Genomic DNA, 115,343 nt, shown 5'->3' on the forward strand with positions numbered 1-115,343 from the left:
TATCTTAACTGTATTTTTTATGACCAATTTCAGGTTTTTCAGTTTATTTTTTATCCTTTCTTTCATTTTTATTTTAGTTAGACTGCGGCCATAATTTTATTTTTAATTTTTTATAAAAATGCCTTCTCTCCCCTTACACAAAACACTGTGTTTTTTGCTGTGTTTATTTTTGCACCCTGCCCATGCCAATAGCCCAACCACTGGTGCACCGCAAATGGTGTATGCCATTTTAAGTTATGCCAAATGGGAGCAAAACACGCCGAATATTTGTATTGTGAATAATCCAGCGCTAGCACAACAATTTAAAAGCCAGCGTAGCACACAGCATGTTTATAAAATCAGCCCACTACAATTAGACGATTTAAAACAGACCAGTTATCAGGCCATTGTCTTTTCCAACCTAAGCCCACGTGAAGAACAGAATATTCTGAACAGTACAGTGCGTTATCCCGCCTTAAGCATTAGCACCACCAATTCAGCCTGTGAGCTGGGCAGCGTCTTTTGCCTTTACCAGAAGAAAAATCAGCAGTATTCATTTAGGGTGAATATGCAAAGTCTGACGCAATCGCAGGTACATATTGCCCCCGGGTATTATTACTGGGTAAAAACGGGGGCCTAAAGCATGAATAAGCCCAAAGCAGTATCGCTACGACGTATTTTCCGTTCGTACCAGCTGGTGATTTTTATTTTGACCTTTGGTTTATGCCTAGGTATTTTTTGTGTGGTGTCTAATTACACCCTGGAAGTTATGCCAAACAGAGTTTGAGTATTTTATCCGGTTCTCTGGCAGAGCGGATTCAGCCCGCTGTGGTCTTTCATGACACCTATACAATTCAGAAGATTCTGGCTGAATATGCCGAGCAATATCCAATTCACTCAATTCAAGTCATCGCAACCAATGGTGAAGTCCTGTCGACCATTCATCATCATCAAAATGCGTTACCGTTTATTCAGTATTTACTGGACTGGCTGTATTTTCGTGAGCCAGTGACAGTCGAGATTCAGCATCAGCAGCAAAATTTTGGACAACTGGTGGTCTATGGCAATGCCTCCACCCATGTCAGTTTTTTCTATACCATTCTACTGGCGCTGACCATTAGCTTTATTTTACTGCTGGCCTTACTGTTCTGGTCGGCAAATGCGGTTTACCGACATTTGATGAAAGCGGTCAATCCACTGGTACAGACCACCCAGACCATCAGCACCAATAAAAATTATCAGCTACGCCTGCCCTCGTCTGAAATTTCTGAGTTTCAGGAAATTAATCGCGTGGTAAATGAACTGCTGGACAAAATTGAAGCCTCAACCCGGGCCCTGCAACATGAAAATCATCAATTGTCGCATCAGGCCCGTCATGATGGACTGACCCAACTTCCTAATCGTGAATATTTCCATCAAATGCTGGCACAGAGTTTTGCCCAAGGTACGCAAGACAGCATTGCCCTGCTGTTTATTGATAACGATAACTTTAAAGAAATTAATAATCGCCACGGCCATGCCGCCGGTGATGCCGTGCTGCTGGAAATGGTCAAACGCTTGCGCCAAGCGTTAAACCAGCATGATTTTATGTCCCGCCTCGGTGGTGATGAGTTCGCAATTATTGTAAAAAATATTGAATATCATCATGATTTAATTAGAATAAGTTAAAATTTACTCCACTGCTGTCGCCAGCCTTTAATTTTTAATCATCATCCTATTTATTTCAGTTTTAGTATTGGCATCGCACTCGCGCAGTCAGCATCATCTCCTGAAATGCTGATCAATAATGCAGATATGGCCATGTATAAGGCCAAGCAGCTCGCACAACACTGGTACATTTTTGCAGAGCACGGGCGCATGGCCAAAGGTTAGTTTATTCATGTTAAAACATATTTTTAAAACTGCTTGTCTGCTGCTTGCACTGACTACCCTCAGTGCCTGCATGAGTCTGGGGCAGCTCAATTACAAACAGGCCCGCATGCTCAAGCAGGAAGGTTTTAGCCTGACCAGCGAGGGCTGGAGCTTAGGCCTACCAGAAAAACTGCTGTTCGGTTTTGATCAGGCCGAGATCCAGGCGCATAACCAGCAAGCCTTACAGCAACTCTCGAGCAAGTTGCTGAAATATAAACTAGATAAAGTCAAAATTATTGGACATAGCGACAATGTCGGTGACCTGGCCTATAACCTTAAGCTGTCCGGAGAACGTGCCGAAAATGTCGCACAAATTTTTATGCAACAAGGTTTTCGACCAGTGAATTTACAGGTAATTCCTCGCGGTGCAGAACAGCCGCTGGTACCAAACACCTCTCCTGAAAACCGGGCGATGAACCGTCGTGTAACTGTGGTGATTGTGCCTTAAGTATTTTGCTACTTTGTAGAATCAGCCTCTTGCAGAGGCTTTTTTTATGGGGAGATTTTATCAGCAGACTTAAATTTCAGGCATAAAAAAACCGCTTAACGCGGCATCTTTTATCTTTCAACTTTAGGGAAAGTGGTCGGAGCAGTAGGATTCGAACCTACGACCCCCTGGTCCCAAACCAGGTGCACTACCAGGCTGTGCTATGCTCCGATGTTCAACTTTAAAAGTTGGGGTGAATGACGGGATTCGAACCCGCGACAACTGGAATCACAATCCAGGGCTCTACCAACTGAGCTACATCCACCATCAATTAGTTCTACAATACCAAGCCACCAAAATGGCGCGCCTGACAGGATTCGAACCTGTGACCATCCGCTTAGAAGGCGGATGCTCTATCCAACTGAGCTACAAGCGCTTAACCGATGATACCAAAAACACATCGTTGCCTTGAGAAATTGGTCGGAGCAGTAGGATTCGAACCTACGACCCCCTGGTCCCAAACCAGGTGCACTACCAGGCTGTGCTATGCTCCGTTTCATCTCAGCTTTTCGTGTATCGCACATCGTGCGGTACGGTGTGCATTCTAGGCGCGACGCCCGTGGACGTCAACACCTATCTTTAAAAAAATATGAAAAATCTCTTCAACCGCTTATTTATCAAGCATTTTAGACATTTTTCAATCAATTTTTAGCGTTTTAGCTGCGCACTGAAGTTTAACATGCGATCAAGCGGTAATTTAGCGCGTTCTGCCAGCGCCGGATCAACAAAAATTTCCTGATCCCCCTGCTGTAAAACCTGCAAAATGCCATCCAGTTCGTTCATGGCCATCCACGGGCAATGCGCGCATGAGCGACAGGTCGCGCCTTCACCGGCGGTCGGCGCTTCTACCAGAATCTTGTTCGGTACCGCCTGCTGCATTTTGTAGAAAATCCCGCGGTCGGTCGCCACAATTAAACGCTCATGTGGCAAAGTCTGGGCAGCCTTGATTAGTTGTGAGGTACTGCCGACTGCATCAGCAATATCCACCACCGATTCTGGTGATTCTGGATGCACCAGCACCGCTGCATCCGGATAAAGCGCTTTCATTTGTGCAATCCCGCGGGCACGGAATTCTTCATGCACGATACAGGCACCATCCCAGAGTAGCATATCTGCGCCCGTTTTTTTCTGGATATAACGCCCCAAATGCTGATCCGGTGCCCAGATAATTTTTTCACCCAGGCTATCGAGATGCTCGACAATTTCAACCGCACAGCTTGAGGTTACCACCCAGTCGGCACGGGCTTTCACAGCAGCCGAGGTGTTGGCATACACCACTACGGTATGATCAGGATGGGCATCGCAGAATTGGGTAAATTCATCTACCGGGCAGCCCAGGTCGAGTGAACAGGTGGCTTCCAGCGTCGGCATCAGCACTGTTTTCTCAGGTGACAGGATTTTGGCGGTTTCGCCCATAAATTTCACCCCGGCCACCACCAAGGTTGACGCTGCATGATCACGACCAAAACGTGCCATTTCCAGTGAATCCGATACACAACCACCCGTCAGCTCTGCCAGCTCTTGCACTTCAGGATCGCAATAATAGTGTGCCACCAGTACTGCATCACGTTTTTTAAGTTCGGCCTGAATTAAGGCAAATTTGGCCTGCTTGGCTTCTTCAGTTAAATGATTTTCTTTCGGTTCACCCAAACGGTCTAAATGCGCCTGCACAATCGACTTTGCTTCATTGGCAATTAAATTGGTCGCATCATTCATAACAGCGTCTTCTCTATCGAAATGCTTGTTTGCACAAGCAGTTACATCAGCAATTGGTCAGTGTCAGTGCTTGACCAATCATTAAAAATACAGCGTTGTAAAAAAGCCTCACAACGGAGGCTTTTTCAGAAATACATCAGGGACTTAAGAACGGTAGTCTGCATTAATCTTGACATAATCATAAGATAAATCGCAGGTATAGACGGTATCTTGAGCCTGGCCACGACCTAAATCTACACGAATGGTCATTTCCTGCTGCGCCATGACACGTGCGCCGGCTTCTTCGGTATAGTCCGCTGCGGCGCCGCCATCTTTACAGATTTGTACATCATCTAACCAAACCTGAATTTTTTCAACGTCTAAATTTGGCACGCCCGCATAACCAATGGCCGCCAGAATACGGCCCCAGTTTGGATCTGAGGCAAAAATAGCGGTTTTTACTAGCGGTGAATGAGCAATACTGTAAGCAATATCGCAACATTCCTGGGTATTTTGTCCACCTTCGACTGCAACGGTAATAAATTTGGTCGCGCCTTCACCATCACGCACAATCAGCTGCGCCAGACGTGTCATCACCCGGGTTAAAACCTCTAATACTACGGTATAACGCGGATCTTCGGTCGAGCTGATTTCTGTACCACCGGCTTGGCCAGTTGCAATGAAGATACAGGAGTCATTGGTTGAGGTATCGCCATCGACAGTGATGCGGTTAAACGAGACATTAACCGTACTACTCAACAGTTGCTGTACCAGTTCACGGCTGATTGGAGCATCAGTGGCCACATAACCAAGCATGGTCGCCATATTCGGGCGAATCATGCCGGCACCTTTAGAAATACCGGTCATGGTATAAGTGATGCCATCCAGTTCAAACTGCTCAGATGCACCTTTCGGTGTGGTATCTGTGGTCATAATACCGCGGGCAGCGTCGTCCCAGGCATCAGCACGCAAGCTGTCTAGGGCCGGTTGTAAACCCGCAGTTAAACGCTCAATTGGTAACTGCTCGCCAATCACACCGGTAGAAAATGGCAATACTTCGGCGGTCTGTACACCTGCCAGTTCAGCCAGCTTGGCACAGGTTGCTGCTGCATTTTGCATACCGGTTTTACCGGTTCCGGCATTGGCATTGCCGGTGTTAATCACTAAATAACGTGGATTACCCGCCTGCAGATGCGCTTTACAGATATGCACAGGCGCTGCACAAAAGGCGTTTTGGGTAAACACACCGGCGACATTGGCACCTTCGGCCAGTTCAAAAATAACAAGGTCACGTCGGTTCTTATAACGAACATAGGCTTCTGCTGTCCCAATTCTCACCCCTTTGACCACATGCATCTGTGGCATAGAAACGTCACCTACTGCCATTTTTAAAACGTCCAACCAGTTAATAATTCAGTGTGCACAGCTTAGAACAAAATCAGGAAAAAATCGAGCAGAACCCGTCATCCACAAAATTGTGACCGGACTCAACTGCCGTACAATAAAAAACCAGCCCTCAGGCTGGTTAGTGTTGTGTGCTTGACCCTTAGTTTTTGGCCAGTTGCGCAGCTTCGTTTAATAAAGCCTGTTTGGCTTTTTGCTGGCTTTCTGCAGACAGGGCCGGGTTAGAAGCAACAATGCGGTCGGCATTGGCAGCATTGGCCGGAGCAATGGCTGCAGTCTGGAGCACAATCGGACGTTTATTCGGGTTGGCAAAGGTATAACGGATACCGGTACGTGGGCTTGCAACCGTCACCTGGTCATTATTGACCACTGCTTGGGTGGTGCTTACACCGACTGCGGCCTGAACTTTTGCCGGCGTGGTGGTTTGGGTATTGGCAAAAGCCAAAGCAGGCGTTGCTAAAGCAACAATCAGTAAAGGTTGTAATACTTTTTTCATTGTGTTTTCCACTTTTCGGTGTGCAATGTGCAACTAAATACCATTTAATTTCCTGCACTGCAATCTGTATTCACATCTTGCAAAACTATTCAAACACTTAGCGGAATAAAAAAAAGCAGAATCGAAATTCTGCTTTTTGCGAGATGTTTTGAATGGCTTAGATTTTGCCGTGGCACTGTTTGTATTTCAGACCTGAACCACATGGACATGGTGAATTACGGCTTGCCGGTGGCGTAAACACCGTTTCGGTTGGGGTTGTCTGCTGCGCATCGGCTTCGAAAGTTTCACCGGTCAGACTGTCCACATCGGCATGAGACAGATTCAGCTGCATCGCCTCGGCTTGTGCCTGTTTCTGTGCTTCAAGTTCAGCCAGTTCTTCAGCTGTTGGTACGTGTACGCGAGACAAGTCAGTCACGACATCAGACTTGATCACAGCGAGCATGTTCACAAACAGGTTAAAGGCTTCTTTCTTGTATTCCTGCTCCGGATTCTTTTGCGCATAACCACGTAAATGAATGCCTTGACGCAAGTAATCCATTGCCGCCAGATGGTCTTTCCAGTGACGATCCAGCGAGTTGAGCATAAAGTGACGCTCCAGCATGGCTGCAGATTCATCACCCATTTGCTGACGGCGGCTGTTATAACGAGCCACCAGCTCATCAGAAATACGTTCGACCAGACCTTCTTCATCCAGACGGCGATCTTCTTCTAACCATTGGTTAATTGGCAGATCTAAAGCCAGATCTTCACGTAACGCCTGCTCCAGACCGTCAATATCCCACTGATCATGAATCGACTCTGGTGGTACATAGTTGGCAATCACGCCCTGAATCACTTCACGGTGCATTTCTTCGATGTAATCTTGCAATGAGTTTGCGGCAAGAATTTCATCACGCTGTGAGTAAATAATCTTACGCTGTTCATTGTTGACGTCATCGTATTTCAACAGGTTCTTACGGATATCGAAGTTACGTGCTTCAACTTTGCGCTGGGCATTTTCAATCGAACGCGACACCATTTTGTGTTCAATGGCTTCATCTTCTTTCAGGCCCATGGCACGCATCATGGCCACCACACGATCACCGGCGAAAATACGCATCAGGTCATCTTCAAGTGACAGATAGAAACGCGACACACCCGGGTCACCCTGACGACCGGCACGACCACGCAGCTGGTTATCAATACGGCGTGATTCATGGCGTTCAGAACCAATAATATGCAAACCGCCTGAGGCCAGTACCGCTTCGTGGTTCTGGTCCCATTCTTCTTTCAGACGTTGTTCATCTTCAGGTGTCGGGTTTTCAATTTTGGCCAGCAGCGCTTTCCAGTTACCACCGAGCAGAATATCGGTACCACGACCCGCCATGTTGGTGGCAATGGTCACCGCACGTGGTGCACCGGCTTGGGCAATAATATCGGCTTCACGTTCATGCTGTTTGGCGTTCAGAACTTCATGATGAATACCGGCCTCTTTCAGTTTGTCCGAGAGGATTTCTGAGGCTTCAATGGTGGCAGTACCAATCAGGATCGGCGCGACACCCGATTCCTGCACGCGCAGGATTTCCTGAATAATCGCGTTGTATTTGCCTTCACGATTTAAATAGATTAAATCGTTATGGTCCTGACGGATCATTGGACGGTGGGTTGGAATAATCACCACATCCAGACCATAAATTTCTTTCATTTCTGCCGCTTCAGTATCGGCAGTACCGGTCATACCGGACAGTTTTTTGTACAGACGGAAGTAGTTCTGGAAGGTGGTGGTGGCCAGAGTCTGGTTTTCAGGCTGGATTTCCAGACCTTCTTTGGCTTCAACTGCCTGATGCAGACCTTCAGACCAGCGACGACCCGGCATGGTACGGCCGGTGTTTTCATCGACAATAATCACTTCACCATCATGGATGATGTAATGCACATTGCGCTGATACAGGAAATGGGCACGAATGGCCGCAGACACGTGATGTACCAGATTCAGGTTGGAAGCAGAATACAGGCTTTCCCCTTCTGCCAGCAGACCCATCTGAATCAGTTCATTTTCTACGGTTTCATAACCGACTTCAGTCATTTCAACCGAACGCTGTTTTTCATCAATCCAGAAGTGACCGCCATCTGGCACTTTCTCTTCTTTTTGCGGATGCAGTTTAGGCGGAATGGTATTAATCGCCGCATACAGCTGTGATGAGTCTTCGCTCTGACCCGAGATAATCAGCGGGGTACGTGCTTCATCAATCAGGATCGAGTCGACTTCATCGATAATGGCATAGGTCAGGCCACGCTGCTTTTTCTCTGCCAGCGAGAACACCATGTTGTCACGCAAATAGTCGAAACCAAATTCGTTGTTGGTCCCGTAAGTAATATCGGCACGATAGGCTTGCGCTTTTTCGGTCGGGTCCTGCATCGAATAAATAATGCCGATGCTTAAACCCAGAAATTCAAAGAGTGGACGGTTGAGTTCGGCATCACGCTGCGCCAGGTAGTCGTTCACGGTAATCACGTGTACGCTTTCACCACTTAAGGCATTCAGGTAACAGGCCAAAGTCCCCATTAAGGTTTTACCTTCACCGGTACGCATTTCTGCAATTTTACCTTCGTGCAGGGTAATACCACCAATCAGCTGTACATCATAATGGCGCATGCCCATGACCCGTTTCCCGGCTTCACGGCAGACTGCAAACGCTTCTGGCAATAACTTATCTAGACTTTCGCCCTTGTTATATCGTTGTTTGAATTCTTCGGTTTTTGCAGATAAGTCTGCATCGCTTAAGGCTGATATCGTCGGCTCGAGCGCATTAATCTTGTCTACGATTTTACGCATGCGTTTGAGTTCGCGCTCATTTTTGGTACCGAAGATTCCTCCGATCAGACTTGCCAACATGAATAGACTCTCTAAATCTTGCTTGTCAAAAGAATAATTTGTTCTCAGTCGTTATTATGGTGCTAGAAATTTGAAGTACAAGGGTTTTGCACACAACCCATCAAAAAATTCTGATGATTTCTATCCGTACAGCGAAGCTAAGGCAAAATAATGTAGCAAATTTTAATCGGATGATATAGTCAAAGCATGACAATATGACTGCATGTTTTTTCAGCATTTCATGCAACTACTTATTCCATATACTCATAAAGAATTACAAAAAAAGTATTTTCAATGCTAAAAGAATTGCGCCATAGTCAATTCCATCCCCCAATACAACAACGATATGAGGCAGTTAAAATGAGTTTACGATTAGGCGATACCGCACCCGACTTTACTCAGGAATCAAGCGAAGGCACCCTGAACTTTTATGAATTTCTGGGCGACAGCTGGGGCATCCTGTTTTCACATCCTGCCGACTACACCCCGGTCTGCACCACCGAACTGGGCTATACCGCAAAACTCAAACAGGAATTTGAAAAACGTGGCGTCAAGGCCATTGCCCTGTCGGTCGATGATGTCGAGTCACACAAAGGCTGGATTAATGACATTAACGAAACCCAGAACACCAGCGTGAATTTTCCGATTATTGCCGATCAGGACCGTAAAGTATCGACGCTATATGATTTTATCCATCCCAATGCCAGCGAAACCCTGACGGTACGCTCCCTGGTGATTATCGACCCGAATAAAAAAGTGCGTCTGATTATTACCTATCCGGCCTCTACCGGACGTAATTTCCATGAAATTTTACGCGTGGTCGATTCCCTGCAACTGACCGACAACTATAAAGTGGCCACCCCGGCCAACTGGCAAGAGGGTGAAGATGTGGTGATTGTGCCTTCACTGCAAGATGAAGCCGAATTAAAACAGCGCTTCCCGAAAGGCTATACCGCAGTAAAACCATACCTGCGTTTAACCCCGCAGCCGAATCGTGACTAAATAATCAATATCCGTTCATCTTCCTGTATGCCTGTCTTCGGACGGGCATTTTTTCATGGTACAAGGTCAGCACCTCAGCCGTGCTACACTGGGATGGTCCAGCACAACCAATTTCAGCACAACCAATTAGAACACTATGCTCAAAAATCTGCTTGCCCTGGTCCTGACCTGTATTTGTTGCACGGGCTGCATGACCACACCGGCCTTATCTGAACAGCAACGCCCGAGTACCTGGGCTCAACCGCTGGATGCGCAGCACAATTTTTATCAGGTCAGCCCGATGCTGTTTCGTAGCGAACAGCCCGATCAGCAGCTGGCAACATTGTTACAACAGCATGAGATTGATGTAGTGATTAATCTACGCCCCAAAGCGACAGAGGCTAAACCGCTGCAGCAGCATGGATTGCAATCGGTGCATCTACCGATTCATACCTGGGCCATTGATCGGGAAGATTTATTGCAGGTAATGCAGCAGATTCAAACCGCCCAAGCCCAACAGCAGAAAGTGCTGATTCATTGTTATCATGGTGCAGACCGGACCGGGGCCAGTGTGGCCATGTACCGGATTATGTTTGAACACTGGCCGGTGGAACAGGCGCTGGCAGAAATGAAATATGGCGGCTTTGGCTTCCATCCGATCTGGGTCAATATTGATGCCTTATTTCGTCCTGAAAATATAAAATGGATTCGACAGCAACTGTCAAATCCATCAGATTAAAACTAAGGGCAAAATACCGAAGGATACTTACAACTAGTTCCGCTTATCTAACGGCACCCAGTCAATGACCCAGGCCGATTTCATGTTCAGGCTGGCATCTGCTGCAATTTTCTTGCGTGCTGCATCGGCACTTTCACGGTCTTTGGATGGCCCCACCATAATCCGGATCCCTTTAGAGGTTGGACTCTTGGTGACTTTATAGCCTTTGGCTTTTAAGCGCGCGGCCAGTGCATCGGCATTGGCCTCATTGGCAGCCAGTGCCACCTGCACCATCCACTGCTTGCCATCATCTTCGCCTTCCAGCAGTTTACGTGCTTTCTCGGCTTCAGCTTTCTTTTTGGCTTCTTCTTCGGCTTTACGTTTGGCTTCTGCCTGACGTTTTTCCTCAGCTTTGCGCTTCTCTTCTGCAGCTTTCTGTTCAGCAGCCTTACGTTCCTGCTCGGCCTTGCGTTTGGCTTCTGCCTGACGCTTTTCTTCGGCTAAGCGTTTTTCTTCCGCAGCTTTTTGTTCTGCTGCTTTTTTCTCGGCAGCAGTACGCTCTTGGGCCGCTTTCTGCTCGGCAGCTTTTTTGGCTTCAGCTGCTTTTTGCTGTTCCAGCTTTTTCTGGGCAGCCAGTTTTTCTTCAGCCAGACGTTTTTGTTTGGCCTGCTCATCTTCAACCAGCTCTGGCGGAATATTGTCAGAACTTTGCTGCTGGCCATTACGTAGTGCATTTAAGGCCGCATATTCTTCTGCAGCCTTACGGGCGGCTTCAGCTTCTGCCTGCTGCTGCATGGCCAGGAATTCAGCTGCACGCGCTTCCTGTTCAGCCACGGCTTTTTCACGGGCACGGCGCTGCTCTTCCAGCAGACGTTTTTCAGTTTCTACATCTACCGTTAAAGGTTGTAGCTGAATCATTTCGGCTTCAGGCACAGTATTTTGCTGTAACTGTTCGACCCGTTCTGGCGTTTTGACATTATTTTGATGTATTTCTTCTTGGCCTTTCAGGAGTAATGCTGCCAATAACACACCACCACCCAATAAAACAACGCCGCCCATCCAGCGCTGTTTGTTATTCATTGACATTCTTCCAAATACTCCCATACCGCTTCTAAGGTATGAAATGATCCACATACCAAAATCAGCTGATTATTGTTCGTTTCATCCAGCGCTGATTTAAAAGCTAATTGAACACTATCAAAGTGCTGTACTGTTTCGCCCTCGAGAGCCGCATTCAGCTGTGTGATGTCTGCCGCACGAGGAACATTTAATTGTGCAATTTTCCACATTAAAACATGTTCTTTCAATAAGGCAACGACAGAATTCACATCTTTATCGGCCAGCATGGAAAACACACTGATCACTTCGGTGTACTGTTTATTGTAATTTAAATAATTTCGCAATTGCTTTAACAAAAACTCTACACCGTGCGGATTGTGCCCGGCGTCAAAGATTACGGTCTTGCCGGCAATCTGGCGAATTTCAAAACGGCCCGGGAGCTGGGCCTGTTGGATGCCTTCGGCAATCGCCTGCTGCTGGATGTTCAGACCGCTAAGTAACACGGCGGCAACTGCGGTCGATATATTTTCCAGCGCCAGCGTGCCAAGCGGTAATTTCAAGGTGCTGCCACTGCTGGCAAATAACCAGGACTGGCCATCTGCAGCGGTGCGATAAAAATAATCACGATTGGCGACATACAGCGGGGCCTGACACTGTGCTGCCTTGTCCTGAATGGCTTGCGGTAATTCCTGCACGCCGCCAAAGATCACCGGAATATTCGGGCGGATGATGCCGGCTTTTTCAAAGGCAATTTTTTCAATGGTATCGCCCAGCCAGTCGGTATGATCCAGCCCGATATTGGTAATCACGGCCACATCGGGATGTACCACATTGACCACATCCAGACGACCGCCCAGGCCAACTTCCAGCACCCAGACATCACAAGCCTGCTGCTTAAAAATGACAAAAGCCGCCAGCGTGGTGGCTTCAAAAAACGATAAACTTAAATTACAGTCGCGACGCGCCTGATCAACCTGTACAAAGGCCTCAATCAGTTGCTGGTCATCGACCTCGACGCCGCCCAGTTTGACCCGTTCATTAAAACGGTAAATATGCGGCGACTGATACAGCCCCACCTGATAACCCTGAGCATTTAAAATCGCGGCCAAGGTGGTGGTGGTGGAACCTTTGCCATTGGTGCCCGCGACGGTAAACACTTTTGCGTCCGGGTGAGTGACGCCCAGCTTTTCAGCCACAGGAATCACCCGTTCCAGACCTAAATCAATCCCTGTAACGTGAACATGGCTCCAATAATTGAGCCATGTTTCTAAAGAGTCGGTTGCAAGTGGTGCTGTATTCAAGACAAATTCATCAGTTTCGTGACAATGCGATATACAGTATCACGTAATGCATGACGATGAACAATCTGATCGACCACACCATGATCAAGCAGGTATTCCGCGCGCTGGAACGGTTCATCCAGTTTTTCACGTACGGTTTGCTCAATTACACGCTTACCGGCAAAGCCAATCATGGCTTTTGGTTCCGCCAGATGAACATCACCCAACATCGCTAATGATGCCGTTACGCCACCATATACCGGATGGGTTAAGACCACGATATATGGTAAGCCCGCTTCTTTTAAACGCTGAATGGCTGCTGAAGTACGCGCCATCTGCATTAAAGACAGCATGCCTTCCTGCATACGCGCACCGCCCGATGCGGCAAAGCAGATTAACGGCTGACGTTGCTGCATGGCACGTTCCGCTGCCAGCACAAAACGGTCACCGACCACCGTGCCCATAGAACCGCCCATAAAGTCAAATTCAAAGGCACAGGTGGTTACCGGCACGCCTTTTAATAAACCTTGCATGACCAGTAAAGCTTCAGTTTCACCGGTTTTCTTTTGCGCTTCGGCCATACGGTCCGGATACGGCTTGCTGTCCACAAATTTCAGTGGATCTTTGGCAGAAAATTCCTGACCCAGTTCGGCATCGACCTGATCGAGGAACCAGGTTAAACGGTCACGCGCTTTCATGCGTAAATGCTCGTCACATTGCGGGCAGACATAGGCATTGAAAGACATGGCTGTACGAGTCACCAGTGCATGACATTCCGGACATTCGATGGTTGGTTCGGTGAATGTCGCCTTTAAGGCTTGCTGCTCATCCGGTACATGAATTCCCGGTACGCCGCGTTCTGTCCACGGCGTAGTTGGGCTTAAGATTTTCCCTGGCTTGACTTCTTGACTCATACTAACTCATCGAGCGCGGCTCGAAGCTCCTTGACTTTATTAACCGTTTCAACCACGGCTTGTTCTGGTTCGAGGTTGGCAAACTGTTTTACGAAAGCACTGCCGACGATGACTGCATCTGCCACGGCACCCATGACTTTGGCAGATGCCGCATCACTGATACCGAAACCGACACCAACCGGTACATCGGTGACTGCCTTGATTTTCTCAATCCGCTGCGCCGCTTCAGAGACATCTAAAGTGGCTGCACCGGTCACGCCTTTGAGCGACACGTAGTAAATAAAGCCGCTGGCCTGTTTCACTACATGCTGGATACGCTCATCGGTAGAGGTTGGTGCCAGCAGGAAAATCTGGTCCATATCGTACTGCTGTAAGATCTGGTCTAAATCGGCAGCTTCTTCTGGCGGCAGATCCACCAGCAAGACACCATCTACCCCACATTCATGCGCATAGGCGACAAACTTCTGGTAGCCAATGACCTCAACCGGGTTTAAATAACCCATGAGCACCACTGGTGTTTCCGTGTCTTTTTGGCGGAATTCCTTGACCATATTCAGTGCATCGAGGGTATTGGTTCCCCCTGCCAATGCACGTTCTGCAGCCAAGGCAATGACTGGACCATCGGCCATCGGGTCAGAGAATGGCAGTCCAAGCTCAATCACATCTACACCCGCCTCAACCATTTGATGTAACAGTGGTACCGTTACCTGTGGCTGTGGGTCACCTGCCATGACATAAGATACGAGGGCCTTACGTTGTTGAGATTTCAACTGTGCAAATCGGGTGGCTAAACGTGACATAGGGCTGTGCTTTCCTTGAATAATTCAAAACTGATAAGTTGCTATTGTCGAAATACAGGACATCGCATTGTAACGCTATTTTTTGCTTATTGAACAGAGCACAGCTGGTCGATGCCCGATTTCATCAGCAAAGCGCGAATTCCAGAACAACCCGAAAGCTACATTTACCGATATTTCGGTTTTTTTCTCAATGATCAAAGATGCCTAATTTCGCTATTCCCAGCAATCTCAAGCAGTTAGAAAAACCCAATGACTGAGCAAAAAAGATGATAAAAATAGGACAGTTAGCATTTACATTTAAAGTTTTCAGAAATAGCAAAAGCTGCTTTATACTAGCGCCGTTTTCAGACTTTTTCTTATTTCTATGATTTCCGACTCCCAGGCAAAAGTGCACGCTCGCGGGCTTGCGCTGTTGCCACTTATTGTATTTTTAGCCATTTTTTTAGGCAGTGGCATTTACCATTCCCTGATTGGGACCGAGTTTGCCTTCTATCAGGTCAAGGCGCCGGTGGCAGCCATTCCAGCCATTATCCTGGCATTATTGCTCTATCGTGGTCAGCTGAACCGGGCCATTGAAGAATTTTTGCAGGGCGCCAGCCATCCCAATCTGATCCTGATGTTTATGGTGTTTATGCTGGCCGGTGCCTTTGCCAGCACCAGTGGCGCCATTGGCAGTGTCAATGCCACGGTACAGCTGGGCCTGTCGATTATTCCGCCTGAATTTGTACTGCCGATGCTGTTTCTGATTTCAGCCTTTGTTGCCACTGCCATGGGCACCTCAATGGGCACCATTGCAGCCTGTGCACCCATTGCCTTTGGTTTTTCCGAAGCCACGCAAATTGCCACGGTCTATACCATTGGTGCGGTGGTTGGCGGTGCCATGTTTGGCGACAACCTGTCGATGATTTCCGACACCACCATTGCCGCCACCAGCAGCCAGAAAGTACAGCTGCGTGACAAATTCAAGGTCAATGTCTGGATTGCCGTACCGGCCGCGCTGATCACAGTGCTGATTTATATGCTGATTAACCAGAATACCCAGGCCATTGCCTATCAGGAGTATAACGCCTGGCTCATCTTGCCTTATGTGGCGGTGTTTGTGCTGGCCTTTTCCCGCCTGCATGTACTGGCAGTGTTAACCATCGGGATTTTACTCTCGGCACTGATGGGACTGTTGATGCTGCCTGAGTTTGATCTGCTCAAGCTGAATGGTGCTATTTATGACGGTTTTGTCGGCATGTTTGAAGTGGCGTTGCTGTCGATGCTCCTCGGCGGCCTATCGGCTATTATGCAAAAAGAAGGTGGCCTGGAATGGCTGATTCAACGCATCTACAAACTGACTCGCCTGTTTAAAGTCGGTGCGCAACGTGCTGGTGAGTTGGGGATCAGCTTTCTGGTGGTGTTTTCCAACCTGTTTGTGGCCAACAATACTGTGGCGATTATCCTGTCTGGAGATATGGCGCGTGAAGTGGCACAGGAATATGGCGTCGATCCGAAACGTGCTGCCGCCCTGCTGGATATTTTCTCCTGCGTGGTACAAGGCCTGATTCCTTATGGCGCCCAGTTATTGCTGGCCTGCTCGATTGCCAAAATGTCACCGGTAGAGCTGATTGGCAGTGTCTATTATTGCTGGGTGCTGGCGATTTTTGCGATTGCCGCCATTGCCTTGCGTTTTCCCAAACTGCGCACGTCTTAAAACCGTACTTTTTAATTGTTCCAAGCGGCTATTCAGCCGCTTTTTTATGGACAGTCTGTTGCTGACGCAGTACCCGCCGCCGCTCGGTTAAGGTCTGGCCGCAATGCGCTTTATAGGCACGCGCCAAAGCCGACTGATCGGAATAACCGAGCTGGCTGGCAATCTCGGTCAGACTCAGCTTTTGCGGTAACAGTAATTCACAACGTTTGATCCGTTCCATGTCCAGCAGCTGTTTAAATGAGGTCCCCAGTTCACTCAGTTGACGCTGCAAAGTGCGACTGGACATACACAGCTCGACAGCCAGCTCATCCAGCTTGGGTGCTTGTTGCTGCAGCCTTAAATAATCGGCAATCAAATGACGCAGCTTCTGGTCCAGCCCTTCCAGCAAAGGTTTGGCCGCCATCGCTTCTTCAGCCTGTTTTTTTAAAATCCCGATTAAAGTTGGATCAGGCTGCTGTGGTTGCAGCTGCAGGCTGTCGATGCTCAGCACCAGCTGATAATCCGGCTGATCAAACAGCACTTCGCAGCCATAAAACTTTTGATATTGATACAGCGCCGTTTGCGGAGCATGGGCAAAATGAACCCGGCGCAAGGGAAAGTGCTCGGCCGCAAACATCTGCCGGGCCAGTTGCAGCATACAGGCAAAGGTGATTTCGTGAATCAGCGTGCTCTGATCCTGCGGATTCGGCCAAGACACAATCAGCAAATCATCCTGCTGCTGAATCTGCATGGGGACCGCTTCGTTGGCATCAATCACCAGCCGGCTAAACTGGGCAATATACTGCAAGGCTTCGGCCACGCTATTACTGCGCGAGGCCATATAGCCGAGCACACCAAAATGCTCCGGACGGATAAAACGCGCCAGCTCAAACACCAGATAGGCTGTGTTCAGCTGCTGCCGGGTCTGTTCCAGCAGCGCAATAAAAGCCTGACAGGAAGATTGGCCATCAATCGGCAAACTGAGCACATGCTGCACATATTGCTGCAAGCTGTCTGACAGCTCGAGCTGTTGCGGCTGCACACCTTGTGCCTGCAGATAGGACTGCCACAAATGCACATAGCCGTTTGGAATCTGAATATCACTCAGGTAAGTTGTCATCCTGACATTTCTTATTTTCACTATGGCGTAAAATGTATAAAAACTGGCAAGACTTGTCAAAACAAAGCCGCTAAAGCCCGACATACTGCAGATATGAACGACTAGATGAAGTAAAACAAGATGAATGCCATAGTCCAATATCAGGCGCAACCAGTGGTGCGCAGCAATCTCGACTTTAAGCTGGAACAGATTCCACGCTTCTGGTTTGGTGGAGATCCTTTTCTGACCCGCATGTTTGATGCCTTAAGCCTGACCTTTCCCGATGGGGAACGCTATTTTATTCAGTCGGTACGCTTATACCGCGAGCAGATTCAGCAGCCAGAACTGCAACAACGCGTGGCCGACTTTATCCGTCAGGAAGCCCAACATGGTATTGCGCATGACAAAATGAACCAGCTAATGAAAAATCAGGGCATGCCGGTGGATCAGTTTATCCGCCAGCTCAACCGGATTTTTAAATTTGAACTGGAAAAACGCTCCCCGGAATACAATATTGCCACCACGGCAGCAGCCGAGCACCTGACCGCCCTCATGGCTGAAACTTTTTATGCCCATCGCTCGACGTTAGCTGAAGCACATCCGTATGTGCGCGCCTTGTTTGCCTGGCATGCGATTGAAGAAATGGAACATCGGGATGTGGCCTTTGATGTAATGCGTGATGTGGCCCAAGTTTCTGAAGCGATGCGGCATTTTGCCCTGGTCTGGACCACGTTCCTGATGTTTGGTTTTACCATTTATCGGGCCAATATCATGTTAAAACAGGATGGCTTTAGTCTGTGGCAGCGTCTGCAACTGAATGCCAAAGGTTTGCCGTGGTTCTTTGGCAAAAAAGGCACCTTGACCCGGATGGGCCGGCTATATAAGGACTGGTTTAAAAAAGATTTTCATCCCAGCCAGCATCCGATTATTGCCCAGTATGAAGTCTGGATTAACACCCTGGAACAGACCAATGATCCGATTCAGGCCGGTGAAGCCTTCTGGCAGGCGGCTAAAGATTAAAGGAAAATTATGATGGATTAAAAAAGCTGAATGTCAGGTTCAGCTTTTTTATTGAGTGGATGAGTTGTAGCTTTTTGGTGAGAAGGAGCAGCGACGAAGATCTACCATTTGGCATAATGCTGTTCCAGCAAGGCATATTCATTCAGGAACACAATTTCCTGATCATCCTGCACAATGGTACCGCTGACTTTGGCCTGCCACTGGCTAAACTGGCTGCCCACCAGGCGCAGGTTCAGATTTTCATAACGGCGCCAGCCGGTGGTCACGGTTAAATTCAGGCTTTGGTCCAGCGAGACAATATTCCACTGGTTATCTGACTGCTGCTCAAATAACACATCTGCCAGCGGATACAGGCGGCCATTGACCCACAGGCAGTTTTCATTGCCAAAGCTTTCATTGACGCCAGAAGCCAGATTAATGCCGACCCGCTTGTTCTGGGCATCCCAGAAATTACAAGACAGCCAGAACCAGGCCGTTTCCGGTCGTAAAAAACCACAAGTATCATCCAGAGAAACAAAAGTTTTGTCATGAAACTGGATGGTTTGTCCCTGCTTGTTGATAAAAAAACCTTCACAGCCGAGCGTGGTCAGCTTTTGGGTATAGGTCCAGCCATTAATCCCATTCGGACTGCACATGCTTAATGGATCAGTGCCGGCACAGAAAATTCGCGCACTCAGACGCAGTTCGCCGTATTTAGTCACCCGGATATAACGCACTCCATTGGCATGCTGAATATCCAGCTGATAACCGGCTTTATGAAAATGACTATGGTTAAACAGCGGCTGCTCATCCAGCACCGTATGCCGGGCCAGAAAACTGATCGCATCCCATTCCAGCACTTCACCGGTCAAATGATTGTAGATATAAACAAAACCATGCCCGGCCCAAGCAATATCAACAATGGCCAGGCCGATGGTGTAGTGCTCATGCTGAATACAACAAAATTTAAACTTTTTATATTTTAATCGTTTACGCCACCCAGACAGCACATCACCATAAGGGCTTTTATATTGATAATGATGGTATTGGATACTGGTCGGTAATTGCTTAAAACGTCCGTAACGTGGCTGTCCATTCTGTTGTATTAAATCCATGTACGACATTCCATGTGGTTTGAGACACTGTAGCTACCGCTTTATTATGCCTATAAAATCTGGCCAGAAAAATAAAAATAAGATTATTTTATCTAAACAATAACAAAAACATAGATTGCTTTCTTTCACAATATCCAAGCCAAACCACTTGCTTAAGTCTGCTACAGTCAGGACTCGGCAATAGGCAAATAGGTATTTTCCCAGCGGTTTCCGGCAAATTCCCCAGCCACCAGTTGCACATAACGGCCATGCACCTGATCAATGGCGATGCAGTCATCGACATCCAGCACCCGGTCGGTATGCTGCTTTTGCCAGTGTGCAGCAAAATATGCCTTGCCACGCTGTTTGGCCACCATGGCATTTTGTGCAACCACCAGAACATAGCGATGCAATTCGCCAAATTCACGCGCATCGTAGCCGCCCAAATTAATCAGCCAGAGTCTTTCATGCGCCTGATTCGGGGCCGCATTACTAAATTGCAGCTGATATTGTTTACCTTCAAATTCCACCCCATTGATTTGCGCCCAGGCATCAATATGTAAGCCGGATTGATCACCAAACCAGGCCTGTCTTAGCTGAGGGAAAGTCTCTTCCAGCGTGTTACCCACGGCAAGCACCACATCGTGCACTTCGGTATTGGCGCGGGCATGACGACCGCCCAACATGACAATAAACAGACTTGGCATGGGAAACTCCAGAAGATGGTTTTAACCAGGTAGAAGATAAATCAGCAATATGATACGCGTTGGCGATCGGGATGTCGCCTGTTGAGCAGCATGACAGGGACGTCAGATCTGCTCAACAAAAGTCTTTGCTTACTTTGGGCTTTTCCAAAGTAAGGGAAAATCTGGATGAATTATAATTGCCTGAATTTGTGTCAAAAATCGGATCTGAATAATCATCCTCCCCTCGTCCCTCCTTTAAAAAAGTGGGGAACTTTCATTACAACAATAAAAAAATCGCACCCAATTGCTTGAATGCGATTTAAATCCTCCCCCTCCTTTTACTCAGGAGGGCTATTCCCTCTTTCTTAAAGAGGGTTAGGGAGATTTTTTACATATCCACCATTTCCACGCCATCAATACGCGCTACCGTCATCAAGTCTTTATCACCACGGCCTGAAACCGTTGCAATAATAATTTGATCTTTCGACATGGTCGGCGCCAGTTTGGTCACGTACGCCATCGCATGTGAACTTTCTAATGCCGGGATAATCCCTTCAATCTTGGTCAGGTCACGGAAACCTTGCAAAGCTTCCTGGTCATTAATTGGCACATAATCCACACGATGCATATCTTTCAGGAAGCTATGCTCAGGACCCACGCCCGGATAATCCAGACCAGCAGAAATCGAATGGGTTTCAATAATCTGGCCTTGTTCATCTGACATCAGGTAAGTACGGTTGCCGTGAAGAACACCGACATGACCGGCATTTAATGGTGCAGAGTGTTTACCCGTTTCAATGCCTAAGCCCGCAGCTTCAACACCATACATTTTCACCTCCTGATCATTCAGGAATGGATAGAACAGGCCCATGGCATTGGAGCCCCCCCCCACACAAGCCACAAGTGCATCTGGCAGACGGCCGGCTTGTTCCTGAATCTGACGGCGTGCTTCACGGCCAATAATGGACTGGAAATCACGCACCAGCTGCGGATAGGGATGTGGACCCGCCACAGTTCCGATCACATAATAGGTTGAATCGACATTGGTGACCCAGTCACGCATCGCTTCATTCATGGCATCTTTTAAAGTTTTAGAGCCGCTTTCTACCGCGACGACTTTGGCACCCAGCAAACGCATCCGATACACGTTCATGGCTTGGCGCTTCACATCTTCCGCGCCCATGAACACCACACATTCAAGACCTAAACGCGCAGCGATGGTTGCTGTCGCTACCCCGTGCTGACCGGCACCAGTTTCGGCAATAATACGTTTTTTACCTGAAAGTTTGGCCAATAACGCCTGACCAATGGTGTTGTTTACTTTATGCGAGCCGGTATGGTTCAGGTCTTCACGTTTTAAGTAAATCTGCGCACCACCCAACTCTTTTGACCATCGCTCAGCATAATACAGTGGACTTGGACGACCGACGTAATAAGCGAGATCACGGTCGAATTCTGCCAGAAACTGTTCATCATTCTTCATGCGAAAATAGAGCTTTTCCAAGTCTTCTAAAGCCGCCATCAGGGTTTCTGACACAAAACGTCCGCCATGGATACCGAAGTGCCCTTTTGCATCAGGGAACTGGGTATAGTCAATTGCCTGTTTTTCTGTATTAACAGTTTGCTGATCCACGATGGACTCCTTGCATAAAGCGTTCTATGAGTTGTTGGTCTTTAATACCTTTTGCGGATTCTACGCCTCCGCTCACATCTACAGCAAACGCGGCTGTGGTGTGAATGGCGTCTTCAATATTGTCAGGGTTTAATCCCCCGGCCAAAATCAGTGGAATATCCAGTTGGGGAAAGCTGCTCCAGTCAAAGCTGTGCCCGGTTCCGCCCTTTAATTCAGGATGCCAGGCATCTAAAAGTACGGCGCTAGCACCAGCCTGCTGATATTTTTGAATTTCAGCCACCACATCTAGCCCCGGTTTAACCTGAATCGCCTTGTACCAGCGACGTCCAACCTGCTGTGCAATTGACTGGCACTGTTCCGGGCTTTCATCACCATGAAATTGCAGGATGTCCAGCGCGACTGTATTGAGAATGGCCTGAATCTCACCGGCTGAGCTATTTACAAATAAACCCACCACCTGTACATAAGGCGCAATGGCCTGTAGCAGAACGCTGGCCTGTTCTGCGCTCACACTGCGCGGACTTGGAGGATAAAATACAAAACCAATTGCATCTGCACCACTGTTGACGACGGCATGTACATCTTCAACCCGGGTGATGCCGCAAATTTTGGCACGGGTTCGCATAACTTGTTTGGCTCTCGTAATGCCCGCTTTATAGCCTATCTATAAATATGGGGCCGGCTCATTGTAATGCAAATTTTTTCACTTGAGTAAAGTTCAGCCTGATAATTCTTGCACAAGTTGTTTAAAATGCATACGGCACTTATACTGCGCCCGTTTCACAGCAAGTTTAAGCCTTGGCTTTAGGGAAGTTGGTGAAAATCCGACACTGCCCCCGCAACGGTAACAATGAAACATATATCAGTTTAAATCATGCGATTTACACCACTGTATTCAGATATGGGAAGGTGGATATATAGGTCCAGGTCATCATCAAGATGCTTGGCGCCACATTGAAGTCCGGATACCTGCTTGTTGTGCCCTTTAACTCAATCATTCACGTGGGGTGAATGTATGGAGCACATATCATGTCTATTCAATTTCAACCTACTGCCTTGGTAGGTGCAATCGCTCTTGCGATGGGGTTTTCAACTTCTGTCTTTGCTGCGGAGTCTCAAGAGCAACCTGCCGTCAATGCGGCCCTGGATACCTTGGTGGTTACAGCTACTCGTTCTGAAGAGAAGATTGGCAATGTGCCTGCGCGGATTTCAATTATTGAGCCACACATATTAGAGCAATCTCCAATTGCCGAACTCCCCCATCTTTTAATGTCCGATGCATCCATCAATATGGTGCAATCGGGCGGTTTTGGGCAAGTGTCTTCAATTTTTACCCGCGGAACCAACTCTAACCATACACTCGTACTTCGTGACGGCATCCGTCTAAATACAGCTTCTTCAGGTATGGCCTCTTTATCTTTCTTAGATACCACCGATATTCAACAAATTGAAGTTCTAAAAGGCCCTGCATCTGTTCTATACGGCACAGATGCAATTGGTGGTGTCATTCAAATGGTTTCAAAAACACCTGAAAAAAACCAAGCCTTGCTAACAACTGAAGTGGGTGAAAATTCTACCTATAAAACTGTTATCGGTGCTGATCTGGCAGAACAGGGATTTTATGCTCAAATTCGTGGCCAGCGTTTAGAAACAGATGGGACAAAAATTAAAGAAACCAGTCATGAAACTGCTGCTTTTGATCAGAAAGGCTATAGCGCCAAACTTGGTGTAGATCAACAAAACTATGCTGTTTCTCTGGATTATCAGCAAAATGAGGGAAATATTAAATATGATAATTTTGGTGCTCTAAATAATCAGGACTTTGAAACAGAAATTATTAATCTAAAAGGTCATGTAAAATTAAAGCCACAACTTGAACTGAATGCTCGCCTTTCCCAGTTCCAAGATGACTTATATCAAAATGATCCTAATTTTATGGGACAGTTTGACTTTGCTTCCAGTCAAACTCGAGAAGCAGAATTATATGCAAAATTACAGCTTAACTCTGCCCAGCAAATTCTAATTGGTACACAACATCAAAATATTCAGGGTAATGTGCTGTCTTATGGTCAAAAATATGAAACTGATCTAGATTCACTGGGCTATTATTTCCAGCATCAATATCAGACCAATACACTGAATACCCAAGTAGGTATCCGTGTTGAAGATCATGAAAAATATGGTACACATACTATCGGCCAGGCTGCAGCCCGATACCAACTTCTGCCTCAAACCAGCCTTTATACCAATGTTGGAACGGCTTTCCGATCACCAAACCTAAACGAACTTTATAGCTCATCCGGCAATCCGAATTTAAAACCTGAAGAAAGTCTTTCTTTCGAAATTGGCCTAGATCAACAGCTCAATCATGGCTTGACAACAGGCATTACCCTGTATCGAAATCAGGTAGATCATCTAATTGATGCCACAGAAGCGACAGGCTACAGTTTTAGAAACCTGGATCGTGCAATTTTTGAAGGTAGTGAACTGTATCTGAATTGGCAAGCCCCACATGCTTTTATTAAAACAGGCTACCATTATGTACGGGCCAAAGATGATACTACCGGTGAAGACTTAAGCCGTAGACCACGCCAGAAAGCAACCCTTACCCTAGGATGGGCTGAAGAACAGTTTGGCTTATCTACCACTTTAACAGCGAACTCATCTTCAGATAACAGTGCTTATGATGATGTCAGAATTCCAGGCCATTTCAATGTAGATATGAGTGGCTATTACCAACTTCATCCAGCCATCAAATTATTTACCAATATTCAAAATGTTAGTGATAGTAAATATCGTACAGCCTATGGTAGTGGTAGTTACTACATCAACGGCGGCCGCCTCGCCTCTGTCGGCGTAACGGTTAAATACTAAACGCCCCAAAGGACATATAAATTTTGAGGATCATGTCGTGACTGTGGCATGATCCTTTTTATATTCACATGATTAAAAATTCAAGGAACAGCTATGGGCCACCGTTTAAGTAAAATCTATACCCGTACTGGCGACTCAGGCACCACCGGTCTGGGTGATGGTTCACGTGTTGCCAAAGATGATTTACGTATTACCGCACTCGGCGATGTCGATGAACTGAATGCCACCATTGGCGTACTGCGCGCACAGATTGCCGCCAGCACCATTCAGGACAAAGCCAGCTGGGATAAATCTTTAAGCCTGATTCAGCACTGGCTATTTGATTTAGGCGGTGAAGTCTGCATTCCGGGCTTTACTCTGGTACAACCGGTATCAATCGAGTTTCTGGAAAACGACATTGACCGGATGAATGAAACCCTGCCCATGCTTAAGGACTTTATTTTACCTGCCGGTACCTTGGCGTGTAGCTATGCCCATCAGGCCCGTGCTGTCTGCCGCCGTGCCGAACGTAGCGTGATGTCGGTGCATAGCCGTGACCAGAATATTCAGGCTACGTCTTTGCAGCTCCTAAACCGTTTATCTGACTGGTTATTTGTGGCTTCACGCACCCTGCAACGCAGTGAAGGTGGCGCTGAAGTGCTGTGGCAAAAAAAACATTAACGAAACGATTGAATAAAGCCGTCATTTTCATAGAAAAAATTGATGAAAATATGCGCTGATCTGACTTGTATAAATTTAAGATCAGCGCACAATAGCGCTGTCACATCCTGGTCATCTTAAAGGCTCACAATGAAACTTCCTCTCCAAACGCTGAGCCTGTTATGCGTATAATTGGACATCGTGGTGCCCGCGGCGAAGCCCCGGAAAATACCCTGGGCGGTTTTCAGTATATTCAGGATTTAGGCGTACGCGCTGTCGAGTTTGACGTACGTCAGCTCAAAGACCAGCAACTGGTCATTATGCATGATGATCATTTGATCCGAACCACCGGTCAGGACCGTCCGCTGTATGAATGCAGCACGCAAGATTTACATCATTATAATCAGGCCTATGGTTGGAAAAACTGGTCGAACTTTGAAATCACCCCGTATTTAAACCAGACCCTGGCCCTAATCCAGAACTTTGAACATATCGAAGTTGAAATTAAAGCGGTGGAAACCCAGGCGCAGGCTGAACAGCTGACTCTGGCCTTGCATCAGCAGCTCAAAGGCTTTGAACATTCTGCTGTGATTACCAGTTTTGACCTGAAAATCCATCAGGCCTTACAGGCGCAGCAGTCGACCTTTAAGCGCGGTTTACTAATTGAAGAAGATATCCAGGAACAGGCGATTGAACAGGCATTGCACTTTGGCTGCTGTCAGATTGGCTGGATGAATGAACTGGCGACCCCGCGCATGATTCAGGCCACCCAGCAAGCACAACTGGGGGTGAGTGTCTGGACGGTCAATGAAGTGGAACGTGCCAAACAGCTGAAAGATTTAGGCATTAACGGTTTAATTACCGATTTCCCAAAACTGATGATGCAACATATTTAAAACAATAGATGCTCAATCCGCCTGCATGTTACAGGCTGATTTTATATTGATTGAACTTCTATTTAGCGTTGATTGGCCTGAATCAGCATTAGCCCGCGCTCATCCAGCAAATATAAGGTTTTACCCTGTAACTGGAAGCGTTTGACCCGTTGCAAGGCATCCATCAAGTCGGCTTCCTGCGCCAGCGCATGATCACAACTATTATGCGTGGCACGGCTGTTCAGGCTTAAACGGCCCTGACTGAACTGCAGCTGATAGCGGCCGAAAAGAGAATTACAGCCGGTATTGCCCTGCAGATTCTGAAAACGGGAATTGAGCATTAAATACGGGCTGGCATGAAAATAACGTGCCTTTTTCCCCTGAATGGTTTGAATTTCCCAGCGAATATCCTGCAGACCATCGCTACTGCGTTTAACCGCTGCCGGTGCTTTTACCGCACGTGGCTGTGACTGGACTTTGGAGGCTGTAGAAGACGGCGGTGTGCTTTGACAGGCCGTAATGAAAACCACCGCGATCAAATACGGCAAAATTAAACTAATTTTACGGTATCTCATGTGATTGATTTCGCATTGATCAAGGATTTATCTTTATCATGCCGCAGCCTTCGATAAAATCAATGAAGCTTCAATCTTATTCTGTTACTGTTTAGTACAATACATCTGTACAATAATGCTAGTGACGCCGAAACGCACATGCTAATATGCTCAAATCTTATTCCATACAAAAAGTAATGGATTAAGCACTTCTTTACACCTCCCCAGCTTTCAGGAGTACTGTTGGAGATGAATGCTCCCCTACCCAAAGCCCCAATTAACTGGGTTGCCGTTTTTGCTCTGGTGTTCTTGCCAATTGTCGCAATCATTGCCATCCCGTTATATGCTTACCACCATGATTTTAGCCTCGCAGCTTGGATCAGCATGTTTGTTTTACTTGGCGTTAGCAGCTTGGGTATTACAGCAGGTTATCACCGTTTATGGGCGCACCGTGCCTATGAAGCCACTTTACCTTTGAAAATCATTTTAATGATTATGGGCACCTTTGCCGTACAGAACAGTATCCTGTTCTGGGCCTCAGGTCACCGTACCCATCACCGTCATGTCGATGATGTCGATAAAGATCCGTATTCGATCAATAACGGTTTCTGGTACGCCCATTTAGGCTGGATGCTGCGTGACTATCCGGCAGCCGAACCAAACTATAAAAATGCGCCAGATTTGCTGAATGACAAACTGGTGATGTTCCAGCATAAATACTATGTACCGTTAGTGATTCTGGTACATGTTGGCATCTTGCTACCAATTGGCTGGGCTGTGGGCGACATCTGGGGTGTTTTACTTTTAGGCGGCTTAATGCGTCTGATTCTGAGCCACCACGTCACCTTCTTTATTAACTCGCTGTGTCATATGTGGGGCAAACGTCCATATACCGACGAAAATACGGCACGTGACAACTTCTGGCTGGCTATTGCCACTTGGGGCGAGGGTTATCATAACTATCACCATATCTTCCAGTACGATTACCGTAATGGCGTGAAATGGTGGCAATATGATCCGACCAAATGGTTAATCTGGAGCTGTTCGAAACTGGGGCTGGCAAAAAACCTGCGCCGTATTCCAAGCTTTAATATTAAAAAAGCGGAACTGGCGATGAAGTTCAAATATGCCGAGCAGGACCTGGCGGTATATGGCCACAATGTCAATGACGACATCAGCAGCGTCAAACAGCGTCTGGCACAAGAATATGAAGCCTTTACCCATACCCTAAATGACTGGGCCAAGTTAAAAGAGCAGGAAATTCAGGCCAAGAAATCGGCGGTGGCAGAAAAAATCCATCAAATGGATGACAAGCTGAAAGTTGAATTCCAGCTGGTAGAACAGCGTCTAACCCATCATCGGGAAACCCTGAACATTCTGATGCGTAACCTGAAAAAGAATCCGGTTTCACAATAATACCAAAGCCCTGCAAAAAGCCTCCTGATGGAGGCTTTTTCTAGTCGGAAACACGACACTTTTCTCCAGCCAAGTTTGTTATAGTGAAGGCCTGTTCTGAATGGCTGTTCTGCAATGCAATTTAACTCGCGCTATCCTACCCTGCCTTCCCGTCTGTATCATCAGCAACAACCGCTGCCTTTAAAAGGCGCCAAAGCCGGGCATTTCAATGCAGCACTGGCCGATGAACTGCAATGGTCAAATGAAGACAAAGCACAGTGGGTCGAAATCTGTAGCGGCCAGAAAACATTTGCTGAATTTCCGGCATTGGCTATGGTTTATGCCGGGCATCAATTCGGGCAATGGGCCGGTCAGCTCGGTGATGGACGTGGTTTACTGATTGCCCAGATTGTTGACCAGCATCAGCAGACCATTGATCTGCATTTAAAAGGTGCCGGTGCCACTCCCTATTCACGGATGGGCGATGGTCGCGCGGTGTTACGCTCGGTGATTCGTGAATATCTGGCCGGTCATGCCTTAAATGCCTTGGGCGTACCTTCCAGTAATGCTGTGGGATTTACTTCATCCACCCAAGGGGTACAGCGTGAAAAACTGGAACCGGGTGCAATGATATTACGTACCTCGGACTGTCATATTCGGCTGGGGCATTTTGAATGGATCAATCAATATCAGCCAGATTTACTGCCTGAATTTACCCAGAAATGTATCGAATGGCATTATCCGGAATGTCTGAAGGCCGAGCAGCCTGTTTTAGCTTTTGCCACGCAGGTGGTGCAGCGTACTGCAGTGATGATTGCCCAATGGCAGCTGGTTGGCTTTGCCCATGGGGTAATGAATACCGATAATTTAAATATCACCGGCTCTACCCTAGATTTTGGTCCTTACGGTTTTATGGAGCGCTTTCGCCCGAACTGGATCAACAACCATTCCGATTATCAGGGACGTTATACCTATCAGCAACAGCCGAGTATTGGGCACTGGAACTTGTGGACCTGGCTGAACAACCTGATTCCGCTTTGTCCCGCAGACGATGACCAGGAGCAATGGAAAACAGATCTGGCTCAATGTTTAACTCATTTTGAACCGACCTTCCTGGAACACTACAAGCATGGCTTAAACCAGAAAATGGGCTTACCCAGCTTCCATAAAGACAGCTTTGACTGCGCGATGGCTTTTTTAAGAATCTTGCAAAGCGAACAGCTGGACTACACCCAAAGCTTTATTCGCCTGCAACATAAAGACTATGAAGCGATTAAAGATGACTGCCTGGACCGCCGTCAGTTTGAAGCCTTCCTGACGCAATATGAGCGTATTCGTGAACATCAGGATACCGATGAACTGGATGCCGCCATGACCGCCGTCAATCCGCATTACATCCTGCGCAACCATATGGCGCAAAAAGCAATTGAACTGGCCGAGCGGGATGATTTTTCTGAAGTCGAGCGTTTATTTAGCCTGCTCAGTCAACCCTATACCCGACAGACTGCGCTGGAAAAACCGGAAGATTTAGCGCCGCTGCCAAGCGATGTGCCTGAAGTGATGGTCAGCTGCTCGTCTTAAAGTATCCACATTAGCCTGGTAAATTGTGGATAATTTCAGCATTATCCACAAAGTGCCCTTCGACCTAAATTGCGTATGGCTTTGCATCCACTTGCGGCAAAAGTCGCTACTACCCTGCCTGAAGTCACAGTGACCCAGCCTTTTGGTGAGGGTTGTGATGTGTTTAAAGTGCAGGATAAAGTCTTTATGTTACAGTTTCATCTGCACGGACAAGCGGCCATTAATTTAAAAGTAGCGCCAGATCATGGTGCCATGCTGCGTGATATTTATCCGTATATTCGTAGCGGCTGGCATATGAATAAACAGCACTGGATTTCAGTGTATGAAGATGAAGAGCTGGATGAAGCTTTAATCGAAGATTTAGTGCTGAATTCTTATGCGTTGGTGGTGTCCAAACTCAAGAAACTGGATCGACAACGTATAGCGTTACTCAAAACTGTAGGCTCGCGTGTTTAGCTCGGGCAAAAACACAGAGATAAATCGTGCCCACAGTTTAATCCTGTCTCTCGTATGTAAAATCAGCGATTAAACTTTATATTTATCATTGAACAACTCAAAGGCTTTGCGCCACCCTGAATGTTCACTGCTGTGCTGGCTTTTTGCAATTAAATACTGCAATAGTGCTTTGATGGTGGCCACTGTATCGGAATTTAAACAGACAATAATCTGCTGTACACAGAAGTTGATCTGATGTTCCAGGCGGGAACTATCCTGGGTTTGTTCAAAATAGTGTATCGTGGGGGTGATATTGCGCTGAATTAAGCGTGCGACAAGCTCAGTATTGACGTGCATAGAAAAATTCCCAAAAGCGGGCTGCGGATTATACCGGAATTTTATTTACTTCAATTTTCAGGCTTATTAAAATTTACAAAATATTCTTGTTAAAAATTAAATTCATTTAAAAATTATAATATTAGAAATCCCACCTTTTATCTTGGTCTTATGCTTGATCAGTCTGTTGATTTATCACCATCCTGCCCCTAAATACTGCACAACCTACTCTCATAAAAAAAGCGAATAGGCACATATCTATTCGCTTTTTCACTCCGTATGAAATTAATCTTCCGGATATTCAAAACGGTAGCCAACCCCATACACTGCCTGAATCCACTCATGACGATTACCGGTTTCTGCCGCTTCGGAAATCTTGCGGCGCAGGTTTTTGATATGACTGTCAATCACCCGATCTGCAACATCAAAACTGTCCGGGTTAATATGATCCAGCAACTGGGCACGGGAATAAACCTGCCCAACATGCTCTAAAAACAGTTCCAGTAAACGAAATTCGGTCGGGGTCAGGTTCAGTGCTTTTTGCTGATACCAGATCCGTTGCTGGGCTTTATCCATCCGGAATAAATCATTGGTTTCCGGTTCAGCCTTGCGGTCTAAGCGACGCAGCACTGCCTGCACACGTGCCACCAGTTCTTTCGGACTAAATGGCTTACAAATATAGTCATCTGCACCCATATTCAGGCCTAATACCCGGTCAATTTCTTCGGTACGCGCCGTAACCATAATAATGGGTAAATCAGACTGCTCACGTACTTTACGGCAAATGGTCAGCCCATCCATACGTGGCACCATCAGATCCAGAATCATCAGGCTCGGTTTACGCTGCAAAAAGCTGTTATAGGCTTCTTGTCCATCATGAAACATACTGACCTCAAACCCAGCAGCTTCAAGATAGTCGCGGACCAATTGAGCGAGTTCAACTTCATCTTCAACCAGCATGACATGTTTCATGAATATCTTTTCCTTTTATTGTTTGGTCGGAATCGGGAAAGTCAGTTTGCAGCGCAAGCCACCCAATGGCGAATGCGCAAAACTCAGCTGGCCACCCATGGCCTGCGCAATTTTAGCAGACAGCGCCAGACCTAAACCGGTACCGCCAGTGCTCCGCGTACGCGAATCATCCACCCGGTAAAAACGCTCGCCTAAACGGGCTAGCTGTTCATCGGTCAGGCCAAATGGACTGTCATCGACATAGACACTCCATTCTGTTGCCGTCTGCTCACTATGAATATGAACCTGCCCACCGGCCTCAGTATAACGAATACTGTTCGCAATCAAGTTCACCATAATTTGTTTAAAGCGGTCTATATCTAATTGTAAAGGCACAGCTCCACCTTCTAGACGCACGCTTAACTCGGCCTGTTCAAACTTCGGCCGGAAATTCTCGACTTCCTGTTCAATCACCTGCCAAGGGTTGATTGAGGCCAGATAGAATTTCAGCTGCATGGCTTCGGCCTGGGCTAAATCAGCCAGGTCCTGAGTCAGTTTTTTCAGGCTGCTGACCTGACGCATCATTGCATCTAAGTGTTCCGGTGTGGCTTTACGGATACCATCCTGCATAGCCTCAATTTGGGCCTGTAATACTGCCAGCGGGGTTTTTAATTCGTGTGAGGTATCAGCCACCCACTGCCGGCGTGAGGTTTCATGTTGATCTAAAATGACTGCCAGCTGATTCAGCTCTGTAGATAAATCACCGAGTTCATCATTACGGTTTACTTTCACCTGATACTGATAATTGCCTTTGGTCAGTTCACGGGTCCCATTGAGCAGACGCTGAATCGGCTTTTTAAAATAGGTCGCCAATAACCAGGCCACCAGTAAACTGGCAATAAAGGACAGACCATAAATCAGCAGCAGATAACGCTTTTGTTCGCTAAAGAAATTAATGCTGAGCGCATCATCCTGATCCAGCACCGGTTTTAAACCCAGATAGCCGACCACCTGATTGTTCATTAAAATCGGGCGATACGACATTTGTCCTTCTGCCGGCTCACCGACCACAAACTGGCGTTTGGCATCATATAAAGCCAGACGCGAGCTAAGACCCAAACGGTCCGGCATGGAAATAAACTGTTTTTTGCCATCCGATTGTGGCTGATTCGGACGCGGATTCTGGGTACTGCCCTGATTAACCCGGGTGGTATTCTGCTGCGCGCTTAAAGGAAATTTCAGGCCTTTAAAGGGACGGTACTCGGAAGGCAGATTCATTTCCAGCCATTTTAGTTCTTCCTGCGAGGCCTGGCGTTTCTGCGGATCTGGTTCAGCCAGCGTTGGCGCCACATTCATTAAGGTATGTTCTTCAAAATAACGCTGCTGCAAGGCAATATCGTACTGACGGCGCAACCACCAGCGCGACAGGCGGTCATAATCTTCCGGGCCGGCCTGTCCTTCAATTTGCAGGATTTGCGCCTGAATGGCATTGCCCCAATCATGATAGACACCATACACACCGGCCAGATTATGAATCACATGATCCAGCTTCTGCATTTCGACATCGGCCACGTATTTGGTGAAATTGCGTTGCATATTCCAGTGCAGCACCCACAGGCTGACCGTGGAAATGACCAGCGCGGTCAATAGCACAGTCAAAAACAGGCGCAGGGCGATTGGAATCCGGCGTATTTTCAAAACACTCATCTCAATTTTTCTTTTATTTCACTATTGTAGCGAACAGTGTCTGAAAAAACTCTCCATTGTTTCTTCATCTTTATTATTTATTCTTGTCGCAGGTAAAAATAACTGTATCGCGGTTCTGTGTGGAGACAATAATCATGAAAACGATGACAAAAATTGCGCTTGTTTCAGTGGGTTTACTCAGTGTCGGGACACTGACAGCCTGTCAGTCAACCAATAGTACAGCAACGCCGGAACGTGAAGGCCGTATGGCTCATTCCATGCACGGCAAACATGCACGCCTAAGCCCGGAACAGCGTGAACAATGGCAGCAGCTGCGTACTGAACGCCGCCAGATGATGCAGCAGATCAAAACGGCCTGTGAAGGCAAAGCTGCCGGACAGGTGGTTCAGGTCAAAGCCGGTGAAAAAACCGTGAATGGGACCTGTACCCTAATATTTACGCCGGAACGCCAGCAGCTTAAACACAGCCGTGAACATCGTCCAATGCGTGGCGATGTACGCCAGTTTAAACAGCATGGTCCTCAGACAGGTGCCTTAACCGATGCCAAACGTGCCGAACTGGTGAAACAGTATGATCAGCGCCTGGCACAGCGTCAGGCCCGTCAACAGGCTATGGCCAATGCCTGTAACGGCAAAACCGCCGGTCAGACTGTCCAGATTAAACTGGGAGACAAATCGGTCAATGGTCAATGCAGCTTACGTTTTAAACCGAATACCGCTGTGACCATTCCGGCCAAAGTGGCTTAAGCGAAGTCAGCAAATAAAAAAGGCGCATGGTGCGCCTTTTTTATTGGACATATCTGTTTACGTTTTTGACTATTTGTCCACTTCCTATACCGATAAATCTGTTTACACTCAATACACTTAGCTATTTCAAGTTAAAAATCTTTGACTTTACAGTCACCAAGAAAAGCCATTGAAATGCTTGTACCCAATTAGAAGATGTTGCACGATTAAAACATTCAAGATGCGCCTGTGAAGGCGCGTGAACTCACTGATTTAGGATTATAACCGCTGGTTAAACCAGTATTGAGGAACCCGATATGCCACAATACAAAGCGCCACTACGTGATATGCAATTTGTTTTGCATGAATTATTAAATGCTGAAGAACATTATGCAAAACTCCCTGCATTCTCTGGAAACGTAAGCCGTGAGTTGGTTGACCAATATTTAGAAGCTGCTGCTGACTTCTGTGAAAACGAATTATCTCCTTTAAACCAAGTGGGCGACCGCGAAGGCTGTACCTGGAACGATGGTGTAGTCACCACGCCGACTGGCTTTAAAGAAGCGTATCAAAAATATATCGAACTGGGTTTCCCGTCTTTATCTGCCGAAGAACAGTACGGCGGTCAGGGTTTACCAAACTCTCTGGGCATTACCATTTCTGAAATGGTCGGTACCGCAAACTGGGCTTGGGGTATGTATCCGGGTCTGTCTCATGGTGCAGTACGTACCCTTGAGCACCACGGTTCGCAAGAACAAAAAGATACCTATCTGCCAAATCTGGTATCAGGTGTCTGGACCGGGACCATGTGTCTGACCGAATCTCATGCCGGTTCTGACCTCGGTATTATCCGCACCAAAGCAGAACCAAATGCGGATGGCAGCTATGCAATCTCTGGCGAGAAAATCTTTATCTCTGCTGGTGAGCACGACATGGCCGAGAATATCATCCATATCGTTCTGGCACGTTTACCAGGTGCACCGAAAGGCACCAAAGGTATTTCACTGTTCATCGTACCGAAATTCAACCTGAATGCTGATGGTTCAATCGGTGAGCGTAATGCTGTGCGTTGTGGCTCGATCGAACACAAAATGGGGATTCACGGTAACGCGACTTGCGTGATTAACTTTGACAACGCCAAAGGTTACTTGATTGGACCTGAAAACCGTGGTCTGAACTGTATGTTCACTTTCATGAACACGGCGCGTATCGGTACTGCAGTACAAGGTCTGTCTGCATCTGAATCTTCATTCCAGGGCGCTTTGGCGTATGCAAAAGACCGTCTGGCCATGCGTTCACTGTCTGGTCCGAAAGCGCCAGAAAAAGAAGCCGATCCGATTATTGTGCATCCAGCAGTACGTAATATGTTGTTGACCCAAAAAGCATTTGCTGAAGGTGGCCGTGCGCTGGTTTACTTATTGGCTCAATATGCAGATGTGGTTGAGCAGGCTGCTGAGGAAGAAGACCGTAAATTTGCCGACAACATCCTGTCTTTATTGACACCAATTGCCAAAGCCTTCCTGACCGAAACCGGTTCAGAAGCTGCAAAACACGGTGTACAGGTGTTTGGTGGTCACGGCTTTATTTCCGAGCACGGTATGGAGCAGATTGTACGTGATACGCGTATTTCTTGCCTGTACGAAGGTACTACTGAAATTCAGGCACTTGACCTGCTTGGCCGTAAGGTTCTGGGTACGCAAGGCGCGATGCTGAAAGACTTCACCAAGATCATTCACAAATTCGCAGAAGCCAACAAAGACAATGCCGGCATGAAAGAGTTTGTTGAACCGCTGGCCGCGCTGAACAAAGAATGGGGCGACCTGACCATGCAAATTGGTATGCGTGCGATGCAAAACCCTGAAGAAGTCGGTGCTGCAGCAGTCGATTACCTCTACTTCTCTGGCTATGTGACACTGGCTTACCTATGGGCACGTATGGCACTGGTTGCACAAGAAGCCTTGGCTGCGGGTACTACCGATGTCGACTTCTATAATGCCAAAGTGACCACTGCACGCTTCTACTTCAAGAAGATCCTGCCACGTGTACGCTCACATGTTGACGTGATTGCGACTGGCCTGGATCCATTGATGGCGCTTGATGCTGAACACTTCGCCTTCTAATGCACGTGATGTGTAGTAACTTGTAATGGATGTAAAAAGGACGGCCAGCTGTTGGCGGTCCTTTTTCTCTATTTATCGCGCTATATTAACCTTTCGTCGTCTAATCAATTGAAATCTCATCGTTTAGACTGACCTGATCACTATGAATAAACAAGAAACAGGTGAAATGAACTATGCCAATTTATAACGCACCGCTTGCCGATATGAAATTCATCCTGAATGATGTCTTCCAAGCAGAACAATTCTGGCAAAATAACGAAAATCTCGCCCACCTCGATGCTGCAACTGCAGAAGCTATTCTTGAAGAAATGGCCAAATTTACCCAGAACGTTACCCTGCCCTTAAACCGCACTGGTGATGAAGAAGGTGCTCAATATAACAATGGCAGCGTAACCACACCGGCCGGTTTTAAAGAAGCATTTAAGCAATATGCCGAAGGCGGCTGGATTGGCCTGGGTGCCGATGAAGAATGGGGCGGTCAAGGCATGCCAAAAATGCTGACCGTTCTGTCGGATGAAATGATTTTTGCTACTAACCCGTCATTCATGCTGTATCCACTGCTGTCAGTTGGTGCGGGTATGGCGCTGAGCAGCTATGCTTCTCAGGAACAAAAAGAAACCTATTTACCAAAAATTTATTCAGGTGAATGGTCTGGCACCATGTGTCTGACTGAACCACATGCCGGTACCGATTTGGGGATTATTAAAACCAAAGCGGAACGCAACGAAGATGGCAGCTATAACATTACCGGGACCAAAATCTTTATTACCGGTGGTGATCATGACCTGGCTGAAAACATCATTCACCTGGTACTGGCCAAAACCCCAGATGCACCTGCCGGTTCACGCGGTATTTCGCTGTTTATCGTGCCGAAATTCCTGGTCAATGCCGATGGTTCACTCGGTGAACGTAACCCCGTTGGCCCAGGCTCTATCGAACACAAAATGGGGATTAAAGCCTCTGCCACGTGTGTCATGAACTTTGATGGTGCCAAAGGCTATCTGGTCGGTAAAGAAAATGAAGGCCTGGCAGCCATGTTCGTGATGATGAACTATGAACGTCTTTCAATGGGCATCCAAGGTTTAGGTGCGTCTGAATTTGCTTATCAAAATGCAGCGCAATATGCGACTGACCGTTTACAGGGCCGCAGCGCTTCCGGTGTACAATCCCCAAACAAACCGGCTGACAGCATTTTAGTGCATGGTGATGTACGTCGTATGCTCTTAAATGTGCGCGCCAACAACGAAGCATCACGTGCCTTTGCAGTCTATGTCGGCCAACAGCTGGACATCACCAAATTCTCGACCGATGCAGACGCGGTGAAAAAAGCCAATGACCGTGTGGCGCTGCTAACGCCTATTGCCAAAGCCTATTTAACCGATACCGCTTTCCAGGCAACCCTAGATGCGCAAATGTGCTTCGGTGGTCATGGCTATATCCGTGAATGGGGCATGGAGCAATGTGTACGTGATTTACGTATTGCGCAAATTTATGAAGGTACCAATGGCGTACAGTCACAAGATTTAATTGGCCGTAAAACCATTAAATGTCAGGGTGCCTATATTGCAGAATATATTGCTGAAATCCGTGACTTTGCCAACCAGTTAGATGCCGATCTGAACTTCATTAAAGATGCGACCTTAGATGCAGCTACAGAAGTCGAATCAGTAACACAATACATTCTGAATGCGGCGTCTGAAAATGCGGAATTCCCGAATGCCGCAGCGGTCGATTATTTACACGCGGTTGGTCTGCTCAGCTTTGCCTATATGTTTGCCCGTATTGCCCAAGCGGCACAGGCCAAACAGGGTGAGTTCTATCAGAACAAACTGGCGCTGGGTCTGTACTTTGTACAACGCATTCTGCCAGAACTGGAAATGCGGATTACCCGTATCAAAGCCGGTTCTGATGTGATCATGAAATTCTCGGAAGATTATTTCACTCATCAGGCTTAAGCTTTTTATCTCTCAAAAACGCCTGCACTGTCAGGCGTTTTTTTATAGCATCCATGTTTTCCTGCTGTTTTTACACCACTTTTCCTGTAGTTGTGCACAGTTTTTGCATAAGTTTTTCTTATTCATTCAGCAGAATCAGGAGGAGCATATGACAGCACGGCATCCCAAAGTAGAAAAAATAGAAACCCTCCTCGACCGGCTGGGTAATCTGGCCGTTGAAAGTTTTCACTATATTGCCCTGTTCGTGATTGGCTGTATGGTGATCTGGTCGGCCGGCCATACTGTGGTCGATATTCTGACCGTCAAACAATATGCCACGATTGATGATATTTTACTGCTGTTCATTTATTTGGAGCTCGGTGCCATGGTGGGTATTTACTTTAAAACCAACCACATGCCAGTACGCTTCCTGATTTATATTGCCATTACCGCCCTGACCCGGCTGCTGATTTCCGATATCCAGCACGACCATAAAGCGGATATTGACCTAGTAATTATTACCGGTTCGATTCTGATTCTAGCCTTTGCGATTCTGGTGGTACGTTTTGCCTCCTGGAATTATCCATCGGTAATTCGGGATAAACACAGTGAAAAACCGTTGCCACAAGGCAAGACCCCACGCCCGGAAGATGATGAACTGGCCTAAACACCAAAATCACATCCATCATTCAAATCTGAAGAACAAAAAGCGCCTGGATACCACTACGGCGCGCTGATTTTTGAGTGAAGATTCACCGGATCATCAGTTTGGTTCAAATAGTTTTCCTTAGCGCTGGAGCGCTCCGGATGATCTAACGGTTTGGCACCAAAATATAACGACCATTTTCATAAATCCAGTAGCTGCCATTTGGCGGAGCCGGCAAACCTAAACGGCGCCAGTCAGTAATGATGGTCTGCGTGCTGCTTTCAATCCGGGCCACATTCGGGTCACCATTGACCCAGCTATAACTTTGCGAATTCTGGTAAATGGTGGTGGGCGCCTGATATTGAATACTGATGCCCGGACGTACCGGTTGATGGCCCCATTGCGGACGTGGCGGATAATATTGTGGTGGCCTGTGCTGCGGATAAGACGGGCGATGCTGTGGATAATGCTGCGCATGCGATTTACGCTCCACGCCCTGATAACTGGCCCAACGATTGGTATCGGCCAGCGACAATGTCGAGATGGCAGACAACCCAATGCCCAACCATACACCTGCTTGCATTCTTTTCATTACCCGACTCCCAAACATCAGCCCATTGATTTTACTATAAAACAGGATTAAGGATAAAAAATAAACATACATGCTTTATCCAAGTTTTTTAGATGAATGGTGGCAGATCGGCCGTATTTCTCAGTGAAAATAATGGCCTACTTTTATGCTACACTCGCTTTTTTTCATACTAGGTTCATGCTTGTGTCTGATTTAAGTTTTGATCGTCTTTATGAATATTTCTGCAAAGTACCCAGTGTTCAAAAAAACTTGATCGATGCCTATGGCACAGATGGTGCTCAGGCATGGTGGTTTAAATTTCAGATTAATGTAGCACACCCACTGGCCTGGCAAACCGTACAGGAACTGGGTCATGTGCTGAACTATATTTCCAAGAATGAACGTTTGCCAACGCAGTTTTTACCGGTATCGCCACCACCTTATATGAATGGTGAAGCCAAAGATTTCCTGTCTTGGGTGATCCAGTGTAATCATGCCGATTTCCCGCCCGATGTGGTCTGCGACTGGCTGGAAGCGCGTTTGCCGAATCCGGTTGAAGATGAAAGCCAGTGGAAAATTAAAACCGACCTGAGCGAGCTGGATGAGCTGTCTGATAAAGATCTGGATGAACTGGTACCACCGAATCCGGGGCAAAACTAAGCGTTAAACCTTAGTACTGACCTCTCCCTGACTCTCTCCTAGAAGGTTAAGGAAAAGCGTGTCTCCCTAACCTTCTCTTACGAGGAGGAGAAAAAGCTATTGTTCCTAACTCTCTTGCAAGGAAGGGGAAAATCGCTTCTTTTTAACCCTTTCTTACAAAGGTGGAAGAAAACTCATTCTTCCAGCTCTCTTATAAGCAGAAGCCACGGCTCCCAAACAGAAGCTTGGAATGAGGGAGGTTAGAACGTCGACCAGCCACTCCATTCCATCAAACGATACAGCCCATATTTCAGCGTCGATTCATCGGCATACTGGGCATAATCCACACTCATCTGACGGCCATTTAAGTTTGACCAGGCGGTATCAAAATACTGCTGAGCATCTTGAAACACCTGAGCTTGAGCCGGGCCTAACACGCGTAAATTGGTTTCCAGATTATAATTTTTTAAATTCCGTGCGGTGAAATTGGCCGAACCTAAAATCATCTCCTGTTGCTGGGCATTGCGCTTGATCAGCATTTTGCTATGACATTGCTCGCCTTGGGTATTACACCAGCGCAGTGGAATGCCGGCCTGATGTAATTCTGCTGCCACTGGCCGGTTCGGTACGCCATTCTTTTCCAGACCAAACGCATCTTTATTGGCATCGAGCAGCACCCGCAATTTCACCCCACGCTCATGGGCTGCAAGCAGGCTTTTGATAATCTGGCGCTCGGACAGATAGAACATCACCAGATCGACCTGTTCATTGGCTTTGGCGCTATTAATCAGGTTTAAAGTCGCATCATAAATGGCTTTTTCAGTCAGCACCTGCACCTGCGGTTCAGTAGCAGCGGCCTGAAACTCACCGACAATCACCCCGGGAATATTGCTGCCGGACATGAGCGCCACCGACTGCTCGGTTTTCAGAATATCTACCGCGGTATTGCCTTTGACCACCAGCGCCACATTGGAGTGATGGGAACTGGCATCATGCGGATTCATTGAGGTCACCAGAGCTTCCCAGCCGTCCGGGGTATCAACCACAATGGTTTTACGGTGGTTGGCCTTAAAATTCAGCAGCTCGGAATAACTGCGCAGGGTGATTTTGCCCTCGCCAAACGGATTGGCCAGCCAGCCAGCCTCCGGATTATTGCGGATGCCCTGACAGCAGATGTACCAGAATCCGGACCACATCGGATTGGAAGCGCGTAGCGGAGTTAAATTGGTTTCGATCACATCAATTCCGGCCTGGCGCAGTTGCCGATAATGCTCTGGCGCAAGGCCGCCATAAACCGAGTTAATCGGATCGGTAATCAGCCTGATTTCAATATCCGGCTGGGTACGGCGTTTTTGAATCAGTGCATCGGTCAATTGCTGACTGAGCGGTTGATGCTGGGCCTGTGATGCCCCAGTTTGCGGATTAAACAGGAACATATCCAGCACAATTAAGCTTTGTGCTTCATCAATCAGGCGCAGCATTTCATTAAAAATCTGATGATCATAATGCTGCTGGCCCTGTGCATCCAGATAGGTCTGATCGGCCAGAAATTTGACTTCGGCATGACGTAGCGGTCCCGCATAATTCAAACCATCCGGTAAGGGCTTATAGGTGTGATACAGTGCCGAGGATAAATAGCTTAACGCCAGCAGGCCCATCATCACGCCCAGATAACGCCGTGGTGACCAGTTCAGTTTATTGTGAATTCGTTGAAAGATACGCATAAGAAAAAACCTAACCCAATCAACTCAGGCTAGGTTTTCTTCAGGCTTTTTTCAAGAGGATTTCCGTGACATCCTCTTGATTTTGGCAATAAATTTAAGTTTTGCTTAGAAGTTATATTCTAAACCAACGGTAAAATTACGGCCCACTTGCGGAATGTTGGACAGGAATGAGGTATGTGAATAAACCTGATCATCCAGCAGGTTATTGGCTTTAAAGAACACGCGGTAGTCCTGGTTATTCGCCATGGCACCTGCATAAGCCAGACCGACATTGACCATGTTATAGCCTTGGGTTTCCTGTTCATAGCTGGCAATCTGGTCCTGTTTAAAGACATGATAGTACTCTGCCAGACCTGACCAGCCGTCAGCAAAATCGGCTTCTACTTTGGTACCTAAACGGCCTGCGGGTACACGCGGGGCATTTTCACCATCAATTTTGCCACGCACATAGTCACCAAACAGGCTAACTTTATAAGCATCGTTAATGGCATAGCCTAACTGCGCTTCTGTACCGTAGAAACGGGCTTTGTCTTGTTTATAATCAACTAGACGGAATGTTCCTTCGCTGTCGGTTGTTGAGCCATAAATATAGTTATCAAACCAGTTGTGATAAACATGCACATGATAGTCGAGTTTCGCACCTTCATAATGCAGACCTAACTCAAGGTTATTTGACTTCTCAACATCCAGATCCTCATTTCCACGCTCATAGGTATTGGTGGCAAAGTGAATACCGTCCGCATACAACTCTTGTGCCAGTGGTAAACGTTGCTGATGCGAGCCAACCACAGAAAGCTTATAGTTTGGAGTAAACTGCCAATTGGCTGCTGCTGAACCTGAAACACCGGTATCTGAATAGTCTTTTTGAGTTGAATCTACATCAATTTTTTGATGTTCTACACGTGCACCCAATTCCACATGCACATCACCAAACTGCTTATGTTCTAAACCAAACAGGCTATATTTTTCCGTTTTAGTATCTGGCATTAAGACTGATTCATGAAAATGATCATCATGTGGAACCATCTCACCGGATAAATCAATATTTTGTTGACTATATTGGGTACCAAAGACCCCTTCCCAACCGGCGACTGGTTTATGTACCAATTCTAAACGGGCATCATAACCTTTATTTTTAAAGTTACTGATGACTTCATTTTCTTCCAGCTCGTCATGTTCATAATCGGTATAGCTGGCATGGGCACGTAACTTGTCAAAGCCGGAAAATGGCTGGTCCAGCTCAGCACGGACGTCATAACGGTGTGATTCCAGATCGACCCATGGACCACCATGATGCGCATGGTCATCACCATGATCATCGTGAGGAGGACATTCAATTATATTCGGATTGTCATGATCTGGCCCACAACCATGATATTCATGACTATGCCCTGGTAAACCGTATTTGTCCTGACGGTTGCTATAAGACACCCCGACAAAACCACGGTCATGAATCCATGAGCCGCCAATATTCACGGTTTGCCCTTCTGCAAAGGTATTGTCTACACGACGGGCTTTATCAAAATGTGTTTCATGTTCTTCTTCAGCATCATGTCCATGATCATGATCTTCATGGCCAGCTTCATCATTATGATGTTCTACCCAGTAATCCGGCGTAATATAGTTATTTGCTTTACGTTTGGAGCCTTCTACACGTAAGGCAAAGTTGTCACCAATTGCTGCTGTTACCCCCGCACTGGCCAGCTTCTCATCGCTACCCGAGTTATAGCGCACGCCGACGGTGCCCTCTAAGCCATCTGCTGGCATTTGGGTTGGAATTTTCTGATCGGTTACATTGACCAAACCACCGACAGTACCGGCACCATAAAGTAAAGTCGATGGACCACGAATCACTTCAACCTGTTTTGCTAGAATTGGATCTACCGTAACCGTATGGTCTGGAGATAAAGTCGATACATCGGCAGTTTCAGATGCGTGTTGTAAGACTTTGACACGCGGACCATCTTGACCACGAATCACAGGACGGCTTGAACCTGTGCCGTACTGATTTGAATATACACCTAGTTCATCAGCCAGTGCATCACCAATGGTTGTTGGGCGTTCAGCCAATACTTTCTGTTCCACCACCTGATCTGCTACCGCAAAGTCCGCTGCAGTCTGAACCAGAGGATGGGCTTTTAGCTGGATGGTTTCAAGTTGCTGTGCATTGGATAGATTCGCCTCATCTGCAAAAACCGCAGGGGCCACAACAGCAAAAATAGACAGTGTTATTAAATTCTTATGGAAGGACATGACTCAGGCTCAGAGTAACAAATTTGAATAATGTTATAATATAACATTTCAACTGTTTTGCAATAAAAAACATAAAATTCATCTTTGCTTGGTTAAGCTATAGGGCCTCACGGATTTTTCTGTTTTTATTGTCTACGCCTGTATGCCCTTTACCTTATCTCATGCGGTTTTAGCACCTCCCATTGCCCAGCTGACAGGTCATCGTCTTCCCGTTGCGGCCCTCGCTATTGGCTGTATGCTGCCCGATTTAAGCCGTTTATTTACCACCGATCAGGGCGGCTTGAATCATTTATGGAGTTCAATTGTTCATCCAAATTTATGGCTGGGTCTGGCTTTTTGTGCGGCATGGTATCTGATTTATCGTCCGGTGCTGTATCGGGCGCTAGGCATACAACATGAGCTCAATCTGGATTCATTCAAGTCGGCCCTTGGTTTTTTACTTGCGATGGTGCTGGGACTATTGCTGGGCAATGCTACCCATTTAATTTGGGATGGTTTAACTCACGTCGACTTTCGCACTTTCGCCTTTCATGATTTTTTAAACCAGCCGGTGTCCTGGTTCTCCCAGACCTATCCACTACATTTTATCTTGCAGATTGGCAGTTCGCTTCTGGCCCTGCCGTTTTTGCTGTGGATGTGCTGGCGTTATTATCAGCGCTATCGTCAGCACTGGCCAGTGAGCCGACGGGTCAAACAAGCGGCAGCCATCCTGATTGGCCTGGCCATTTTGCTAGGTGCTTATTCGGTCTGGGATTATGCCCGCTATTTCAGTGATGAACTGTGGTATAGCCATCGTTATTATTTTCTGGGCCGGGCTTTTAATGAGTTTAGTCAGGGTGCCTTAATCATTTTAACCACGGGCTGTATTTTATTTCAGATTCTGGACCGCAATCATGAGTTCGGTTAACTCGAAATAGCAGGAAATTGCCGGGTTTTTCACGCTAGTTCTTGTGACAAAACCTGCAAAGAGGCATAATCCAACATTTACTTCAAGCGGTACGCTGTTTACGTATGCGCTGTCATTAACCCATATAGTTGGATTTTTTACGCTATGATGCGAACTCATTACTGCGGTTCTTTAACCGAAGCTCAAATCGACCAAACCGTAACCTTGTGTGGTTGGGTACATCGTCGCCGTGACCACGGTGGTGTGATCTTCCTGGATATGCGTGACCGTGATGGTCTGGTACAAGTGGTTATCGACCCGGATACCCCAGAAGCATTTGCCACAGCAGATAAAGCTCGTTCTGAATTCGTATTAAAAATTACAGGCCGTGTACGCCGCCGTTATGCGGGTACTGAAAATGCCAATATGGTCAGTGGCCAGATTGAAGTATTGGGCAAAGAAATTGAAGTGCTGGCTCAATCTGAAACGCCGCCATTCCCACTGAATGATGAAAACACCAATATTTCTGAAGAAATCCGTCTGAAATACCGCTTCCTGGACATCCGCCGTCCAGAAATGTTAGAGCGCTTACGTTTCCGTTCTAAACTGACCAACCTGATTCGTAACTACTTCGAAGACAACGGTTTCCTAGACGTTGAAACCCCAATTTTGACTCGTGCAACGCCTGAAGGTGCACGTGACTATCTGGTTCCAAGCCGTGTGTCTAACGGTAGCTTCTATGCACTGCCACAATCACCACAGCTGTTCAAACAGTTATTGATGGTGGGTGGTATTGACCGTTATTACCAAATCGCCAAATGTTTCCGTGACGAAGACTTACGTGCGGACCGTCAGCCAGAATTTACCCAGATCGACGTTGAAACATCGTTCATGAGCGACGATGACATCATGGATTTGATGGAACGTTTGACGGTGAAGATGTTCAAAGAACTTCTAAACGTTGAATTCGACAAATTCCCGCGTATGACCTATGCCGATGCGATGCGTGACTATGCATCGGACAAACCGGACCTGCGTATTCCGTTGAAACTGATTGATGTTGCAGATTTAATGCAAGACGTTGAGTTCAAGGTATTCGCTGGCCCTGCCAAAGATCCGAAAGGCCGTATTGTGGCACTTCGCGTTCCGGGTGCAGGTTCACTGCCACGTAGTGCAATTGATGAATACACCAAATTCGTGGGTATCTACGGTGCCAAAGGTCTGGCTTACATCAAAGTCAACGAACTTGAAAAAGGTATCGAAGGCCTGCAATCGCCAATCGTGAAATTCATCGAGCCAATCGTGCTGGATCTCTTAAAACGCGTTGGTGCTGAAAATGGTGACATCGTCTTCTTCGGTGCAGATAAAGCCAAAGTTGTAAACGATGCGATGGGCGCGCTTCGTGTCAAGATTGGTCACGACATGAATCTTTCGACGTGCGAATGGGCTCCGCTTTGGGTAGTTGACTTCCCAATGTTCGAAGAAACTGATGATGGCAAATGGACTTCTGTGCATCACCCATTCACGCTGCCAAAATCAAGCGTTGAAGAAGTGAAGAATAACCCGGGTGCTGCGCTGTCTGTCGCTTACGATATGGTATTGAACGGCACTGAAATCGGTGGTGGTTCACTGCGTATTCACAACCTGGAAATGCAAAAAGCCATCTTTGAAGCTTTAGGTATTGGTGAAGAAGAAGCTGAAGAGAAATTCAGCTTCTTACTAAATGCTTTACGTTACGGTGCGCCTCCACACGGTGGTCTAGCATTCGGTCTGGACCGTTTAGTGATGCTGATGACTGGCGGTGCGTCTATTCGTGATGTGATTGCATTCCCGAAAACCAAGACTGCTGAATGTCCATTGACTCAAGCACCAGCACCAGTTGAAGCGACTCAACTGCGTGATTTGGGTATTCGCTTACGTGAAAAACCAAAAGCGGAATCTCAAGAATAATAGCTTGTCATTCTAAAGAAGCCCTGCACTTGCGGGGCTTTTTTATTACATTGAGATCACTGCCGAGCAATGGCATAATAACTGCAGTTTTCATTCTTAGGTGATTCAGCGATGGCAATGCGTCCTGCAGTACGTAACCGTGGCATCATGCTTATTGTCTTTTCGATTGTACAATGGCTGTTCATGCGTTATATCTTGGCGAATAACCTGTTTGCACTTGATACCAATGACCGTATTGTGTATTTCAGCCTGAGTAGTATTATCGGCGCCTTGCTGATTTTTGTCGGCCTGATTTATATGGTCTTAAAAGGCAATGCAGATCGACCATAATTGCGCGGACCCTTGCTTGATTCATGTATTCCCTTCTTAAAAATTTCTCCAGACTCCCCCTGCGCTTGATTCAGGTCACCGCCCGATCTGTGGGCTGGTTGCTGTATGTGAGCAATTCTTCTGCCCGACGTGTGACCGAAATTAATTTAAAGTCTGCTTATCCGGAGTTATCTGAATCAGAACGGGAGCAACTCACGCGGCGCAGCCTGAAAAGCCAATGTATGACCTATGCAGAATCGGTCAAGATTTGGGGTTCTGCGCCGGAGTTTGCCCTTGAACAGATCAAGGCTGTGCATGGAGAAGATATTTTTTTAGACGCCCTGCAAAACCCGAATGGGACCTTGGCAGTGGTGCCGCATTTTGGCACCTGGGAATTGATGAATGCCTGGGTGAATTTACATACTGCACCGGTCATTATGTATAAACCGAGCAAAAATCCGGATGTAGACCGGTTTATGCTGGAAGCACGGCAGCGCCTTAATGCCACACTGGTACCCACCGATGAAACGGGGGTACGTGCCTTATTTAAACATTTGAAACAAGGTGGATTTGCCGCAATTTTACCAGATCATGTGCCTAAAGAGTCGGGTGGTATTTACTCACCTTTCTTTGGTCAGAATGCACTTTCCTCTACCCTGCTCTCTAAACTGGCAGCCAAGACCCAGTGTTCAGTGATTGGCTTAAGCTGTTTACGCCGTGAAGATTTAAGTGGCTTTGAGCTGCATGTGCAGACTTTGTCTGCAGAGATTAATGCCAAAGATTTGCAGCTTTCAGTCGATACGCTTAATAAAGAAATGGAGCGCATGATTAATGTCGCTCCAGAACAGTATTTGTGGGGGTATAAAAGGTTTAGGAAGGTTGAAGGTGATTGTAATTTATACAGGACCTTCTAAATATATCCCCAATAATAAAAACTTAAGAGGCAGCAGAGATATCCATTAATAGGTACTGCAAATAATACTTTTGAGAATTTTTTTGTTTCTTCCTCAATAACAATCGACGAAAGATATCCACAGTTTTAAAACACTGCTCATAGATATGATCAAATTCTACTTTAAAATTCTGATCAATATAACGTATTAATTCACTCTTCTCATCTAGAGTCAAGGTAGCATCCTGACCAATATTTTTTAATGTACCCACATAATTATTATATATTTTATAATACATATAGGCCTTTTTCGATGGTTCCATTTGTATATTACTCTTCAATTTTTGACTCCGATATAAAAAGGCAGACAGATAGTCATTAATATAACTACAGCTCTTTTTAGAAGTCGTACTAGAGTTCGGACGAGATCTATAATTAACTAAAGGATGAGAGATATAAACATATGAATTACACAGAATAGAAATATCTGTTATAAAAAAAATATCTTCAAAACGTGCACGTGATGGGAATTCTACCTTATCTAACAGATGGCGATTATAAATATGACACCAAATATAATTTTTTCTAAGTTTATTTAAATTAAATAAAAAACTATTCTCAATATTATCTAGTTTTACATTCGTCCTACCTAAAAAAGTTTTTTCTAAGCGTAAGGCATTCTGTTTCGCAGGCTCCCATAAATAATAGTCTCCAATGATAACGTCCACCCCATAGAATTCGTCAATAGCTTGAAGAATAACCTCATATGCCCCTTCTCTAACAATATCATCAGAATCAATGAACCAAATATATTCACCCTTAGCATATTTTTTTAAATTATTACGTGCAGCAGATACTCCGAAATTTTGTTTTTGATAAATTACCTGCAACTGAGGATAATGCTTTTGTAGATCTTGTAAAATTTTCGTACAACCATCACTTGAGGCATCATCTAATGCAATAATTTCAACCTGATGATCGACTTGTTTTAATAATGAAGTCAGACAATCAACAAGATAATCTGCAACATTATAGACCGGAATTAAAATACTTAATTTCGGTAATTTTTGATCATGTATATTTACTAAACTCATAATACCTATCCAATAGAGTTCTAATTCATATTTATCAAATCTAAATAAGATTTTATCGCAGTATGTATTAAGAATTTTTCATTTAAAGGATTATCAAGAAGGCACTTATTCTGGGAAAAATATTTTAACTTTTCAGCTAAATGATCACTATCCCCTACAGATACTAAATATTGCGAAGGTAATACCTCCCTTGGTCCAGAAGGACAATCCGTACTAATAACTGGCGTTCCCAGAGCTAAGCCCTCTAAAATAGCAATACTAAATCCTTCAAAATCAGAAGATACCACCATTAATTTTGCATGCTTAATATAAGGATATGGATTCTTTTTAAAGCCCGTAAAAATAACTTTATGCTCTACCTCTAATTCTTTAGCCAGCTGTTTAGACTGTTCCATAAGTTCGCCCGTACCAACCAGTACAAGCTTCTCATCTATATTGGCCTGTGCATAAGCTTTAATAAGAATATCATGACGTTTTTGCTGCTTAAATTTACCTACATTTACAATATATGGTCCATCAACATCCGGAATATATTCCTCTGCACTTTTTAATATGGATTCCACATCAATTGGATTATAAATAGTTGAGATGTTTTCAGTTTCAAAAAGCTGTTTAAAATCATCTGTAACACCTTGACTCACCCCAACACAAGGCTTGGCTAAATAAACCTTTTTGAGCTGTTTCATCATTTTATTATCTAAACGACCAGCATATTCCTGACTAGTTGTATTATGAATAACTAGATGTACATTTGGCAGCTTACTTTTGCACAAAACAAAATCTACAGGGAATAAATTTGAGAGAACCAGATCAGGAGTACCAATCTCGTTTAGAATAAATTTATCAAATGCTTTAGCTGCAATATTTGCCCGCATAAATTTAGGAATAGCACGGAATTTTTGGTAATTAAAAAAGTGTGTTTTTACACCTTCAGGAATCGGCAAATCAATAATATCTTTAAAATAAATAATATGAGCTTCATACCCCGCATCATTAATGCCTTTGGCAAGGGTTAATGCAAAGCGCTCAGCTCCATTCCCTTGCAGAGTAAAAATTGCAAGAATTACTTTCTTTTTCATTGGCAATTAAACCTGTTTGAATTTGTTTTTATCTAAAGCAATAAAACGCTTTTGCGCTTTAAACATCACTTGCACATAACGACAAGCCATTGCCCACTGCCCTGCAAGACGTCTAGTCTTAAATTTTCTTTTTTCCGCAGCAGATGCATACACAGGTTTATGATGTTCAGAACGCCCAATCACCGACTCAAACTGTTCCTCAGGCACTAAACCATAAGCCGCTAGCTGATCTTCTTGAATCACTGCAGCTGGCTCAGCTTGTAAACTATTTAAACCATAATGACTAAAAATAAATCCATCTGCGATGGCGGGTGCAGATGTTTCAAGCTTATCTAATAATTTTTGAGCACCGGAGGGATACAAAATATAGCCTGCTGCACCTGTCCGATCCTGATACAACTCAAACAGGTTGGTCTGACTATTTGCAAAAGAATAGACTGGCATTTTAGAAATAATTTTCTTCCGGCTTCTGACTTCAAAATTAATCAGATCAATATCTTTAAAATTATGATGTTCAATGTCTTTAAGTAGCTGAGGTACATGACTAGCTAAGACTGCATCATCTTCTAAAATCAGCGCTGGCGCATTGGTTTGAACTACGATTTCCCATGCTTTCTGATGACTCAAAAAACAGGCCACTTCAACTTTACGGAGTGGTCGTTGCCAACCAAAACCTAATCGTTGATAGACCTCTTCACTAATCTCATCAACCGATACTGCATCTAAACGCTGAAAAGAAAGTCCGAGCCGAGCAAATTGTTTCTGCTGAAAGGCCAAGCGTTCAGTTGAACGCGCCAAATTGATAATCAGTACTTGCATCTGTTACCACCAGCGTGTTTTTTCACGCGTATGTCGTTGCTTAAAACGTGAATACACATTGTTATTTTCATCACGTTGTAAACGGTCAAAAATCTCAATCACAATTTGCCCAAGTGGATGAATTTCACAGACCTTTTCCAAACGCCAACGCATATTTCGCAAGGTATCATCGGTACCTACTGCAAATGCGGAGGTCCCATCAAACAAGGCATAACGCTGATGCTGCAAATGCTGCTGATGTTTTGGATTCTCCGTTATGGATTGATCACACAAAAAGCGCTCTGTTTCTTGCAACTTGAGTGTGTTAATTAAAACCACAGCATTCATTAACGTTGCCTTTAAACAGGCATCTTCATCAAAATCAATAAAAGTATCGCAGGCAGAAATCAGCCAGCGAATATTTAAGGAACGCAACAGGAAATCTCGTTCAGCCAGCCATAAAGCCTTAAATTTTGCATAATTATTTTGGCTATCGACTTCACGGCGAATCAGCACAATCAAACTGGCATGATAATGATTCAGTTGAGGCTGTCCGACAAATTCCTGTTTCAATTGCTCAATATGCTCATTTAAATCTTTTGCTGAGCCATGTGTATACGTTAACTCAGTGCCTTCTATTCTTGTCGTCTTTAGTTTATCCAGATCTACATCATTGAATTGTGCATATACTTTATCTGCACCAAAACGGCGCTGATGGCGACTGAATGAAAACCATTGTTCAAATTTACTTTTCTTTCTTACAGGCATTTATCTACAACCCGAAATTGACTACTGCCAAGCCTCTTTAATCCAATCCGATGGCAACACATAGCGATACCATTTTCCTCCACCGCCATGAATTGCATCTGGTGGATTAATTTCCCCATGGAAAATAATAATTTTGGCACCTTCCGGTTTCACTGGCGGCTTAAAATAGGCCATCGGAATCTTTTGCAGACAATGATATTTATAGCTTTTACACCAGCTCTCTGGCCAGTAGCTTAATTTTTTCTCCTGATCGACATACCAAGACAAATACGCCTGCTCATTACGGAATTTCTGACGGATCTCATCAAAATGCTCACGGAAATACGGCAATAATCCCGGGAAAGCTCCCAGTTTAAAACGATAGACCGAACTGTTGCCGGTAATTCGCCATGGACGTTTCCAGTCATGAATAATCAGAAAATCACCCGGATGGGTAAAAAATGCGTCGATATTGTCGACAATGACCACATCTAAATCCAGAAATAGCGCATTGCCTGTCAAGCCATATAAATCTGGCTCAAACGTCGACAGCTTGTTCCAGCCACGCTCAGGCGCACCTTCTGGCAAAGCCAGCGGCGGGATCGGAAAACATTCTACTTCCGGATTAATGCCTTCAGTACGGTCAGTCAGGCAGACCATTTTAAAGTCGACTGTGGTATGGCGTTTGACCATATTGTACAAACGGTTAACGTATTCCGAACCGTATTTGGTTCCCCATTTCATGCACAGAACAACATTCTGTTCCTGCATTAAAGAAGATTGAGAGTTCATCTCTGTTTCATGTAAAGCCATGCCGCATGATCCACCTGAGCAATGGCGCCATCATATCACAGAGTTACAAATTAGCAGAATGGCTGCAAAGAAAAGCCACTGCAAAATAACTGTCAGAAAAACGTCATCGAACTTGCACATTCAAGATGCAGATTAGAACTCATCGCAGAACAACAATAGATTATGAAAATTAGTATTGTCGGTACCGGCTATGTTGGCCTTTCCAATGCCATGATTTTTGCGCAGCAGCATGAAGTAGTGGCGCTCGATATCATTCCTGAAAAAGTCGAACTGCTGAATTATGGCATTTCTCCCCTGCAAGACCCTGAAATTAGCGACTTCCTGAAAAATAAAGACCTGAATTTTAAAGCCACCCTGCATCAGGCCGATGCCTATCAGGATGCCGATTATGTGATTATCGCCACGCCTACCGATTACGACCCGCAGACCAATTATTTTAATACTGACAGTGTTGAAAGCGTGATTCAGGATGTACTGTCAATTAATCCCTGCGCCACCATGATCATCAAATCCACCGTTCCGGTCGGATTTACTGAAAAAATCAAACAGAAATATCGCAGCGGCAACATCATTTTTTCACCGGAGTTTTTACGTGAAGGCAAAGCCCTACACGACAACCTGTATCCATCACGGATTATTGTCGGTGAACAGTCAGAGCGTGCCCGACTCTTTGCCGATATGCTACTCGAAGGTGCCATCAAAAAAGACTGCCCGGTGCTCTTTACCGGTTCCACCGAAGCCGAAGCCATCAAACTATTTGCCAACACCTATCTGGCTATGCGCGTGGCCTATTTCAATGAGCTGGACACCTATGCGCAGCTGTTTCAGCTGGATACCCGACAGATTATTGACGGCGTCTGTCTGGATCAGCGGATTGGCAAATATTATAACAACCCGTCCTTTGGCTACGGCGGCTACTGCCTGCCGAAAGACACCAAACAGTTGCTGGCCAACTATCACAATGTACCGAGCAATTTAATTCAGGCCATTGTCGATGCCAATGCCACCCGTAAAGATTTTATTGCCCAGTCCGTCCTGCAACGCAACCCGAAAGTGGTCGGTATTTACCGTCTGGTCATGAAAAGTGGTTCAGACAACTTTAGGGCATCGGCCATTCAGGGGGTGATGAAACGCATTAAAGGCCGTGGCGTGGAAGTGGTGATTTACGAGCCGACCTTGCAGGAAGATGAGTTCTTTCACTCCAAAGTTATGCAGGATCTGAATGAATTTAAACACTATAGCGATGTGATTGTTGCCAACCGTCAATCCGATGAGCTGGCGGATGTGCTGGAGAAAGTCTATAGCCGCGATATTTTTGGTATGGATGATTAAGAACATTTTCCCAGCCCATAAAAAAGGACTCAGCTGAGTCCTTTTTTACAGTTTGCACTTATTTTACATAAGTTAACCAGTGTGCATATTTCGGGTCTTTGCCCTGCACTGCATCAAAGTAGGCTTTCTGGATTTGCGTGGTGATTGGACCACGGACACCTTCACCAATCTGACGGTCATCGTATTCACGAATCGGGGTGACTTCTGCAGCCGTACCCGTAAAGAAGGCTTCATCGGCAATATAGAATTCATCACGAGTAATACGGCGCTCAACCACCTCATAACCCAAGTCTTTAGCAATGGTAATAATCGATTGACGGGTAATCCCATCCAGCGCACCACCAGCGATATCCGGGGTATGAATCACACCATCTTTAACCAGGAATACGTTTTCGCCCGAACCTTGACACACATAACCTTGTGGATCCAGCAGCATCGCTTCGTCATAACCTGAATGCGCCACTTCTTGGTGTGCCAGAATCGACAGCGTATAGTTACCAGACGCTTTGGCTTTACACATGGTCACGTTTGGATGATGGTGGGTAAATGATGAGGTTTTTACGCGAATACCCTTCGCCATTGCCTCTTCACCCAGGTAAGCACCCCAGCTCCACGCTGCAACCACGGCATGAATAGTGTTGTCTGTTGCCGCAATACCGAGTTTTTCAGAACCAATAAAGATGATTGGACGTAAATAGCAAGATGCCAGTTTATTTTCACGCACCACATCAATTTGTGCTTGCTCTAAAGTTGCCTGATCAAACGGCACTTTCATTTGATAAATTTTTGCAGAATTTAACAAACGCTTTGTGTGCTCTTTTAGACGGAAAATAGCCGTTCCATTCGGGGTTTCATAGGCACGGACACCTTCAAACACACCCATGCTGTAATGCAGGGTATGGGTCAACACGTGAGTTTTGGCCTCACGCCAGTCAACCAGTTGTCCATCTTGCCAAATAAAACCATCACGATCAGCCAAATTCATGCCATAAACTCCAATTTTTCACAATTATTCACTCTCCAGCGCAAATGCTGCAGCTGGATCAATCAGTCTTTGCCATAACTTGCAAACGGTCATTCGGGTATCGTGCCAGTCGCTTGCAGACACTTGCATGGATTGATTTGCAAGGGCTAAGCGGTGGCTCTCTGCGCGTTCACGGAGATAAGCTTGAATCAGAGCAGTCGCATCGTTGCTGGATAAGCAACCTGTCTTTGCGGCATCCTCAAGGATTCGTACATTGTCGGAGTAATGGGCGAGATCTTTATTCGTCCCACTCCACGCTAACACCGCATACTGTGCCATAAATTCGATATCAACGATACCACCTGCATCCTGTTTTAAATGAAAAATTCCATCTTTTTTTTGCTCATTTGATGAACCGAGATGGTCTTTCATCTTCTGGCGCATTTTCAGCACTTCAGCACGCACATGCGCCTGTTCACGTGGCTGGGTCAGAATCCGGCAGCGTAGTTGCTCGAACTTGTCCCGAAGGCAGCGTTCACCGGCAATACTGCGCGCGCGCACCAGCGCCTGATGCTCCCACAGCCAGGCACTTTTTAGCTGATAATGCTCAAACGCTTTCAGGCTGGTGACCAGTAATCCCGCTTCCCCAGACGGACGTAACCGGGTATCGACTTCATAAACGCGGCCATCTAAAGTTTGGGTGGTCATCAATGACACAAACTTTTGCCCCACCCGCATCGCAAACTCAAAACCGCTGATGGGTTTAAGCCCGTCGGTATCGGCCTGTTCATCCATATAATGAATAAAGACCAGATCCAGATCCGAGCCATAACCGAGCTCAATCCCGCCTACCTTGCCATAACCAATCACGGTAAAAGCCATATGATCCAGCGTACAGCGCTGGCCTTCAGCATCCAGCGGGAAACCATGTTTTTTCGCGGTAATCTGATAAGCCAGATGCAAAGCAGCATTGACTGACACTTCGGCAATATCGGTGAGCGCATCGGAAACTTTCATCAGCGGACTTTCGGCCAGCACATCACTGGCTGCCACTGCCAGTACATTGGATTTTTTAAACAGGCGCAGTACCCGCATCTGGTCTTCGACCTGATCGACCTCAATCCGTAGCAATTGCTGACGCAAGGAATCTTCCAGATCCTGACGTTTCGGCAATTCAAAATCCATCGACAGAAATTCATCCAGCAGCACCGGATAATGGGTCAGCTCTTCACAAATCCATGGACTGACGGTGGCCATTTTTACCAGACGTTGCAATGCGCCTTTGCTTTCAATCAGCATCACCAGATACACGGTACGGCGCATTACCGATTCCACCAACGGCATCAACCGTACCAGCGCAACTTGCGGCATATCTGACTGCAACACTGCTTCGACCAGATGCGGCCAGAAGGTTTTCAGACGCTGTACCGCTTTGGCCGGTAATTTTTTCAGCGCATGTCCATACCAGAATTCATGCACCAGATTTTTGGCCTGATCATCCAGCACTTCATTCAGGCGCTGTTCCAGCTGGCTAAAACTTTCGACCAGCGGGTCTGGTTCTTTTTCTTTAATTAAATGCTCAAACTGGTAGATAACCTTGGCGCGTTTTTCATCTAGAAAAGCCATAAAATCTGGCCAGCTCGCAAAACCTAAAGTGCTGATCAAACGCTGACGCAATTCTGGCTCGGTCGGTAAGGACTGGGTTTGCTGGTCATTCAGCGCCTGAATCGCATGTTCAACCCGGCGCAGAAATAAATAGGCATCTTCCAGCTCGGCCACGGCTTTGCTGTCCAGCAATTCAGCTTCATCCAGATGATTCAGGCTGACCAGACATTGCCGGTCTTGTAGCTCCAGCTTGGACCCGCCATAAATCAGTTGAAACATCTGCACAATAAACTCAACTTCACGAATCCCGCCAGCGCCGAGTTTAATATCATCTTCCAGATGACGACGCTGCACTTCGCGCTCAATCATGGCCTTCATTTCACGCATGGCTTCAAAGGCAGTGTAATCAACATATTTGCGGAATACGAACGGCCGGGTCATCTCCAGCAGTTCATCCCCTTCTTTGCCTCCGGTGACAATGCGTGCCTTGATCCAGGCATAGCGTTCCCATTCACGGCCGTGCTGGCTTAAATATTTTTCCAGCGCCACATGGCTAATCGCCAGTGCCGAACCATCGCCCCAGGGACGCAAACGCATATCAACCCGGAACACAAAGCCATCGGCGGTGATATGGTCGAGCAGATAAATCAGTTTCTGTCCCCATAAAATACAGAACTGCTGCACATCAATACATTTACGACCGTTGGTTTCGCCCTGCTCATCGAAGGCAAAAATCAGGTCAATATCGCTGGATAAATTCAGTTCCTGCGCGCCATGTTTACCCATGGCAATCACAATCAGCTCCTGTACTTTACCGTTATAGCCTACCGGCTCGCCATGCTTGGCCACCAAGGGAGCCCGGGCAAAATCTTTGGCTGCTGTTACACAGACATCGGCGAAATCGGACAGTTCACGGGTCAGGGTGACCACATCGGTTAACTGGTTGGCATCTTGCCAGATCCAGCGAAACATCAGCCGGGCACGTAAAATCCGCAGACTACGCATCCACTCGGTTTCATCCTGAATATCCTGCAAGGTCGTTTGCACGGTGTGCTGAATCTGCTGGGTGCTTAAAGGGGTTAAAAACCGGTCAACTGCATAATCTTGTTCTAAGAGGGGTTGGTGCTTGGCCAATACCTGTTCTGCATATTGGCTGGCACCTAAGGTTTTGCGCAATTGTTCCGTATTCATTCACACACCCAAAGCTGACTGTTTTTTCTAGTTATATCAGGAGTCTGGCTAGAGAGGAAAAGAAAATTGCGTTTTCTACATTTTTACTTTTTCGAACTGTATATCTTCCGGCATTAAAGCCTGATGCGCGCTGGTGGCCTGCGGCAAGGTCACAATAAAGGTGGTTCCTTCGCCTTCATTGGATTCCACCACAATTTCGCCTTTGTTCAGGTCGACAAAACGTTTACACAATACTAAGCCCAGACCAGTACCTTTTTCACCGGCTGTACCTTTGCTACTGGCTGTAACCGCTGCCTGGAACAGCTGTTCCATTTGCGACTGGCTCATGCCCAGACCAGTATCCTGAATATAGATGTGCACGCCATCGTCTGCCTGTTCGGCGCGTAAAGTTACCTTGCCGGTACCATCTGTCGGGGTGAATTTCAGCGCATTCGACACCAGGTTCTGGATAACCGAAGTAATCATATTAATGTCGGCATAGACTTTAATATCATCATCAATCTGGTTAATCAGCTGAATATTCTTTTTCACCGCCAGACTGTTCAGCACATCGCATACAATTTTCGACGACTGTTGCAGCTTGAAGTTAATTGGATGATAGATAAAGCGGCCGCCCTCTGCCATGGCCCAATTCAACAGGCTTTCCAGCAGGTTATAGGTCGATTGCGCAGTATCATATAAATAGTCGGCAATATTCTGCACACTGGAATCATCTAGCGTTTCGCGTTCTTGTGCCAGAACTTCGGAAAAACCGAGCAAGCCATGAAACGGCGCTCTTAAGTCATGCGCAATAATCTGGAAAAATTTGGTTTTACTGAAATTCAGTGCGGCCTGCTGCTCATACATTTCTTTCAGCTCGGCATGGTCGGCTTTTAACTCCAGATAATTCACCAAATTGGTGGCCAGATCACTGAGAATTTCAATCGCCTGCAGCGAAAAAGGCTGCTCGTTCTGGTCGAAAAACAGGATCTGTCCAATCGAGCGACCATCGGACATTTTCAGATCAAAGGCCATAAAGCGTTTTGCTTCTACACCTAAAGAGCCAATACGCTCAACCAGTTGTATATAGTGAGGATGCTCGGTATGAATGCAGTCCTGACCATCAAACAATTCGACAATCTGGATATGATCGGGTGCAATAAAGGCTTTAAAACAGTCCTGATGGGCATACCATAAATAGGGTTCACCCTCGAAGGCCAGCGCGGAACGCTCTACCCCTAAAATTTTACGGGCAGATGATAAAAAACGCTCAATCTGATTGGTGGCAGTAAATACCCCCAATAATAGAGACAACCTGCATGCACTCAGCTGTTCAGTTTCTGAACCTATTTCAAGCAACTGCAACTTCATATCTGCCTCATCCGAGATCCATTCTTATAGAATATTTAGGCCATTTTTAAAGCTGATTGCTCAGCCCGGTTAACAAACTTTAACAGAGAATATAACACCAAACTTAAAAGAATAAACTAAACTCCTTCATTAATTTGTAACCTGAAAAAATTTTAACAAAAGGTATATTTTCATTACATTTATTAAATAAATTCACTACTTTTTGTTTATCTCTTTTTAAACAGCAAGCTACTTTAACTGATTTTGGTTAAAAATAAATTGGCACATTTTTATACACTTTTTTTTCAGTGTGGTAATAGGTATGATTTCTTTAAACTCATCGGATTTTTAAGAGAATTTCCGGGTTAATTTTCACCGGATGATGGGATCAGCACGTTACTTTAGTTTTACATCTTCTGTTCATGTTTTTGGGCGATAATATATCCGCCTGATCAGTGAATCGTCATCACATGATCAATCTGTCTTATTGGTATCGAAAAAAACAGGTTAATCATTCAAATCTAATTAACAGATATGCTGGATAGAATGATCGAGTTTGAAGGAAAAAAGGCGGCTCTTTGAGTGTTTTTCTTCCCCAAACAGGCAAGTGTGGATTCAAATCAGGCACAAATATCACGAATTAAAATGCATCATTTTTCAGCGAAATGTCGTTATCACGGATATTACGTTGACTGAAAAGGCTTGAGGGTCGATACTCTCAAGGTTTTACTTAAGCAAACCGGTTCGCAGGGGCTGATTCATCACTTTCACCCCCTCAAAACTCAATCAACGCAAGGGGCTATATATGGCTGGTGGAAAGTCAACCATCATTTACACACTGACTGACGAGGCGCCATTACTGGCGACTTATTCGCTGCTGCCGATTATTGAGACCTTTACTAAGCCGGCCGGCGTAGAGATCGTTAAAAGTGACATCTCCGTGGCCGCACGCGTGCTCGCAGAATTTTCTGACTACCTCACCGACGAGCAAAAGGTCACTGACAACCTCGCAGAGCTAGGTCGTCTTACACAAGATCCAGATACGAACATCATCAAACTTCCAAACATCAGTGCTTCTGTTGCTCAGTTGACTGCATGTATCAAAGAACTTCAGTCTAAAGGCTATGCGGTTCCTGATTACCCTGAAAACCCGACCACTGAGGAAGAAAAGGCAATCAAGACCCGTTATGGCAAATGCCTGGGCTCTGCAGTAAACCCGGTATTACGTGAAGGTAACTCTGACCGTCGCGCACCAACTGCAGTAAAGAACTACGCGAAGAAAAACCCGCACTCAATGAGCGAGTGGAAACAGTGGTCACAAACTCACGTTTCTCACATGGACGAAGGCGACTTCTACCATGGCGAAAAGTCCATGACTTTAGACCGCGCGCGTAACGTGAAAATGGAACTGATCACCAAGTCAGGTGAAACCATTGTTCTGAAGCCAAAAGTTGCGCTGCAAGACGGTGAAATCATCGACTCGATGTTCATGAGCAAAAAAGCGCTTTGCGACTTCTATGAAAAAGAATTGGATGACTGTAAAGAAGCCGGCATCCTGTTCTCTTTACACGTAAAAGCGACCATGATGAAAGTTTCACACCCGATCGTATTCGGTCACTGTGTGAAAATTTACTACAAAGATGCTTTCGAAAAACATGGCAAACTGTTCGACGAGTTAGGCATTAATGTCAATAATGGTATGGCCGGTCTTTACGAGAAGATCGAAACTTTGCCTACTTCTTTACGTGAAGAAATCATCGAAGACCTGCACGCGTGTCAAGAACACCGTCCTGCACTGGCGATGGTGGATTCTGCAAAAGGCATCACTAACTTCCACTCTCCGAACGACGTAATTGTTGACGCATCTATGCCAGCAATGATCCGTTCTGGCGGTAAAATGTGGGGTGCTGACGGCAAGCCTTACGACTGTAAAGCAGTAATGCCAGAATCGACTTTCGCGCGTATTTACCAGGAAATGATCAACTTCTGTAAATGGAATGGTAACTTCGACCCACGTACCATGGGTACTGTGCCTAACGTTGGTCTGATGGCGCAAAAAGCGGAAGAATACGGTTCACACGACAAGACTTTCGAAATTCCTGAAGCGGGTGTTGCCAACATCACGGATCTGGAAACAGGTGAAGTATTGATGTCTCAAAATGTGGAAGAAGGCGACATCTGGCGTATGTGTCAGGTGAAAGACGCACCAATCCGCGACTGGGTGAAACTGGCTGTTACACGTGCACGTAACTCTGGTATGCCAGCCATCTTCTGGTTAGACCCGTACCGTCCACACGAAAATGAACTGATCAAGAAAGTACAAAAATACCTGAAAGATCACGATACAGACGGTTTAGACATCCAGATCATGTCACAAGTCCGTGCAATGCGTTATACGCTTGAGCGCGTTGCTCGTGGCCTGGATACCATTTCTGTAACTGGTAACATCTTACGTGACTACCTGACTGACCTGTTCCCGATTATGGAACTGGGTACATCTGCGAAGATGCTGTCAATCGTGCCGTTAATGGCTGGTGGCGGTATGTACGAAACAGGTGCCGGTGGTTCTGCACCAAAACACGTACAACAGCTGGTTGAAGAAAACCACTTACGTTGGGATTCTTTAGGTGAGTTCCTGGCACTGGCGGTATCTCTAGAAGAGCTTGGCATTAAAGAAGACAACGCGAAAGCGAAACTTCTGGCGAAGACTTTAGATGCTGCAACAGGCAAACTGCTGGACAACGACAAATCTCCATCACGTCGTACTGGCGAGCTGGACAACCGTGGCAGCCACTTCTACCTGGCAAAATTCTGGGCAGAAGAACTTGCTGCACAAGACGAAGATGCTGAACTGAAAGCGAAATTTGCTCCACTTGCACAAGCTTTAGCTGCAAATGAAGAGAAAATCGTGGCTGAACTTGCAGAAGTCCAAGGCAAATCAGTAGATATCGGCGGTTACTACGCGGTAGATCAAGCGAAAGTGAATGCCGTGATGCGTCCAAGCGAAACCTTGAATGCAACGCTGGCTTCATTACAAGCTTAAACTGGATTTGACTGACCTTTGTTAGTCAACTCATAAAAAAACCGGTGCTAAGGCGCCGGTTTTTTTATCTCACTACTCATTACAAGCTGAACCAATACCTATTTTCCCTCTTTAAATATTTCATGCGTACGTACGTGAACTCATTGGTATTCAATAACCTACAATAGAAATTACAATTTTAAATTATGCTTATTACTCGTTTTGAACAAGCACCTGTTATATGCAAAAAATTGAAATTAATATTGGCAAAAGCAAACAAGTATCTGTCACCATGGACTACGCAGAATATCTTCAACTAAAAGAGGACTCACATCAAACAGGGAAAACACATCGACAAATTTTCCTAGAGTCTTACCGGCTATGGAGGAAACTTAAAATATGCAATCAGGATTGATCAAAATACTCGATTAGTCATTTATTTTTTGATTGTAAATACAGTATCGAATAACAAAGCGATATGAGATAGCTATCCATAAATTTGAGGCAATAAAAAACCCCAAGTCTGAATATGCTTGGGGTTCTTTAAAATCTGTGGTCCCGAGGGTCGGACTCGAACCGACACGTCATCTCTGACAGCGGATTTTGAGTCCGCCGCGTCTACCAATTTCACCACCTCGGGAAGGTGTTGATGCGTATAATAAACTGTTTCACCCGCTTGTCAACGCTCGCCTCCCATATTTGTTTAAAAATAAATCAACCCGATTTTTTTTGTCTTATAATTAGGCAATTTCAGCGATAAAACCGAAAAACGCATATACTACGCCCAATCCTGTTATTGTTTTGCGCATTTATTTAACCATGCAACTTTCTGATTTTAATTTCGATCTCCCTGATGAACTGATTGCCCGTTACCCGCTGGAACAGCGCAGCGCCTCGCGTCTGCTGCATGTCAATGCCGAAGGTCAGTATCAAGACCATCAATTTACCGATATTGTCAATTTACTTGAAGCTGGCGATGTGCTGGTCTTAAATGACACCAAAGTCATGAAAGCCCGCCTGAAAGGTAAACGTGCTACCGGCGGCGCTGTGGAAGTGCTGGTTGAACGCATGCAAGATCAGTTTATTGCGCATTGCCATATTAAAGCCAGCAATTCACCAAAAGCCGGTGCTGAACTCTTCATTGGTCCAGATGAAGTGAAAGTCACGGTACAAGGCCGGCATGAGAACCTGTTTATTGTCGAGTTTTCCCAGCCCATTCTAGAGGTGCTGGATCGCTACGGCGCCCTGCCCATTCCGCCGTACTTTAACCGTGAAGCAGAAGCGATTGATACCGAACGCTATCAAACCGTATTTAATGATCCGACCAAACTGGCCAGTGTCGCTGCCCCGACTGCCAGCCTGCATTTTGATGCCGAACTGCTGGCCAAGCTTGAAGCCAAAGGTATTCAAAAAACCTTTGTAACCTTGCACGTCGGTGCCGGAACCTTCCTGCCGGTACGCACCACTGATATTGAAAACCATATCATGCACAGCGAATGGTGTGATGTACCAGCCGCCGCTGTGGAGATGATCCAGCAGGCCAAAGCACGTGGCAATAAAGTCATTTCAGTTGGTACCACAGCCACCCGTGCGGTCGAAAGTGCAGCACAGGCACATGGCGGCACACTGGCCGCCTGGACCGGTGATACCCAGATTTTCATTTATCCGGGCTATAAATTTAAAGTGGTGGATCGTTTGATCACCAATTTCCACTTGCCTGAATCCACCTTATTAATGTTGGTGTCTGCGCTTTCGAGCCGTGAAAATGTCATGCGGGCGTATCAACATGCCGTGGCTGAACGCTATCGTTTCTTTAGTTATGGCGATGCCATGCTGATTGATCAGGCCCACAGCTAGAGCACTGCCCCATGCCAATCGAGAATATTCAGCACAGCATTCATATTCGCCGCAAGAAGAATCAGCTGGTGTGGAATAATCTCGCCCGGCTCTGGGAAATTGGTGCACAAGCCAAATCCCAGCAGGAACTGCTTGACCGGCTGCATCCCTGGAATGCCCCGATCAGCCTGCGTTTTGAAAACAAGCTGCCAATTTTGCTTGGCATCATCGGCCTGATACTGATCCTGCTGTTTTGGCTGGCCCCGGCGCACTGGGCCTTGCAGCTGTGTCTGCTGCTGGGAGGCCTTTTGATCTTTGGTGCGTTTCTCTGTTATGAATCCAGCCGCCCAATCACCAATGCCATTCAGGAACTGGAGCAACAGGCACTGGCGCTCAAGTATCAGCTGGCCTTTAACAGCATTCCCCGGCATGAACAGGTCATCTTCCAGCCGGTCCGTTTTATTGCGCAAATCAAACAGCTGTTTCCGCTGTTCCAGCAAGGCAATCTCAGCAATGACATTCGCCGCTATGCTCTGACCCACTGGCAGGATGAACAGGGCCAGACCCATCAGGTGATGCTGTTTGAATATCGCTATGTCTCTGAAATTCAGGTCCAAGACCAGAATGGCAACAAAATGCGGCTCAAAGAAATTGAAAAATTCCTGTGGGGTGCCATTGTCTTTGGGGTCGAGTTACAGGGACTGGCGCTCAGCTCGCAGCGTAAAAGCTTTGCCTACCCCTATACCCAGCCGTGGCATACCAGTGATATTCAGATTAACCGGCAGTTAAACATCTATGGCACCGATACTCATCAGATGGCCCGGCAGCTGACTCCGGCGGTGGTGCTGAAACTGGCCAATTTCCTGAACGCGCAGCCCGGCGATCTGCTGTTTCATCCTGAACAGAAAATCCTGTGCTATATAGGTAGCCAGAACCTGTTTCAGGCCAGCAGCACCTATAAAACCATTCAGGATATTTCGGCTTTACGTGGACATCTGCGTACATTTAAATTACCGTATCTAGAACAATTACAACGCCATTTGCTGCAGCTTTTATAAATTTGGACGTGGGGAGATTTCTATGGGATTGATGATTTTTCTGGCTATCATTCTGGCCATGCTGATTATCGGGATTCTGATTCGCAACAGTATTGTGCGTTATCACAATGCCAGTATTCGTGCCTGGGCCGATGTCACCAGTTACGAACGCCAGAAAGTCAAGATTCTGGAACAGCTGATTCCAGTGGTGGAGCAATATTCCAGTTTTGAACAGGGCACGCTGGCCAAAGTAACCGAACTGCGCCAAAACGTATTAAACCTGAAACTGGACAGTACCGACAGCGCCCAGCTGCAACATATTGAGCGTTTAAGTAAAGAGCTGCTGCACAACCTAAACGTGGTGGTCGAGAACTATCCTGAGCTGAAAGCCAATGACATCTATTTAAAAATGATGCACGAAATTGAAGAACAGAATGAAAATGTCGGTGCTGCGATTACCATTTTTAACCGCAATGTCGAGCTGTTTAATAACCAGATTCAGATTTTCCCGAACAACATCATTAATACCTTAACTTTGGGCAAAAAAGCCATTCGCCCGTTCCGTGATCCAAGCATGCAGCAAGGCTTTGAGTATCGCCCGAATTTTTAAAACCAAGATGACCTCTTGATTCAATGTCAAACCGCCTGTCGTGATTACAGCGAGATTTTCCCCGCGCAGATGACATCCGGTTGACATTTGGCTGCGCTTTGTCACAATCAGAACACTGAGCAAAATATCAACAATAGCTCAGGCATTACCACAGCATGATTAAAAATAAAAAAGTTAGTCCCGACCATGTTAGAACATCTGCAGAGCTTTCAAGCGGCACTCATTCACGAGTTTTTTCAACTCTATGAGCAGTATGAACAGGACCATATTTATGCCTGCGCCCTGGTGCTGAATGAATATCTGGGTTTTGAATATCTGGCCATTTCCACCCGGCGCTGCCTGTTTAGCGAGCAGGAAGATCCGGCTCAGTACCTGTCAGACCATGACAAATGGTCAGTCCAGAAATGGCGCTATCGCAGCCAGCCGCATCAGCAGCATTTGAATCAGTTTAAACGCCTGTTCACAGACTATTTCCAGAAGCGCCATATCTTTGGGCATCCACTGGCCCAGCAGCGTGACTCCGAGCAACAGAACCATCTACAGGTTTTGCTGAATGTGTTTCAGCAAGCCCGACACGCCTTGTCGAATGCCTATGGATTGGACCTGAGTTCAATGGTGTTTTTTATGCAGGTGGCCAAACAGCCACAAATGACAGCGGACTCTGCACGGCTGCTGAATACGCAGAGCCCCTTACTGGCAGAATTTCTGGCCCATCAACAGCGCCCTGCTCTGCTGGATGCTTCATCCCATCCACCAGCGATAAAATTACAGCAGATTGATAAAGACCTGCTGATTGATCTGGCGCAGCTGCTGGAAATTGAACCTTATGATTACCTGGAAATAGCCCACGCCGCCTATTTGCTGACGCTAGAACCGGGCTTTATTGACAGCAATCTGTATATCCAGCGTCTGATTCACTCGATTGCTGCCATGGACAGAAATGAACAGGGCCTGTTTGCCCTCCCGAAAGATGAAATCCAGCAACGGATTCAGCAGTTTTATGCCATGTAATTGCCATGATTTTCCTCCACAATATTTACCCAAGAAAACGCATCAAAACTAGCAATTCACGGCAGAATCTAGGAAAATGATGAACTTTTAGCGCAAACAATCAGCGAACTGTTTTTTCGCCTTGATTTGGAACCTGTATGAAGTTTGAAAAATTAGGCCAATCGGGTCGCGCCCGTCGTGGTCGTTTAACTCTTGAACATGGTGTGGTGGAAACCCCCGTGTTTATGCCTGTCGGAACCTATGGCACCGTTAAGGGCATGCTCCCGCGTGATATTGAAGACATTCAAGCACAAATTATTTTAGGCAACACCTTCCATCTGTATTTGCGTCCGGGTCTGGATGTCATTAAAGAACATGGTGGCCTGCACGAATTCATGAAATGGGACAAGCCGATTCTGACCGATTCTGGCGGTTTCCAGGTCTTTAGTCTGGGTGCCATGCGCAAGATTAAAGAAGAAGGCGTGACTTTCCGTTCACCGATTGACGGCTCCAAAGTATTCCTTTCTCCAGAAATTTCCATGGAAATCCAGAAGGTTCTGAACTCAGACATCGTCATGATTTTTGATGAATGTACGCCGTATCCAGCGACCCATGAAGAAGCACAGAAATCTTTACAGCTGTCGTTACGCTGGGCCAAACGCTGTAAAGAACATCATCACAATGTCCTTGAAAATAAAAATGCCCTGTTCGGGATTATTCAGGGCGGGATGTATGAAGATTTACGTGATGAGTCTTTAAATGGTCTGCTAGAAGTCGGTTTTGATGGTTATGCCATTGGCGGTCTGTCAGTCGGTGAACCAAAAGAAGAAATGATCAAGGTACTGGATTATCTGCCGAACAAAATGCCGGAAGATAAACCACGTTACCTGATGGGTGTCGGCAAACCGGAAGATATTGTGGAAGGTATTCGCCGCGGGGTGGATATGTTTGACTGCGTAATGCCAACCCGTAATGCCCGTAATGGTCATTATTTCGTGACCGATGGTCTGGTACGGATTCGCAACAGCAAATACCGTCATGACCAGAGCCCGCTCGATCCGCACTGTGACTGTTATACCTGCAAGAACTTTACCCGCGCCTACCTGTTCCATCTGGAAAAATGCGGCGAGATGCTCGGTTCAATGCTCGGTACCATCCATAACCTGCGCTATTACCAACGCTTTACCCAAGATATCCGTAATGCCTTGGACAATGGCACTTTTGATGACTTTGTACAGGACTTTTACGCCCGTCGCGGTTTGGATGTGCCGCCTTGTCCGCAAGATTAATCTTTTCAGTATTTGCGCTGAAGAAAAAGACAGGGTAAATTGCAGAACAAGTCAATTTATTATCAATGTTATTGATTCCAGTTTTTAGTTTAGGAAAATGAAATGAGCCTTTTTATTTCTACTGCTCACGCAGCAGGTGAAGCTGCACAACAACCAAGCATGGTTGCTAACCTTTTGATGATTGCAGTATTTATTGCAATTTTCTACTTCCTGATTTGGCGCCCGCAATCAAAACGTGCCAAAGAACACCGTGCCCTGATCGACAGCCTGGGCGTAGGCAGCGAAGTGGTGTTTGCTGGTGGCCTGATGGGTAAAATCACCAAACTTGAAGGTGATTTTGCAGTGGTTGAACTGAACCGCGGCGTAGAAGTAAAAATTCAGCGTACCAGTGTGATTTCAGTTCTGCCTGAAGGCACATTAAACAACCTTTAATCAAAAATTAGTCGTGCGCCCGCACGACTTTTTCATTTTAAGAAGAAAATTAAATGCGTTACCCAGCATGGAAATATCTACTCATCCTTGTGGTTCTGGTGGTGAGTACATTATATGCCCTGCCAAGTTTGTATCCAGATGAACCTGCGGTTCAGATTTCTGGGGCCAAAGCCGGTACCCAAATTGACCAAAGCATCGTACAAAAAGCAGAGCAAATTCTAAAATCAGAAAATATTGCCAGCCATGACAACAGCTTTACCAATAACGCAGCCCTGTTGCGTCTGGACTCAAGCGAAGCACAGCTTAAAGCCAAAGATGCATTACGTCAGGGCTTGGGTGATGATTATGTCGTGGCCCTCAACCTGGCGCCAACCACTCCTGAATGGCTACAGAAAATTGGCGCCAAGCCAATGAAACTGGGTCTGGACTTGCGTGGTGGTGTTCACTTCCTGCTGGAAGTGGATATGGACAAGGCCATCAGCCAGCGCATGGAAACCTCTGCGACTGACCTGCGTCGCCAACTGCGCGACAACAAGCTGAAATTCAACAGCCTGTCTTTGAATAACAACACCATTACCGTGCAGTTCGCCAACAATGACGACCGCTCAGCCGTAATGGACTTCTTGCGCCGTAACGGCAACGAGTTTAACCAGCAGGCACTGGCCACCACAGATGGTGCCATGTTGCGCCTGACCTATACCGACACGCGCAAGCAGGAAATTGAATCCTATGCCGTGAACCAGAACTTGACCACGCTGCGTAACCGTATTAACGAGTTAGGTGTGGCCGAAGCGCTGGTCCAAACCCAAGGCAGCAACCGTATTGTGGTGGAATTGCCGGGTGTACAGGATACCGCTGAAGCCAAGCGTGTTCTGGGTCGTACTGCGAACCTGGAATTCCGTCTGGTCTCTGATCTGAATGATCAGCATATTGACCCGTATACCGGTCAGCTCAGCAGCCAGACCTTACCACCGGGCACTGAAGCCTTTGCCTTTGAATCACTCGACAGTGGCCGTCAGTTGCTGCTGAACCGTAGCCGTATTTTAACCGGTGAGCGCGTACAGAATGCATCGAGTGGCTTTAGTCAGGATACTGGCGGTGCCGAGGTAAATATTACCCTCGACTCTGCAGGCGGTAAGCTGATGGCAGACGCGACCCGTAATGCGGTCGGTAAACGTATGGCGGTTCTGTTCATTGAGAACAAGCAGCGCATCAGCTATGTAACTGATCCGGAAACCGGCGTCCAGACTGAAGTGCGTACCCCATATACAGAATCTGTAGTGATCAACGCCGCGACCATTCAGGCAGTGTTGGGTTCACAGTTCCGGATTACCGGTCTGGATTCACCGCAAGAAGCGGCTGAACTGGCACTGATGTTACGTGCCGGTGCCCTGGCTGCGCCAATGTACTTCGTTGAAGAACGTGTGATTGGTCCTAGTCTGGGTCAGGAAAATATCGACAAGGGCGTAACCTCGACCCAGATCGGTTTTATTCTGGTTGCGATCTGGATGGTGGTGTTCTTCCGTCTGTTTGGTGTGATTGCCAACTTCGCGCTGGTATTTAACCTGGCGATGATCCTGACAGTGATGTCATGGATTGGTGCTTCTTTAACCTTGCCAGGTATTGCCGGTATCGTCATTACCATTGGTATGGCAGTCGATGCCAACGTGCTGATCTGTGAGCGAATACGGGAAGAAATCAAATGGGGAGCCTCACCAAAACAGGCCATTGTAGCCGGTTATGACCGGGCCTATAACACCATTTTCGACTCGAACTTAACCACCTTCCTGGTGGCGTTCATTCTGTTCGCAATTGGTACCGGCCCGATTAAAGGCTTCGCCGTGACCTTAATGATTGGTATTGTCTGCTCGATGTTTACGGCCATTACCGTAACCCGTGCGATTGTACAGATCATTTATGGCAAACGCCGTAACCTGAAAAAGTTGAGCATTTAAGGAGATCGATGATGACTGAGAATACTCAACTGAATCCGAAAAAATACGGCCGTCCGGATGATGAGCGCGTCATTCCGTTTATGAAGATTGCGTTGCCGGCGGCATTGCTTTCGATCATTTTAACCGTGGCCAGCATCTTCTTTATTGCCACCAAAGGCTTAAATCTGGGTCTGGACTTTACCGGCGGTATTGCCGCAGAGCTGAACTACAGCAATCCGGTGAAAGCCAGCGATGTCTCTTCTGCCCTGACGCAGGCCGGTTTCCGTGATCCAGTGGTACAGACCCTGGGTTCTGAACGTGACCTGATGGTGCGTATGCCGGTGCAGGACGAGATTGAAGTCGAAGACCTGACCCAGACCATTACTGCAGCGGCACAATTGCCGGGCAACAGCGCCGATGTGACCAAGGTTGATGTGGTCGGCGGTCAGGTCGGTAACGAGCTGTATGTGCGTTCTGCAGGTGCCGTGGCACTGGCGCTGATCCTGATGCTGATTTATGTCACCATCCGCTTCGAGTTCAAACTGGCGATGGGTGCGGTACTGTCCCTGTTCCACGATATTATCTTGACGGTGGGTATTTTTGCGATGATGCAATGGCCGTTTGACCTGACCGTATTGGCAGCCCTGCTGGCAATTATCGGCTTCTCGCTCAACGATAACATTGTGGTCTCGGACCGTATTCGTGAAAACTTCCGTAAAATTCGGGGCGCTTCGCCGCTGGAAGTGGTCAACATTGCCTTAACCGAAACCTTACGTCGTACCATCCACACTTCGATGACACTGTTACTGGTGGTGGTGGCGATGATGCTGATGGGCGGTGATGGCCTGAAATGGTTCTCGATTGCCATGTTTGTCGGTGTCTTTGTCGGGACTTATTCTTCGATTTATATTGGTACCGCCTTTGCACTGTGGCGTGGTCTGAACCGTCAAGACTTTATTGTGCAGGTGAAGCCGGAATTTGAAGAGGAAGAAATTCCTTAATTCTTATCCCTCCCATACCAGCAAAAGCCCATCTCCGGATGGGCTTTTTTAATGGCGGATCAGTTGCAGCTTGGGAAACTGAAATCCCTTACAGGAACGTTCAGAACGCCAGGCTACGGTCAGCATACAGCCACCAATCTTCAGATGCTGATAGGCAAACGTACCCAAGCCCTCATGATGACAAAATCCACCCTGCTGATGCGGATGAACCCCGCTATTCAGCTGGTTCAGACTCATGCGAATACCCAGCCCTGACGCTTTCAGAACAGCCTCCTTGGTAGTCCAGACCTTAAACCAGTAATCTGTCTCCTGGCCATAAGCCTGCCACAATTCCCATTCAGCCGGATGAAACATGTGCCTGGCCAGACTCTCAAAGCGCACCTTGCGATCCAGATCTTCAACATCAACCCCAACATCTTGCAGCTGCTCGCTATAGGCCAGTGCATAGTGCTGACGGCTGTGACTATGATTCAGGGCCAACTGCGGATACGCAGGCAAAAACGGCTTGCCATACGCAGTACGGTCAAAATCTTCCGAGCAGATTGGCGCGTTTAAATAGGCCGATAGGCGCTGGTTACGAAAAGCATAAATGGCCTGCTTCTGCTGCTGGATGTACGCTTTACGCTCCAGCGCCGGCTGCTGCGGTGCAATCTGTGCCAGACGGGCCAATTCTAGAATGATCTGTGCGCTCATGTGTGGACGCATTCCCTGCCTAAACAAAAACCAGCGATCAAGATCACTGGTTTTTTCAAAGATAAGAAAGAAAGTTTAATTGCCCTGCACCAAACGACGTGCGCTGATAATCCCCGGCTGCTGCTCCAAACGTGCCAGCAGACGTGACAGTTGCGCCAGACCTTTGACTTCAATTAACAGCTTCATATTGGCAATACCATCATTTTCGGAAATGGTATTCACCTGACGAATATTAATCTGATCGGAGAAAATCACCTGAGTCAGATCTTTCAGCAGACCACGGCGATCATAGGCTTCCACTACAATCTGCACGCTTTGACCACGGGTTGGCTGCATTTCCCAGTCGGCTTCGACCGCACGTTCCGGCTCCTGGCTGATCATGCGTACATAATCCGGACAAGCCACCTTATGAATGCTGACGCCGCGATTCAGGGTAATATAACCAGCAATGGATTCACCATGTACCGGCTGACAGCACTGGGCAATATGCAGCTCGACGTTATCCAGACCATCAATCAGAATACCATGCGCCGACAAAGTATGGCTGGCACGCGGATTCAAGGTCGGTTTTAATACCAGTTCCGGTTCATCCTGATCCAGATGCATATGCCGGTTAACCTGGTTAATCAACGCATGCAGGCTGATTTCACCATTGACCAGGCCAATTAGGATGTCTTCACCGAGTTTGACATTAAAGTGATTGCAGTAATCATTCAAGTCGATACTTTTCGGGTGAATCGCCAGACGCGACAATTCCTTATTCAGAATATCACGGCCAATTTCCAGATTCTTGCTGCGGTCCTGCTGTCTGAACCAGTGGCGTAACTTGTCACGCGCCCGCGCAGTCTTGATATAACCAAGTGAGTTCACCAGCCAGTCACGGTTTGGTTCACGGTCTTTCTTGGTCAGAATTTCGACCTGTTCACCGGTTTTTAAGGTATAGGTCAGCGGCACATAACGCTGATTGACCCGCGCGGCATAACACTTGTTACCAACCTCGGTATGCACATGGTAGGCAAAGTCCAGCACGGTCGAGCCACGCGGTAATTCTTTAATATCCCCATCGCGGCTAAACACATAAATCTTTTCAAAATCTTCAAACTCTTGCAGCTGCTCGAAGTTTTCAGTTTCATCATCGGACTTATGCGCACTGGCATCATTACGCTCCTGATAATGCTCCAGCACCGCACGCAAAGAATGCAAACGATGGTTGAAGGAATGATCGGTGGTTTTGCTGCCTTCTTTATAGTTAAAGTGCGAACACACGCCAAGTTCCGCTTCTTCATGCATTTCCATGGTACGGATTTGCACTTCCAGCGACTTGTTTTCAGCAATCACTGCAGTATGTAGCGAGCGATAACCATTGGCTTTCGGATTGGTAATGTAGTCATCAAACTGATGCGGAATATGCCGCCACAGCTGATGTACGATACCGAGCGAGTGATAACATTCCGGAATGGTTTTGACCAGTACCCGCACCGCACGAATGTCATAGAGCTGGTCGAAGCTCAGGTCTTTACTCTTCATTTTTCGATAAATCGAATAAATGTGTTTAACCCGGCCGGTAATTTCCGACTCAATGCCATGCGCCGCCAGTTCACTCTTGAGCTTATCAATTACAAACTGGATATATTGCTCACGTTCCAGCCGTTTTTCATTCAGTAAAGACGCAATTTCTTTATAACGGTCCGGCGCCAGATAACGGAAAGCCAGATCTTCCAGCTCCCATTTTAACTGGGCAATGCCCAGACGGTGCGCCAGCGGCGAGTAAATGGTCAGAATTTCACGCGCGACCCGTTCCTGACGCTCTTTGGACGCTGTGGTCAGTTCACGTAAGGCATAAGTACGTTCAGCCAGCTTGATCAGCACCACACGCACATCTTCAGTGACTGAAATCAGCATTTTATAAATGCCGGTCAGATGCTCGCGCTGGTTGTTATTGAAGTGATCTTCCAGCCGTTTATTCTTTTCAATCAGCTCGGACAGCTTACCCATCGACAGGGTACCTTTGACCAGGGTATGTACGCTGTCACCGAAATGCTCACGCACTTCTTCCAGGGTCATCACCCCTTCACGCACACTGCGGTACAGCATGGCAGCCGACAAGGTATCTTCATCGACATGCAAATGCGCCAGAATATCGGCCATTTCAATTCCGGTATACAAGGTATTGGACCGGTGCTTGACTGTCGTTTCCAGCTCTTTTTGTAACGTATAGGTGGCAACTTCTTCGAGTTTTGCTAATGCTGCCCCATCTAAGATGTCACGAACCCGGTCCAGCCATTCTGCCAGATCCTGTCGTGCTTGCTCGGCATGTTCTACAGTCGTTTCCTCAGACAATTCGTTTAATCGTCCAGGAAGTTGTTCACGTACTGTGACCATACCCTACTCCTACCTCTATATACTTCATTTTCTATAAATCGTTTATTGATTTTTCTTGCTCAAATAAGGCAATCGATTCTACATGACCGGTATGGCTAAACATATCCATCACCCCGGCTTTGCTTAAACGATAGCCCTGTTGCACCAGCATCCCCGCATCCCTTGCAAGTGTAGCCGGATTACATGACACATAAACGATTCTTGCCGCACCAAATTTGGGCACATAATGCATGACTTCCTCGGCACCGGAGCGCGGAGGGTCAATCAATAATGCATCAAATCCTTGATTTGCCCAAGAATGATGCGAAAAATCTTTTGTTAAATCTTGTGAAAAGAATTTCACCTGAGTTAACCCGTTCAGCTGGGCATTTTCCGCACCACGATGCACCATTTCATCTGAACCTTCCACGCCAACCACCGTACCGTTTTCGCCGACACAGCGCGCCAAAGGTAAAGAGAAATTGCCTAATCCACAAAACAGATCCAGCACACGCTCACCTGCCTGCAACTGAAGCAAATCACATGCCAGCTTGACCATTTGCGGATTCACGGTGGAATTTACCTGGGTAAAATCCAGCGGATGGAAAGCAAATTTCAGCTCAAATTCCGGCAGTGCATAATGCAGACGCATAGCCTGATCAGGTTGATCTACACGTTGCACACTGTCTGGTCCCGCAGGCTGCAGATACAGTTGCCATTGTTTCTGTAACGCAAATTTGAGCAGTTGGTTGACATCTGACTCAGATAATTTTTCCGTATGCCGGACCAACAGGGCAATTTCCGTGTCACCCATTGCCAATTCTACATGACCAATGTCGGCTTTGCCTTTTAGACTTTGGAGTAGTTGTTTCAGGCGGGTGATTGAACCGAGTTCACGGTCCAGAATCAGACAGCGGTCAATTGAGGTCAGCCGGTTGCTCTGGCGTTCCCGGAAACCGACCACCAGTTTGTCTTTATTCGGGAAATAACGCACCCCGATCCGGGCACGGCGGCGATAATCCTCCCGGGTTGAACGTAACGGTGTCAGCCATTCATCCGGTTGAATGCCGGCAAAATGCTGCAGGTGCGACTTGAGTACATCCTGTTTTAAACGAATCTGCTCATCCAGCTGGATATGCTGCATATTGCAGCCGCCACAGACACCAAAATACGGACACGGCGGCTCGACCCGCATCTCGGCAGGTGCAGATAACAGTTCGATACAGTCGGCTTCTTCTAACCGTTTGGTGACATGATGAATCCGTGCTTTGACTGTTTCACCCGGCAAGGCACCCTGAATAAACACCTTCTTGCCGTGTTTATCCTGCGGATGTTCAGGCTGTGAACCATAGTGTGCAATCCCGCGCCCTTCATGGGACAGCGACTCAACCTGAAAGGTATGGATCAGGGGTTGAGCTGGACGAGCGGATGGACGATGTTTCATGAGCACCTAAAGTGTGGAAGATGGGAAGTCTGCAGCAGTAAAGTATGTGGCTTGTGCATTCTGGCGCCAGGCTGCGAGGAACTCGCCATGCTGTGGCAGGCTGGATAAATACTGGATGGTGGTCTGAACCCACAGGCGATGATCATCCAGCTGCAACTGCCCTTTCAGCAAGAGCCAGCGCAGATAGATCAGCCAGGTATTCAGCACATCACCTTCACAATAGCTGGTGAGTTTGAGCCATTCACCGGCGCGGATATATTCCGGCACATGATAACCGGCTTCACCGCGTTTACCCGGAAAACCCAGCAGATGCGCCATATCATCCAGTTTCTGGAAATTCCGGCCATTAAACATGGCCATCACATCCATCAAGTCAATATGCCGCTGATGATAGCGGTTCTGGTAGTTATTATAGCGCTTTTGCGTGTCAATTTCGCCCTGATCAAACAGACTTGGCGCAGACAGGCCATGATACATGGCACGATATAAAATCACCGGCAAATCAAACTGCGAACCGTTCCAGCTCACCAGAGTCGGATGACGCTTGTCAAAAATCGACAGAAATTTTTTCAGGATTTCGGCTTCGGTATACTGTTCCCGGCTAAAAGAAAACAGGGTCATTAAGCCGGTTTCATCAATCCACAGGCCGGAAATACAGACAATTTCATGCAGCGGCAAACGCTGAAAATCCATACCTGATTCCTGACGGCGCAGCTTCATCAGTGCCTGCTCCAGATCTGCCTCCGGCAAATCCAGACCATACAGATGCGCCCCCGACTTCAGGTCGGTCCATGTTTCAATATCAAATACCAACACAGGTAGACGCATAATTTTCTCTACAGCTTGACAGTGGTTTATTCAGGATCTTGAACGGAAAATAAACCGGTCGATAAATAACGGTCACCCCGGTCGCAGATAATGCAGACAATCACCGCATCCGGGTTTTCTTCTGCCAGTTTCAGTGAAGCCCAGACCGCACCACCCGATGACGTTCCGGCACTGATACCTTCTTTTTGTGCCAGTTTACGCATGGTCCGCTCGGCTTCAATTTGCGGAATATCAATAATCCGGTCGACACGACTGCGGTCAAAAATGGTCGGTAAGTATTCTTCCGGCCAGCGGCGAATACCGGCAATGCTGGAACCATCTGAAGGCTGTAAACCGACAATCTGAATATCCGGATTCATTTCTTTCAGGTATTTGGATACCCCCATAATGGTGCCAGTGGTCCCCATCGAGCTGACAAAGTGGGTAATTTTACCGCCAGTTTGCTGCCAGATTTCCGGCCCGGTGGTCAAGTAATGCGCTTCGACATTGTCCGGGTTGCCAAACTGGTTCAGTACCAGACCTTTACCTTCGGCCTGCATTTGCAGGGCCAGATCACGCGCTCCTTCCATGCCCTGTTCTTTGGTCACTTCAATCAGTTCGGCACCATAGGCACGCATGGCATCTTTACGTTCCTGACTCATGTTGTTCGGCATGATCAGTTTCATCTGATAACCACGCATGGCAGCCACCATGGCCAGTGCAATCCCCGTATTTCCGCTGGTGGCTTCAATCAAGGTATCACCCGGCTTGATCTGACCGCGCTTTTCCGCCTGCATAATCATGTTATACGCTGGGCGGTCTTTGACTGAACCTGCCGGATTGTTGCCTTCCAATTTGGCCAACACCGTGGCTTGGGTATGACTTGCAAGACGCTGCAAGCGTACCAATGGCGTTTTGCCCACATAATGATCTAATAGAAATTCATCGGCTTGGAAATCAGGGGGGGTATTACTCATTATTTGCACCTTTCTCTAGGTGCGCATATTGTATGAAAAAAACCACCCGCCTGCACTCTTTTCACCAGCTTTTTCGTGAAAGTGCTTAAAGCACAGTCAGTTTTAAAATAAAGCGTGCTAAACTGCTCGGCAGAACGAATAAACTGCTTTAACCATGTCAAATATCAATAAAAAGTTATTTAAGCGCCTACATTTAAATCATGCTTATGGGCAACTGATTGCCCTGATATTTGTGCCCATTATGGTGCTGGCGGCGGTCGGTGCAGGGCTGGTTCTGACCGAAACCTCGAATGCAGCGCGCGCCCAGCAAAAGCAGATGGCGATTGCGATTTTAACCCGCTATGAAATGCCATCTGAAGTGGCCTTACAGCAGCTCAACACCTTTCCTTGGCAATATGAACAGGCACGCAGCTATATGCAGGACCTGCTCAATGAAAAGCATTTACTTCGGACTGCCATTATTGATTCCCAAGGCCGTAGCCGCCTGAGTATGGGCTATCAGGATCAGGCTGGCTGGCCCAGTTTTCCGCGCGATGCCGCCTTCTTTGGCCCCATTCAGCATAAAGACAGCCATGTCTATGGTTTACGTATTGATGAAAGCCAGAGCCAGTATGCCTGGCTGCTAATCGAGCTGGACAATCAGCCTTTGGAAATTGCCCGTTATCGGGTCATGACCGTGCTGATTGCCACCGGCCTGTTGACCCTGATGCTGCTGTTGCTGTGTCTAAATTTCTATTCGCGCCGCTGGATTGCGCCAATGTACGAAATCCGTATGCAACTGCAACGCCTGAATGCCGACACGCTAGATCAGCACATGGTAATTAACAGTACCGGCGAGCTGCGTTTATTGCAGCGTGATATTGCCAATGTGGTCAAGCGTCTGCATTTCAGCTTTCTAGAACTAAAAGAACATACCGAACAGACCGAAGATGACTTGCGCCGCACCCTAGATACCTTGGAAGTCCAGAACATTACTTACCGTCAGGCACGTGACCAGGCGATTTCAGCCAACCAGTCCAAATCGGTCTTCCTGGCCAATATCAGCCATGAATTACGTACTCCGCTGAACAGTATTGATGGCTTTATCCATTTATTACTGCGCCAGGGTAATCTCAGCAATGAGCAGAACCTGTATCTGCAAACCATTCGCAAATCCTCGGCGCATCTGCTGGCGCTGATTAACGATGTACTGGATTTCTCGAAAATTGATGCCGGCAAACTGGAACTGGAAACCGCACCTTTTGATCTGGAAGAAGCCATTTATGATGTAATGGACATGCTGTCGCCGCTGGCCGCGCAGAAGCAGATTGCGATGGCCTTTTATTATGCTGACAACGTGCCAAAGCATGTGATTGGCGATGCCCTGCGCTTTAAGCAGGTGCTGACCAACCTGATTTCCAATGCCATTAAATTCACCCCGGATGGTGAAATTATTGTACGTGCGCGCATTGAACATGAAGATATCGGTCAGAGCATGATTCACTTTAGCGTGCAGGACAGCGGTATTGGTTTAAGCGGCACCGACCGGAAAAAACTGTTTGAATCCTTCTCGCAAGGCGATGCTTCTGTGACCCGTCAGTTTGGCGGTACCGGTCTGGGGCTGGCCATTTCCAAGCAGCTGGTACATTTAATGCAGGGCCAGATTGGCTTTGAAGACAACCAGGAACGCGCACCGACTGAAAAAGGCTCGACCTTCTGGTTTACTGCCGTATTCAGCATTGATGAGGATGAAATTATTGTGCACCCACGCTTTGCCAACAAGCATGTGGTGTCCTATCTGGCGCATCCGGCAACCGCCAATGTGCTGCGTCACTATCTGGAAAATTATCAGGTCCAGCATACCGAAACCACTTCGATTCTGGACTTATTCAGCCGACTCAATCACCTGTCTACACCGGAAGAAGACACCTGGTTAATTGTCGATCATAGCGGTGACACCGAAGCCTTACTGAAAGAAATTCGCAGCCGCTATCAGGGCAATCTGGCCATTTACGGCTACCAGATGGCGCTTGATCCAAGCATGCTGAATGAATATCGCACCCGCCCGCTGTATCAGCCTTTAAGCCGTGGCGCGCTGATTCAGTTACTAAACAATGAAAATCCGTTTGAAGATACAGGCACCGAAGTCTTTGATGGACAGGGGCTGCATGTGCTGGCGGTAGATGACCACTTGCCAAACCTGATTGTTTTAGAAGCCTTGTTAGGTGAACTGAATGTCACCACCACCAAAGCGCTGAGCGGTCAGGAAGCCCTGAATATCCTGCAAGAGCGGATTGAACAGGATGCCAAACCGTTTGATCTGGTGTTTATGGATATTCAGATGCCGGTGATGTCCGGGATTGATACCACCCGCGCCATCCGCTCGCTGGAGTCCACCCTCGACAAGCATAAACGCCTGCCAATTATCGCCCTGACCGCGCATGCGCTGGCCGATGAAAAACAGAACCTGCTGAAAGTCGGCATGGATGATTACGTCACCAAGCCAATCCAGATTGAACAGATCATCCAGATTCTGACCCACTGGACCACTGAAAACTTTAACAAGGTGCCGGCAGTGGAAAAAGCCGTGGTGATTGAAGCGCTTGATCCGCTGGTTCTTGACTGGCAGCAAAGCCTGATGCTGGCCGCCAACAAGGAAGATCTGGCACTGGATCTGCTGCGTATGCTGCTCGACAGCTTTGCCACCGAACTGCATGAAATGCAGCAGCTGATTGAACTGGAAGATTTCCCGCAACTGGAGCATGTGCTGCATCGCCTGTATGGCGCCACCCGTTATGTCGGCACCCCAAGCCTGCAGGAAGCCACCGGTTCTTTTGAGCAGTTTGTTTCGACCTTACGTAAAGAACGCCGTAAAGCCGATGATGCCTTTATTCAGGAAGTGCTAAGACGCTTTGATGAATTACAAGCCGTGATTGCTCAGGTTGAACATGCCGCCGAGCAGATTCTAAACAAGCACACGCAGTAGTCTGACTCGACTAAAGTCAGGGTCTTGAAAGATGGATGTGACTGCCCTGTCATGTATCATGCGTATCTGCATGCTATGCTCAACAGAGGAAAAATAAGAGTTTAGACCATGACCATAGTACAGGTAGAAAAAAATAACGGCATTGCCATTGTGCGACTGAATCGCCCGGAAAAACGCAATGCCATGAGCTTTGCATTATTAAAACAGCTGGTCAAAACTGCCAGGCAGCTAAAAAAAGACCGTAGCTTGCGCTGCGTCATTCTGACTGGTGAAGCCGAAGTGTTTAGTGCCGGTATTGATCTGGCCGATTTAAACAATCCGCAAAATCGTGCCTTTGCCGCCTGGGAATTACTCAAACCCGGCCAGAGCCTGTTTCAAAAAGCCTTTCTGATCTGGCAGGAATTGCCCGTCCCTGTGATTGCTGCGATTGAAGGTTACTGTTTTGGAGCCGGGATGCAACTGGCACTGGCAGCAGATATTCGTATTGCCCATCCTAAAACCCAGATGTCAATTATGGAAAGCCGCTGGGGGCTGGTACCGGATATGGGTCTGAGCCGCTCTTTAAAAGGCCTGATTGGCCTGGACCTAGCCAAAGAACTGACCCTCACCGCCCGTATTTTTGAAGCGCAATATGCCAAAGAAATTGGCTTAGTCACCCACTTAAGTGACACCCCACTGGATCATGCCCAGATTCTGGCGCAGGAACTGGCGCAGCGTTCTCCGGATGCGCTGGCTGCGGCCAAACAGGTGCTAGATGCCATGGAACATAATCCACAAAAATCCTTACGTCTGGAAAAAATCTGGCAGCTGAAATTACTGCTTGGCAAAAACAGTCAACTGGCGCGTAAAAAAGACAAGCAACCTGACACCAGTTTTTTACCGCGTCAATTTAACTAAGCACAGAGCATCAAGATCGGGAAGAGAAGCATGAGTTTTGATCGCAATACGCCCATCGCCTTTCTGGGTATGGGCTTAATGGGCACACGCATGGCAGCACGTCTGATTCATGCCGGTTTTCGGGTCGCGGTCTGGAACCGCACTGCTGCTGCCTGTGAGGAACTGCTGGACATGGGTGCTGAAGCACTGGCCCTAGAAAAGATTGGTCAATATCCGGTAATTTTAAGCTGCCTGGCCGATGACAATGCAGTCCAAGCCGTTTTTGAGCAGATTCAGCCGCATTTACAGGCCAAGCAAGTGATTGTGGATTTCTCCAGCCTGTCTGTGGATAAAACCCTGACACTGGCTGAACAGGCAGCCCGTCAGCAGGTGAAGTGGATTGATTCACCAGTGTCGGGCGGCACAGCGGGCGCAGAACAAGGCACCCTGGTTATCTTTGCCGGCGGTGATGCCGCCACCATTGAAAAACTGACCCTGATTTATAATGTGCTCTCACAGCGCGTGACCCGTATGGGCGCCAGTGGCACCGGACAGGCCACCAAAATCTGTAATCAGCTGATTGTCGCGGCCAACAGTACCCTGATTGCCGAAGCTGTCGCGCTTGCAGCTCAAGCTGGGGTAGACACCACTTTACTGGCACCCGCACTGGCCGGTGGATTTGCTGACTCCAAACCGTTTCAGATTCTAACCCCGCGCATGGCCAGTCATAGCTTTGAACCGGTGCAGTGGAAAGTCCAGACCCTGTCCAAAGACCTGAACAATGCCCTGACCCTGGCTGCGCATTATCAGCTGAATATTCCGGTGGCACAGCAGGCTTTGCAACAACTGCAAGCGCATCAGGCCAAAGGCTTTGCGGAAGCAGATTTATCCACGGTCATTCAACAGGTGGAACAGACCACTTAATTTCACCCTTTGCACAGGGAATGCAGGACATTGTTTATGACGAAACTTGCCGTAAATCTTTCTATGATTTTTACTGAAGTGCCGCTACTTGAGCGCTTTGCACTGGCCAGACAACACGGCTTCCAGCATGTTGAAATCCAGTTTCCATATGAACTGAGCATTGCGCAGATTCAAAGCCAGCTAACCTTGCATGAACTGACGCTGTGCCTGATTAATGTTCCGGCCGGAGATTTAATGCAAGGCGGCAACGGGCTGGCCGGTGTGCCGGGCAAGGAAATCGAGTTTCGTCATGCCGTTGAACAGGCCATTGAATACGCGGTTGCACTCAAAGTGCCAAGTGTCAATATTCTGGCTGGTAAACAGCCCCAGGATGCCGATCTGCTGCCTTGCCTCAGAACACTGGCCGAGAACCTGAAAATGGCCAGCCATATGCTTAGCAGCCAGCAGATCCAGCCGGTGATGGAAATGATTAATGGCACCGACATGCCGCGCTTTTTAGTACAGAACATTGCCCAGGCCCAAGAGATGCTTGAAGCGGTGCAACATCCGGCGCTAAAAATGCAGTATGACTGCTATCACATGGCCATGATGGGTGAAAACGTATTGGAAGGACTGATCGAGAATATCCAACAGATTGGCCATATCCAGTTTGCCGACTGCCCGGGTCGTCATGAACCGGATACCGGCGATATTGCCTTTGCGGAAGTGTTTGACTGGCTCAAACACAGTGACTATGCAGGCTATGTGGCGGCGGAATATCGACCGAGCAAAGATTCAGCAAATTCCTTTGCGTGGAAAAACAAATACTTTGCCGAATATCAATAATTCGGCACTGTCATAGATTTGAAATTTAGGCTCAAAGCCGCTATATTAGACAATGAATAATTGTCAGGAAATTATACCCTTTATGAATTTAGAACCATCGCCCGGCGCTTCTAATTCTCACGATCTCGCAATGACTTCCCCAAACAATGACGTACACGCTTGCCTGCAAGTTGTGCGCGATGCCCTTGAAGATGTAAAAGCCAAAGAAATTGTTGAGCTTGATGTTAGCAGCATCAGCAATGTTGCAGATGCTATTGTGATTGCTAGCGGCACCTCAACCCGTCATGTTAAATCTCTTGCTGATAACGTTGCTGAAGAAGCACGTAAAGCAGGCTTCCGCCCGATTGGTATGGAAGGTGAACGCGATGCTGAATGGATCTTGATTGATCTGGGTATCGTGGTGGTACATGTCATGCTTCCAACTGCCCGTAAGTTCTACGACCTAGAAAGCTTATGGCGTACAGCACCTGAATCTGTAAACTAAGATTTCCCAAAAAGCGACCTGAAGGTCGCTTTTTTATTGAGCTAAAATCAGGACTGATCACAGCAGAAAAATACACCCACTGATCTTTCCACTTCCCAATAGCTGAACTTAAACCACTTGGTCGTGCCTCTCCCCCCATCTCAACGCTTTCATCGTATGTAACGAAAAAGACTCTATTTAGTCACAGATATTAAAAAATCCCCCTCAATCGAGGGGGATTTTGAACGCGGGTATCGGACGTCTTAGTGACCCGTACCGTTAATCGCTTTGGTCATGTCTTCAACCACTTTCTTGGCATCACCGAAGACCATCATAGTCTTGTCGTTATAGAACAGGTCATTGTCCAGACCTGCATAACCAGTCGCCATTGAGCGCTTGATCACCATAATGGTACGCGCTTTATGCGCTTCCAGAATTGGCATACCGTAAATTGGCGAGTTTGGATCGTCTTTGGCTGCCGGGTTGACTACGTCGTTGGCACCTATCACCAATACCACATCCGTTGCCGGGAAGTCCGAGTTAATCTCGTCCATTTCCAGAATGTCTTCATACGGCACGTCGGCTTCAGCAAGCAAGACGTTCATGTGACCTGGCATACGACCCGCCACCGGGTGAATCGCAAAACGCACCGTTACACCCTGCTCTTTCAGCAAGTTGGCCAGTTCTTTCACCGCATTTTGCGCACGGCCTTGTGCCATACCATAACCCGGCACAATCACCACGCTGTCCGCATTGGACATTAAGAAGCCAGCATCATCTGCAGAACCTGAACGGTAGTTACGCTGTACCTGCTCACCCGCACCTGCGGTAGGCGCTGCCGCCCCACCCATCGCACCACCAAACAAAACGTTGATGATTGAACGGTTCATGGCTTTACACATGATGTACGATAGAATTGCACCTGATGAACCAACCAGTGAACCCGCCACAATCAGCATGTTGTTTTCCAAGGTAAAACCAATCCCTGCTGCCGCCCAGCCCGAGAAGGAGTTGAGCAGTGATACCACCACCGGCATGTCGCCACCACCGACTGGGGCAATCCAGACCCAGCCAAAGGCTAAAGCCAGTGCGGTCATGGCCCAGAACGAGGTCATGCTACCGCTTAAGAAGAAGTGAATCCCAAAGCCCAGCATGGCAATGAAAATCAGTGCCTGAACCGGTTTAACCCAGCCACCCGAAATGGTCTTGGCCCATTTTTTCGCTGCCAGTTTACCGTAAGCAAATACCGATGCAGTAAAGGTAATCGCACCAACAAAACAGCCCACGAACAATTCAAACAAATGCACTTTGCTCATTTCATGGAAGCTGACGCCATTGGCTGCCAACAGCTCTGGACCCAGTTCAACCAGCTTGTTGTTATGAATAATCGCTGCAATTGCAATTAACACCGCTGCCAGACCGACCAGTGAGTGCATCAGTGCTACGGTTTCTGGCATTTGCGTCATCGGTACGGTACGCGCACGGGCAATCCCGACAATGGCACCCAGAATCATCGCCCCCACAATCATCCAGATAACCGGATGATCCGCCACAAAGAAGGTAGTCAATACGGCAATCGCCATGGCGATCATGCCGTAACGGTTACCAGCAATCGCCGTTTTTGGCCCAGACAGGCCTCGTAAAGTTAAAATAAAGAGGACAGCCCCAATCAGGTAGAACCAATCCGCATAGTCTCGAATAAATTCCATCAATTAGCCCTCTTTTTTCTTTTGTTTTGGTTTAAACATTTCCAGCATACGCGCAGTCACTGCGAAGCCACCGAAAATATTAATACTGGCCAGGAATACTGCAATCGCACCAAGTACGCTCACCACATTAATGCTCTGAAACTGCACATTGGCATCCACACCTAACACAGGCAAGCCAACCGTTTGAATCATCGCCCCCACGATAATGATCGAAGACAACGCATTGGTTACCGCCATCAGTGGCGTATGCAATGCAGGTGTAACCCCCCAAACCACGTAGTAACCTACGAAAATGGCCAGGACAAAAATTGTAATTGTTTCAACCATGACTGTTCTCCTTAACCTCGTTTCAACAGCACTTGGCCGCCGTGCGTAACCAGTAGGGCTTTTTGAATTTCATCGTCCTGACTGATGGCAAAATTCTTTTCACTATCAAAAAGGGTTTCCACAAAATTCAGCACATTACGTGCATACAGCGCCGATGCTTCAGTAGAGACCGTTGATGGAATATTCGGTACACCGAGAATTTTCACGCCGTTGTCGGTCACCACAGTTTCACCGCATTGAGAACCTTCAACGTTACCACCCGTTTCTACCGCCATATCCAGAATGACTGAACCCGGTTTCATCTTGGCCACAGTTTCCGCCTTGATTAAACGCGGTGCATCACGACCTGGTAACAGCGCTGTGGTAATCACGATGTCAGCATTGGAAACGGCTTTATCGACAATAATGGCCTGATCTTTGATGTACTGTTCGCCCGGCATCCAGCCATAGCCATTTTTGGCAGCATCAGCGGCTTTTTGCTGTTCTTCTTCAGACATCGGCACGTCTAGCCATTTCCCGCCCAGAGATTCAACCTGATCTTTGGCAGTTGGACGCAGGTCAGTGGCTTCTACCACCGCACCCAGACGTTTTGCGGTCGCAATCGCTTGCAAGCCGGCAACACCAACACCCATGATCACGACACGGGCAGGTTTGACTGTCCCTGCTGCGGTCATCAGCATCGGGAACATACGCTGGTATTCAGCTGCAGCCAGCAATACCGATTTATAACCGGCCAAGTTGGCTTGTGAGGACAGCACATCCATGTTTTGCGCACGGGACAGGGTTCGTGGCAATAATTCCAGGGCAAATGCAGACACCTGCTGTGCAGCAAATTGGTCAAGTTCAGTATTGCGGTATGGGTCAAACATTGCCACCACGGTAGAGTTGGAAGCAAGTTTTTGAATTTCCTCACCTTTCGGTGCGCGAACTTTCAAAATTATTTGACTGCCGGTATAGGCATCATCCGTAATTTTGGCACCCACGTGCTCATAGGCGCTATCGATATAGGCAGCTTTTAAGCCTGCACCACGTTCAATAACCACGCTATGACCCGCGTTGATCAACTTTTTTACTGTCTCTGGCGTTGCAGCGACACGATTTTCACCGACGACAGTTTCGGTTGGGATTCCGATCTGCATGAGCGTTCCTCAAGCTAATTTTTCTTAAGTAAACATCGCCAAAACGATGCTTCCCCTCAGGTTATGTTCTTGTTGAATTTTTGGATTCTAATTGAACTTTTTTAAATTACCACCCAATATTTATTTAATAAATACCCATATTTTGAACTGATGATTCATAAAAAGATGGGTGGCAGATATAATTGATCAGTTTGGCTTTATATTCTTCATGGCCCTGATCTGGAAATAATATGTATAAATTTTCAGCACAGCTCCTGACTTTTTACAGCGAATTACGTCCTGTTCTGTTTTTTCTTTCCTTAAAATTGATTGTTTTGACAAATCTTATCGTGTAGAGCCGACTTACAACAGGCTGATAAATACCAATAATGAACGGCTTTTTCGCAGCAAAAAATGAACATCCAGTTCATGATTGGCTGAAATGACATCTTAATCACAGAAGAATCCGGGATAAATTGGTCAAAACTGCCCAATGTTCGGGCAGAAAAGTAAATCCTGCGGCAAATGCACCGATTGGCTAAATGATTTCCTGCCCGCTGATCTGGCCTTAACCTATACATCTGGCGGTAAAAGCGCGATAAAAAATTAAAAGTTTTTTTATTGATCATTTTGCCTGATGATGAATAAAGCAGTGCAACTGCTTAAATTTGCGTATTTTGCACTATTTTTGTGCAACAACTGCTCGTAAGGCATCAATAGATCTTTGCCTGAAATAAACCATCTTAAAATTTTCATAAAATGAGAATAAAGCCTATCTTTACACATTCATTTCTTCGAGCAGACAGCTTATACTCAACGCATGAAAATCTGGTGACACCTGCCCTCTTGATTAAATTGCTCTGAATATGTCCATTTCCTTGACCAGAACGCAGTTAGGTTCACTGTTTGCACTATGCGCGGCCTTTTTATTTAGCACCAAAGCTATTTTTATCAAGCAAGCCTACGCACTTTCACCTCTGGTGGATGCCACCACCTTAATGACCCTGCGGATGGCCAGCGCACTGCCGTTTTTCCTGCTGATCTGCTGGTTTAACCGGCATCGCAATACCCAGATTCAGCTGCGCGAATGGATACTGCTCGTGGCTGCCGGGCTGCTCGGCTATTATTTTGCCAGCTGGCTCGACTTTCTGGGGCTCATGTTTATTAGCGCCTCACTGGAACGGATTATCCTGTTTCTGTATCCCACCTTAACCGTTCTAGCCAGCAGCCTGATCTACAAGCAGCGCTTAAGCCTGAAAACGATACTGGCCTTGCTGCTCAGTTATGGTGGAACGGTACTGGTGATGTTACAAGAACAGCAAAACATGCCAGATGGCCATTCCTTCTGGCTTGGTGCCAGTCTGGTATTTGCCAGTGCGGTGGCTTTTGCCGCCTATTTACTGGTGACGCCGCGGCTGATCCAGAAATTTGGCAGCTGGAATTTTACCGGCCTGGCGCTAAGTGTGGCCTGTTTCGGCACCTTACTGCATTATCTGCTGGCCGTACCGGAGCCACTACAACGGCTGAGTCAATTACCGGGCAGCGTCTATGCCTATGGCATTGGACTGGGTATTCTGGTCACGGTGTTGCCAACCATTTTATTAATGCAAAGTATCGAACGCCTGGGAGCCGCTCATTCGGCCATGATCGCCTCTATCGGCCCGATTCTGACCATTGTGCTGGCCACCCTGTTTTTAGATGAATATTTAAATGCCTGGCAATGGCTGGGTTGCGCCCTCAATATCATTGGGGTGATGATGATTAGCCTGTCCAAGAAAAAGCTGATGGCCTGATCCATGATCAGTCAGCTCAGCCTGTTCCGGACTGCTGTGCATGTGTCTTGCACATGCAAAAAGGATGTTGCAAATGGTGGTCTTTGGCCGTCATGCTCAGTATTGCCGAAGATGCGATTGAATGAATTAACCTGAACTGGACCTTGTATGAATACCTCTCCCGATATTAGTCAGGATAAAACCCTGCTCTGGCTTATGGCGCTGGCTTGTGGTCTATGTGCAGGGGCCAACTATTATTGCCAGCCGCTGATTAACTCGATTCATACTTATTTTCAGGTGCCGGAATCCCAAGTCGCGCTCACGGTGACGTTTGCCCAGGTGTCCTATGCGCTGGGGCTGTTATTTATTGTGCCGGTTGGCGATACCGTCAATAAAACCAAATTCATTCCACTGCTGATGTTTCTGGCCGCGTTTGGCCTGTTTCTATGTGCTTTTTCAGTGAATCTGCCAATGCTCTGGATTGGCACCATCATGACCGGACTATTTTCCGTGGCCGCGCAGATTCTGATTCCGTTTGCCACCATGTCGGTCAAGCCGGATAAAATGGGCGAAGTGGTCGGACTACTGATGAGTGGTTTACTGGTCGGGATTTTACTGTCGACCAGTCTGGCCGGACTGTTATCCAATTTATATGGCTGGCAGCTGATTTATATCATCAGTGGCGTGTTGATGATGGGACTGGCGATTATTCTGAAAAAACGCTTGCCACATATTCCGACGGTGCGCATGGCCTATGGCAAAATCCTGCATTCGATGCTGCAACTGATCCGCCAGGAAAAACGGCTGGTCTATCGCGCCCTGATTGGTGCCAGTGCCTTTGCCGCCATGAGCGTGCTGTTTTCCACCATTGCGGTGTTACTTGGCTCCTCTTTTGGCCTGCCCGATGTCGCAGTCGGTTTAGTCACCTTAATTGGGGTATTTGGCGCACTCTCTACCAAAAAAATTGGCAAAATTGCCGACCGGGGTCATGGCAAACTGATCACCTGGGCCGGACTCTCTTTATTGGCGGTCAGCTGGAGTTTCCTGTATTTCGGCGCGCAGTATTTATGGAGCTATATTATTGGTTTTGGCCTAATTAACCTGGGACTGGCCAGTGTGCATACCAGTAACCAGAACGTGATTTTCCATTTACGCCCCGATGCCAAATCGCGCCTGAACGCAGTCTATATGACCAGCTATTTTATTGGCGGCGCCTGCGGTTCTGCACTGGGCATTTACGCCTGGCATCATGGCGGCTGGAGCATGAGCTGTCTGGTTGGTTTAACCCTGGTGCTCTGCTCGGCCTGTTTTGCCTGGTTAGATCAGCAACATCTGCGCCGCCAGCAACTGGCTTAAAACTGTATAAATCGTGCAGGCAGGTTTAAGACACCTGCACCATCGGATAATGTGGCTGGGCCGAATCAATACTGGCCGGATATTCCAGCAGAATCTGAATAAAGGATGGAATTAAGGCAGCAAAAATACTGGTTGCCCCAGCCAGAATGTCACGGTTTAACAGGCTGTTATAGTTGGCACCGCCGCTGGCAAACTGGTGACGCAGACTGTCAAAACGTTTAAACACCGCCATTAGCAAGGCCACCGACTGTTTATTTTGCAAGGTCTGTTGCAGATCAATCTGCTCTTGGGCAGCGCGCTGCTGCCATTCATCGCGCGTGAGCTGTAAATGCTGATAGGCCCAAAATTCCGGATGGGTATACGGGTGCGCCAACAGGGCCTGAATCTGCTGCTGGTATTTTTCCCATAACACATAATCAATTTTTCGGGTTTCATCCTGCTGGTGCAGAAGCTGAAAAAACTGCTGTAACTGCGCAGCGGATGGACTGGCCGCATCTTCACGGTAAATGGCCTGAAAGGCAATCCATAAACTCATAAACTTGAAATCCAGCTCCTGATCCAGACTCAGGGCTTTTTTAAACCAGCTCAGGCTGCGCTGTATTTTCAGATTAAAATGCACCGAATTTTCATTCTTTTTACTGCGGTAAATTTCCTCAACCACCAGCATCTTTGTTATCCTTTTTCTTGTCTTACTGCATCAATGTAATGGTTTTTTTATTTTGTCTCAACCTTTTGATCCTTCAATTTATTTATTACCCGTCTATTTTCCAGCACAAATAAATCCGAGTATTTTCCTTTTATTTAAATAAAATAAATAAAAAATCTGAAAGCTTAAAATATATTTAAAACACATTTTATCTAGCAGCTACTTAAAATAAAGAAATGTAAAGTTATATATAAAATCACGAAAAATGTAATTACACAAAAGATTACATTCTTAAAAATCCTATGTAGGACAGCCAATTAAAAATACCGGCTTAAAATCACCGCTTACAACTAAATAAGATGTAACAGAGCCAGGGTTTTTCATGAAATGTTTCATGTTAAAAAGAAGCTATCTGTTTTTCTCAGATGATTTCAGCGCGCTAGCGATAGCGTCGATATCTATAAAAGAGGTGTTCAAATGCAAAATCAAAACAATGGTTCAAACCAACAGCAACAGCAGCCTCAACAGCAAGGCAATCAGCAGCAGCAACAAGACCGTCTGCAGCAACAGCAACCTCAACAACAGCAAAATAACCAGCAACAAGGCAATCAGCAACGCCAGCAAGATCAACAGCCTGGCCAGCAACAAAACCGCCAGCAGCAACAACAACAACCGCAGCAATATGGTCAACAACGCCATAACCAGAATGCGCAGCAGCAAAACAATCTCTTAGATGATGAAGATATGTAAAACCATTTTTTGTTTTTCACTTATTTTTATTATAAATAATCGAAGGAGATGATCATGGTCAACAATGCAAATGATCCACATGGGTACTGGCGTGACAACCATGCAGACCATCCTTACTACAATGATTTTAAAAGAGATATCCCAGATATTGATTATGATCGGGACTTATCTTCTGCTTATGACCTCGGTACACGTGCCCGCAGTGAATATGGCACAGATCGCGACTTTGAAAGTTCTGAAGGCGACCTGAAACAGCGCTGGGAAGAGTTTAAAGCAGATTCTCGCTTAAAATGGGAACAGGCCAAGCACGCGATTAAAGATGCCTGGGATAGAAACTAGATTGCCCTCAGTCTGGTTCTGATACGGTTCAGAGTTATAGGTCATTATGACCTATAACTTTTTTATATCTGTGGGTTTTATCTCTGCAGATTTTCTATTTTGTGTTCTCTATTTGATTTATATATCCCTATTATTTTTGCTTGACTACTTCAATAATACTCTGACTAATTGCTCGCGACAGCTGTTCCAGTTTTTTCTTTTTGGTGCCATTAAATACACAGCGATAATGATGCAGTTTATTCTGATACGAAATACAGTAAAAAAATGTTCCGACCGGTTTTTCCTTAGTTTCAGAGCCACCACGTTTTAATAAACCGGTACAGCCAACAAAAATATCAGAATCAATGATCTGTTTGGCTTTTAAAACCAGTTGCTCCGTTACTTCAGCAGATTCTGGAGAGTATTTTTCCAGGAATTTCTTTGAAATTTTTAAAATACTGACTTTTAAATTGGCGTCATAACAAACCAAGCTGCCATTTAAAATATCGCCTGAATTTTTATTTAATGAAAAACGATAGGCCAGATACCCTGCCGAAGCACTTTCAATAAAGGTGACTTTTAATTTCTTTTTGGCAAGTAACTGGCAGCATTTATTCATTTATACCCATCCTGAATATAATTATTCCTTCCGATTTAAACATAGCTCTTTTTCAGTGCTTTTTTCTGAAAAGTAACATTTCATTTATTTTTTAAAACGACTTTGTTGCACAAACCTAGCATAGACGGCTTCTTCAGCAATATAATTTTCAAATGAAGAAGCCTACACACAAAATCTACCGCACAACCAATTGGCCGCATATAACAGAGCTCTCATTAATCGTGGGAATATTGCTATTTGGTTCGATCCAAACACTCAGTGGTATGCACAATCACAAGGCAAGCAAGGTCGAAGTCAAACTTACTCAGACACCGCTATTCAATGCTGTTTAATGATCAAATCTTTATTCAGACTCTCTCTACGCATGGTCACAGGTTTTGTTCAAAGCCTGATTAAACTATGTGGATTAAGTTGGACAGCGCCAGATTACAGTACGCTTTGTCGAAGACAAAAACATATTGATATTGCGATTAGCTATCAAAAAAATAGTGATGGGTTACATCTACTTGTAGACTCAACTGGCTTGAAGTTTCTAGGTGAAGGTGAATGGAAACGTAGGAAACATGGACCTGAATATCATCGCCAATGGCGTAAGCTGCATATTGGTATCGATGCTGAAACCCTGAAAATACGTGCAGTACAGCTTACTACAAATAATGTGAGCGATTCGCAAGTACTCGGTGATTTACTTGCTCAAATTCCTTTAGATGAACGAATTGATTCGGTCTATACCGATGGTGCTTACGATACGAAGCACTGCAGACAAGTCATTTTAGATCGAGCTGCACATGCGATCATTCCACCAAGGAAAAATGCAAAGCCATGGAAAGATCAGAAATTGAGATCTTTAGAGCGGAATGAATTACTAAAAACAGTGAAACGTTTGGGAAGAACGCTTTGGAAAAAGTGGTCTGGTTATCATCGTCGAAGTTTGGTAGAAACTAAGATGTATTGCATTAAATTATTAGGCGATAAATTAACAGCAAGGAGTTTTCCGAGTCAGGTGAATGAGATTCATGCACGCATAGCCGTATTGAACAGACTTACAGAATTAGGTCGTCCTCATACTCAAGTGATCACTTGAGTTCTGTTCAAATGAGCAGAGTGCTGTCTTTTAAATCTTTGTGCAACAAAGCCACTTAATGTTAAAACAATGTTACTAAGTTAGCATATCTGCGACCTATTAAAAGTCATGCACTTAACAAAAAATAGAGATTAATTAAATCTTGTGATTTTAGCGGGATGGGAGTGAATCCATAAGCCTTTGAGGCAGCTTGAAAATGAGGATGTCTCATGTCTGGGAACTGGGATCAGTTCCATTCAAATATCAAAGAACTCCAAGCTACTTACTCAAAGATAATCTCTACATTTCAACCTTAAATATTAATTACTTGATCGATGTAAAAATTGATCAATTTCTCTTTATCCCCCCTTGCATGTTTACAGCTGTTTGAACTGATAAGCAAAGCAACCCCATAGGTAATACTCCAAATATAAGAAAAATAATCACGGACAGAAAATACACTTCCCACCCGTTTTAAATGCTCCGCTGCAATGTCTTTCATTTCGACAATTCTCTTTTCACGTATAGCATACAGTTCATCAAATAAAGGATTCAGCTTTCGTTCCTGTCTGGTGACCTGTTCCTCTATTGTATGCAGTGTAATCGTTCGATTTGAATTAGTCAGATGATACAACATAAAATTTGATAAGAATTGCTTAATATCTTTATTGTAGTTTATTGAAATATCTAATAACCGTTTTTCGTTTTGGATTAAAATTTCCACATATATTTGATTTTTACTCTTAAAATATTTATATATTGTGCCCTTTGCCATATCTACTTCTTTTGCTAAATCATCTATCACAATATTCTGACAATGATCAATTAAAAGCCTTTCTGCAGACTGCAAAATTTTTTGTTTTTTTAATATAATTTTTTGATTTCTTACCAAACTCATATCATTTTCGCTTATAATATTTCAACATAAGGAAGACTATGTTAGTCCAAGGGACTCTATCTAATTTATGTAAATAAAACAGCTAATTACAATACTTATATGCATGTAAAACACTCCACAAAGGGGAATTTTCCATTACTTTATACATAGTCATATAAAAAGATAGAACCCGCAGACATTAACATCTACTTAAAATTGTTTTAAAAATCATAAATTGCCGTGAAATTCAGTCGATTATCTATACCCTTTTTATCATTAAATGTTTTACGCTCACCATACATATACTCCAGACCAAAATTCACTGGTTTCACTGGATTGTAAAATAAATTGATCCAACCTTCTTTCAGCTCAGCATTTTGGGTTTCATCATCATGCACTAGCTGAGAAAAGGCATTATTATCATCGGCTTTCATATAGCCAAAGCCTAATGTTGAGCGGATTTTAGGCGTGATTTTTTGCGTTAAACCGACGCTAATCGCATCAAACTGATTGGCACGCATTTTATTATTTTCATCAAAAACATAGGCCATATTGGACCAAAGTAAGTTCTTGGTATCCCCTTTAATGTGGTTATAGTCGAAGCGAACTAAGGTATTTTCAGATACCTGATATTTTCCGCCTAATGCCACGCCCCATGCTAAGAAATCATCATTACCCTCATGGTTGGTCGCTTTTTGGGTCACAAAAGCACGTCCAGAAAGTGCTGAACCATTATCAAATTTATAATTCACACGCCCAGTTGCTGATGGTAATTTTAATTTCGCATCGGGATCTGTTGTAAAATTCTGCGTATCCGTACGTGTGACCGTTTCAGCTTTCGAATCTTCCAAACTAAATGCCAAATTCAGATTAGGGTTCACAGGAACTGAATATTTGATTTGCGGTACGCGAGTTAATGACCCGCCGACAGAAAGTGATGCATCTACTGTTTCAGGAAAATATTCTATAGCGTTAAAGTTAGACCATGTTTGACCCAAGAGCCATTGATCATAAGTCATATAGGCATGACGAATACGGAAATTATCACGCCCAGTTCCGCCAAAAAAGTCCATTTCTACCTTACCACCAACTGCATGATCGCCAAGTTGAGGTGTTTTAAAATTAAAACCAAAACGTGTGGCATTTAAAGTACTTTGAAATTTATCTGAGTTTTTATGTTCATCACCTGTTCCTTCCAGTGGTACAGCACTGATTAAGTTATACATGGTGTGTGGACCTTTCATTTGATAACTCATGTCCGCGCGCACATTACCGTATAGTTCAAATTCAGCACCGCCCTTTGTCGTATGTTTTAAAACAGGTACGACTGATTTTTGTTGTGCACCATTTTCAACCAATACAGATGCGGCTGCCATTTTTTGTTCATTGAATTTTTGATCATTGGCTTTTTGCTGTTGTTGCACCAATTCCTGCAGTGCTTGGACTTGCTGCTGCAATTGTGCAACTTGCTGTTCCAAACCAGTCTCTGCATAAGCCAATGAGGTGAAAACCAATATGGATAAAGTCAAAGTGCTTTTAGCAAAAAGCTTTACATTTTTTTTCATTGTTAAAGTCCTTTTATTCCCCAAATGTTTAATTCTGGATACACACAATTTTTTCAGGTCAAACAAAGCCATTGATAAATATAAAAATGATATTTATCGAATAGACTTGTTTGGATTTTGCTGAATGAAATACGTCTATGTATTTGTTAATTCTTTAATAATTCACGAATTTTGAATTTTTGAATTTTACCCGATGGTGTCATTGGAATTTCATCCCAAATTTCTAGCCGTTCTGGTAAATATTGATTAGCTAGTTGATGCGTTTTCAAAAATTCCACCAGTGATGGCAGCGTCAGCTCATGTTCTGGATTTTTCAGTTTGACTACTGCACAGGCTTTTTCCCCCATACGCTCATCTGGATATGGCACTAAAGCGACTGTCGCAATCTCAGGATGCAGGTAAATAAGAGATTCAACTTCAGCAACGGGGATATTCTCCCCACCACGGATAATGACGTCTTTTTTACGACCTGCAATGCGGATATAACCTTGCTCATCTTGATAGGCAATATCACCTGTATCAAACCAATCCTCTGCATTGGTTTCATTCAGATGTGGACGTTTTAAATATCCGCCAAAATTTGAACAGCAACGAATCATCAGTGTGCCAGATTGCATAGGTGCAAGTGTTTCACCGTCATCACCAACAATTTTCACTTCAACTCCGGGCAATGGCAGACCATCGGTATTGAATGAGCGTTCGTCATCATCTTCTGGACAGGTCATGGTCACAGCACCGCACTCAGTCATACCCCAAGCAGATATAACCTTAACCCCCATGTTTTGACGCGCTTTTTGTACCAAAGTACTTGGAATTGGCGCTCCAGCACATAAAAATAATTTCAAGCTATCAAGTGATTGATGAGACTCCATTACCGCTTCAGAAAGATCATTTAGAAATGGCGTAGAAGCCATAGTAAATGTCGCTTGGTGCTTATGAATCAAGTCAATCGCAACATTGACGTCCCAAACATCCAAGAGCACGGCTTTTGCTTTCAGCAGTACAGGCATAATTAAGCCATACATAAAGCCGGTCTGATGAGCCATTGGCGAACCCATTAAGATCACATCATCTTTATCCAAATGCAGACGTTTCGCATAAGGCACAATATTGGAAAATAAAGTATTTGCCGTATGCATTACACCTTTTGGTTCACCTGTTGTGCCTGAGGTAAAGACTAATTGAGCAATATCATCTGCAGTAATCGTGACGTCATTCAGTGTATTGAGAATTTGCGGATCTTTGTCTAAACCATGATTGAGCAGTAGTTTTTCAAAGCTGTTTTCACCTTCTCCACCAATGACAACAACGTGCTCAAGGCTTGGTATATTCCTTTGTAGCTGATTGGCTAATTTTTCATAATCAAATTTACGGAAGATTTTAGGCACAATAAAAACTTTGCTTTCTGTATGTTTCAACATAAAAGAAAGTTCGCGCTCTCTAAAAATCGGCATTAGTGGATTAAGTACAGCACCAATACGTCGGCAAGCAATATACAGCAGTGTAAATTCCCACCAGTTTGGTAATTGGCAAGAAACGATATCTTGCTTTTGCACACCTAGGCGCTTTAGCCCCAAAGCAATACGATTGGCTGTATGCAGCATTTCACGATAAGTAAAGCTGGTTTCAGACTGATCTTCAGTTTTATAACTGACCAAGGCGACTTTATCAGGATGTTGATGTACCGCTTCATTCAATGATTGAAGAATGGTCTTATTTAACCAATAACCTTGTTGCAACATTTTTTCCCGGCGTGGGGGTAAAAGAACCGCATCGAAATCCATTCTATAACTCCAATTTTATAATTATCTACCTGTTCTCTTGGTCAGACCGCACAATCGTCGTCAGCCCGAAAATTGCAGATACAAACTCTGCTATGCAGATGACTCAAACTTCTATTTGTGTCATCTGCAGGATTGATCACGCATCCACGTCATCGGTTTACATCAAGCTGGAACAGCTTTACGTCCAGCCTTTTTACGCGCAATAATGGTTTTCATGATCTGTGCTGTTCCATCACCAATCTGAAAGCCCAGTACGTCGCGCATTCGCTGTTCCATTACACCGCGGTCATAACCGGCATGACCAAAGGTCAGTAAACATTGATGAATCACGTCATAGGCCAGTTTTGGTCCCCACCATTTACACATGCCAGCTTCAGAGGTATGCGGCAAGTTATTATCTTTCAACCATAAGGTTTGCAAACACAATAAACGAGCTGCTTCAACCTGGGTTTCATACTCGGCTAATGGATGAGATACTCCCTGAAATGCGCTAAGTGGCTGACCAAAAGCTTCACGCTGTGCTGCATATTCCCAGGCTTCATCCAGACTGACACGTGCCACGGCTAAAACCTGCAAACCAATCAGGGCACGTGAAAAGTCAAAACCTTGCATGACTTGCACAAACCCCTTGTTTTCATCACCCAGACGGTGATTGACTGGAACCCGAACGTTATCAAAGAAAATTGAACCGCGACCAATCGCACGCTGCCCATGACAGTCAAAACGCGTGGTACTAATGCCTGGTAAATTCATCGGTACCAGTAAAGCCGTTACACCATGTGCACCATCTTCAATTGAACCGGTACGACCAAATACCACAGATGCATCAGCCTGATCAGCCGCAGAAATGGAAGTCTTTTCGCCATTAATCACATATTCATCGCCATCACGTTCGATTTTTAAACGTAAATTGGCTGCATCTGAACCACCACGTGGCTCGGTCAGGGCGATTGAAAAGATGGCTTCACCCGCCGTTAGTTTTCTGAGCCACGGTTCAACCACGTCCGGTTGACCATGTTCTGCCAGAATCTGACCATTTAAAGAAGCCAACAAATTAATATAGGAGAAACTTAAATCTGCTTTGGCCACCGCTTCATGAATAACGCCCGCAGCCAGACGCCCCATACCTTGGCCGCCATATTGTTCTGGAAGTTCCGGTGCAATAAAGCCCATCTCTCCCATTTTTTTGACCAGTTCACGGTCAAAGACGCGGCTTTGATCACGCTCCAAAAAACCCGGAGCAATATATTTCTGTGCAAACTTTTCAACGGTTTCAGCTAAGAATTCTAAATCTTCGGTGATGTAAGGATTTTTACTCATGGTTTGTTTCTCCTTACTTAAAGAATTTACGGAATTCGGGCTGACGTTTTTCTTTCAGTGCATTAACACCTTCACGTGATTCTTCGGTGTCGTAATACAGTTTCAGTGCATACATGCCCATGCCTGCAATACCTGCCTGATGCGCAGTATCCATGTTGAAACTACGCTTGGCAATGGCAATCGCAGTCGGACTACGCTGACAGATTTCTTCAGCCCATGCCTGTACTTCGGTATCCAGTTGATCGGCTGGGACACATTTATTTGCCAAACCTATTTCAACTGCTTCTTGCCCGCTATAACGACGGCACATATACCAGATTTCACGGGCTTTTTTCTCACCGACCACACGAGCCAAGTAGGCAGTACCATAGCCAGGATCGACCGAACCCATTTTCGGGCCTACCTGACCAAAAATAGCTTTGTCTGAACAGATGGTCAGGTCACAAATCGTTGCCAGAACGTTGCCGCCACCAATCGCATAGCCTTGTACGCGGGCAATCACAGGTTTCGGTACATCTCGGATCGCAGTATGTAATTCTTCCATTGGCAAGCCAATCGTGCCACGGCCATCATAATTACCATCATGTGCAGATTGATCTCCACCAGTACAGAAGGCTTTTTCGCCCGCGCCCGTCAGTACGATGGCACCGATTTCACGGTCATAGCCTGCTTTGTTGAGTGCACGGATAATTTCATCACAGGTTTGTCCGCGAAAAGCATTCATTTTTTCTGGGCGGTTAATGGTGATCCATGCCACGCCATTTTTTACTTCGTATAAAATATCTTCAAAATTCATGATCTTTTCCTTTCCTTGAAAACTGCTTTTAACTTTTTACTTCATATATTTTTTTAGGACTTGCACATTCAGTAGTGTCCATCGCTCAGTACTTAACTCGGCGCGTTGCAAGCCACTTAACCATTCATGGTTAAACCACCAGAAACACTCAGGACTTGTCCTGTAATAAAGCTTGCGTCATCACTTAAGAAAAATGCGATAGATGAAGCAAGATCATCCGGCTGACCTAAACGGCCTAGCGGGATAGCACGAGTAAATGCTTCACGAAGTTTTTCAGGATTCGATGCTCCCTCAGTTACACCCGCTAAAAGTGCTGTATCTGTTGGGCCTGGACAAATTACATTGATCGTAATGTTATTGCGCGAATGCTCACGTGCTAAAGTTTTAGAGAAAGACAACAATCCGCCCTTACACGCTGCATATACAGCTTCGCCTGATGAACCCACGCGCGCTGCGTCTGATGCAATATTAACGATACGTCCTTGATTGCGCTCAACCATGCCTTTAAGTACAGCATGGTGCATATTCAACATACCGACTAAATTGATTTGAATCAGTTTTTCCCACTCGTCAGGAACAGATTTAATAAATGGTTTGAAGATATCCCAACCTGCATTGTTTACAAGACCATTGATTGGACCAAGTTCGGCTTCTGTTTGCACAATCGCCTGATCAACGACTTCTTTATTGGTAATATCGCACTGCACTGCTAGTGCATTTCCGCCTGCATTTTGAATATCTGTTACTAGCTTTTGTGCAGCGTCAATATTCATGTCAAATACCGCAACCTTTGCGCCTTCCTGCGCTAAGCGTTTACATGTCGCACTGCCAATACCGCCAGCACCGCCTGTTACAATAATGACTTTATCCTTTAGGCCTTTCATACCTGTATCCCTTCTTTGTGTTATTCAGAATTATGATCTTTTAATCGATAAATCTAACATAGACAAAAAGAAAATTAATTTCAATTATTCATTGTTATATTTTGCTATACGAAATTTAATTAATTCCATTCATAGAAACATATCTCATTGTTATTTATGTTTATTATTCAAAATAAAGGTTATTATTTGCAATATTTTGTTACATATATGGATGTTATTAATTTCAAAATAATTAAACTTAAAAAATAGCGTCTTTATTTATGCATATAAGTTTTAAAATTTGACTCAAATATTAAAATATTCTGCATAATGAAATTTAATATTTTTATCATAAAAATGTTTTAAACTGTCCAATTAGCATAAAAAAGGCACTACAACGAAAGTAATGCCTTTAAAAAAAACAGATTGAAAAATAACACTCAACTACCCATTGTGTATTTAAACAATGGATTGCTGTGTTCTTTTAAAAGTACCCCCTTACGGATCAATTACAAAATGCTGGTATACCCGTTTGCGCTCGCCCAAGAATTAATGCATGCACATCATGTGTACCTTCATAGGTATTCACGACTTCCAGGTTGACCAGATGACGGGCTACACCAAACTCATCAGAAATCCCGTTACCACCCATCATGTCACGTGCCAAACGTGCAATATCCAGTGCCTTACCGCAGTTATTACGCTTAATTAAAGACGTACCTTCAACTGATGCAATGCCTTCATCTTTCATACGACCAAAACGTAAAGCCACCTGTAAGCCAAGAGCGATTTCAGTTTGCATATCGGCCAGTTTTTTTTGAATTAACTGATTCGCAGCTAAGGGACGACCAAATTGCTTTCGATCCATAGTGTATTGATGTGCCGTATGCCAACAGAATTCTGCAGCACCCATCGCCCCCCAAGCAATACCGTAACGGGCACTGTTTAGACAGGTAAATGGACCACGCAATCCACGTATTTCAGGGAAAGCATTTTCTTCAGGAACAAAAACGTTATCCATCACGATTTCACCAGTGATCGAGGCACGCAAGCCCACTTTACCGTGAATTGCTGGAGCAGAAAGCCCTTCCCAACCTTTTTCCAAAATAAAGCCACGAATGTCACCGACATTGCCTTCAGCAGAGACTTCTTTGGCCCAGACCACAAATACATCAGCAATCGGACTGTTAGTAATCCACATTTTTGCGCCAGTTAAGCGGTAACCACCATCGACTTTTTTAGCACGGGTAATCATGCTGCCTGGATCAGAACCATGATCTGGCTCCGTCAGGCCGAAACAACCAATGTATTCACCGGTGGCTAATTTTGGTAAATACTTCTGTTTTTGCTCTTCAGAACCAAATTCATTAATCGGCACCATCACCAGTGAACTTTGTACACTGGCCATTGAACGATAACCTGAATCGACACGTTCAACTTCACGAGCAATCAGACCATAACTGACATAGTTCAAACCTGCACCGCCGTACTGTTCAGGTATGGTCGGGCCAAGCAAACCAAGCTCACCCATCTCACGGAAAATGGCAGGATCAGTCTGCTCATGACGGAACTGTTCCAGTACTCGTGGCATCAGCTTGTCCTGACAGTATGCCGCCGCTGCATCACGGATCATGCGCTCTTCTGAGGTCAATTGCTGTTCGATTAAAAACGGGTCTTGCCAGTTAAACTTTGTATTTTTCATTTTGTTTTTCCTCAATTTATCATGTTATGCAGTCGCTGCTTTGATCATGTCACGTGCAATAATAATCTGCTGAATCTGGGTGGTACCTTCGTATAAACGGAACAAACGTACATCGCGGTAAAAGCGTTCGATTGAATACTCACTGATATAACCTGCACCACCATGAATCTGTAAGCAGCGGTCTGCAACACGGCCACACATTTCTGTTGCAAACATTTTCGAGCACGATGCTTCCGTACTGATGTTTTCACCTAAATCACGGCGGCGCGCAGCATCTAATACCATGCATTTGGCTGCATAAATTTCAGTTTTAGAGTCAGCCAACATACCTTGAATGAGCTGGAAATTTGCAATCGGCTGGCCGAATTGCTTACGTTCAATGGCATAATTCAAAGCATCATCAAGCATTCGCTCCGCCATACCAGCGCTATAGGCAGCAATATGCAAACGTCCTTTATCAAGGACTTTCATCGCCGTTTTAAAGCCCACGCCTTCAACGCCACCAATCAGCTGATCCTTATGCACGCGGCAATTATCAAAAATTACATCACAGGTATAAGAGCCTTTTTGACCCATCTTTTTATCAATTTTACCCAATGACAAACCTGCAGTACCAGCTTCTACCAAAAAGGCTGAAATGCCCGCTGCGCCTTTGATTTCAGGATTGGTGCGAGCCATTACAGTAAATGTCTGTGCACGCGGAGCATTGGTGATAAAACGTTTTGTTCCATTTAATACATAATAGTCGCCGTCTTTCACAGCTGACGTTTTTAATGCTGCGGCATCTGAACCTGAATCTGGTTCCGTTAAGCAGAATGAACCGATAATTTCACCGCTTGCATAGCGCGGCAGATATTTCCGTTTCTGTTCTTCCGTACCGTCGATCAAAATACCACTTGAACCGATACCGTTATTTGTTCCGATTAAAGAGCGAAATGCAGCAGAAGTATGACCAAGCTCAAAAGCGACACGAACTTCTTCTTCCATGGTAATACCAAGCCCACCAAACTCTTCTGGAATCGTTAAACCAAAAAGCCCCATTTCACGCATTTGCTGCACAATATGTTCAGGGATCGCATCTGTTTCATCAACTTCATGCTCCAGCGGTCTTAGTACATTTTGCACAAAATCACGAAGCGTCGATAGCAACTGTTCTAACATCTGTTCGTCACGAATCATTTTTTCTCCTAGTCCATTTTTAGGATGAGACTTCCTTTAATTATCAAAACAGGTATTAAATTTCGTTATGCGAAATACATTATCAATATTACCCTGTTCTGACAATTAAATTTGTGTATATTTATAAAAATAATTACAAAAATTCGATTTTTTTAAGATAATTTATTTTTTACTACCATTTTGATTGAACAACGAACAAATTTGACTTAAATTGTTTTGTAAATTTAATTTTGCTATACGGAATTTATAAAAGTGAATCAAAATAAAGTTGTTCAGATTGATTATGCACTTCCTGCAGTAGCGACAATAAAAATTAACCGCCCTGAAGCAAGAAATGCACTGAATACACAAGTGCGTAAAATGCTTGCCGAGGCTGTTGCCGAGCAGGTTGAAAATGACGATATCCGCGTGATTATTTTAACGGGCGGCGATGATGTTTTTGCTGCTGGTGCCGACTTAACCGAACTTGCTGAAGCCAGTTCAATGGACGTGTATTTACGCCGGAATGAACGCTACTGGCAAACCATTGCCAATTGCCCAAAACCGATTATTGCCGCAGTCAACGGTTTTGCTTTGGGCGGTGGTTGTGAACTGGCAATGCATGCCGACATTATTATTGCAGGTCAAAGTGCACAATTTGGTCAGCCGGAAATCAAAGTCGGCATTATGCCCGGTGCGGGCGGCACACAGCGCCTAGTCCGTGCAGTCGGCAAATTTCAAGCCATGCGCATGATTATGACGGGTTGCTTGGTATCTGCAGATGAAGCCTTCGCCATGGGACTGGTTTCTCAAGTCACAGCGGATACCGAGACCTTAAATACAGCTTATAAAATGGCGCAGCAAATTGCCAAGCTTCCTGCAATTGCCCTGGAGCAAATTAAAGAAACGGTTTTACTCAGTGAAGATGTGCCTTTGCATGCTGGGCTGACCCTTGAACGTAAAGCGTTTCAATTGCTGTTTAGTACTGAAGATCAAAAAGAAGGCATGGCAGCCTTTTTAGAAAAACGTAAACCGTACTATCAAGGTAAATAACAAACATCAGCGCAACATTGATTAAACGCGATTGAGGTCAACATGGAAGCACGAATCAACAACATTGGCGTAATTGGCGCAGGAATCATGGGAATTGGCATTGTTCAAATTGCCATTCAAGCCAATCATCCGGTTTACTTATATGATGCACAGCCCAATGCGGCGAAAAATGCTTATGAAAAATTAACCGCGACCTTCAGCCGACTGGTCGAAAAAAATAAAATTTCTCAAACTGAACGTGAGCAAGCTTTATCCAACTTACATATTGTTGCAAATATTCAAGATCTGCATTCGTGTGATTTGATTATTGAAGCAATTATTGAAAAATTAGACATCAAGCAAACGCTGATGAAACAGCTTGAGAGCATTGTTGGTCCGCAATGTATATTGGCGTCAAATACTTCCTCCCTGTCCATTACTGAAATCGCCGCAGAATGCCAGCATCCAGAACGAGTCGTTGGCTATCACTTCTTCAACCCTGTACCTTTAATGAAAGTGGTTGAAATCATTCAAGGCTTACATACCGATACACAGATTATTGAACAGCTCTCAGAACTTTCCCACAATATGGGTCATCACCCTGTACGTACTAAAGATACTCCAGGCTTTATTATTAATCATGCGGGCCGTGCTTATACTACTGAAGCGCTTAAGATTTTAAGTGAAAATATCGCTTCAATTGCTGAAATTGACCTTATTTTGAAAAAATCACTGGGTTTTAAAATGGGGCCATTTGAGCTGCTTGATCTCACTGGCTTAGACGTTTCTCACCCTGTAATGCTATCGATTTACAACCAGTATTATCAAGAGCCGCGTTACCGCCCAAATGTATTAACACAGCAAATGCTGATCGGAAAAAAATTAGGGCGTAAAACAAACGAAGGATTTTATAAATATATTGATCAAGTCAAACAAGAACTTCCTGTTATTCAAAAATACGCAGCAAATCGTCATGGCCTAAAAACGGTTTGGCTCAGCACTGAATTTAACGATGATTTTGAAAAGCTGTCTGCATATTTAGCGCAACAAAATATTCAGATTAATCCAAATATCCAACCCGATGCCGAGGATTTAATTTTAATCGCCAATTATGGTGACGATGCAACACACAGTGCGCTGCGTTTAGGGGTCAATCCTGAACAGGTGGTTTGCATTGATATGCTGGGCAATTTTGAACAATGCCGTACTTTAATGCCTAGCCTCATCACAAAACCGCAAATGATTGAGGCTGCGCTGGATCTATTTAGCCAGCCAGACTGCGAAACCCTTGTGATTGATGAAAGCCTTGGTTTTGTCTCGCAGCGTGTGCTTGCCATGGTAGTCAATTTGGCATGCGATATGGCACAGCAGCAAATCGCCACGGTTGAAGATATTAATGCTGCGGTGAAGCTTGGACTGGGTTATCCATTTGGCCCGATTGAATGGGGCGATGTGATTGGCAAAGAAAAAATATTACGGATTCTGGAACGCATCTCCAGCATTAGCCACGACCCGCGCTATCGCCCGAGCCCATGGTTACAGCGCCGCTGCAAACTAAATGTATCACTGATGCATCAACAATAAATTTTTAAATTAAAACTTCAAGGAAAGAATAGGATGAACGCTTATATTTACGATGGTTTACGCACCCCAATTGGCCGCCATGCAGGCAGTCTTGCCAGCATCCGTCCTGACAATCTGGCTGCTTTGGTGATTAAATCCTTAGTGCAAAAAACAGGCATAGATGCTGCAGATATCGAAGAAGTGATTTTAGGCAACACCAACCAAGCCGGTGAAGATTGCAGAAATATAGCGCGTCATGCTTTATTGCTGGCGGAGCTGCCGGTCAGTGTTGCAGCGCAAACGGTCAATCGCTTGTGCGCCAGCGGTTTAGCCGCAGTGGTTGATGCAGCCCGTGCCATACACTGCGGCGAAGGCAGTCTTTATATTGCCGGCGGTGTCGAAAGCATGTCCCGTGCGCCTTTCGTATTGGCCAAAGCTGAATCGGCCTATAGCCGTGAGGCGAAAATTTTTGATACCACCATAGGCGCGCGTTTTCCGAATCCGATCTTAACCAAACTATATGGCAATGACTCCATGCCGGAAACAGGTGACAATGTTGCAGAAGCGTATAGCATCAGCCGTGAAGAGTCCGATCGCTTTGCAGCAGCGTCACAGGCCAAATATGAACAAGCCAAACAGGACGGCTTTTTTAAAGATGAAATTTTAGCGATTGAAGTTCCGCAAGGCCGTAAAGCGCCGCCGAAAATTGTCAATGAAGATGAACATCCGCGTCCTGCATCCAACTTTGAAGCTTTGCAAAAATTAAAGCCTTTATTTGAAGGTGGTGTCGTGACTGCTGGAAATGCCTCCGGAGTGAATGACGGTGCGGCAGCCCTGCTGATTGGTAATGAAAGTGTCGAAGAAAAATACGGTATTCGCCCTCTGGCTAAAATTTTAGCCTCTGCATCGTCAGGGATCGAGCCGCGCATCATGGGTGCAGGTCCTATTCAAGCCATCAATAAAGCTTTAAAACGTGCCAATCTCAGCTTAGATGACATGGATATTATTGAAATTAATGAGGCCTTTGCTCCGCAAGTTCTGTCATGTCTGAAAGGTTTAAATGTCGAGTTTGATGATCCGCGGGTCAACCCGAATGGTGGCGCTATTGCGATTGGTCATCCATTGGGCTGCTCGGGTGCGCGTCTTGCCCTAACCGCAGCGCGTGAATTAAAACGCCGCAACAAAAAATATGCTGTGATCAGCTTATGTATTGGCGTTGGACAAGGTTTGGCTATGGTGATTGAAAATACCCAGCTGAATTAAATGCATTTTTAAAATAGACATTGGGCTAAATAACAGAATTCGCTATACAGCTATCTTCAAGTCAAATCTTGAAAAAGTTTTGTATAGCGAAATTTATTGTTATTATACGTAATATATTATTTGACTAATGAATGCAACACTATGAATCATCAAGATGAGATTGCTCCTGAGCAATTAGAAAAAAAAATCAATTTAGATGAAATTCGCCTTGATCCAATTTCACATATCCATCGTGAAAATAATCCCCAATTTATTGCCTCTCTTGCACGCGGCTTAGAAATTCTGCGCTGTTTTACCGCAACCACTCAAATTCTCGGTAATCAAGAACTCTCACAATTAACCGGCTTACCCAAGCCTACGATTGCACGGATTACCAACACACTGGTTTCCCTTGGTTATTTAAAACAATTACCCAATTCAACCAAATACACATTAGATACTGGTGTTTTGGCACTCGGGTATGCTTCCCTTTCAAATATTTCTGCACGCATCCATGCCCGTCCCTATATGGAAGAAATGGCAAAATATGCGCAAGCGCCGGTAGCGATGGCAACGCGTGACCGTTTAAACATGCTGTATTTAGAGGTGGTACAGGCTGAGTCAAATTTAACCATGCGCCGCCCGATTGGTTCGACCATTCCTTTACACAATACAGCAATGGGTCGCGCCTGTTTGGCTGCGCTGCCTGAAAACGAACGCAGTTTCATTATGGAAGCCTTATCAAAACGCCATCCAGATGAATGGCCAATGATGAAACGTGGTCTAGAACGTGCATTTCACGACTATCAAAACTATGGTTATTGCCTTTCCTTGAGTGAATGGCATAAAGAAGTCAATTCTGTTGCTGTACCTATGGTACATCCAATTCATGGTTTACTGGTCTTTAACTGCGGCGCACCAAGCTATTTGGTTAATCAAGAAAAGCTTGAAAATGAAATTGGGCCACGTCTAATTTACATGGTTCAAAATATTGAAGATGCGTTAAATGCGCTTTAAAAAGGCTTTGTTAATCTAGCGATGTCATTCTGTAAGTGAGATCACTCGAGACTAAGATTTGACTCACCTCAGTCTATATACATTTATTTAGCTCAATTGAATTAATAGTAACCCATTAAAAAAGCCAGCCTGCTTATACAGACTGGCTTTTTAATTTAAGTCATCAAATATCTTTAAATATGAGACACCAATTCCGGAACTACAGTATTCAAGTCACCCACTAACCAGTAGTCAGCTACTGCGTTAATTGGCGCTTCTTCATCTTTGTTGATCGCAACGATCACTTTAGACTCTTTCATACCTGCCAAATGCTGGATCGCACCAGAAATACCAACAGCGATGTATAGCTCAGGCGCAACGATTTTACCAGTTTGACCGACTTGCATGTCGTTAGGAACGAAGCCGGCATCCACTGCTGCACGAGATGCACCTTGAGCAGCACCCAGCTTGTCAGCTAGCGGATCAAGGATCTTGTGATAGTTTTCACCAGAACCTACACCACGACCACCAGAAACCACGATGCGTGCAGCGGTTAATTCTGGACGTTCAGATTTCACAATTTCTTCTGAAATGAATTTAGAAAGACCCGCATCGCCAGTAGACGCAGCAGCTTCAACGCTAGCCGCACCACCATCGCTTGCTACAGCATCAAATGCTGTACCACGAACAGTTGCAACAACAACAGACTCACCAGACTCTACGGTTGCAATTGCGTTACCTGCATAGATTGGACGTTTGAAAGTTTTAGGACCTTCAACAGCGATAATGTCAGTGATCATACTAACATCAAGAAGTGCTGCAGCACGTGGAAGTACGTTTTTGCCCGTCGTTGTAGACGCCGCAAGAATGTGTGAATAACCTGTACCAATTGAAGCAACAAGCTTCGCTACATTTTCAGCCAATTGGTTTGCATATGCAGCATTGTCAGCAAGTAATACTTTGCTTACTCCTGCAACTTTTGCTGCTTGGTCAGCAACAGCTTGTACGCCTGAACCAGCAACCAATACAGTGATATCACCACCGATTTTTTGTGCTGCAGCTACAACATTTAGTGTTGCACCGTTAAGTGCTTTATTGTCGTGCTCAGCGATAACTAAAATACTCATGATTTTTTATCCTTCTGTATTAGATCACTTTCGCTTCGTTTTTCAATTTTTCTACAAGCTCGTCTACAGACTTCACTTGTACGCCAGCTTTACGCTCTGCAGGTGATTCAACTTTCACTGTTTTCAGTTTAGTTGCAGGGTTTACACCGAAATCTGCAGGTGACTTGGTATCCAGCGGTTTTTTACGCGCTTTCATGATGTTTGGAAGTGCCGCATAACGTGGCTCGTTCAAACGCAAGTCCGTGGTAATGATTGCTGGAAGTGTCAGCTCAACAGTTTGTAAACCGCCGTCTACTTCACGTGTTACTTGTACTTTGTCGCCATCTACTTTTACTTCAGAAGCGAATGTACCTTGACCTGCGCCAAGTAGAGCACCAAGCATTTGACCAACCTGGTTAGAGTCGTCATCAATGGCCTGTTTACCAAGAAGGATTAATTGTGGTTGTTCAGCATCAACAACACCTTTCAGGATTTTAGCCACTTCCAAAGCACCGAGCTGACTGTCATCAGCTTCAACCAGGATACCGCGGTCAGCACCCAGCGCCATTGCAGAACGGATTTGTTCTTGCGCTTCTTTAGGACCAATAGAAACAACAATGATTTCTGAAACAGTTCCTTTTTCTTTTAAACGAACCGCTTCTTCCACTGCGATTTCACAGAATGGGTTAATTGACATTTTGACGTTTGTTAAGTCAACACCACTGTTGTCCGGTTTAACGCGAACTTTAACGTTGGCATCAACCACACGTTTTACAGCAACCACTGCTTTCATTTTACGCTTCCTCAGCTTTTAAATTAAAATTGGTTTTACTCTGTACTTGCGCCATATCTGCACGTCTATGATTAATTAAAGATAAAGCAACAGCGCCAATTAAACCTGCTAAAGCAATCACAAAGAAGTTTTGCTGAATCGGTAAATTTAAAGCCACAATAAAACCAATTAATAGCGGTGCACCAATTGCGCCTAAACGCCCTACCCCTGATGCCATGCCAATTCCCGTTGAACGGATCACGCTTGGATAAAATTGACCGCAGTATGAATATGCAACGATTTGCGCACCTGTTGAACAAGCGCCCACAACGGCAATAATGAAATACAGCATGCTAGTCGACATAGGCAAGGTCATTAAATACAGAAAAACACTGCCCAAAGCATACATGATGACCAGTACCCATTTAATGTGAAAGCGATCTGCTAACCAACCGCCGCCAACTGCACCAACAATTGCGCCAATATTCAGAGCGATTACAAAAGTAAGTGCTGAACCCAATGAGTAGCCTGACATTGCCATTAATTTGGTGAGCCAGGTGCTGAGCGCATAAACCATAAACAGGCAGGTAAAAAATGCCACCCAAAACATCAGCGTACTAAAAGCACGTCCGTCACTGAATAACAGCCCCACTGTCGGTTTTAAATTACTATTTGATGAACCATTGACAAAAACTGCATCCACTGGGAATTGTGCTTGCGGTTTAATTTGCTCTGCAATCTTACGCAGTTCGGCCTGTTTATTGTGCTTCACCAAATAAACCACAGATTCTGGCATAGATTTTAAGATAAAAGGCAGCAAAACGACTGGTAGACCTGCCGCATAGAACACCACCTGCCAGCCATATTGCACAATAAACTGCTTGCCTAAAACCGCCGCTAAAATTCCGCCTACGGCATAACCCGAAAACATCAATGAGGTCATGACATTACGCACTTTTTTCGGTGAATATTCCGTCATTTGCGCAACCACATTCGGCATTACGCCACCAATGCCTAATCCCGCAATAAAACGCACAATACTGAATGTCACGGGATCATTGGTTAAACCTGCAATCGCAGTAAAAGCACTGAATAAAAATACACAAATGGCAATGGTGAGGCGGCGGCCAATTTTATCGGCGAGACCACCAAAAAAAATAGCGCCAACCATCATTCCAAATAGCGCTGAACTCGCCATAAATCCGGCCGTTGAAGCACTTACATTCATTTGTTCCATAATCGAAGGTAAAGCTGCACCTGCAACAGAAATATCATATCCATCGATAATAATAATCAGCATACACCACATTAAAACTTTGGCATGAAAACCGTTGAATTTAGCTTCACTCGCTAAACTCTGCATATCGACTTGACTCATCAATCAACTCCTTGATTGTTATTGTTGTTTTAGTTCATTACTGTTTTTAGCACTCTGTCAGCCATACACATCCAATTGCTTTCTGGATATTTCTGACAGAAATCAAAACCCGAACTTGTTGAATAAACAGCCAGATCAGATTAATGAATGATTTTTTTTATGTCAATGCTATTACATATATATAAATATAAAACCCTTATAAATGGCTTATTTTAAATTTATTTATATTTAGATATTGACATAAAAGCGATTCAGCCTATGCTTTTTATAAATCTAATTTTCCAAGGAAATGGAACATGCCTGCTGAACTTCACTATGAAAACAATATTGCGGTTATTCGATTGAATCGCCCTGAGGCAAGAAATGCATTGAATGCAGATATGATTGAAAAATTACAGGAAATCGTATCCGAAATTTCAGCACTGAATCTGCGTGCAGCCATTTTCACGGGTGAAGGCAAAGCCTTTTGCGCAGGTGCAGACATCACAGAATTACTGAATAAAAGTCCCGCAGAACATCTGCATAAAATACAAACGGGTCAGGCCTTATTCCAGCAAATACACGAATTAAAATTTCCAACACTGGCCAGTATTCATGGCATGGCTTTGGGCGGCGGACTTGAACTGGCTTTGGCCTGTACATTTAGGATTTGCAGCCCTGCTGCCGGTCTTGGGCTTCCTGAAATAAAACTCGGTTTAATTCCTGGCTATGGCGGAACACAGCGCTTACCGCGTTTAATTGGCGTATCAAAAGCGCTTGAAATGGTTGCCAGCGGCAAAATTGTGTCTGCAGAAGAAGCCTATAACATCGGCTTAGTAAATCAGATTGTGGACATGCAAGATCCGATTGAAAGCGGAAAAACGTATTTAGATTCATTGGCAATGCAATTTCCAGCAGCGATTCAGCAAATTATGCAAGCGGTTCAATCCGCATCCGATTTAAATATCCATAAGGGGCTTGAATTAGAAGCCAAACTTTTTGTGGAATGCAGCCAAAGTGCGGATGCTGCTGAAGGTATACAGGCATTTTTAGAAAAACGGAAAGCTAATTTTTCTCAAAAATAGCTGTACTTATGTTTTAAGCCGATATACTGGCAGCAAATATCAATAGAAAACGTTCTTAATAATTATGTCAGATTCAAAACTAGGGATTTACGATCAATCTTTATATATGATTCATAATCGGCTGTTTTTTCGATTATTTCAGGTAGGTAATAGTCTCGATCGCCAATGTTTAAATGAACTCGGTATTTCACCCGTGCATTGGGCAGTGATGGGTGCACTTTCGCGCCCGCACCTCAATGATGCAGGCATGTCATTTTCTGATTTAACCGAATATTTAGGGATTAGCCGGCAAAGTTTAGATAATGTTTTAAAACGATTAGAGCGTGAAGGCAGTGTACAGCGTGTCATCTCTCATCAAGACAAACGGGCTAAAAATGTAGCGCTCACGCCATCCGGACAACAAAGCTGGCTTGGCTTACAGGAGCAATTTTTTCAGTTCTATCATCAAGCCATGTCTGGCTTTGCCTTGGATGATTTAGCCAGTTTAATCCACTTACTCAACAAGTTGAATACGGGCCTCAAACAGATCCACCTTGCACAACCTGATGCTGACACGAATGAGTAGGATTTTTTATTTCTAGCGATGCCTAAGGCTTTGGACTGATAAAATTTAAAAAGTTAAAAAAAATCAAAATATGAAGATTAAAAGGAGTTTCAAATGCAGCAACATACCTTGGTCGATCAAGCGATTAGCTCAAGACATTCTGTACGTGCTTTTAAAAATACCCCACTTGATACACAGACCATCAAAGATATTTTAAATATCGCCTGCCGTGCACCCTCAGGCAACAATATTCAACCTTGGAAAGTGTATGTCGTGACTGGCCAAAAACGCAATGAGCTGATTCAGCAGGTCTGTGCAGCACAAAGCCAGATTTTTGAACAGCCTGAAATTGCGAGCCTTTATCAAGAAACGTTTAAGTATTATCCTGAGCAATGGACATCGCCATTTATTGAGCGCCGCCGTGAAAATGGTTGGGGACTCTACGGTTTACTGGGTATCAAAAAAGGTGAACAGCAGAAAATGCAACAGCAGCATTTACGTAATTATCAGCTATTTGATGCTCCCGTAGGCCTATTTTTTACTTTAAGCACGACTTTAGAAACTGGCTCAAAAATGGACATTGCGATGATGATTCAAAATGTCATGATCGCAGCCAAAGCACGTGGAATTGATAGCTGTCCACAAGCTGCATGGAATCCATTTCATCAAATTGTTGTCAAGGTGCTTGGCATTCCTGAAAATGAAGAACTCGTTTGCGCCGTTGCCCTGGGTTACGCAGACCAAACTCACGTTGTGAATCAATTGCATACACCACGTGTTCCTGCCGAAGAGTTTGCTGTTTTCTATGATTAAAACCAAAAGTTAAAAGGCACATAAGGTGCCTTTTATTTTAGCCTTGCGGGAGGATATTTTTACACTTTAAAGCTTTCAACTCATCTTCAGAAACAAAACGGTTTAAAATTTTATCTTTATCCTCACCCCAATAAAGGAGGTGCTTTAACATATTGGACTGGTATTTCAGACAATTTAATGGGTAAACCAATCGAAAGATAATCGGAACCTAATGGATGCTCCATCCTGATGAGCATTTTACGGGATATCACCTGCTCTTCTTCTAATGCTTGCTTTAAATCATGAATCATACCAACCGGAACCTTCACCGCGTGAATACGTTCAACCCAATATTGTGCGGGTTGAGTCATAAAATGCTGCTGCAATAACGCAGTAATTTCTTCACGATGGGTCACACGGTCCTTATTTTTTACAAATTTTGGATTTTGAGAAAGTTCTGGCAAGCCAATACTGTCACATAACATCTGAAACTGCTGGTCATTACCGCAAGCGATAATAAACTCACCTCGCTTCGCCTTAAAAACTTGGTACGGGACGATATTGACTGAACCGTACCGGGTTTGTCGGAGACTCAATATTCTGAGAGACTATTCCGATGAAAAAACCAAACTATACCCCCGAAATTAGAGAAAGAGCGGTTCAATTACTAATTGAATCTGAAAAAGATTATCCATCGAATTGGGCTGCGATCACGGCTATTGCGCCTAAGATTGGTTGTACGCCTGAAACTCTACGTATTTGGTATCAAAAATATTTAGATAAACAAAACCCAATTAAAGTACAGCAACTTTCAGATCAAGAACGTATTAAACAACTCGAACGCGAAAATAAAGAATTAAAACGTGCCAATGAAATTCTACGTAAAGCAGCCGCTTTTTTCGCCCAGGCGGAGCTCGACCGCCCACACAAATAATGGTGGATTTTATCCATAACAATAAAGATCGATATGGTGTTGAAGCGATTTGTAGAATTTTACCGATTGCAGCTTCGACCTATTATCGGGCTTTAGATCTCGTTGATAACCCAGAACATCGAGCGAAACGTGCTCTGCATGATTTACATCATGCAGAGCAAATCAAACGTATTTGGAAAGAAAGTTCAGGTCGATATGGTGTACGTAAAGTTTGGCAAAAATTGAAACGTGAGGGTTATGTTATTGCACGTTGTACAGTTGCTCGATTGATGCAAAAGCTAGATATACAAGGTGTTTGGCGTGGTAAGAATAAACAAACTACCCGCAGCCGAGATGATCAAAAACGGGCAGGTGATTTAGTGAAACGGAATTTTAGTGCTGATCGACCTGACCCTTGCGAAGCAGTGCTTCTCAGGTCAGTGACTTTACGTATATTCAAACCAATTCTGGCTGGGTCTACACCGCATTTATTATTGATGTGTTCTCACGAGCAATTGTTGGATGGAAAGTATCTACACGGATGAATACAGATATGGTGCTCGATGCATTGGAGCAAGCATTGCACGATCGAGGCATGCCAAAGAATGTAATTCATCATTCAGATAGAGGTGTTCAATATCTTTCTATTCGCTATACCAATCGTTTAGAAGCAGCAAATTTACGAGCATCAGTCGGTACAACGGGTGATTCATACGATAATGCTTTGGCTGAAACGGTGAATGGCTTATACAAAACAGAGGTGATTGAATCATTGAACAGCGTTATCCGCCATGCAACCAAGAAAAGAAAAATCTTCCCAACTGATGATTCCGTGAAAAAGGTGGTATATTTAGCAATTATGGCAGCAAGCAAAAAATGGACGATGCCTATTCAGAATTGGAAAGCTGCCATGAATCGCTTTAGTATCATGTTTGAAGAGCGTGTAACCAAGTATTTTTAAAACTGTATTTACACAGAATTATTTACACCCTCGCTGTCT

The 115,343-nt window shown here is 45.6% G+C and carries 95 protein-coding genes, 5 tRNA genes, 5 pseudogenes, 1 riboswitch and 1 other annotated feature; of the genes and pseudogenes, 50 read left to right on the forward strand and 55 right to left on the reverse strand.

Annotation, left to right across the window (positions count from 1 at the left end):
* Positions 1-169: 169 nt before the first annotated feature.
* The 3 genes and pseudogenes from ACPEPR_RS00005 (at position 170) to ACPEPR_RS00015 (ending at position 2,338) form a co-directional block, all read left to right on the forward strand.
* Positions 170-619 carry a YfiR family protein gene (locus ACPEPR_RS00005; RefSeq protein WP_423561775.1) on the forward strand — a complete coding sequence of 150 codons (450 nt, stop codon included), beginning with the start codon at positions 170-172 and terminating at the stop codon, positions 617-619.
* A gap of 188 nt (positions 620-807) precedes the next feature.
* Positions 808-1,851, forward strand: a pseudogene (locus tag ACPEPR_RS00010) (diguanylate cyclase domain-containing protein).
* A gap of 7 nt (positions 1,852-1,858) precedes the next feature.
* Positions 1,859-2,338 (forward strand): OmpA family protein, encoded by a 480-nt coding sequence (locus ACPEPR_RS00015; RefSeq protein WP_423561776.1) that lies wholly within the window; start codon positions 1,859-1,861, stop codon positions 2,336-2,338.
* 133 nt (positions 2,339-2,471) lie between these two features.
* On the opposite strand, the gene ACPEPR_RS00020 is transcribed toward ACPEPR_RS00015, so the two are convergent.
* From ACPEPR_RS00020 to secA, 8 genes are all read right to left on the reverse strand, one after another.
* Positions 2,472-2,548, reverse strand: a tRNA-Pro gene (locus ACPEPR_RS00020).
* A gap of 18 nt (positions 2,549-2,566) precedes the next feature.
* Positions 2,567-2,642 (reverse strand) — tRNA-His (locus ACPEPR_RS00025).
* Between the two features lie 34 nt (positions 2,643-2,676).
* Positions 2,677-2,753, reverse strand: a tRNA-Arg gene (locus ACPEPR_RS00030).
* Between the two features lie 41 nt (positions 2,754-2,794).
* Positions 2,795-2,871 (reverse strand) — tRNA-Pro (locus ACPEPR_RS00035).
* A gap of 154 nt (positions 2,872-3,025) precedes the next feature.
* Complete coding sequence (gene nadA / locus ACPEPR_RS00040; protein ID WP_005179948.1) at positions 3,026-4,093, reverse strand: quinolinate synthase NadA; 1,068 nt, start codon at positions 4,091-4,093, stop codon at positions 3,026-3,028.
* A 144-nt stretch (positions 4,094-4,237) separates the two neighbouring features.
* The gene (gene argJ / locus ACPEPR_RS00045) at positions 4,238-5,458 is read right to left on the reverse strand and encodes a bifunctional glutamate N-acetyltransferase/amino-acid acetyltransferase ArgJ (protein WP_423561777.1); all 1,221 of its coding nucleotides are present in this window, start codon (positions 5,456-5,458) and stop codon (positions 4,238-4,240) included.
* A gap of 160 nt (positions 5,459-5,618) precedes the next feature.
* Positions 5,619-5,972, reverse strand: coding sequence for a hypothetical protein (locus tag ACPEPR_RS00050; protein ID WP_005179954.1), 354 nt, complete (start codon positions 5,970-5,972; stop codon positions 5,619-5,621).
* A 157-nt stretch (positions 5,973-6,129) separates the two neighbouring features.
* The gene (gene secA / locus ACPEPR_RS00055) at positions 6,130-8,847 is read right to left on the reverse strand and encodes a preprotein translocase subunit SecA (RefSeq protein WP_160241013.1); all 2,718 of its coding nucleotides are present in this window, start codon (positions 8,845-8,847) and stop codon (positions 6,130-6,132) included.
* 339 nt (positions 8,848-9,186) lie between these two features.
* Here secA and ACPEPR_RS00060 point away from each other — a divergent pair, with 339 nt between their 5' ends.
* Together ACPEPR_RS00060 and ACPEPR_RS00065 are read left to right on the forward strand one after the other, a co-directional pair.
* Positions 9,187-9,828: a peroxiredoxin gene (locus ACPEPR_RS00060; protein WP_005179960.1), complete on the forward strand. Its 642-nt coding sequence runs from the start codon at positions 9,187-9,189 to the stop codon at positions 9,826-9,828.
* A gap of 136 nt (positions 9,829-9,964) precedes the next feature.
* Complete coding sequence (locus ACPEPR_RS00065) at positions 9,965-10,546, forward strand: dual specificity protein phosphatase family protein (RefSeq protein WP_423561778.1); 582 nt, start codon at positions 9,965-9,967, stop codon at positions 10,544-10,546.
* Positions 10,547-10,579: 33 nt separating this feature from the next.
* Here ACPEPR_RS00065 and ACPEPR_RS00070 read toward each other — a convergent pair whose 3' ends face one another.
* Genes ACPEPR_RS00070 through trpA form a run of 4 tightly spaced genes read right to left on the reverse strand, consistent with a single transcriptional unit; the run spans position 10,580 to position 14,578 of the window.
* Positions 10,580-11,605 carry an SPOR domain-containing protein gene (locus tag ACPEPR_RS00070; RefSeq protein WP_104473719.1) on the reverse strand — a complete coding sequence of 342 codons (1,026 nt, stop codon included), beginning with the start codon at positions 11,603-11,605 and terminating at the stop codon, positions 10,580-10,582.
* The gene (gene folC, locus ACPEPR_RS00075; protein ID WP_075168227.1) at positions 11,602-12,885 is read right to left on the reverse strand and encodes a bifunctional tetrahydrofolate synthase/dihydrofolate synthase; all 1,284 of its coding nucleotides are present in this window, start codon (positions 12,883-12,885) and stop codon (positions 11,602-11,604) included. Before folC ends, ACPEPR_RS00070 begins: the two co-directional genes overlap by 4 nt.
* The gene (gene accD, locus ACPEPR_RS00080; protein WP_423561779.1) at positions 12,882-13,778 is read right to left on the reverse strand and encodes an acetyl-CoA carboxylase, carboxyltransferase subunit beta; all 897 of its coding nucleotides are present in this window, start codon (positions 13,776-13,778) and stop codon (positions 12,882-12,884) included. The genes folC and accD overlap by 4 nt, the downstream gene beginning before the upstream one ends.
* A complete protein-coding gene (gene trpA, locus ACPEPR_RS00085; protein WP_005179970.1) occupies positions 13,775-14,578 on the reverse strand; it encodes a tryptophan synthase subunit alpha in 804 nt (267 codons plus the stop codon). Before trpA ends, accD begins: the two co-directional genes overlap by 4 nt.
* Before the next feature lie 364 nt (positions 14,579-14,942).
* On the opposite strand from trpA, the gene ACPEPR_RS00090 reads away from it, so the two are divergent.
* Entirely contained in the window at positions 14,943-16,274 is a 1,332-nt protein-coding gene (locus ACPEPR_RS00090) for a Na+/H+ antiporter NhaC family protein (RefSeq protein WP_104489374.1), read from the forward strand.
* A gap of 28 nt (positions 16,275-16,302) precedes the next feature.
* On the opposite strand, the gene ACPEPR_RS00095 is transcribed toward ACPEPR_RS00090, so the two are convergent.
* Complete coding sequence (locus ACPEPR_RS00095; RefSeq protein ID WP_423561780.1) at positions 16,303-17,373, reverse strand: helix-turn-helix domain-containing protein; 1,071 nt, start codon at positions 17,371-17,373, stop codon at positions 16,303-16,305.
* A gap of 120 nt (positions 17,374-17,493) precedes the next feature.
* Between ACPEPR_RS00095 and ACPEPR_RS00100 the strand changes: the two genes are divergently transcribed.
* Positions 17,494-18,372: a metal-dependent hydrolase gene (locus ACPEPR_RS00100; protein WP_016658655.1), complete on the forward strand. Its 879-nt coding sequence runs from the start codon at positions 17,494-17,496 to the stop codon at positions 18,370-18,372.
* A gap of 101 nt (positions 18,373-18,473) precedes the next feature.
* On the opposite strand, the gene ACPEPR_RS00105 is transcribed toward ACPEPR_RS00100, so the two are convergent.
* The 4 genes from ACPEPR_RS00105 to ACPEPR_RS00120 all read right to left on the reverse strand — a co-directional run bounded on the left by ACPEPR_RS00105 (position 18,474) and on the right by ACPEPR_RS00120 (position 22,389).
* A complete protein-coding gene (locus ACPEPR_RS00105; RefSeq protein ID WP_005179978.1) occupies positions 18,474-19,466 on the reverse strand; it encodes a DUF2804 domain-containing protein in 993 nt (330 codons plus the stop codon).
* Positions 19,467-19,633: 167 nt separating this feature from the next.
* Positions 19,634-20,152: a DUF1543 domain-containing protein gene (locus ACPEPR_RS00110; RefSeq protein WP_168399780.1), complete on the reverse strand. Its 519-nt coding sequence runs from the start codon at positions 20,150-20,152 to the stop codon at positions 19,634-19,636.
* A 367-nt stretch (positions 20,153-20,519) separates the two neighbouring features.
* Positions 20,520-21,764 (reverse strand): tryptophan synthase subunit beta, encoded by a 1,245-nt coding sequence (trpB, locus tag ACPEPR_RS00115; RefSeq protein ID WP_005179981.1) that lies wholly within the window; start codon positions 21,762-21,764, stop codon positions 20,520-20,522.
* Positions 21,745-22,389, reverse strand: a complete 645-nt coding sequence (locus tag ACPEPR_RS00120; protein ID WP_104470884.1) for a phosphoribosylanthranilate isomerase — start codon at positions 22,387-22,389, stop codon at positions 21,745-21,747. Before ACPEPR_RS00120 ends, trpB begins: the two co-directional genes overlap by 20 nt.
* A gap of 145 nt (positions 22,390-22,534) precedes the next feature.
* A riboswitch (cobalamin riboswitch) is annotated at positions 22,535-22,755 on the forward strand.
* 38 nt (positions 22,756-22,793) lie between these two features.
* Between ACPEPR_RS00120 and ACPEPR_RS00125 the strand changes: the two genes are divergently transcribed.
* The 3 genes and pseudogenes from ACPEPR_RS00125 to ACPEPR_RS00135 all read left to right on the forward strand — a co-directional run bounded on the left by ACPEPR_RS00125 (position 22,794) and on the right by ACPEPR_RS00135 (position 26,173).
* A complete protein-coding gene (locus ACPEPR_RS00125; RefSeq protein ID WP_104501073.1) occupies positions 22,794-24,638 on the forward strand; it encodes a TonB-dependent receptor plug domain-containing protein in 1,845 nt (614 codons plus the stop codon).
* Positions 24,639-24,731: 93 nt separating this feature from the next.
* Positions 24,732-25,314: pseudogene (locus tag ACPEPR_RS00130) on the forward strand (cob(I)yrinic acid a,c-diamide adenosyltransferase).
* Between the two features lie 145 nt (positions 25,315-25,459).
* Complete coding sequence (locus tag ACPEPR_RS00135; RefSeq protein ID WP_005179990.1) at positions 25,460-26,173, forward strand: glycerophosphodiester phosphodiesterase; 714 nt, start codon at positions 25,460-25,462, stop codon at positions 26,171-26,173.
* A gap of 62 nt (positions 26,174-26,235) precedes the next feature.
* On the opposite strand, the gene ACPEPR_RS00140 is transcribed toward ACPEPR_RS00135, so the two are convergent.
* Positions 26,236-26,727, reverse strand: a complete 492-nt coding sequence (locus ACPEPR_RS00140) for an META domain-containing protein (protein ID WP_005179993.1) — start codon at positions 26,725-26,727, stop codon at positions 26,236-26,238.
* 228 nt (positions 26,728-26,955) lie between these two features.
* On the opposite strand from ACPEPR_RS00140, the gene ACPEPR_RS00145 reads away from it, so the two are divergent.
* The 3 genes from ACPEPR_RS00145 to ACPEPR_RS00155 all read left to right on the forward strand — a co-directional run bounded on the left by ACPEPR_RS00145 (position 26,956) and on the right by ACPEPR_RS00155 (position 30,138).
* Positions 26,956-28,122, forward strand: coding sequence for an acyl-CoA desaturase (locus tag ACPEPR_RS00145; protein WP_005179996.1), 1,167 nt, complete (start codon positions 26,956-26,958; stop codon positions 28,120-28,122).
* Between the two features lie 114 nt (positions 28,123-28,236).
* Positions 28,237-29,682 (forward strand): protein adenylyltransferase SelO, encoded by a 1,446-nt coding sequence (locus tag ACPEPR_RS00150; protein ID WP_423561781.1) that lies wholly within the window; start codon positions 28,237-28,239, stop codon positions 29,680-29,682.
* Between the two features lie 75 nt (positions 29,683-29,757).
* A complete protein-coding gene (locus ACPEPR_RS00155) occupies positions 29,758-30,138 on the forward strand; it encodes an MmcQ/YjbR family DNA-binding protein (protein WP_016658646.1) in 381 nt (126 codons plus the stop codon).
* A 69-nt stretch (positions 30,139-30,207) separates the two neighbouring features.
* Here the strand turns inward: ACPEPR_RS00155 and ACPEPR_RS00160 are convergent, their stop codons facing one another.
* The 3 genes from ACPEPR_RS00160 to baeS all read right to left on the reverse strand — a co-directional run bounded on the left by ACPEPR_RS00160 (position 30,208) and on the right by baeS (position 33,111).
* Entirely contained in the window at positions 30,208-30,474 is a 267-nt protein-coding gene (locus tag ACPEPR_RS00160) for a hypothetical protein (protein WP_168381522.1), read from the reverse strand.
* 264 nt (positions 30,475-30,738) lie between these two features.
* Positions 30,739-31,425: a response regulator gene (locus tag ACPEPR_RS00165; RefSeq protein ID WP_005180005.1), complete on the reverse strand. Its 687-nt coding sequence runs from the start codon at positions 31,423-31,425 to the stop codon at positions 30,739-30,741.
* Between the two features lie 15 nt (positions 31,426-31,440).
* Positions 31,441-33,111 carry a sensor histidine kinase efflux regulator BaeS gene (baeS, locus tag ACPEPR_RS00170; protein ID WP_423561782.1) on the reverse strand — a complete coding sequence of 557 codons (1,671 nt, stop codon included), beginning with the start codon at positions 33,109-33,111 and terminating at the stop codon, positions 31,441-31,443.
* 134 nt (positions 33,112-33,245) lie between these two features.
* On the opposite strand from baeS, the gene ACPEPR_RS00175 reads away from it, so the two are divergent.
* The 4 genes from ACPEPR_RS00175 to ACPEPR_RS00190 all read left to right on the forward strand — a co-directional run bounded on the left by ACPEPR_RS00175 (position 33,246) and on the right by ACPEPR_RS00190 (position 38,557).
* On the forward strand, positions 33,246-33,857 hold the full coding sequence (locus ACPEPR_RS00175; RefSeq protein ID WP_104495357.1) for a hypothetical protein: 612 nt from the start codon (positions 33,246-33,248) through the stop codon (positions 33,855-33,857).
* A 296-nt stretch (positions 33,858-34,153) separates the two neighbouring features.
* Positions 34,154-35,956 (forward strand): acyl-CoA dehydrogenase C-terminal domain-containing protein, encoded by a 1,803-nt coding sequence (locus tag ACPEPR_RS00180; RefSeq protein ID WP_075168330.1) that lies wholly within the window; start codon positions 34,154-34,156, stop codon positions 35,954-35,956.
* A 173-nt stretch (positions 35,957-36,129) separates the two neighbouring features.
* Positions 36,130-37,911 carry an acyl-CoA dehydrogenase C-terminal domain-containing protein gene (locus ACPEPR_RS00185; RefSeq protein ID WP_075168331.1) on the forward strand — a complete coding sequence of 594 codons (1,782 nt, stop codon included), beginning with the start codon at positions 36,130-36,132 and terminating at the stop codon, positions 37,909-37,911.
* Between the two features lie 148 nt (positions 37,912-38,059).
* On the forward strand, positions 38,060-38,557 hold the full coding sequence (locus ACPEPR_RS00190) for a phosphate-starvation-inducible protein PsiE (protein WP_005180016.1): 498 nt from the start codon (positions 38,060-38,062) through the stop codon (positions 38,555-38,557).
* Between the two features lie 145 nt (positions 38,558-38,702).
* Here the strand turns inward: ACPEPR_RS00190 and ACPEPR_RS00195 are convergent, their stop codons facing one another.
* Positions 38,703-39,128: an RcnB family protein gene (locus tag ACPEPR_RS00195; protein WP_104484494.1), complete on the reverse strand. Its 426-nt coding sequence runs from the start codon at positions 39,126-39,128 to the stop codon at positions 38,703-38,705.
* Between the two features lie 183 nt (positions 39,129-39,311).
* Here ACPEPR_RS00195 and ACPEPR_RS00200 point away from each other — a divergent pair, with 183 nt between their 5' ends.
* Positions 39,312-39,767, forward strand: coding sequence for a hypothetical protein (locus ACPEPR_RS00200; protein WP_005180018.1), 456 nt, complete (start codon positions 39,312-39,314; stop codon positions 39,765-39,767).
* Between the two features lie 239 nt (positions 39,768-40,006).
* Here the strand turns inward: ACPEPR_RS00200 and ACPEPR_RS00205 are convergent, their stop codons facing one another.
* Both ACPEPR_RS00205 and znuD read right to left on the reverse strand, forming a co-directional pair.
* Complete coding sequence (locus ACPEPR_RS00205) at positions 40,007-41,470, reverse strand: phospholipase D family protein (protein ID WP_168414244.1); 1,464 nt, start codon at positions 41,468-41,470, stop codon at positions 40,007-40,009.
* A 105-nt stretch (positions 41,471-41,575) separates the two neighbouring features.
* Positions 41,576-43,723 carry a zinc piracy TonB-dependent receptor ZnuD gene (znuD, locus tag ACPEPR_RS00210; RefSeq protein WP_423561783.1) on the reverse strand — a complete coding sequence of 716 codons (2,148 nt, stop codon included), beginning with the start codon at positions 43,721-43,723 and terminating at the stop codon, positions 41,576-41,578.
* A gap of 142 nt (positions 43,724-43,865) precedes the next feature.
* Between znuD and ACPEPR_RS00215 the strand changes: the two genes are divergently transcribed.
* From ACPEPR_RS00215 to ACPEPR_RS00230, 4 genes are all read left to right on the forward strand, one after another.
* Positions 43,866-44,630 carry a DUF4184 family protein gene (locus ACPEPR_RS00215; RefSeq protein ID WP_168384234.1) on the forward strand — a complete coding sequence of 255 codons (765 nt, stop codon included), beginning with the start codon at positions 43,866-43,868 and terminating at the stop codon, positions 44,628-44,630.
* A gap of 144 nt (positions 44,631-44,774) precedes the next feature.
* Entirely contained in the window at positions 44,775-46,559 is a 1,785-nt protein-coding gene (aspS, locus tag ACPEPR_RS00220) for an aspartate--tRNA ligase (protein WP_045796021.1), read from the forward strand.
* Positions 46,560-46,670: 111 nt separating this feature from the next.
* Positions 46,671-46,889: a hypothetical protein gene (locus ACPEPR_RS00225; RefSeq protein WP_005180031.1), complete on the forward strand. Its 219-nt coding sequence runs from the start codon at positions 46,671-46,673 to the stop codon at positions 46,887-46,889.
* A gap of 23 nt (positions 46,890-46,912) precedes the next feature.
* On the forward strand, positions 46,913-47,782 hold the full coding sequence (locus ACPEPR_RS00230; RefSeq protein WP_423561784.1) for a lysophospholipid acyltransferase family protein: 870 nt from the start codon (positions 46,913-46,915) through the stop codon (positions 47,780-47,782).
* 22 nt (positions 47,783-47,804) lie between these two features.
* Here the strand turns inward: ACPEPR_RS00230 and ACPEPR_RS00235 are convergent, their stop codons facing one another.
* From ACPEPR_RS00235 to ACPEPR_RS00255, 5 genes are read right to left on the reverse strand one after another with little or no spacing between them, the layout of a single operon-like run.
* Positions 47,805-48,854: a glycosyltransferase family 2 protein gene (locus ACPEPR_RS00235; protein ID WP_168370713.1), complete on the reverse strand. Its 1,050-nt coding sequence runs from the start codon at positions 48,852-48,854 to the stop codon at positions 47,805-47,807.
* A 20-nt stretch (positions 48,855-48,874) separates the two neighbouring features.
* Positions 48,875-49,933 (reverse strand): glycosyltransferase, encoded by a 1,059-nt coding sequence (locus tag ACPEPR_RS00240; protein WP_104505403.1) that lies wholly within the window; start codon positions 49,931-49,933, stop codon positions 48,875-48,877.
* Positions 49,934-49,939: 6 nt separating this feature from the next.
* Positions 49,940-50,752: a glycosyltransferase family 25 protein gene (locus tag ACPEPR_RS00245; RefSeq protein WP_423561785.1), complete on the reverse strand. Its 813-nt coding sequence runs from the start codon at positions 50,750-50,752 to the stop codon at positions 49,940-49,942.
* 3 nt (positions 50,753-50,755) lie between these two features.
* Positions 50,756-51,499 (reverse strand): hypothetical protein, encoded by a 744-nt coding sequence (locus ACPEPR_RS00250; protein ID WP_104470822.1) that lies wholly within the window; start codon positions 51,497-51,499, stop codon positions 50,756-50,758.
* Between the two features lie 21 nt (positions 51,500-51,520).
* Positions 51,521-52,291 (reverse strand): glycosyltransferase, encoded by a 771-nt coding sequence (locus tag ACPEPR_RS00255; RefSeq protein ID WP_075174841.1) that lies wholly within the window; start codon positions 52,289-52,291, stop codon positions 51,521-51,523.
* Positions 52,292-52,453: 162 nt separating this feature from the next.
* Here ACPEPR_RS00255 and ACPEPR_RS00260 point away from each other — a divergent pair, with 162 nt between their 5' ends.
* On the forward strand, positions 52,454-53,623 hold the full coding sequence (locus tag ACPEPR_RS00260) for a nucleotide sugar dehydrogenase (protein ID WP_160240997.1): 1,170 nt from the start codon (positions 52,454-52,456) through the stop codon (positions 53,621-53,623).
* Positions 53,624-53,681: 58 nt separating this feature from the next.
* Here ACPEPR_RS00260 and ACPEPR_RS00265 read toward each other — a convergent pair whose 3' ends face one another.
* The 3 genes from ACPEPR_RS00265 to ACPEPR_RS00275 all read right to left on the reverse strand — a co-directional run bounded on the left by ACPEPR_RS00265 (position 53,682) and on the right by ACPEPR_RS00275 (position 58,733).
* Entirely contained in the window at positions 53,682-54,608 is a 927-nt protein-coding gene (locus ACPEPR_RS00265) for a branched-chain amino acid transaminase (RefSeq protein WP_075174843.1), read from the reverse strand.
* A gap of 24 nt (positions 54,609-54,632) precedes the next feature.
* Positions 54,633-57,383 (reverse strand): bifunctional [glutamate--ammonia ligase]-adenylyl-L-tyrosine phosphorylase/[glutamate--ammonia-ligase] adenylyltransferase, encoded by a 2,751-nt coding sequence (gene glnE, locus ACPEPR_RS00270; protein ID WP_168397771.1) that lies wholly within the window; start codon positions 57,381-57,383, stop codon positions 54,633-54,635.
* 75 nt (positions 57,384-57,458) lie between these two features.
* The gene (locus ACPEPR_RS00275; protein WP_168395512.1) at positions 57,459-58,733 is read right to left on the reverse strand and encodes a GAF domain-containing sensor histidine kinase; all 1,275 of its coding nucleotides are present in this window, start codon (positions 58,731-58,733) and stop codon (positions 57,459-57,461) included.
* A gap of 784 nt (positions 58,734-59,517) precedes the next feature.
* Here ACPEPR_RS00275 and ACPEPR_RS00280 point away from each other — a divergent pair.
* Complete coding sequence (locus ACPEPR_RS00280; RefSeq protein WP_005180056.1) at positions 59,518-61,755, forward strand: NADP-dependent isocitrate dehydrogenase; 2,238 nt, start codon at positions 59,518-59,520, stop codon at positions 61,753-61,755.
* A 532-nt stretch (positions 61,756-62,287) separates the two neighbouring features.
* On the opposite strand, the gene ACPEPR_RS00285 is transcribed toward ACPEPR_RS00280, so the two are convergent.
* Positions 62,288-62,374: transfer RNA gene (locus ACPEPR_RS00285), tRNA-Leu, on the reverse strand.
* 179 nt (positions 62,375-62,553) lie between these two features.
* Between ACPEPR_RS00285 and queA the strand changes: the two genes are divergently transcribed.
* From queA to secF, 8 genes are all read left to right on the forward strand, one after another.
* Positions 62,554-63,591 (forward strand): tRNA preQ1(34) S-adenosylmethionine ribosyltransferase-isomerase QueA, encoded by a 1,038-nt coding sequence (gene queA, locus ACPEPR_RS00290; protein ID WP_168399790.1) that lies wholly within the window; start codon positions 62,554-62,556, stop codon positions 63,589-63,591.
* Positions 63,592-63,602: 11 nt separating this feature from the next.
* Complete coding sequence (locus ACPEPR_RS00295; RefSeq protein ID WP_168382662.1) at positions 63,603-64,628, forward strand: hypothetical protein; 1,026 nt, start codon at positions 63,603-63,605, stop codon at positions 64,626-64,628.
* Between the two features lie 22 nt (positions 64,629-64,650).
* Positions 64,651-65,217: a LemA family protein gene (locus ACPEPR_RS00300; RefSeq protein ID WP_168384223.1), complete on the forward strand. Its 567-nt coding sequence runs from the start codon at positions 64,651-64,653 to the stop codon at positions 65,215-65,217.
* A 186-nt stretch (positions 65,218-65,403) separates the two neighbouring features.
* Positions 65,404-66,228, forward strand: coding sequence for a DUF4303 domain-containing protein (locus ACPEPR_RS00305; RefSeq protein WP_423561786.1), 825 nt, complete (start codon positions 65,404-65,406; stop codon positions 66,226-66,228).
* A 137-nt stretch (positions 66,229-66,365) separates the two neighbouring features.
* On the forward strand, positions 66,366-67,496 hold the full coding sequence (gene tgt / locus ACPEPR_RS00310) for a tRNA guanosine(34) transglycosylase Tgt (protein ID WP_045796613.1): 1,131 nt from the start codon (positions 66,366-66,368) through the stop codon (positions 67,494-67,496).
* A gap of 102 nt (positions 67,497-67,598) precedes the next feature.
* A complete protein-coding gene (gene yajC, locus ACPEPR_RS00315) occupies positions 67,599-67,928 on the forward strand; it encodes a preprotein translocase subunit YajC (RefSeq protein ID WP_423561787.1) in 330 nt (109 codons plus the stop codon).
* 53 nt (positions 67,929-67,981) lie between these two features.
* A complete protein-coding gene (gene secD, locus ACPEPR_RS00320; protein WP_016658621.1) occupies positions 67,982-69,883 on the forward strand; it encodes a protein translocase subunit SecD in 1,902 nt (633 codons plus the stop codon).
* Positions 69,884-69,891: 8 nt separating this feature from the next.
* Complete coding sequence (gene secF / locus ACPEPR_RS00325; RefSeq protein ID WP_171525063.1) at positions 69,892-70,863, forward strand: protein translocase subunit SecF; 972 nt, start codon at positions 69,892-69,894, stop codon at positions 70,861-70,863.
* A 48-nt stretch (positions 70,864-70,911) separates the two neighbouring features.
* Here the strand turns inward: secF and ACPEPR_RS00330 are convergent, their stop codons facing one another.
* The 5 genes from ACPEPR_RS00330 to cysM all read right to left on the reverse strand — a co-directional run bounded on the left by ACPEPR_RS00330 (position 70,912) and on the right by cysM (position 77,145).
* Entirely contained in the window at positions 70,912-71,556 is a 645-nt protein-coding gene (locus tag ACPEPR_RS00330) for a 4'-phosphopantetheinyl transferase family protein (RefSeq protein ID WP_034597905.1), read from the reverse strand.
* Between the two features lie 75 nt (positions 71,557-71,631).
* Positions 71,632-73,938: a RelA/SpoT family protein gene (locus ACPEPR_RS00335; protein WP_045796610.1), complete on the reverse strand. Its 2,307-nt coding sequence runs from the start codon at positions 73,936-73,938 to the stop codon at positions 71,632-71,634.
* Between the two features lie 31 nt (positions 73,939-73,969).
* The gene (gene rlmD / locus ACPEPR_RS00340; protein WP_160240988.1) at positions 73,970-75,361 is read right to left on the reverse strand and encodes a 23S rRNA (uracil(1939)-C(5))-methyltransferase RlmD; all 1,392 of its coding nucleotides are present in this window, start codon (positions 75,359-75,361) and stop codon (positions 73,970-73,972) included.
* Positions 75,362-75,367: 6 nt separating this feature from the next.
* On the reverse strand, positions 75,368-76,189 hold the full coding sequence (locus tag ACPEPR_RS00345) for a 3'-5' exonuclease (protein ID WP_005180079.1): 822 nt from the start codon (positions 76,187-76,189) through the stop codon (positions 75,368-75,370).
* 26 nt (positions 76,190-76,215) lie between these two features.
* Positions 76,216-77,145 (reverse strand): cysteine synthase CysM, encoded by a 930-nt coding sequence (gene cysM / locus ACPEPR_RS00350; protein WP_160242821.1) that lies wholly within the window; start codon positions 77,143-77,145, stop codon positions 76,216-76,218.
* A 154-nt stretch (positions 77,146-77,299) separates the two neighbouring features.
* Between cysM and ACPEPR_RS00355 the strand changes: the two genes are divergently transcribed.
* From ACPEPR_RS00355 to rsfS, 5 genes are all read left to right on the forward strand, one after another.
* Positions 77,300-80,110: a GacS-like sensor histidine kinase gene (locus ACPEPR_RS00355; RefSeq protein ID WP_168414262.1), complete on the forward strand. Its 2,811-nt coding sequence runs from the start codon at positions 77,300-77,302 to the stop codon at positions 80,108-80,110.
* A gap of 108 nt (positions 80,111-80,218) precedes the next feature.
* Entirely contained in the window at positions 80,219-81,007 is a 789-nt protein-coding gene (locus ACPEPR_RS00360; protein ID WP_016658615.1) for a crotonase/enoyl-CoA hydratase family protein, read from the forward strand.
* Between the two features lie 30 nt (positions 81,008-81,037).
* The gene (locus ACPEPR_RS00365) at positions 81,038-81,910 is read left to right on the forward strand and encodes an NAD(P)-dependent oxidoreductase (RefSeq protein WP_005180090.1); all 873 of its coding nucleotides are present in this window, start codon (positions 81,038-81,040) and stop codon (positions 81,908-81,910) included.
* 36 nt (positions 81,911-81,946) lie between these two features.
* The gene (locus ACPEPR_RS00370; RefSeq protein ID WP_075167476.1) at positions 81,947-82,735 is read left to right on the forward strand and encodes a hydroxypyruvate isomerase family protein; all 789 of its coding nucleotides are present in this window, start codon (positions 81,947-81,949) and stop codon (positions 82,733-82,735) included.
* An 82-nt stretch (positions 82,736-82,817) separates the two neighbouring features.
* On the forward strand, positions 82,818-83,219 hold the full coding sequence (gene rsfS / locus ACPEPR_RS00375) for a ribosome silencing factor (RefSeq protein ID WP_005180097.1): 402 nt from the start codon (positions 82,818-82,820) through the stop codon (positions 83,217-83,219).
* Between the two features lie 242 nt (positions 83,220-83,461).
* Here rsfS and ACPEPR_RS00380 read toward each other — a convergent pair whose 3' ends face one another.
* Genes ACPEPR_RS00380 through ACPEPR_RS00390 form a run of 3 tightly spaced genes read right to left on the reverse strand, consistent with a single transcriptional unit; the run spans position 83,462 to position 86,373 of the window.
* On the reverse strand, positions 83,462-84,907 hold the full coding sequence (locus ACPEPR_RS00380; protein WP_005180098.1) for an NAD(P)(+) transhydrogenase (Re/Si-specific) subunit beta: 1,446 nt from the start codon (positions 84,905-84,907) through the stop codon (positions 83,462-83,464).
* A gap of 3 nt (positions 84,908-84,910) precedes the next feature.
* Positions 84,911-85,234 (reverse strand): proton-translocating transhydrogenase family protein, encoded by a 324-nt coding sequence (locus ACPEPR_RS00385; protein ID WP_005180100.1) that lies wholly within the window; start codon positions 85,232-85,234, stop codon positions 84,911-84,913.
* Positions 85,235-85,245: 11 nt separating this feature from the next.
* On the reverse strand, positions 85,246-86,373 hold the full coding sequence (locus ACPEPR_RS00390) for a Re/Si-specific NAD(P)(+) transhydrogenase subunit alpha (RefSeq protein ID WP_423561788.1): 1,128 nt from the start codon (positions 86,371-86,373) through the stop codon (positions 85,246-85,248).
* An 845-nt stretch (positions 86,374-87,218) separates the two neighbouring features.
* Here ACPEPR_RS00390 and ACPEPR_RS00395 point away from each other — a divergent pair.
* On the forward strand, positions 87,219-88,145 hold the full coding sequence (locus ACPEPR_RS00395) for a DMT family transporter (protein ID WP_005180104.1): 927 nt from the start codon (positions 87,219-87,221) through the stop codon (positions 88,143-88,145).
* 147 nt (positions 88,146-88,292) lie between these two features.
* Positions 88,293-89,480: an MFS transporter gene (locus ACPEPR_RS00400; protein WP_075167480.1), complete on the forward strand. Its 1,188-nt coding sequence runs from the start codon at positions 88,293-88,295 to the stop codon at positions 89,478-89,480.
* Positions 89,481-89,505: 25 nt separating this feature from the next.
* On the opposite strand, the gene ACPEPR_RS00405 is transcribed toward ACPEPR_RS00400, so the two are convergent.
* A complete protein-coding gene (locus tag ACPEPR_RS00405; protein ID WP_005180108.1) occupies positions 89,506-90,147 on the reverse strand; it encodes a hypothetical protein in 642 nt (213 codons plus the stop codon).
* Between the two features lie 456 nt (positions 90,148-90,603).
* On the opposite strand from ACPEPR_RS00405, the gene ACPEPR_RS00410 reads away from it, so the two are divergent.
* Together ACPEPR_RS00410 and ACPEPR_RS00415 are read left to right on the forward strand one after the other, a co-directional pair.
* Positions 90,604-90,876, forward strand: a complete 273-nt coding sequence (locus tag ACPEPR_RS00410) for a hypothetical protein (RefSeq protein ID WP_423561789.1) — start codon at positions 90,604-90,606, stop codon at positions 90,874-90,876.
* 54 nt (positions 90,877-90,930) lie between these two features.
* A complete protein-coding gene (locus tag ACPEPR_RS00415; RefSeq protein WP_168394112.1) occupies positions 90,931-91,215 on the forward strand; it encodes a hypothetical protein in 285 nt (94 codons plus the stop codon).
* 130 nt (positions 91,216-91,345) lie between these two features.
* On the opposite strand, the gene ACPEPR_RS00420 is transcribed toward ACPEPR_RS00415, so the two are convergent.
* Positions 91,346-91,813, reverse strand: a complete 468-nt coding sequence (locus ACPEPR_RS00420; protein ID WP_160242814.1) for a CinA family protein — start codon at positions 91,811-91,813, stop codon at positions 91,346-91,348.
* A 152-nt stretch (positions 91,814-91,965) separates the two neighbouring features.
* On the opposite strand from ACPEPR_RS00420, the pseudogene ACPEPR_RS00425 reads away from it, so the two are divergent.
* Positions 91,966-92,897, forward strand: a pseudogene (locus ACPEPR_RS00425) (IS5 family transposase).
* Between the two features lie 292 nt (positions 92,898-93,189).
* Here the strand turns inward: ACPEPR_RS00425 and ACPEPR_RS00430 are convergent.
* The 8 genes from ACPEPR_RS00430 to ACPEPR_RS00465 form a co-directional block, all read right to left on the reverse strand.
* Positions 93,190-93,774, reverse strand: coding sequence for a TetR/AcrR family transcriptional regulator (locus ACPEPR_RS00430; RefSeq protein ID WP_423561790.1), 585 nt, complete (start codon positions 93,772-93,774; stop codon positions 93,190-93,192).
* 200 nt (positions 93,775-93,974) lie between these two features.
* Positions 93,975-95,318 carry a DcaP family trimeric outer membrane transporter gene (locus tag ACPEPR_RS00435; protein WP_423561791.1) on the reverse strand — a complete coding sequence of 448 codons (1,344 nt, stop codon included), beginning with the start codon at positions 95,316-95,318 and terminating at the stop codon, positions 93,975-93,977.
* A gap of 146 nt (positions 95,319-95,464) precedes the next feature.
* Complete coding sequence (aliA, locus tag ACPEPR_RS00440) at positions 95,465-97,102, reverse strand: cyclohexanecarboxylate-CoA ligase (RefSeq protein WP_423561792.1); 1,638 nt, start codon at positions 97,100-97,102, stop codon at positions 95,465-95,467.
* Positions 97,103-97,264: 162 nt separating this feature from the next.
* On the reverse strand, positions 97,265-98,422 hold the full coding sequence (aliB, locus tag ACPEPR_RS00445) for a cyclohexanecarboxyl-CoA dehydrogenase (RefSeq protein ID WP_168399033.1): 1,158 nt from the start codon (positions 98,420-98,422) through the stop codon (positions 97,265-97,267).
* Between the two features lie 13 nt (positions 98,423-98,435).
* On the reverse strand, positions 98,436-99,218 hold the full coding sequence (gene badI, locus ACPEPR_RS00450; RefSeq protein WP_160240978.1) for a 2-ketocyclohexanecarboxyl-CoA hydrolase: 783 nt from the start codon (positions 99,216-99,218) through the stop codon (positions 98,436-98,438).
* Positions 99,219-99,334: 116 nt separating this feature from the next.
* On the reverse strand, positions 99,335-100,102 hold the full coding sequence (gene badH / locus ACPEPR_RS00455; RefSeq protein WP_104487735.1) for a 2-hydroxycyclohexanecarboxyl-CoA dehydrogenase: 768 nt from the start codon (positions 100,100-100,102) through the stop codon (positions 99,335-99,337).
* A 484-nt stretch (positions 100,103-100,586) separates the two neighbouring features.
* Positions 100,587-101,783, reverse strand: a complete 1,197-nt coding sequence (locus ACPEPR_RS00460; RefSeq protein WP_160240976.1) for an acyl-CoA dehydrogenase — start codon at positions 101,781-101,783, stop codon at positions 100,587-100,589.
* Positions 101,784-101,807: 24 nt separating this feature from the next.
* Complete coding sequence (locus ACPEPR_RS00465; protein ID WP_168399031.1) at positions 101,808-102,962, reverse strand: acyl-CoA dehydrogenase family protein; 1,155 nt, start codon at positions 102,960-102,962, stop codon at positions 101,808-101,810.
* 252 nt (positions 102,963-103,214) lie between these two features.
* Here ACPEPR_RS00465 and ACPEPR_RS00470 point away from each other — a divergent pair, with 252 nt between their 5' ends.
* The 4 genes from ACPEPR_RS00470 (at position 103,215) to ACPEPR_RS00485 (ending at position 107,795) form a co-directional block, all read left to right on the forward strand.
* Positions 103,215-103,994, forward strand: coding sequence for an enoyl-CoA hydratase (locus tag ACPEPR_RS00470; protein ID WP_411687901.1), 780 nt, complete (start codon positions 103,215-103,217; stop codon positions 103,992-103,994).
* A gap of 42 nt (positions 103,995-104,036) precedes the next feature.
* Entirely contained in the window at positions 104,037-105,557 is a 1,521-nt protein-coding gene (locus ACPEPR_RS00475; RefSeq protein WP_423561793.1) for a 3-hydroxyacyl-CoA dehydrogenase, read from the forward strand.
* A gap of 33 nt (positions 105,558-105,590) precedes the next feature.
* Positions 105,591-106,799 (forward strand): 3-oxoadipyl-CoA thiolase, encoded by a 1,209-nt coding sequence (locus tag ACPEPR_RS00480; RefSeq protein ID WP_423561794.1) that lies wholly within the window; start codon positions 105,591-105,593, stop codon positions 106,797-106,799.
* Positions 106,800-106,940: 141 nt separating this feature from the next.
* A complete protein-coding gene (locus ACPEPR_RS00485; RefSeq protein ID WP_411689176.1) occupies positions 106,941-107,795 on the forward strand; it encodes an IclR family transcriptional regulator in 855 nt (284 codons plus the stop codon).
* Between the two features lie 173 nt (positions 107,796-107,968).
* Here the strand turns inward: ACPEPR_RS00485 and ACPEPR_RS00490 are convergent, their stop codons facing one another.
* Genes ACPEPR_RS00490 through ACPEPR_RS00500 form a run of 3 tightly spaced genes read right to left on the reverse strand, consistent with a single transcriptional unit; the run spans position 107,969 to position 111,030 of the window.
* Complete coding sequence (locus ACPEPR_RS00490; RefSeq protein WP_104498205.1) at positions 107,969-108,901, reverse strand: FAD-binding protein; 933 nt, start codon at positions 108,899-108,901, stop codon at positions 107,969-107,971.
* Positions 108,902-108,920: 19 nt separating this feature from the next.
* Positions 108,921-109,673: an electron transfer flavoprotein subunit beta/FixA family protein gene (locus ACPEPR_RS00495; protein WP_423561795.1), complete on the reverse strand. Its 753-nt coding sequence runs from the start codon at positions 109,671-109,673 to the stop codon at positions 108,921-108,923.
* A gap of 1 nt (position 109,674) precedes the next feature.
* Complete coding sequence (locus ACPEPR_RS00500; RefSeq protein WP_423561796.1) at positions 109,675-111,030, reverse strand: MFS transporter; 1,356 nt, start codon at positions 111,028-111,030, stop codon at positions 109,675-109,677.
* Positions 111,031-111,326: 296 nt separating this feature from the next.
* On the opposite strand from ACPEPR_RS00500, the gene ACPEPR_RS00505 reads away from it, so the two are divergent.
* From ACPEPR_RS00505 to ACPEPR_RS00515, 3 genes are all read left to right on the forward strand, one after another.
* The gene (locus tag ACPEPR_RS00505) at positions 111,327-112,094 is read left to right on the forward strand and encodes an enoyl-CoA hydratase/isomerase family protein (protein ID WP_423561797.1); all 768 of its coding nucleotides are present in this window, start codon (positions 111,327-111,329) and stop codon (positions 112,092-112,094) included.
* Between the two features lie 64 nt (positions 112,095-112,158).
* On the forward strand, positions 112,159-112,659 hold the full coding sequence (locus tag ACPEPR_RS00510) for a MarR family winged helix-turn-helix transcriptional regulator (RefSeq protein WP_411686717.1): 501 nt from the start codon (positions 112,159-112,161) through the stop codon (positions 112,657-112,659).
* A gap of 93 nt (positions 112,660-112,752) precedes the next feature.
* Positions 112,753-113,451 (forward strand): nitroreductase, encoded by a 699-nt coding sequence (locus ACPEPR_RS00515; protein ID WP_168399348.1) that lies wholly within the window; start codon positions 112,753-112,755, stop codon positions 113,449-113,451.
* A 37-nt stretch (positions 113,452-113,488) separates the two neighbouring features.
* On the opposite strand, the pseudogene ACPEPR_RS00520 reads toward ACPEPR_RS00515, so the two are convergent.
* A pseudogene (locus tag ACPEPR_RS00520) lies at positions 113,489-114,008 on the reverse strand (CoA transferase); the annotation flags it as partial.
* A gap of 38 nt (positions 114,009-114,046) precedes the next feature.
* On the opposite strand from ACPEPR_RS00520, the pseudogene ACPEPR_RS00525 reads away from it, so the two are divergent.
* Positions 114,047-115,304 (forward strand): annotated as a pseudogene (locus tag ACPEPR_RS00525) (IS3 family transposase).
* Positions 114,322-114,438 (forward strand) — a sequence feature (AL1L pseudoknot). Its footprint overlaps the pseudogene before it by 117 nt.
* Positions 115,305-115,343: the final 39 nt, after the last annotated feature.

The organism is Acinetobacter sp. AND/436, from assembly GCF_049546925.1.
In the GTDB taxonomy this organism is placed as follows: domain Bacteria; phylum Pseudomonadota; class Gammaproteobacteria; order Pseudomonadales; family Moraxellaceae; genus Acinetobacter; species Acinetobacter indicus.

What these genes read in the sequence shown, in the direction of transcription:
- ACPEPR_RS00105 (WP_005179978.1), bottom strand. Translation starts at nt 19,466, where the DNA reads ATGGATTTAATACAACAGAATGGACAGCCACGTTACGGACGTTTTAAG.
- rlmD (WP_160240988.1), bottom strand. Translation starts at nt 75,361, where the DNA reads ATGAAACATCGTCCATCCGCTCGTCCAGCTCAACCCCTGATCCATACC.
- ACPEPR_RS00415 (WP_168394112.1), top strand. Translation starts at nt 90,931, where the DNA reads ATGGTCAACAATGCAAATGATCCACATGGGTACTGGCGTGACAACCAT.
- ACPEPR_RS00225 (WP_005180031.1), top strand. Translation starts at nt 46,671, where the DNA reads ATGGCAATGCGTCCTGCAGTACGTAACCGTGGCATCATGCTTATTGTC.
- ACPEPR_RS00190 (WP_005180016.1), top strand. Translation starts at nt 38,060, where the DNA reads ATGACAGCACGGCATCCCAAAGTAGAAAAAATAGAAACCCTCCTCGAC.
- ACPEPR_RS00265 (WP_075174843.1), bottom strand. Translation starts at nt 54,608, where the DNA reads ATGAATTTGGCTGATCGTGATGGTTTTATTTGGCAAGATGGACAACTG.
- ACPEPR_RS00145 (WP_005179996.1), top strand. Translation starts at nt 26,956, where the DNA reads ATGAATGCTCCCCTACCCAAAGCCCCAATTAACTGGGTTGCCGTTTTT.
- ACPEPR_RS00495 (WP_423561795.1), bottom strand. Translation starts at nt 109,673, where the DNA reads ATGAAAGCAGTGGTTGCTGTAAAACGTGTGGTTGATGCCAACGTTAAA.
- nadA (WP_005179948.1), bottom strand. Translation starts at nt 4,093, where the DNA reads ATGAATGATGCGACCAATTTAATTGCCAATGAAGCAAAGTCGATTGTG.
- ACPEPR_RS00380 (WP_005180098.1), bottom strand. Translation starts at nt 84,907, where the DNA reads ATGGAATTTATTCGAGACTATGCGGATTGGTTCTACCTGATTGGGGCT.
- baeS (WP_423561782.1), bottom strand. Translation starts at nt 33,111, where the DNA reads ATGAGTGTTTTGAAAATACGCCGGATTCCAATCGCCCTGCGCCTGTTT.
- ACPEPR_RS00435 (WP_423561791.1), bottom strand. Translation starts at nt 95,318, where the DNA reads ATGAAAAAAAATGTAAAGCTTTTTGCTAAAAGCACTTTGACTTTATCC.
- ACPEPR_RS00255 (WP_075174841.1), bottom strand. Translation starts at nt 52,291, where the DNA reads ATGGCTTTACATGAAACAGAGATGAACTCTCAATCTTCTTTAATGCAG.
- ACPEPR_RS00135 (WP_005179990.1), top strand. Translation starts at nt 25,460, where the DNA reads ATGCGTATAATTGGACATCGTGGTGCCCGCGGCGAAGCCCCGGAAAAT.
- ACPEPR_RS00305 (WP_423561786.1), top strand. Translation starts at nt 65,404, where the DNA reads ATGTTAGAACATCTGCAGAGCTTTCAAGCGGCACTCATTCACGAGTTT.
- ACPEPR_RS00100 (WP_016658655.1), top strand. Translation starts at nt 17,494, where the DNA reads ATGAATGCCATAGTCCAATATCAGGCGCAACCAGTGGTGCGCAGCAAT.
- ACPEPR_RS00240 (WP_104505403.1), bottom strand. Translation starts at nt 49,933, where the DNA reads ATGAAAAAGAAAGTAATTCTTGCAATTTTTACTCTGCAAGGGAATGGA.
- tgt (WP_045796613.1), top strand. Translation starts at nt 66,366, where the DNA reads ATGAAGTTTGAAAAATTAGGCCAATCGGGTCGCGCCCGTCGTGGTCGT.
- ACPEPR_RS00370 (WP_075167476.1), top strand. Translation starts at nt 81,947, where the DNA reads ATGACGAAACTTGCCGTAAATCTTTCTATGATTTTTACTGAAGTGCCG.
- ACPEPR_RS00405 (WP_005180108.1), bottom strand. Translation starts at nt 90,147, where the DNA reads ATGCTGGTGGTTGAGGAAATTTACCGCAGTAAAAAGAATGAAAATTCG.
- glnE (WP_168397771.1), bottom strand. Translation starts at nt 57,383, where the DNA reads ATGAATACGGAACAATTGCGCAAAACCTTAGGTGCCAGCCAATATGCA.
- ACPEPR_RS00420 (WP_160242814.1), bottom strand. Translation starts at nt 91,813, where the DNA reads ATGAATAAATGCTGCCAGTTACTTGCCAAAAAGAAATTAAAAGTCACC.
- ACPEPR_RS00095 (WP_423561780.1), bottom strand. Translation starts at nt 17,373, where the DNA reads ATGACAACTTACCTGAGTGATATTCAGATTCCAAACGGCTATGTGCAT.
- ACPEPR_RS00060 (WP_005179960.1), top strand. Translation starts at nt 9,187, where the DNA reads ATGAGTTTACGATTAGGCGATACCGCACCCGACTTTACTCAGGAATCA.
- yajC (WP_423561787.1), top strand. Translation starts at nt 67,599, where the DNA reads ATGAGCCTTTTTATTTCTACTGCTCACGCAGCAGGTGAAGCTGCACAA.
- ACPEPR_RS00500 (WP_423561796.1), bottom strand. Translation starts at nt 111,030, where the DNA reads ATGAGTCAAGTCGATATGCAGAGTTTAGCGAGTGAAGCTAAATTCAAC.
- ACPEPR_RS00070 (WP_104473719.1), bottom strand. Translation starts at nt 11,605, where the DNA reads ATGAATAACAAACAGCGCTGGATGGGCGGCGTTGTTTTATTGGGTGGT.
- badI (WP_160240978.1), bottom strand. Translation starts at nt 99,218, where the DNA reads ATGAATTTTGAAGATATTTTATACGAAGTAAAAAATGGCGTGGCATGG.
- ACPEPR_RS00195 (WP_104484494.1), bottom strand. Translation starts at nt 39,128, where the DNA reads ATGAAAAGAATGCAAGCAGGTGTATGGTTGGGCATTGGGTTGTCTGCC.
- secF (WP_171525063.1), top strand. Translation starts at nt 69,892, where the DNA reads ATGATGACTGAGAATACTCAACTGAATCCGAAAAAATACGGCCGTCCG.
- ACPEPR_RS00510 (WP_411686717.1), top strand. Translation starts at nt 112,159, where the DNA reads ATGTCAGATTCAAAACTAGGGATTTACGATCAATCTTTATATATGATT.
- ACPEPR_RS00050 (WP_005179954.1), bottom strand. Translation starts at nt 5,972, where the DNA reads ATGAAAAAAGTATTACAACCTTTACTGATTGTTGCTTTAGCAACGCCT.
- ACPEPR_RS00155 (WP_016658646.1), top strand. Translation starts at nt 29,758, where the DNA reads ATGGCTTTGCATCCACTTGCGGCAAAAGTCGCTACTACCCTGCCTGAA.
- ACPEPR_RS00485 (WP_411689176.1), top strand. Translation starts at nt 106,941, where the DNA reads ATGAATCATCAAGATGAGATTGCTCCTGAGCAATTAGAAAAAAAAATC.
- ACPEPR_RS00275 (WP_168395512.1), bottom strand. Translation starts at nt 58,733, where the DNA reads ATGAAGTTGCAGTTGCTTGAAATAGGTTCAGAAACTGAACAGCTGAGT.
- ACPEPR_RS00460 (WP_160240976.1), bottom strand. Translation starts at nt 101,783, where the DNA reads ATGAAAAATACAAAGTTTAACTGGCAAGACCCGTTTTTAATCGAACAG.
- ACPEPR_RS00300 (WP_168384223.1), top strand. Translation starts at nt 64,651, where the DNA reads ATGGGATTGATGATTTTTCTGGCTATCATTCTGGCCATGCTGATTATC.
- ACPEPR_RS00235 (WP_168370713.1), bottom strand. Translation starts at nt 48,854, where the DNA reads ATGAGTTTAGTAAATATACATGATCAAAAATTACCGAAATTAAGTATT.
- ACPEPR_RS00365 (WP_005180090.1), top strand. Translation starts at nt 81,038, where the DNA reads ATGAGTTTTGATCGCAATACGCCCATCGCCTTTCTGGGTATGGGCTTA.
- ACPEPR_RS00295 (WP_168382662.1), top strand. Translation starts at nt 63,603, where the DNA reads ATGCCAATCGAGAATATTCAGCACAGCATTCATATTCGCCGCAAGAAG.
- ACPEPR_RS00110 (WP_168399780.1), bottom strand. Translation starts at nt 20,152, where the DNA reads ATGCCAAGTCTGTTTATTGTCATGTTGGGCGGTCGTCATGCCCGCGCC.
- ACPEPR_RS00175 (WP_104495357.1), top strand. Translation starts at nt 33,246, where the DNA reads ATGAAAACGATGACAAAAATTGCGCTTGTTTCAGTGGGTTTACTCAGT.
- ACPEPR_RS00385 (WP_005180100.1), bottom strand. Translation starts at nt 85,234, where the DNA reads ATGGTTGAAACAATTACAATTTTTGTCCTGGCCATTTTCGTAGGTTAC.
- ACPEPR_RS00245 (WP_423561785.1), bottom strand. Translation starts at nt 50,752, where the DNA reads ATGCAAGTACTGATTATCAATTTGGCGCGTTCAACTGAACGCTTGGCC.
- ACPEPR_RS00215 (WP_168384234.1), top strand. Translation starts at nt 43,866, where the DNA reads ATGCCCTTTACCTTATCTCATGCGGTTTTAGCACCTCCCATTGCCCAG.
- ACPEPR_RS00160 (WP_168381522.1), bottom strand. Translation starts at nt 30,474, where the DNA reads ATGCACGTCAATACTGAGCTTGTCGCACGCTTAATTCAGCGCAATATC.
- ACPEPR_RS00505 (WP_423561797.1), top strand. Translation starts at nt 111,327, where the DNA reads ATGCCTGCTGAACTTCACTATGAAAACAATATTGCGGTTATTCGATTG.
- ACPEPR_RS00410 (WP_423561789.1), top strand. Translation starts at nt 90,604, where the DNA reads ATGCAAAATCAAAACAATGGTTCAAACCAACAGCAACAGCAGCCTCAA.
- badH (WP_104487735.1), bottom strand. Translation starts at nt 100,102, where the DNA reads ATGAAAGGCCTAAAGGATAAAGTCATTATTGTAACAGGCGGTGCTGGC.
- ACPEPR_RS00465 (WP_168399031.1), bottom strand. Translation starts at nt 102,962, where the DNA reads ATGATTCGTGACGAACAGATGTTAGAACAGTTGCTATCGACGCTTCGT.
- ACPEPR_RS00260 (WP_160240997.1), top strand. Translation starts at nt 52,454, where the DNA reads ATGAAAATTAGTATTGTCGGTACCGGCTATGTTGGCCTTTCCAATGCC.
- ACPEPR_RS00015 (WP_423561776.1), top strand. Translation starts at nt 1,859, where the DNA reads ATGTTAAAACATATTTTTAAAACTGCTTGTCTGCTGCTTGCACTGACT.
- ACPEPR_RS00355 (WP_168414262.1), top strand. Translation starts at nt 77,300, where the DNA reads ATGTCAAATATCAATAAAAAGTTATTTAAGCGCCTACATTTAAATCAT.
- ACPEPR_RS00490 (WP_104498205.1), bottom strand. Translation starts at nt 108,901, where the DNA reads ATGAGTATTTTAGTTATCGCTGAGCACGACAATAAAGCACTTAACGGT.
- secA (WP_160241013.1), bottom strand. Translation starts at nt 8,847, where the DNA reads ATGTTGGCAAGTCTGATCGGAGGAATCTTCGGTACCAAAAATGAGCGC.
- ACPEPR_RS00480 (WP_423561794.1), top strand. Translation starts at nt 105,591, where the DNA reads ATGAACGCTTATATTTACGATGGTTTACGCACCCCAATTGGCCGCCAT.
- rsfS (WP_005180097.1), top strand. Translation starts at nt 82,818, where the DNA reads ATGAATTTAGAACCATCGCCCGGCGCTTCTAATTCTCACGATCTCGCA.
- ACPEPR_RS00360 (WP_016658615.1), top strand. Translation starts at nt 80,219, where the DNA reads ATGACCATAGTACAGGTAGAAAAAAATAACGGCATTGCCATTGTGCGA.
- ACPEPR_RS00205 (WP_168414244.1), bottom strand. Translation starts at nt 41,470, where the DNA reads ATGCGTATCTTTCAACGAATTCACAATAAACTGAACTGGTCACCACGG.
- ACPEPR_RS00250 (WP_104470822.1), bottom strand. Translation starts at nt 51,499, where the DNA reads ATGCCTGTAAGAAAGAAAAGTAAATTTGAACAATGGTTTTCATTCAGT.
- ACPEPR_RS00180 (WP_075168330.1), top strand. Translation starts at nt 34,154, where the DNA reads ATGCCACAATACAAAGCGCCACTACGTGATATGCAATTTGTTTTGCAT.
- ACPEPR_RS00395 (WP_005180104.1), top strand. Translation starts at nt 87,219, where the DNA reads ATGTCCATTTCCTTGACCAGAACGCAGTTAGGTTCACTGTTTGCACTA.
- ACPEPR_RS00390 (WP_423561788.1), bottom strand. Translation starts at nt 86,373, where the DNA reads ATGCAGATCGGAATCCCAACCGAAACTGTCGTCGGTGAAAATCGTGTC.
- ACPEPR_RS00345 (WP_005180079.1), bottom strand. Translation starts at nt 76,189, where the DNA reads ATGCGTCTACCTGTGTTGGTATTTGATATTGAAACATGGACCGACCTG.
- ACPEPR_RS00430 (WP_423561790.1), bottom strand. Translation starts at nt 93,774, where the DNA reads ATGAGTTTGGTAAGAAATCAAAAAATTATATTAAAAAAACAAAAAATT.
- aspS (WP_045796021.1), top strand. Translation starts at nt 44,775, where the DNA reads ATGATGCGAACTCATTACTGCGGTTCTTTAACCGAAGCTCAAATCGAC.
- ACPEPR_RS00065 (WP_423561778.1), top strand. Translation starts at nt 9,965, where the DNA reads ATGCTCAAAAATCTGCTTGCCCTGGTCCTGACCTGTATTTGTTGCACG.
- ACPEPR_RS00125 (WP_104501073.1), top strand. Translation starts at nt 22,794, where the DNA reads ATGTCTATTCAATTTCAACCTACTGCCTTGGTAGGTGCAATCGCTCTT.
- ACPEPR_RS00400 (WP_075167480.1), top strand. Translation starts at nt 88,293, where the DNA reads ATGAATACCTCTCCCGATATTAGTCAGGATAAAACCCTGCTCTGGCTT.
- ACPEPR_RS00185 (WP_075168331.1), top strand. Translation starts at nt 36,130, where the DNA reads ATGCCAATTTATAACGCACCGCTTGCCGATATGAAATTCATCCTGAAT.
- znuD (WP_423561783.1), bottom strand. Translation starts at nt 43,723, where the DNA reads ATGTCCTTCCATAAGAATTTAATAACACTGTCTATTTTTGCTGTTGTG.
- ACPEPR_RS00090 (WP_104489374.1), top strand. Translation starts at nt 14,943, where the DNA reads ATGATTTCCGACTCCCAGGCAAAAGTGCACGCTCGCGGGCTTGCGCTG.
- ACPEPR_RS00475 (WP_423561793.1), top strand. Translation starts at nt 104,037, where the DNA reads ATGGAAGCACGAATCAACAACATTGGCGTAATTGGCGCAGGAATCATG.
- ACPEPR_RS00165 (WP_005180005.1), bottom strand. Translation starts at nt 31,425, where the DNA reads ATGAAACATGTCATGCTGGTTGAAGATGAAGTTGAACTCGCTCAATTG.
- aliB (WP_168399033.1), bottom strand. Translation starts at nt 98,422, where the DNA reads ATGAGTAAAAATCCTTACATCACCGAAGATTTAGAATTCTTAGCTGAA.
- ACPEPR_RS00150 (WP_423561781.1), top strand. Translation starts at nt 28,237, where the DNA reads ATGCAATTTAACTCGCGCTATCCTACCCTGCCTTCCCGTCTGTATCAT.
- aliA (WP_423561792.1), bottom strand. Translation starts at nt 97,102, where the DNA reads ATGGATTTCGATGCGGTTCTTTTACCCCCACGCCGGGAAAAAATGTTG.
- accD (WP_423561779.1), bottom strand. Translation starts at nt 13,778, where the DNA reads ATGAGTCAAGAAGTCAAGCCAGGGAAAATCTTAAGCCCAACTACGCCG.
- ACPEPR_RS00230 (WP_423561784.1), top strand. Translation starts at nt 46,913, where the DNA reads ATGTATTCCCTTCTTAAAAATTTCTCCAGACTCCCCCTGCGCTTGATT.
- secD (WP_016658621.1), top strand. Translation starts at nt 67,982, where the DNA reads ATGCGTTACCCAGCATGGAAATATCTACTCATCCTTGTGGTTCTGGTG.
- ACPEPR_RS00515 (WP_168399348.1), top strand. Translation starts at nt 112,753, where the DNA reads ATGCAGCAACATACCTTGGTCGATCAAGCGATTAGCTCAAGACATTCT.
- queA (WP_168399790.1), top strand. Translation starts at nt 62,554, where the DNA reads ATGCAACTTTCTGATTTTAATTTCGATCTCCCTGATGAACTGATTGCC.
- cysM (WP_160242821.1), bottom strand. Translation starts at nt 77,145, where the DNA reads ATGAGTAATACCCCCCCTGATTTCCAAGCCGATGAATTTCTATTAGAT.
- ACPEPR_RS00335 (WP_045796610.1), bottom strand. Translation starts at nt 73,938, where the DNA reads ATGGTCACAGTACGTGAACAACTTCCTGGACGATTAAACGAATTGTCT.
- argJ (WP_423561777.1), bottom strand. Translation starts at nt 5,458, where the DNA reads ATGGCAGTAGGTGACGTTTCTATGCCACAGATGCATGTGGTCAAAGGG.
- ACPEPR_RS00120 (WP_104470884.1), bottom strand. Translation starts at nt 22,389, where the DNA reads ATGCGAACCCGTGCCAAAATTTGCGGCATCACCCGGGTTGAAGATGTA.
- ACPEPR_RS00280 (WP_005180056.1), top strand. Translation starts at nt 59,518, where the DNA reads ATGGCTGGTGGAAAGTCAACCATCATTTACACACTGACTGACGAGGCG.
- trpA (WP_005179970.1), bottom strand. Translation starts at nt 14,578, where the DNA reads ATGTCACGTTTAGCCACCCGATTTGCACAGTTGAAATCTCAACAACGT.
- ACPEPR_RS00330 (WP_034597905.1), bottom strand. Translation starts at nt 71,556, where the DNA reads ATGAGCGCACAGATCATTCTAGAATTGGCCCGTCTGGCACAGATTGCA.
- ACPEPR_RS00140 (WP_005179993.1), bottom strand. Translation starts at nt 26,727, where the DNA reads ATGAGATACCGTAAAATTAGTTTAATTTTGCCGTATTTGATCGCGGTG.